This window comes from Geobacter argillaceus (assembly GCF_007830735.1).
Taxonomy (GTDB): Bacteria; Desulfobacterota; Desulfuromonadia; order Geobacterales; family DSM-12255; genus Geomobilibacter; species Geomobilibacter argillaceus.
The window spans coordinates 1-83,353 of sequence record NZ_VLLN01000020.1; the positions used below are offsets into that span (position 1 = coordinate 1).

79 protein-coding genes are annotated in these 83,353 nt (G+C 57.7%); 43 read left to right on the plus strand and 36 right to left on the minus strand.

The annotated features are described in order from the left end of the window. The 3 genes from JN12_RS14715 to JN12_RS14725 form a co-directional block, all read right to left on the minus strand. Positions 1 to 187, minus strand: a 187-nt coding sequence (locus tag JN12_RS14715; protein WP_211360550.1) for a hypothetical protein, incomplete at its 3' end; no start/stop codon positions are given. Between the two features lie 607 nt (positions 188 to 794). Continuing rightward, positions 795 to 1,355, minus strand: coding sequence for a hypothetical protein (locus tag JN12_RS14720; RefSeq protein ID WP_211360551.1), 561 nt, complete (start codon positions 1,353 to 1,355; stop codon positions 795 to 797). 102 nt (positions 1,356 to 1,457) lie between these two features. Beyond that, complete coding sequence (locus JN12_RS14725; RefSeq protein WP_246125878.1) at positions 1,458 to 2,039, minus strand: site-specific integrase; 582 nt, start codon at positions 2,037 to 2,039, stop codon at positions 1,458 to 1,460. Between the two features lie 369 nt (positions 2,040 to 2,408). On the opposite strand from JN12_RS14725, the gene JN12_RS14730 reads away from it, so the two are divergent. The 8 genes from JN12_RS14730 to gatB all read left to right on the plus strand — a co-directional run bounded on the left by JN12_RS14730 (position 2,409) and on the right by gatB (position 10,693). Then, positions 2,409 to 4,031 (plus strand): CHASE domain-containing protein, encoded by a 1,623-nt coding sequence (locus JN12_RS14730; RefSeq protein WP_246125879.1) that lies wholly within the window; start codon positions 2,409 to 2,411, stop codon positions 4,029 to 4,031. 145 nt (positions 4,032 to 4,176) lie between these two features. Next, on the plus strand, positions 4,177 to 6,420 hold the full coding sequence (locus JN12_RS14735; protein ID WP_145024077.1) for an ATP-dependent helicase: 2,244 nt from the start codon (positions 4,177 to 4,179) through the stop codon (positions 6,418 to 6,420). A gap of 114 nt (positions 6,421 to 6,534) precedes the next feature. Then, on the plus strand, positions 6,535 to 6,822 hold the full coding sequence (gene gatC, locus JN12_RS14740; RefSeq protein WP_145024079.1) for an Asp-tRNA(Asn)/Glu-tRNA(Gln) amidotransferase subunit GatC: 288 nt from the start codon (positions 6,535 to 6,537) through the stop codon (positions 6,820 to 6,822). A 90-nt stretch (positions 6,823 to 6,912) separates the two neighbouring features. Further along, entirely contained in the window at positions 6,913 to 8,370 is a 1,458-nt protein-coding gene (gatA, locus tag JN12_RS14745; RefSeq protein WP_145024081.1) for an Asp-tRNA(Asn)/Glu-tRNA(Gln) amidotransferase subunit GatA, read from the plus strand. 173 nt (positions 8,371 to 8,543) lie between these two features. After that, complete coding sequence (locus JN12_RS14750) at positions 8,544 to 8,774, plus strand: addiction module protein (protein ID WP_145024083.1); 231 nt, start codon at positions 8,544 to 8,546, stop codon at positions 8,772 to 8,774. Continuing rightward, entirely contained in the window at positions 8,771 to 9,067 is a 297-nt protein-coding gene (locus JN12_RS14755; RefSeq protein WP_170241935.1) for a type II toxin-antitoxin system RelE/ParE family toxin, read from the plus strand. The genes JN12_RS14750 and JN12_RS14755 overlap by 4 nt, the downstream gene beginning before the upstream one ends. Positions 9,068 to 9,087: 20 nt before the next feature. After that, entirely contained in the window at positions 9,088 to 9,225 is a 138-nt protein-coding gene (locus JN12_RS20525) for a hypothetical protein (RefSeq protein ID WP_170241936.1), read from the plus strand. Positions 9,226 to 9,253: 28 nt separating this feature from the next. Next, positions 9,254 to 10,693 (plus strand): Asp-tRNA(Asn)/Glu-tRNA(Gln) amidotransferase subunit GatB, encoded by a 1,440-nt coding sequence (gatB, locus tag JN12_RS14760; protein WP_145024087.1) that lies wholly within the window; start codon positions 9,254 to 9,256, stop codon positions 10,691 to 10,693. A gap of 33 nt (positions 10,694 to 10,726) precedes the next feature. Here the strand turns inward: gatB and JN12_RS14765 are convergent, their stop codons facing one another. Continuing rightward, a complete protein-coding gene (locus tag JN12_RS14765) occupies positions 10,727 to 14,272 on the minus strand; it encodes a DEAD/DEAH box helicase (protein ID WP_170241937.1) in 3,546 nt (1,181 codons plus the stop codon). Positions 14,273 to 14,291: 19 nt separating this feature from the next. Further along, on the minus strand, positions 14,292 to 15,176 hold the full coding sequence (locus JN12_RS14770; RefSeq protein WP_145024091.1) for a tetratricopeptide repeat protein: 885 nt from the start codon (positions 15,174 to 15,176) through the stop codon (positions 14,292 to 14,294). A 302-nt stretch (positions 15,177 to 15,478) separates the two neighbouring features. On the opposite strand from JN12_RS14770, the gene mtnA reads away from it, so the two are divergent. The 5 genes from mtnA to JN12_RS14795 all read left to right on the plus strand — a co-directional run bounded on the left by mtnA (position 15,479) and on the right by JN12_RS14795 (position 21,423). Beyond that, entirely contained in the window at positions 15,479 to 16,519 is a 1,041-nt protein-coding gene (gene mtnA / locus JN12_RS14775; protein ID WP_145024093.1) for an S-methyl-5-thioribose-1-phosphate isomerase, read from the plus strand. Next, complete coding sequence (gene glnE, locus JN12_RS14780) at positions 16,516 to 19,692, plus strand: bifunctional [glutamate--ammonia ligase]-adenylyl-L-tyrosine phosphorylase/[glutamate--ammonia-ligase] adenylyltransferase (protein ID WP_145024095.1); 3,177 nt, start codon at positions 16,516 to 16,518, stop codon at positions 19,690 to 19,692. Before mtnA ends, glnE begins: the two co-directional genes overlap by 4 nt. After that, positions 19,689 to 19,886, plus strand: a complete 198-nt coding sequence (locus JN12_RS14785; RefSeq protein ID WP_145024097.1) for a hypothetical protein — start codon at positions 19,689 to 19,691, stop codon at positions 19,884 to 19,886. Before glnE ends, JN12_RS14785 begins: the two co-directional genes overlap by 4 nt. A gap of 83 nt (positions 19,887 to 19,969) precedes the next feature. After that, a complete protein-coding gene (locus JN12_RS14790; RefSeq protein ID WP_145024099.1) occupies positions 19,970 to 20,731 on the plus strand; it encodes a M90 family metallopeptidase in 762 nt (253 codons plus the stop codon). Then, complete coding sequence (locus tag JN12_RS14795; RefSeq protein ID WP_246125880.1) at positions 20,716 to 21,423, plus strand: endonuclease III domain-containing protein; 708 nt, start codon at positions 20,716 to 20,718, stop codon at positions 21,421 to 21,423. Before JN12_RS14790 ends, JN12_RS14795 begins: the two co-directional genes overlap by 16 nt. Before the next feature lie 44 nt (positions 21,424 to 21,467). Here the strand turns inward: JN12_RS14795 and JN12_RS14800 are convergent, their stop codons facing one another. The 6 genes from JN12_RS14800 to JN12_RS14825 form a co-directional block, all read right to left on the minus strand. Next, positions 21,468 to 22,391, minus strand: coding sequence for a diguanylate cyclase (locus JN12_RS14800; RefSeq protein ID WP_145024101.1), 924 nt, complete (start codon positions 22,389 to 22,391; stop codon positions 21,468 to 21,470). A 92-nt stretch (positions 22,392 to 22,483) separates the two neighbouring features. Continuing rightward, entirely contained in the window at positions 22,484 to 23,776 is a 1,293-nt protein-coding gene (locus JN12_RS14805) for an adenylosuccinate synthase (RefSeq protein WP_145024103.1), read from the minus strand. A 13-nt stretch (positions 23,777 to 23,789) separates the two neighbouring features. Continuing rightward, positions 23,790 to 25,097: an ATP phosphoribosyltransferase regulatory subunit gene (locus JN12_RS14810; RefSeq protein WP_407925387.1), complete on the minus strand. Its 1,308-nt coding sequence runs from the start codon at positions 25,095 to 25,097 to the stop codon at positions 23,790 to 23,792. A 209-nt stretch (positions 25,098 to 25,306) separates the two neighbouring features. Further along, on the minus strand, positions 25,307 to 26,824 hold the full coding sequence (locus JN12_RS14815) for an FG-GAP repeat domain-containing protein (protein WP_246125881.1): 1,518 nt from the start codon (positions 26,822 to 26,824) through the stop codon (positions 25,307 to 25,309). Positions 26,825 to 26,958: 134 nt separating this feature from the next. Further along, positions 26,959 to 27,237, minus strand: coding sequence for a hypothetical protein (locus JN12_RS14820; protein ID WP_145024107.1), 279 nt, complete (start codon positions 27,235 to 27,237; stop codon positions 26,959 to 26,961). A 73-nt stretch (positions 27,238 to 27,310) separates the two neighbouring features. Continuing rightward, entirely contained in the window at positions 27,311 to 28,780 is a 1,470-nt protein-coding gene (locus JN12_RS14825) for a histidine kinase (protein ID WP_145024109.1), read from the minus strand. A 569-nt stretch (positions 28,781 to 29,349) separates the two neighbouring features. On the opposite strand from JN12_RS14825, the gene JN12_RS14830 reads away from it, so the two are divergent. The 3 genes from JN12_RS14830 (at position 29,350) to JN12_RS14840 (ending at position 30,712) form a co-directional block, all read left to right on the plus strand. Further along, positions 29,350 to 29,772 carry a MarR family winged helix-turn-helix transcriptional regulator gene (locus JN12_RS14830; RefSeq protein WP_281287739.1) on the plus strand — a complete coding sequence of 141 codons (423 nt, stop codon included), beginning with the start codon at positions 29,350 to 29,352 and terminating at the stop codon, positions 29,770 to 29,772. Positions 29,773 to 29,844: 72 nt separating this feature from the next. Further along, the gene (locus JN12_RS14835) at positions 29,845 to 30,435 is read left to right on the plus strand and encodes a YceI family protein (protein ID WP_145024111.1); all 591 of its coding nucleotides are present in this window, start codon (positions 29,845 to 29,847) and stop codon (positions 30,433 to 30,435) included. A 40-nt stretch (positions 30,436 to 30,475) separates the two neighbouring features. After that, positions 30,476 to 30,712 carry a CDGSH iron-sulfur domain-containing protein gene (locus JN12_RS14840; RefSeq protein ID WP_145024113.1) on the plus strand — a complete coding sequence of 79 codons (237 nt, stop codon included), beginning with the start codon at positions 30,476 to 30,478 and terminating at the stop codon, positions 30,710 to 30,712. 181 nt (positions 30,713 to 30,893) lie between these two features. Here the strand turns inward: JN12_RS14840 and JN12_RS14845 are convergent, their stop codons facing one another. The 14 genes from JN12_RS14845 to JN12_RS14910 all read right to left on the minus strand — a co-directional run bounded on the left by JN12_RS14845 (position 30,894) and on the right by JN12_RS14910 (position 45,037). Next, positions 30,894 to 31,607: a family 16 glycoside hydrolase gene (locus JN12_RS14845; RefSeq protein WP_145024115.1), complete on the minus strand. Its 714-nt coding sequence runs from the start codon at positions 31,605 to 31,607 to the stop codon at positions 30,894 to 30,896. Positions 31,608 to 31,690: 83 nt separating this feature from the next. Beyond that, positions 31,691 to 32,434, minus strand: a complete 744-nt coding sequence (locus JN12_RS14850; protein ID WP_145024117.1) for a transporter — start codon at positions 32,432 to 32,434, stop codon at positions 31,691 to 31,693. A 3-nt stretch (positions 32,435 to 32,437) separates the two neighbouring features. Then, entirely contained in the window at positions 32,438 to 33,676 is a 1,239-nt protein-coding gene (locus JN12_RS14855; RefSeq protein WP_145024119.1) for a hypothetical protein, read from the minus strand. A 43-nt stretch (positions 33,677 to 33,719) separates the two neighbouring features. Beyond that, the gene (locus JN12_RS14860; RefSeq protein ID WP_145024121.1) at positions 33,720 to 35,093 is read right to left on the minus strand and encodes a sensor histidine kinase; all 1,374 of its coding nucleotides are present in this window, start codon (positions 35,091 to 35,093) and stop codon (positions 33,720 to 33,722) included. After that, entirely contained in the window at positions 35,090 to 35,773 is a 684-nt protein-coding gene (locus tag JN12_RS14865; protein ID WP_145024123.1) for a response regulator, read from the minus strand. Before JN12_RS14865 ends, JN12_RS14860 begins: the two co-directional genes overlap by 4 nt. Positions 35,774 to 36,107: 334 nt before the next feature. After that, the gene (gene wrbA / locus JN12_RS14870) at positions 36,108 to 36,722 is read right to left on the minus strand and encodes an NAD(P)H:quinone oxidoreductase (RefSeq protein WP_145024125.1); all 615 of its coding nucleotides are present in this window, start codon (positions 36,720 to 36,722) and stop codon (positions 36,108 to 36,110) included. 55 nt (positions 36,723 to 36,777) lie between these two features. After that, positions 36,778 to 37,680 (minus strand): pirin family protein, encoded by a 903-nt coding sequence (locus JN12_RS14875; protein ID WP_145024127.1) that lies wholly within the window; start codon positions 37,678 to 37,680, stop codon positions 36,778 to 36,780. A 38-nt stretch (positions 37,681 to 37,718) separates the two neighbouring features. Next, the gene (ygiD, locus tag JN12_RS14880; protein ID WP_145024128.1) at positions 37,719 to 38,498 is read right to left on the minus strand and encodes a 4,5-DOPA-extradiol-dioxygenase; all 780 of its coding nucleotides are present in this window, start codon (positions 38,496 to 38,498) and stop codon (positions 37,719 to 37,721) included. A gap of 9 nt (positions 38,499 to 38,507) precedes the next feature. Continuing rightward, positions 38,508 to 38,933 carry an OsmC family protein gene (locus tag JN12_RS14885; protein ID WP_145024130.1) on the minus strand — a complete coding sequence of 142 codons (426 nt, stop codon included), beginning with the start codon at positions 38,931 to 38,933 and terminating at the stop codon, positions 38,508 to 38,510. Between the two features lie 118 nt (positions 38,934 to 39,051). Next, positions 39,052 to 39,957 (minus strand): YceI family protein, encoded by a 906-nt coding sequence (locus JN12_RS14890; RefSeq protein ID WP_145024132.1) that lies wholly within the window; start codon positions 39,955 to 39,957, stop codon positions 39,052 to 39,054. Positions 39,958 to 40,031: 74 nt separating this feature from the next. After that, on the minus strand, positions 40,032 to 41,264 hold the full coding sequence (locus tag JN12_RS14895; protein ID WP_145024134.1) for a bifunctional alpha/beta hydrolase/OsmC family protein: 1,233 nt from the start codon (positions 41,262 to 41,264) through the stop codon (positions 40,032 to 40,034). A 31-nt stretch (positions 41,265 to 41,295) separates the two neighbouring features. Beyond that, entirely contained in the window at positions 41,296 to 42,378 is a 1,083-nt protein-coding gene (locus JN12_RS14900) for an ADP-ribosylglycohydrolase family protein (RefSeq protein WP_145024136.1), read from the minus strand. 91 nt (positions 42,379 to 42,469) lie between these two features. Then, positions 42,470 to 44,341, minus strand: a complete 1,872-nt coding sequence (locus JN12_RS14905) for an amidohydrolase (RefSeq protein WP_145024138.1) — start codon at positions 44,339 to 44,341, stop codon at positions 42,470 to 42,472. 42 nt (positions 44,342 to 44,383) lie between these two features. Beyond that, on the minus strand, positions 44,384 to 45,037 hold the full coding sequence (locus JN12_RS14910; protein WP_145024140.1) for a hydrolase: 654 nt from the start codon (positions 45,035 to 45,037) through the stop codon (positions 44,384 to 44,386). Between the two features lie 118 nt (positions 45,038 to 45,155). Between JN12_RS14910 and JN12_RS14915 the strand changes: the two genes are divergently transcribed. After that, on the plus strand, positions 45,156 to 46,031 hold the full coding sequence (locus JN12_RS14915) for a LysR substrate-binding domain-containing protein (protein ID WP_145024142.1): 876 nt from the start codon (positions 45,156 to 45,158) through the stop codon (positions 46,029 to 46,031). A 142-nt stretch (positions 46,032 to 46,173) separates the two neighbouring features. On the opposite strand, the gene JN12_RS14920 is transcribed toward JN12_RS14915, so the two are convergent. From JN12_RS14920 to pcnB, 10 genes are all read right to left on the minus strand, one after another. Continuing rightward, the gene (locus tag JN12_RS14920; RefSeq protein WP_145024144.1) at positions 46,174 to 46,911 is read right to left on the minus strand and encodes an SDR family oxidoreductase; all 738 of its coding nucleotides are present in this window, start codon (positions 46,909 to 46,911) and stop codon (positions 46,174 to 46,176) included. A gap of 137 nt (positions 46,912 to 47,048) precedes the next feature. After that, positions 47,049 to 47,387 (minus strand): DUF1904 family protein, encoded by a 339-nt coding sequence (locus JN12_RS14925; RefSeq protein WP_145024146.1) that lies wholly within the window; start codon positions 47,385 to 47,387, stop codon positions 47,049 to 47,051. Between the two features lie 52 nt (positions 47,388 to 47,439). Further along, on the minus strand, positions 47,440 to 48,330 hold the full coding sequence (locus JN12_RS14930) for an efflux RND transporter periplasmic adaptor subunit (protein WP_145024149.1): 891 nt from the start codon (positions 48,328 to 48,330) through the stop codon (positions 47,440 to 47,442). Between the two features lie 37 nt (positions 48,331 to 48,367). Then, positions 48,368 to 48,568 (minus strand): DUF1656 domain-containing protein, encoded by a 201-nt coding sequence (locus JN12_RS14935; RefSeq protein ID WP_145024151.1) that lies wholly within the window; start codon positions 48,566 to 48,568, stop codon positions 48,368 to 48,370. Next, entirely contained in the window at positions 48,558 to 50,744 is a 2,187-nt protein-coding gene (locus tag JN12_RS14940) for an FUSC family protein (protein ID WP_145024153.1), read from the minus strand. The genes JN12_RS14935 and JN12_RS14940 overlap by 11 nt, the downstream gene beginning before the upstream one ends. Further along, positions 50,741 to 52,153, minus strand: coding sequence for an efflux transporter outer membrane subunit (locus JN12_RS14945; protein WP_145024155.1), 1,413 nt, complete (start codon positions 52,151 to 52,153; stop codon positions 50,741 to 50,743). Before JN12_RS14945 ends, JN12_RS14940 begins: the two co-directional genes overlap by 4 nt. A 422-nt stretch (positions 52,154 to 52,575) precedes the next feature. Then, positions 52,576 to 52,917: a hypothetical protein gene (locus tag JN12_RS14950; protein WP_145024157.1), complete on the minus strand. Its 342-nt coding sequence runs from the start codon at positions 52,915 to 52,917 to the stop codon at positions 52,576 to 52,578. A gap of 261 nt (positions 52,918 to 53,178) precedes the next feature. Beyond that, positions 53,179 to 53,616, minus strand: a complete 438-nt coding sequence (locus tag JN12_RS14955) for a MarR family winged helix-turn-helix transcriptional regulator (RefSeq protein ID WP_145024159.1) — start codon at positions 53,614 to 53,616, stop codon at positions 53,179 to 53,181. A 94-nt stretch (positions 53,617 to 53,710) separates the two neighbouring features. Continuing rightward, entirely contained in the window at positions 53,711 to 55,021 is a 1,311-nt protein-coding gene (locus tag JN12_RS14960) for a diguanylate cyclase (protein ID WP_246125883.1), read from the minus strand. After that, positions 54,996 to 56,396 (minus strand): polynucleotide adenylyltransferase PcnB, encoded by a 1,401-nt coding sequence (pcnB, locus tag JN12_RS14965; protein ID WP_145024161.1) that lies wholly within the window; start codon positions 56,394 to 56,396, stop codon positions 54,996 to 54,998. Before pcnB ends, JN12_RS14960 begins: the two co-directional genes overlap by 26 nt. Positions 56,397 to 56,516: 120 nt before the next feature. Between pcnB and JN12_RS14970 the strand changes: the two genes are divergently transcribed. The 6 genes from JN12_RS14970 (at position 56,517) to JN12_RS14995 (ending at position 61,533) form a co-directional block, all read left to right on the plus strand. After that, positions 56,517 to 56,873, plus strand: coding sequence for a nitrous oxide-stimulated promoter family protein (locus JN12_RS14970; protein WP_145024163.1), 357 nt, complete (start codon positions 56,517 to 56,519; stop codon positions 56,871 to 56,873). Between the two features lie 34 nt (positions 56,874 to 56,907). Further along, positions 56,908 to 57,654: an ATP-binding protein gene (locus JN12_RS14975; protein WP_145024165.1), complete on the plus strand. Its 747-nt coding sequence runs from the start codon at positions 56,908 to 56,910 to the stop codon at positions 57,652 to 57,654. 108 nt (positions 57,655 to 57,762) lie between these two features. Next, the gene (locus JN12_RS14980) at positions 57,763 to 58,362 is read left to right on the plus strand and encodes a peroxiredoxin (RefSeq protein ID WP_145024167.1); all 600 of its coding nucleotides are present in this window, start codon (positions 57,763 to 57,765) and stop codon (positions 58,360 to 58,362) included. A gap of 68 nt (positions 58,363 to 58,430) precedes the next feature. Next, positions 58,431 to 60,665: a DNA polymerase domain-containing protein gene (locus JN12_RS14985; protein ID WP_145024169.1), complete on the plus strand. Its 2,235-nt coding sequence runs from the start codon at positions 58,431 to 58,433 to the stop codon at positions 60,663 to 60,665. Between the two features lie 102 nt (positions 60,666 to 60,767). Continuing rightward, positions 60,768 to 61,160: an exosortase system-associated protein, TIGR04073 family gene (locus JN12_RS14990; RefSeq protein WP_145024171.1), complete on the plus strand. Its 393-nt coding sequence runs from the start codon at positions 60,768 to 60,770 to the stop codon at positions 61,158 to 61,160. Position 61,161: 1 nt separating this feature from the next. Beyond that, positions 61,162 to 61,533, plus strand: a complete 372-nt coding sequence (locus JN12_RS14995; protein WP_145024173.1) for an exosortase system-associated protein, TIGR04073 family — start codon at positions 61,162 to 61,164, stop codon at positions 61,531 to 61,533. A gap of 107 nt (positions 61,534 to 61,640) precedes the next feature. Here the strand turns inward: JN12_RS14995 and JN12_RS15000 are convergent, their stop codons facing one another. Further along, positions 61,641 to 61,868, minus strand: coding sequence for a hypothetical protein (locus JN12_RS15000; RefSeq protein ID WP_145024175.1), 228 nt, complete (start codon positions 61,866 to 61,868; stop codon positions 61,641 to 61,643). A 395-nt stretch (positions 61,869 to 62,263) separates the two neighbouring features. Between JN12_RS15000 and JN12_RS15005 the strand changes: the two genes are divergently transcribed. The 20 genes from JN12_RS15005 to JN12_RS15100 all read left to right on the plus strand — a co-directional run bounded on the left by JN12_RS15005 (position 62,264) and on the right by JN12_RS15100 (position 82,969). Then, a complete protein-coding gene (locus JN12_RS15005) occupies positions 62,264 to 64,780 on the plus strand; it encodes a TIGR03960 family B12-binding radical SAM protein (RefSeq protein WP_145024177.1) in 2,517 nt (838 codons plus the stop codon). Between the two features lie 87 nt (positions 64,781 to 64,867). Continuing rightward, positions 64,868 to 66,388, plus strand: a complete 1,521-nt coding sequence (locus JN12_RS15010) for an Rne/Rng family ribonuclease (protein WP_145024179.1) — start codon at positions 64,868 to 64,870, stop codon at positions 66,386 to 66,388. Positions 66,389 to 66,545: 157 nt separating this feature from the next. Then, a complete protein-coding gene (gene purT / locus JN12_RS15015) occupies positions 66,546 to 67,724 on the plus strand; it encodes a formate-dependent phosphoribosylglycinamide formyltransferase (RefSeq protein WP_145024181.1) in 1,179 nt (392 codons plus the stop codon). 10 nt (positions 67,725 to 67,734) lie between these two features. Then, the gene (locus JN12_RS15020; protein WP_145024183.1) at positions 67,735 to 68,037 is read left to right on the plus strand and encodes a Rieske (2Fe-2S) protein; all 303 of its coding nucleotides are present in this window, start codon (positions 67,735 to 67,737) and stop codon (positions 68,035 to 68,037) included. Positions 68,038 to 68,114: 77 nt separating this feature from the next. After that, positions 68,115 to 68,423 (plus strand): 50S ribosomal protein L21, encoded by a 309-nt coding sequence (gene rplU, locus JN12_RS15025; RefSeq protein WP_145024185.1) that lies wholly within the window; start codon positions 68,115 to 68,117, stop codon positions 68,421 to 68,423. A gap of 59 nt (positions 68,424 to 68,482) precedes the next feature. Beyond that, the gene (gene rpmA / locus JN12_RS15030) at positions 68,483 to 68,740 is read left to right on the plus strand and encodes a 50S ribosomal protein L27 (protein WP_145024187.1); all 258 of its coding nucleotides are present in this window, start codon (positions 68,483 to 68,485) and stop codon (positions 68,738 to 68,740) included. Between the two features lie 133 nt (positions 68,741 to 68,873). Beyond that, on the plus strand, positions 68,874 to 69,893 hold the full coding sequence (gene obgE, locus JN12_RS15035) for a GTPase ObgE (protein WP_145024189.1): 1,020 nt from the start codon (positions 68,874 to 68,876) through the stop codon (positions 69,891 to 69,893). Positions 69,894 to 69,954: 61 nt separating this feature from the next. Continuing rightward, complete coding sequence (proB, locus tag JN12_RS15040; protein WP_145024191.1) at positions 69,955 to 71,076, plus strand: glutamate 5-kinase; 1,122 nt, start codon at positions 69,955 to 69,957, stop codon at positions 71,074 to 71,076. 8 nt (positions 71,077 to 71,084) lie between these two features. Next, positions 71,085 to 72,353 (plus strand): glutamate-5-semialdehyde dehydrogenase, encoded by a 1,269-nt coding sequence (locus JN12_RS15045; protein ID WP_145024221.1) that lies wholly within the window; start codon positions 71,085 to 71,087, stop codon positions 72,351 to 72,353. Positions 72,354 to 72,370: 17 nt separating this feature from the next. Further along, entirely contained in the window at positions 72,371 to 73,021 is a 651-nt protein-coding gene (gene nadD, locus JN12_RS15050; protein ID WP_145024193.1) for a nicotinate-nucleotide adenylyltransferase, read from the plus strand. Then, positions 73,011 to 73,403, plus strand: a complete 393-nt coding sequence (rsfS, locus tag JN12_RS15055; protein WP_145024195.1) for a ribosome silencing factor — start codon at positions 73,011 to 73,013, stop codon at positions 73,401 to 73,403. Before nadD ends, rsfS begins: the two co-directional genes overlap by 11 nt. Then, on the plus strand, positions 73,393 to 73,854 hold the full coding sequence (locus tag JN12_RS15060) for a 23S rRNA (pseudouridine(1915)-N(3))-methyltransferase RlmH (protein ID WP_145024197.1): 462 nt from the start codon (positions 73,393 to 73,395) through the stop codon (positions 73,852 to 73,854). Before rsfS ends, JN12_RS15060 begins: the two co-directional genes overlap by 11 nt. Before the next feature lie 15 nt (positions 73,855 to 73,869). Then, a complete protein-coding gene (gene gpmI, locus JN12_RS15065) occupies positions 73,870 to 75,411 on the plus strand; it encodes a 2,3-bisphosphoglycerate-independent phosphoglycerate mutase (RefSeq protein ID WP_145024199.1) in 1,542 nt (513 codons plus the stop codon). A 158-nt stretch (positions 75,412 to 75,569) separates the two neighbouring features. Continuing rightward, positions 75,570 to 75,815 (plus strand): CopG family transcriptional regulator, encoded by a 246-nt coding sequence (locus JN12_RS15070; RefSeq protein WP_145024201.1) that lies wholly within the window; start codon positions 75,570 to 75,572, stop codon positions 75,813 to 75,815. Next, a complete protein-coding gene (locus JN12_RS15075) occupies positions 75,815 to 76,216 on the plus strand; it encodes a putative toxin-antitoxin system toxin component, PIN family (protein WP_145024203.1) in 402 nt (133 codons plus the stop codon). The genes JN12_RS15070 and JN12_RS15075 overlap by 1 nt, the downstream gene beginning before the upstream one ends. A gap of 27 nt (positions 76,217 to 76,243) precedes the next feature. Then, positions 76,244 to 76,507 (plus strand): hypothetical protein, encoded by a 264-nt coding sequence (locus tag JN12_RS15080; RefSeq protein ID WP_145024205.1) that lies wholly within the window; start codon positions 76,244 to 76,246, stop codon positions 76,505 to 76,507. A 205-nt stretch (positions 76,508 to 76,712) separates the two neighbouring features. Beyond that, the gene (locus tag JN12_RS15085; RefSeq protein ID WP_145024207.1) at positions 76,713 to 77,780 is read left to right on the plus strand and encodes a DNA cytosine methyltransferase; all 1,068 of its coding nucleotides are present in this window, start codon (positions 76,713 to 76,715) and stop codon (positions 77,778 to 77,780) included. A gap of 7 nt (positions 77,781 to 77,787) precedes the next feature. Continuing rightward, complete coding sequence (locus JN12_RS15090; protein ID WP_211360552.1) at positions 77,788 to 78,252, plus strand: very short patch repair endonuclease; 465 nt, start codon at positions 77,788 to 77,790, stop codon at positions 78,250 to 78,252. After that, complete coding sequence (locus JN12_RS15095) at positions 78,219 to 81,212, plus strand: ATP-binding protein (protein WP_145024209.1); 2,994 nt, start codon at positions 78,219 to 78,221, stop codon at positions 81,210 to 81,212. Before JN12_RS15090 ends, JN12_RS15095 begins: the two co-directional genes overlap by 34 nt. A 77-nt stretch (positions 81,213 to 81,289) precedes the next feature. Further along, positions 81,290 to 82,969, plus strand: a complete 1,680-nt coding sequence (locus JN12_RS15100; protein ID WP_145024211.1) for a response regulator receiver domain — start codon at positions 81,290 to 81,292, stop codon at positions 82,967 to 82,969. The last annotated feature ends 384 nt before the right edge of the window (positions 82,970 to 83,353 follow it).

Genomic DNA, 83,353 nt, shown 5'->3' on the forward strand with positions numbered 1-83,353 from the left:
GCTTGGCCAGAAGGCTGACAACCTTGAGCCAGGTCTCCTGGCGGTGGGCCAGGCCGAGGTCGCCGGCAACCAAGGCGACGGTCTCGTTGTCTGTCTGCAGCGGTGGCACCACCATCTCAAGAATGCGCGGGATCTTGTTGGGCGGCCAGAACTCTGCGTGGATATCGGAAAATGGACGGACGAGCATAATCACTCTCCATTTGCGTACTGATTCGGCTGAAGTATCGGTAATCTACCTGAAAACAGCGGGGGAGTGGACAATTATTCAGTAAGAAATGTCGGTACAGGGCAATGGCGCATTGATGGTACCAATTTTGTACCCAATAATGCGCCATTGTCGGAAGGTGGCAAATACTACCCCATATTTGGTACCAAATTGGTAGCCAAAACAGCCACCATACTTATATCCAATTCAGTATCCCAAACAGTTGCCTGAGATGGATGCCAAAAGATCCCCTTGCTTCCGAAAATGAAAAAGGCCCCCATTCAGGGAGCCGCATTTCATGATCTGCCGTACTGACCGGATTTTCGTCGCGTTAGATTGCCATACGGTCAGCTCTGCTGCCGAGGCCGATGGTCACCGACCACCGCGAGAAGTCACCTTCCCGATTCGCCCCCAGATTGTTCAGCGTGGGACTGTTCTCCGCTGCTATCCTTCGCACTGTGTGCCGGTCTGGATAGAACCTGCAGATTTGCCTGAAGGCCGGCTCTGCAAGCCACCGTGTGTCCAAGGGAGACAGAACGCCACGGAGCGTTGTATATGCGTTGATTTTAACCAATAAATCCCGCTGTCGTCAACCATTGGCTTTCTTGTCATGCCCTTTCTTGTTTCTGGAAATCCGCTGATTCAGCTTTTCGATGACATTCCTGGCCTTTTCCAGCTCCCGCTCGACCTTGGGTATTTCATTTAGTTTTTCGTCACAATTCCGGATTTTATCTTCTGAATTTACTGTCACAGCACGACAGATCATCAATTCTTCGTGAAGGCGATTTTTCAAACTGTAAAGATCGCTATTCAATTTTTTGGCCTCACGGATTATATCCTGTGCCTCAAAGTCCGTTCTCCAGGCATCTAATTTGATCTGATTGGCTTCTAAAAGTGCTTTCTGGGAAACCTCTGCAATCGCGAATTTTCGTCGGGCAAGTTCACCGATACAGAAGCCGATGCCCAGAGCCGGGATAATGCCGGCCACCATATACGGCCAGGCGGCAGGGACACCGTCCCAACCGTATTCCATTCCCTTGATTATTCTATGTCCGAAGAGCTTATTGTCTTTCTGTCCTATGAGAATATAGCACGTCTCAGGTATTCGAGCCCCCTTCTCATCGAGACGTACTATTGCCAGGTTCGGCATAACCCACCAGTTCAGCCAGCAGAATAAACATCACAATCGCAATCAGTATTCGTGCCACGTTCATCCTGGATTTAGCCTGCATTTTTTCATAATCAGGAAAACTCATCTCAAATATGCCTCCGTAGTATCAGATTCGAAATGCCCGACCTCTTGGGCGACAGTTCCTTTTGCATCATCGTAATTCATGCCGTATCTCTGCAATTCCTCCATCCGCTCCTGGGCATAGCTGTGGCGCAGACCATGCGCCCCTGTGGAGAATCCCAACTCACGCTGACTGGCTGCCGAAAAGCTTTGACTCCATGCCCGGCCGCCGCCGATGTCGTAACGCTGAGTGTAGTTCACTCCACGATCGACCACCTGCCGTGGTTCGTCGAGACGGGTTCCCTCAAGCTGTGCTGCCAACTCCTTCAACAACAGGACCTCTCTGACAAGTCCGCCTTTGCCCGTAACGGTGTACCGCACCCCGTTCCTCCCGGTGAAGCGCTCCTTACTCCAGACCCGATGGCTCGACGGCTGCTGTTCCCCTTCCGACCGGATGGTCAGCAGCTCATGCGCCCGCAGGTCGCCACAGTAGGCGATCTGTGTTGCCAGGCTGTTTCGTTCCGACTGGGCTGATGCAATACGCTGCACCTGGGCCGGGGTGTAGCTCCGGGTGGAGAGTTTTGTTTCGACCTGGCTCTTCACGACTTCAGTTTCCTCGGTTGCAAAAAACTACCAATCGCTTGGTTGATAGCAAAAACAAGCCTGCAAAATCCCCTTCTTGAGGTACAATTAAACGCAATTCATCTCCGCAAAGGGTTGTCCGGGGGGGTACCACGCAACTTGTCATTGGGGTGAAAGATGTTCTTGACCGGTGAAAGTCAGGCGTTCAGATCTAGCAGAAACATCTCCCTAATGTCTCGACTCGCCCAGTGGCTTCCCTGGCTGCTCTTGGTTGTTGGTCTGCTTGTTACCTTGCAGATGTGGAAACAAAAGCAGCAGGCAGTCGAACGGAATCTCCGGTCAAAATTCGATTCCCGCGTACAAGAGAATCTTCTTATTATAAAGCAGCGCATGGTGGCATATGAACAGGTGCTGCGTGGGGCACGAGGGCTGTTTGCAGCTTCCGGTGTCGTGGCGCGCCGTGATTTCTACGAGTATGTAGCTGCCCTGCGTCTTTCGGACAATTATCCCGGGATACAGGGGGTGGGGTATTCCCTGATTGTGCCGGCTGTAGATAAACAGAGGCATATCGACACGATCCGTGCGGAAGGGTTCCCGAACTACACGATAAAGCCGGAAGGGGAGCGGGAAACCTACACAGCCATAATCTACCTGGAACCATTTACAGCCCGCAACCTGCGGGCCTTTGGCTATGACATGTATTCCGAGCGGGTGAGACGTGCCGCCATGGAGCGGGCGCGTGACACGGGACGGGTGGCGCTCAGCGGCAAGGTCCGGCTGGTTCAAGAGCCCACGGAGCGGCAACAGGCTGGCGTGCTGATCTATTTACCGGTTTATCAAAACGGGAAGCCACGCGATACGGTGGCAACACGTCGCTCTGCAATCGTCGGATGGGTCTATGCTCCGTTTCGTATGGACGACCTGATGGCCGGGCTTTTCGGCCAACATGCCGGCGAAATCGACATAGAAATTTACGACGGACAAGAGATCTCGAAGACGACCCTTCTGCACGACGCGGACAAAATCAGGTTTGACGGTATGGTGGATCCGCCGCTCCGTTCCATCAGGCAGCTTGAGATAGCCGGCCGGATATGGACCGTTACGTTTCGGGCACTCCCTTCGTTCGCGGTGAGTCCGGAAAGCGGCACGGCCGAGTATGTTGCCTCAACGGGCATCGTACTGAGTCTGTTCCTGACCCTGACCACCTGGATGCTCGCCATTGGACGCGCTCGGACCATAAAGGCCGATGAGGCGCTGGCTGCCAAGCAGAAACAGCTGGAGGATCTGAATCATTCCCTTGAGCAGCGGGTCTATAATCGTACTGCGGAATTGGAGCGGCTGAACAGGGAACTGGAGAGTTTCTGCTACTCCATTTCCCATGAAATGCGGGCACCGATCGCCCGGCTGGAGGGGTTCAGCAGGGCGATCGAGGACTCTGTCGGAGATTCCGGCTCTGATCAGCTTGTGCATTATGCGGAACGGCTGGGAGTTGCCTGCCGGAGGATGAGAAGTGTCATCGACGGTCTGCTGCTGATGTACCGGATTACGCGGGAAGAGATGGTGTGCGCTCCTGTGGATCTTTCGCAAATCAGCAGGGGAATACTTGCTGAACTGCTGCATGGCGCCGGAGATCGGACGATAACGGTAACCATCGCCCCGGGAGTAGTAGTACTGGGTGACCGCCGCATGCTTAGAATCTGCTTGCAGCATCTTCTTTGCAATGCGGTAAAATACAGTGCCAGGAATCCGGAGGCGGCAATCGAGTTCGGACAAATGGTGCATGCAGGAGAGAAGGTCTATTTTGTGAGGGACAACGGGGCAGGGTTCGATATGGCGTTCGCCGGCAAACTGTTTGAGCCGTTCTGCCGTCTGCATAGCGAGTCCGAGTTTGAAGGGAGCGGCATTGGCCTGCCAACCGTGCACCGGGTCATCGAGCGGCACGGAGGGAGGATCTGGGCCGAGGCTGAACCGGGGAAAGGGGCGACGTTCTTTTTTACGATTCGGGATGAGTGACGCGTCCGTTATCGCAGAGTGAGCTTGCCAATTTGTGGGGAAAGGCCTGGCCGATCGACCTTGACAAAGAGGGCGGCGGACTTCATTATGACAGCGCATAGCAGCCCAGACCGCCGGGATGTTGGATACCTTCCCGAGAAAGCCCATGTCTCAGTTTTCCAATCTCAACCATCCCCAAAAAGAAGCTGTCCTCCACGGCGAGGGTCCGCTGCTGATCCTGGCCGGTGCCGGCTCGGGCAAGACCCGCGTTATTGTCCAACGGATCGCCTGGCTCATCCGTGAACGCGGCATCCCTCCCTGGCAGATTCTGGCCGTGACCTTCACCAACAAGGCGGCCGGCGAGATGCGGGAGCGGGTGCAACGGCTGGTCGGCGCGGCTGACGCCCCTCTCATTGCCACCTTCCATGCCACCTGTGTACGTATCCTGCGCCGGGAGATCGAGCTGCTCGGCTACGGTGCGAACTTCGCCATCTACGACGACAAAGACAGCGAACGGCTGCTGAAGGAAATCGTCGCCCAGCTGAACATCGACGAGAAACGGTATCCGGCGCGAGCCTTTGCCGCGGCCATCGACGATTGCAAGAATGCCGGGCGTCTACCGGAGGATCTGCCGGCCGGAGACTCCAGGACTGCCCAACTGGTCCGGGTCTACACTGTCTACCAGGAGCGGCTGCGGAAGAACAATGCTCTCGATTTCGGCGATCTGGTACTCCTGACCGTGCGTCTTTTCGAGGCGTATCCCGATGTGCTGAACCGCTACCGCGAGCGGTGGCAGTGGCTCCTGGTGGACGAATACCAGGATACCAACCCGGTCCAGTACCGGCTGGTGCAGCTTCTGGCAGGAGAGAGGCGCAATCTCTGCGTGGTCGGGGACGACGACCAGTCCATCTACCGCTGGCGCGGGGCGGATATCCGCAACATCCTGGATTTCGAGAAGGACTTCCCCGGCGTCAAGACCGTCAAACTGGAACAGAACTATCGCTCCACCGGAACCATCCTGACTGCGGCCGGTGCGGTGGTGGCCAGGAACCGTGGGCGCAAGGCCAAGACGCTGTGGACCGAGAATCCGGCCGGCGAACGGATCGTCTATCGGCGCCTTGAGGACGATCGGGAAGAGGCCCGTTTCGTCTGTCGGGAGATCAGCCGCTTCGTCCGCCGGGGGGGAGACCTCTCGGATGTGGCCGTCTTCTACCGGACCAACGCCCAGTCCCGCTCCATAGAAGACGCCCTGGTGGCGGACGCCATTCCGTACCACATGGTGGGGGGGATGCGGTTCTACGAGCGGATGGAGATCAGGGATGTCCTGGCCTATCTGCGGGTGCTGGACAACCCGGCCGATGAGATCTCCCTGAAACGGATCATCAATGTCCCGCCCCGGGGGATCGGCCATGCCACCATCGACCGGATCAACGAGAGTGCCCAGCGGGAGGGGCTCACCTTCCATGACGCCCTGCTCGGAGCGGCGACGGCTGGGCTTCTGACCGCAGGTCCGCGGGGGAAGGTGGCCGAATTCGTCCGGCTTCTGGAGACCTTTCGCGGCTACGTAGCCACCGTGCCGCTGGCCGAGTTGTCCTCCCGGATCATCCAGGAGAGCGGCTATGCCGCGAAGCTGCAGGAGGACCGGAGCGAAGAGGCCCAGGACCGGCTGGCCAACCTGCAGGAACTGCTGGTGGCCATGGAAGAGTTCGACCGGACCAGCGGGGAGAAGGGGTTGCCGGCCTTCCTGGAGCAGGTGGCCCTGGTTTCGGACCTGGAGCGGAGTGAGGCCGGCAGGGAATCTGCTACCCTGATGACCCTGCACGCGGCCAAAGGGCTGGAGTTTCCGGTGGTTTTCCTGGTCGGCCTGGAGGAGCGGCTCTTCCCCCATGTCCGTTCTCTGGATGATCCCGAGGCGATGGAGGAGGAGCGGCGCCTCTGCTACGTGGGGATGACCCGGGCCAGGGAGCGGCTGTTCCTCTCCAATGCGCGCCGGCGGCGGATCTTCGGCCAGGATCAGTACAATGCGCCGTCCCGTTTCATCGCCGATATCCCCCGGGAGTTGGTGGATCTTGAAGGGGAACAGCTGGCGCTGGGTGCTGGGCTCGGGGCTCGGGGCCCGGAGGGCTGGGAGCGGAGACCGGGGAAAACGGGGGCAACGACGGGTCACAACCTGGCGGCGGTCTTTGCCAGGAGTGAATCGGAAGAACCGGTGCTCGCCAACGAGGTGGAGGTGGTGCCGGAGGATTCCGAAGGTATTGTCCTCGGCATGCGGGTGCGCCACGCCAAGTTCGGTGTCGGCACCGTCCGGAAGATCGAGGGTAATGGGAATGACCAGAAGGTCATCGTCTGGTTCGCTTCGGTTGGGCCTAAGAAGCTGCTGGTCAGGTTTGCCGGCCTGGAACGGGTGTAGGGCCGTTCACGGTTCTATGTTCAACGTTCAATGTTAATATCATGACCTTGAACCACGTCCGCATTTGTGCTAAAAATCTTTTCTTTCCGTAAGCTTATACAACAGGAGTCTGCCATGAAAATAACCCGCGAGCAGGTGCAGCATGTGGCCAGGCTGGCCCGGCTCAGCCTGAGTGACGATGAGGTGGCGATGTTTACCGGCCAGATGGCCGACATCCTGGCCTATGTGGAGAAACTGAACGAGCTGAACACTGATGGCATCGTGCCCACCTCCCATGCCGTGCCGATGGAAAACGCTTTCCGCGACGATGTCGTCAGGCCGTCCATTGGGGCTGACGCGGCCCTTGCCAACGCCCCGGACCGGATCGACGACTTTTTCCGGGTGCCCAAGGTTATTGAATAGTTGTTCGTAGGGGCGATCCTTGTGATCGCCCAATAAGCGGGCAAACACAAGGTTTGCCCCTACATGAACGTTTGTGTCCGGAGCATATAAATGGAACTGCATGAATTAACCATCCACGAGTTGCATGACAGGCTGAAAAAGCGGGAGGTCTCGTCGGTCGAGGCTACGCAGGCCTGTCTGGACCGCATTGCCGCCACTGACGAAAAGGTGAACGCCTACATCACCGTCACCGGCGACGAGGCCCTTGCTGCCGCCGCAGCAGCGGACTCCAGGATTGCCGCCGGCGACATGGACCTGCTGACCGGCATCCCGCTGGCATTGAAGGATATCTTCCTCACCAAAGGCACCAGAACCACCTGCGCCTCCAACATCCTTGCGAACTTCATCCCCCCGTACGATGCCACTGCCTGGCTGAAGCTGAAAGAGCGCGGCGCCGTTCTGCTCGGCAAGCTGAACCAGGACGAGTTCGCCATGGGCTCGTCCTGCGAGGGGAGCGCCTTCGGTCCGACCCGCAACCCGTGGGACCTGGAGCGGATTCCCGGTGGTTCCTCCGGCGGTTCTGCCGCCTGCATTGCGGCCCGACAGGCCACGGCAACGCTCGGGACCGATACCGGCGGCTCCATCCGCCAGCCCGCCTCCCACTGCGGCTGCGTCGGTCTCAAGCCGACCTACGGCCGGGTCTCCCGCTACGGGGTGATCGCCTATGCCTCGTCCCTCGACCAGGTGGGGCCGATCACCCGCGACGTTACCGATGCCGCCATCATGCTCGGCGCCGTGGCAGGCCATGACCCGCTGGATTCCACCAGCGTCGACCTACCGGTGCCCGACTATGCGAAGTCGCTGGTGCTTGAGGTGAAGGGGCTGAAGATCGGCCTGCCCAAGGAGTACTTCATTGCCGGGCTCGACCCGGAGGTGAAGAGCGCCCTGGAGATGGCCATGGAGACCTATCGGGGAATGGGGGCCGAATTCATCGACATTTCCCTCCCCCACACCGATTATGCCGTGGCCACCTATTACCTCATTGCCACTGCCGAGGCGAGCTCCAACCTGGCCCGTTACGACAGCGTCCGCTTCGGCCACCGCACCGCCGAACCGGGGAGCCTCATCGACACCTACAGCCGCTCCCGTGATGAGGGGTTCGGGCACGAGGTGAAGCGGAGGATCATGATCGGCACCTATGCGCTCTCTTCCGGTTACTATGACGCCTACTACCTGAAGGCCCAGAAGGTGCGGACCCTGATCATGCAGGATTTCCTCAGGGCGTTCGACCAGGTGGATATCATCCTCACCCCGGTGGCGCCGACCCCGGCCTTCAGGATCGGGGAAAAGACCAGCGATCCGCTGCAGATGTACCTGTCCGACATATTCACCATCCCGGTGAACATGGCCGGCACCTGCGGCATCAGCGTCCCGGCCGGCATCAGCCAGGCAGGCTTGCCGATCGGCCTGCAGCTTATCGGCAAGCCGTTTGGCGAGGAGACGATCCTCCGTGCCGCCTATGCCTTCGAGCAGGCGACGACGTGGCATAAACGGAAGGCAAACTTGTAACCGGAGCAATCTGTCTTGGCAATAGATCAGAAATTTTATGACAAGCCCTTGAATTGGTTGTCTACCGAGCAGTACGCATCCCACAATTCACCATCTCCATTGACGAAGGCACGAAGGCGGAGGTTCTGGAGAAGAACCTGAGATGAACTCAGGATAAAATCAGGAGGTGAGACATGCCCTTGACTGTTCACCAGATTGAAAACGAGTTGTTCAGCCTTGATATAAACACTCGAGCGCAACTGGCCGAAAAGCTTATTCTCAGCATAGACGCGCCAAGCGAAACTGAAAATCTTAAACTTTGGGTCGATGAAGCGGAGCGACGCCTCGCCGGTCTCCGTGCGGGCAATGCCCGTGAATATCCAGCCAGTGAAGTATTCCGGAGTCTAAGGAATGCTCTCCGGTGAAACAGGTCACGTTTCATGAGGATGCCCGTGCCGAGTTGGCAGAGGCTTCCCACTATTACGAAGATTGTATTTCCGGCCTTGGACAGGCACTTATCGATGATGTTGAAAAAACGGCCAGTGAGATTCTTGCACACCCTAAAGCCTGTAAACTCATTTCAAAGAACCTGCGGAGAAAAGTCTTACGACGGTTTCCGTACAGTTTGATATACGTCGTAGAGACTGATCGTGTCAGAATCATGGCGGTTGCCCATCACAAAAGACGTCCGGAATACTGGCGCTACAGGCTTGCATGAACGTCACGGAAACAGATTGCATGGCTGAAGCTCTCGAAGGTATTGCCGATGCAAATGCCGGTCGCGTCATTACAACCAAAGAGTTGCTGAAGTGGCTGAAACCATGGCGAAAGAATAATGCCTGTATTCCGGATGGTTGCAATCGCGGTGAACACTGATATTACTGAGGATCGGAGTTAATAATATATGAAATACCAACCCGTCATCGGTCTTGAAGTCCATGTCCAGTTGAAGACCAACACCAAGATCTTCTGCGGCTGCTCCACCCAGTTCGGCGCCTCCCCCAACTCCCAGACCTGCCCGGTCTGCCTGGGGCTGCCCGGTGCCTTGCCGGTGCTGAACAGGAAGGTGGTGGAGTTCGCCATCAAGGCGGGCCTGGCCACCAACTGCCAGATCGCACCCCGCTCGGTCTTTGCCCGCAAGAACTACTTCTATCCCGACCTTCCCAAGGGGTACCAGATCAGCCAGTACGAGCTTCCCATCTGCGAGCATGGCCATCTGGATATCGCCGGCGACTGGGGGACGAAAACGATCGGCATCACCCGCATCCATATGGAAGAGGATGCCGGCAAACTGGTGCATAGCGACATCCCCGGCCTCGGGAGCGGTTCCGGCGTCGACCTCAATAGGGCCTGCACACCGCTCCTGGAGATCGTCTCCGAACCGGATATCCGCACGGCCGACGAGGCGGTGGCCTATCTCAAGAAGCTGCACCAGATCGTGGTCTATCTCGGCATCTGCGACGGCAACATGGAGGAGGGGAGCTTTCGCTGCGACGCCAACGTCTCCGTGATGCCGGTAGGCGCGGACAGATTCGGCACCCGCACCGAAACCAAGAACGTCAACTCCTTCCGTTTCGTCAAGCAGGCGATCGAGTACGAGATCGAGCGGCAGATCGAGGTGATCGAGGATGGAGGAAAGATCGTCCAGGAGACCCGGCTCTTCGACCCCAACAGTGGCGAGACCCGTTCCATGCGCGGCAAGGAGGATGCCCACGATTACCGGTATTTCCCGGACCCTGATCTGGTGCCGCTGGTGATCAGTAACGACTGGGTGGACGAAGTGCAGCTCTCCCTTCCGGAATTGCCCGAAGCGAAGATGCAGCGGTACCAGGCAGAGCTTGGTCTGCCCCCTTACGATGCCGAGGTGCTGACCGCCAGCCTGCCGCTGGCCGAGTACTACGAGACCTGTCTGGCAGCAGGCGCCCAGGCCAAGGTAGCAGCCAACTGGGTAATGGGTGAGGTGACCCGCGGCCTGAACGATGCGGGCCTGGAGATTGCGGCCTGCCCGGTAGCCCCTGAGCAACTGGTGGCTCTGCTGCAGCTGATCGAGAAGGGAACCATCTCCGGCAAGATCGCCAAGACCGTCTTCGACGAGATGTGGCAGCATGGCGGCGAGCCGGCAAAGATAGTCAAGGAGAAGGGGCTGGTGCAGGTCTCCGATACCGGCGAGATCGAAAAGATCATCGACGAGATCATGGCCGCCAACATGGGGCAGGTGGAGGAGTACCGCGGCGGCAAGGAAAAGGTGTTCGGTTTCTTCGTCGGCCAGGTGATGCGGGCCAGCAAGGGGAAGGCCAACCCGGCGGTGGTGAATGAGCTGCTGCTCAGTAAGTTGAAGGGGTGATTTCTCCCCAAAACGGTAACGTCATGGAGCATACTACCCCAGTAAAAACTCCAAATCCTCACGGGTAAGGGCCGCGCCGCCGTGGCCTGTGCCTTCCTCCAGAATAGCCTTGTACAACTCCGTCTTTCGCGCCTTCAGCGCCATCATCTTTTCTTCGATCGTGTGCCGCATGATCAGGCGAGTGATGGTGACCTGTTCCGTCTGGCCAATGCGGTGGACCCGGTCGGAAGCCTGGTTTTCCACCGCCGGGTTCCACCAGGGGTCCATGTGATAGACATAGGTGGCGCGGGTAAGGTTCAGCCCCTTCCCCCCCGCCTTGAGACTGATGAGAAACACCATCGGCTCGGTGGCGTTCTGGAAGGTCTGCACCAGTGTTTTCCGCTTGGGAACCGGCGTGGAACCATCCAGTCGCAAGTATGAAAAGCCTTTTTTCTTCAGCCCGGTTTCGATCAGGTCCAGATAGCCGGTGAACTGGGAAAATACCAGTGCGCTGTACCCCTCGTCCCGCAACTCCTCCAGCTGCTCAGAGAGAAATTCCAGTTTTGGCGAGGCAGCATCCGCTCCCGGCGACGCGAGGGACGGTGCAAGGCAGATCTGGCGCAGTCGCAGTATGGCGGTAAGGGCGATGATGCGGGCCTGGGCCGGCGCGTGGCTATCGTAGGCATCCTTCACCTGGCCCCGTACTTCTTCAACGGTGCGTTGATAGAATGCCCTCTGCCTGGTGGTGAGCTCAAGCGGTATGTCTATTTCCGTCTTTGGCGGCAGTTCGGAGGCTATGAGCGCCTTGGTGCGTCGCAGCACGAACGGGCGTGTGCGCCCCATAAGCCGCATGGTGGCAGCAGCTCCATCCTTTCCCAGAAAACGGGTAAACTCTTCCCGGGTACCCAGCAGCCCCGGAAGGCAGAGGTCCATGATGGCGTAGTATTCCCCCAGATGGTTTTCCAGTGGGGTGCCGGTCAACGCCAGGTTGAATGCCCCTTTCAGCCTGCGCACGGCGCTGGTGGTGGCTGCCTGCAGGTTTTTCACCACCTGGGTTTCATCGAAGATGATCACGTTGAACCGTTGCCCGGCAAGGAGCTCGCAATCCCGATGTACGATGCCGTAACTGGTGATGATCACATCGACGTCGGCAAACCGGTCAACGGAGCGGCCGCTGCCGGCATAGAGGAGTGTCCGTGCCGAAGGGAGAAAACGGGCGATCTCCGCTTCCCAGTTGAACAGAAGCGATGGGGGCGCCACCACAAGATGGGGGGTGCCGGCTGGAGCAGCGGATGGGACCTCTCCCGACATGATCCCTGCCAGGAGGGTGATCCCCTGGAGGGTCTTGCCTAACCCCATGTCATCCGCCAGGCAGGCGCCGAAGCGGTGCTCGTAGAGAAAGGCCAGCCAGCGCCATGCATCGGCCTGATAGTCGCGAAGGGTGGCAGCAAGCCCAATTGGAACCGGTCGCTTCGCTATGGACGCAAAATTGAGCAGACTGTCGAGGACGCGGGCATCTTCGGCCGAGAGCCGCACCTCTACCCCGTTGCTGCGCAGCTGGAGCCAGTCCAGTATCTGCAGGCGCGGTACCCTGATCGGCTCATCTCCCCCTTTTTTTCTTTTTTTGCCGGGGTTCAACGCATCGGCAAACAGGGCCACGACCCGGGCGCTGACGTCGTCCAGCATAAGCAGTTTGCCGTCACGCCGCAGCATTCCCCCTCCGGCACACAGCCCCGCTATCTCCTCTTCCGTCAATAGCTCACCGTTGCAGCGGATCTCCGGTTTCAATTCGAACCAGTCCAGAGAGCTGACCGTCGCATCAAGGGAAAAACGCCACTCTGCTTTTGCAAGAGGTTCATCATGCATGCGCAGGGAAAAGCCGGCGCTGGTGAGACGCTCCATCAAGGTGGGAAGCAGCTTCAAAAAAATATCCGTGGAGAGTTCCACGGTACCGGGAAAGGCATTGGCCACGAAGGCATCCAGCCCGAACAGGTCGTACAGGATAGCGACCAATTCAACCTGGGTACGGTGGTCATTGTTGACAAAATACCACTCGCCGGCATCAGCCAGGACAACAACCGTGGACCCGCGCCATTTCCCGGCCAGATAGCTCAACAGGCGTTTTGCCTCCCTCTTTAGCGTCGTCTTGGCGAAGTCGAGTGTTGAGGTGACCGAGCGGGTGATGCGGTTCCGAGCCTGTTCCCCGGTCGCGTGCTGCATTGCAAAGGCCGCCTCCAACAAGACCTTCAGCCGCTTTTTTGCCTTGAGCGGCGTGGGAATAGTCGAGTCAATGCGCCTGTCCGGATTGAAGATCCAGAACGGCTGGTCGGACAGGGGAAATATCCGGCCATTGAGAAAATACGCCGGCGTCAGAGAGGTCATGCGGGACGATAGGCCGTTAGGAATATCAAGAACGTACGAAGGCAAGATCGTAGTCCTGTTTTCCTTGGTAACAGTTCCGGTCAGGAAATTAAAGTGTATATCAGGATTCTGAAGCGCTGTTGGATCCAGGCTTATTGCGGCCTTGTTGAACAATTCTGCCGGAGCAATGATCGCATGCTCCAAGCGTCGGACCCGGCGGCCGGCATCGGGAGCCTCATCAGCCGTGCCTCGACATGCTCCTTCGACTTCATTCAGCAGTTCAGCCACTGTCTCCCAGCTGTTCCATGCATCCAGGTTAGACACCGGCACCACCACCCCTGCCGCCGGGTCAAAGAGCAGCTGACCGTCCGCTCCTGATCCTTCCGGCAGAGGCGTCCCACCTTTCAGTGTTCGGGTTATATGGACCTTTTCGCCGCGCAGATCGAAGGTTATTCCGGCGGTACAGGTCTGGTCGGCTCTGAAGGAAAGTTTGGTTTCCGTTCCAGAAGAATCCCTGAACACAATTGGATAGTTTCCGCCGGTCATCCTGGTGAAGTCGGTAAAATATCGGCTGGTGGACTGATAGCCGACGTAGGAGGCCAGAAAGCGGGCCAGATCGGTAGGAAGCCCTGCAGAGCTCCAGCCATAAATGGTCAGTTCGCCCCGCTTGATTGCTCCGCTGATTTTGTTGCTGGTTGAATCCTTTTCGAGCAGCAGTCTGAACGGAGTACCGGTCACCTGCGAAGGCGGTGCTGACGACGCAGCCGCGCGCTTGCTGCGGGCAACTTCAAGCCTTGCTTTCATGTGCCCCGGATCGATCTTTGTTCGAGTGGTCGCAGGGCCGCTTTCCGCTTCCAGACAGCGATTCAGATCCCGAAGCATCTGTTGATCGAAGGGGATGTGCTTGAGGGTTTCCGGAGAGATCAGATGCTTGAGCGAAGCCCATGCCACCACTACATGGGTGCAGTTGCGGGCGGGCTGCCAGTCGCGGCAGGTACACTTTTTGAGTAGGTCATAACCCAGGAGCAGCAGGGTGGTTTCGGCGCGGTCGTTAAACGTTATCGTGAGCGAGGTTTTATCCGCATTCCAGATCGCCTTTACGAATGTATTGACCGCACACTGTCTGAAACCGGCAATGAGATGGACTTTTGCGGCTACGTGATGAATATCGCCGGGTTGATACGTCTCAAATCGTTTCAGAAGGGGTGATTCGGAAGCAGGGATGGTGGTTTGGGTCATCGGTGAGGCCTGAAATCCTTTAGGGGCTGGAGCTGATCTTATCCATATAGCACTGGAACAAGGCGGCATTCAACCGTTTCATCAGTCGGCGAACGGCAACAATCTCACGATCATCCCTGTTGACCGTGCGCAGATATTCGGCACGGGTCAGGAGGTCGAACCAGCGGCGCGGCACCGGCGTGGTTTCATCCTCCATCTGGGCCGGGTCGGGCAGCATATGGAGAGGGAGCGGAAAAAGCCCGTTCATCCACCCCACAACCGGCAGCCAGGCAACTTCATCCTCCTCCTCGATGCAGTCATCACCCAGGCCGATGTGCAGATGGAGCTTTCTGATGCCGGCATGTCTGACGGATGCCATATCCACCGTTGACGGATCATCCAGAAACGCCTGCAGATACAAGAGGAGGGCATCATCACCCTGGCCAGCCATGGTCAGGGCATCAGCCTGCCAGACCAGAAAGCGGCCCCATGCGAGGTCTGGCACGGAAAGGGCATGCTGAAAGGCTGAAGCTGCCTCGGCATAACGCTTCTGCTCCATCAGCAGATGACCGCGATGAAACCTGGGAGGGAGATAGACCGCATCGGGTTCTGGGAACTGTTGCAGGGTACCCAGAATGAATTCCATCACCGTCTGCCACAACGGGGGATGTGTTGCCTGATCAAGTGCAGATCGCAACGAGGCAAGCTGTTCGGGGGGGCATGACGGGGGATCGACGGCTGCCAACCGGTCGCGCCAGGTTTTCACCAGCGAGCCCAGCTCTGCTGCCGGACGGTTGTCGGGGTACTCGTCAACGATCTGATCGTACACGGAAACTGCCTGGTCGAGGTCTCCGGCGTACAGATACTCGTCGGCAATGTTCAGCAGAATGCCGGGACGGTTATCTTCAAAGAGATTCAGTTGCATGGAATGATCTTTTCGTGGTTTGTTTCGACTTCGGCATTTGAGTACTGCGCGTAAAACTATTTGTTGCGCGGACGGAAAGGGACTGAACCTGTACTGTAATTATTTCTTGTGGACTGTCAAGAAAAACCCCCGCACCTCGGGGGCTGCCGGGTAGGGAATAGAGCTTCCGAGACGGCACCATCAAGCGGACGTCCATTCCCGTTAAGCTTATTCTGTACGACTTCCTTCAAAATTTCTCCTCATTCTTGACCGTGGTAACCAAGCGTAGTATCTTCCCGCATACCCGATAAGGAGAACAGAATATGTCCTTCAGAACCATAGAATGGCGCGACGACAAGGTGATCATGATCGACCAGACCCGGCTCCCAAGCGAGGAGGTCTACAACGAGTACACCGATTTTCAGGGGGTGGCGGAGGCGATCCGCGGCATGATCATCCGGGGAGCGCCGGCCATCGGCGTGGCCGCGGCCATGGGGGTCGCTCTCGGCGCCCGGGGCATCATCGCCGATACCCATGAATCGTTCTTCAAGCAGCTGGACAATGTCTGCGATGTCCTGGCAAGGACCCGCCCGACTGCGGTCAACCTCTTCTGGGCCATCCAGCGGATGCGCCGGGTCGCCGAAGCCAACCGGGACAAGGACCTGCACTCCATCCGGGCTATCCTAAAGGCCGAGGCGATCAGCATTGAAGAGGAGGACCTGCGGATCTGCAAGACGCTCGGTGCCAACGGAGCCGCCCTGATCAAGGACGGGGCGACAATCCTGACCCACTGCAACGCCGGCGGGCTGGCCACGGCCGGTTACGGCACGGCCCTGGGGGTCATCCGGGCCGCCCGTGATGCCGGTAAGAAGATCCGGGTCTTTGCCGACGAAACCCGCCCCTGGCTCCAGGGGGCGCGGCTCACCAGCTGGGAGCTGATGAAGGACGGCATTCCCGTTACCCTGATCTCCGACAACATGGCCGGCTTCTTCATGAAGAAGGGGGAAATCGACTGCGTAGTGGTGGGGGCCGACCGTATTGCTGCCAACGGCGATACGGCCAACAAGATCGGCACATACAGCGTTGCGGTGCTGGCCAAAGAGAACCGGATACCCTTTTATGTGGCCGCCCCGATCTCCACTCTGGATCTGACCCTGAAAAGCGGTGACGAAATTCCCATCGAGGAGCGCACTGCCAGTGAAGTGACCCATATCCAGGGGGTTTCTCTGGCGCCGGAAGGGGTTACCGTGCGTAATCCGGCCTTTGACGTGACGCCGGCCAGGTATGTCACGGCCATTATCACCGAAAAAGGGGTGGTGCGGGGTGATTTCGAGGCCGGCCTGAAGGCGCTGGTTGGCCAATGAACAGCTGGTCGGCCGATTTCATCGCCATCCTGCAGGAGGCCCTGGCCGGCGAGCCCGAGAGCGATGCCGGCCGGCGTCTGATCGGTTTTCTGGCCGACCGCGGTTTTGACTATCCTACCCGAACCGCCACCAACATCCGGCTTCTTGCCGAAGTGCTGCCTTTGGACTGTCTCAGCCGGGTGGCCATGGCTGCGCTGGCCGCACCGACTCCTGACATGGCTCTTAACAACCTGGAGCGTGTCTCTGCCATGGTCGGTAGCGACGACCTCCTTGCCGTCTGTCAGAAAAAGCCGCAACTTCCCCGACTGCTGACCATCCTTGGCTCCTCACCGTTTCTGACCAATATCCTCTGTCGTGATCCCGACCTGTTTCATGACCTGTTCGCCGGCCGACTGATCGAGATCAGCCGGACAGAGGAGGAGATGCTGGCCGCCCTGCGGGAGTTTCTGCCCGAGGGAACCACGTATCAGTCACTGTTTCCGCTGCTGCGCCGGTTCAAGTTTCGCGAGGTGCTCCGGATAGCGGCCCGTGACCTGAACGGCCTCGCCTCGCTGGAGGAGGTGACCTCTGAACTCTCCTCTCTGGCGGCAGCGTCACTGCAGATGGCCTACGAGCTAACCAGCCGGCACCTGGTTGCCGAGCACGGCCTGCCGATGATGGATACTCCTGGCGGCCTGCGGGAGGCAGGGCTCGTTATCCTCGGGATGGGGAAGTTCGGCGGCCGGGAACTGAACTTTTCGTCGGATATCGATATCATCTATTTCTATGACTCGGACCAGGGCGAAACCGCCGGTATCGACGACGGCAAGGGTGGTGTCAGCGGGAAGATTTCCCTGCATGCCTTTTTCGTCAAACAGGCTGAGATGATCACCAAGGCCCTCTCCCAGGTGACCGAGGATGGTTTCGTCTTCCGGGTGGACCTGGGGCTCAGGCCGGAGGGAAAGGGGGGGGATATGGCCGTTTCCGCCCTTTCTGCCGAGCTCTACTACGAGATGTGGGGCCAGACGTGGGAGCGGTCTGCCATGTTGAAGGCGAGGCCGGTGGCCGGTTCCCTGGCGCTGGGTTATCAGCTGCTCACGGCCCTGGATCCGTTCATCTACCGTAAGTTCCTGGACTACAACCTGGTCGAAGACATGATGGCCATGAAGAAGAAGATCGATGCCTCGTTGGCCAGAGAGCGGGAGGGAGAGTTCAACATCAAGCTGGGGCGTGGCGGCATCCGGGAGATCGAGTTTTTCATCCAGGCCCTGCAGCTGGTCTATGCCGGGAAAAATCCGGCCCTGCGCGAACGGAACTCCCTGAAGGCGCTGGCGGTCCTGAAAGAAGGCCGGCTCATCAAGGAGGACGATTGCACGGCCCTGGCCGATGCCTACCGCTTCCTCCGGACCGTGGAGCATCGGATTCAGGTGGTCCAGGAGCGTCAAACCCACAGCCTGCCGCGAAAGGATGGGGAGTTTGCTGCCCTGGCCCGGCGTTGCGGGTTTCTCCGGAAAAACGGTACCGAACGGTTCCGGGAGGAGTTGGAGCGCCATCGGGGGGCGGTGTCGGCCATCTATGGCGATCTGTTCCTTTCCCGGGACGAGCGGCTCAAGGAAGAGGTCAGCCCGGAGATCTATTTTTTCTTTGATCGGAAGGCCGATGCCGACTTGATCAAGGACATGCTTGCCGAGCGCCGGTTCAGGAATGTGGACAGCGGTTACGAGCACCTGTTGATGCTCAGGGACGGGCCCCCCAGGGCGACCTTGACGGAACGGGCGAGGCGGATACTGGAGCAGATCGGGCCGCCGCTCCTGCAGGAGATCTTTGCCTCCCCCGACCCGGAGATGTCCCTGGCCAACCTGGACCGTTTCCTCTGCGCCGTTGGTTCGCGTTCGTTTTTCTACGCCCTGCTGGCAGAAAAACGGGAGGTGCTGAAACTGATGGCCTCCCTGTTCGCCATGTCCGAGTTCCTGACCAAGATCTTCATCGGTCACCCCGAACTCTTGGAGAGCATGGTGGCCAAGACCTATGCCTCCTCCTTCAAGGAGCGGGAGGTGATGGAGCGGGAGCTGACCGCTCTCTTATCACGGGCCGATGATTACGAGGAGCGGCTGGATGTCCTGCGCCGCTACCGGCACGAGGAGTTCCTCAGGATCGGGCTGAACGACATCAACGGCATGGTGGGGCAGACTGAGATCGCTACCCAGTTGACCAATCTGGCTGACATCTGTCTGGCTGCGGCGTGCGACATGGCCCGACAGGAACTGGTCCGTTTCGGCAGGCCGACCTGGCACGACGTGGATGGTCATGAGCGCGAGGCGGACTTTGCGGTTATCGGGATGGGAAAAATGGGTGGCATGGAGCTCAACTACCACTCCGATCTGGATATCATCTATATCTATGACCACCAGGGGATGACCAACGGCGAAAAACAGGTGACCAACCACGAGTATTTCGCCAAGCTGGGACAGAAGATCATCTCCATCCTCACCACCCCGACCCGGGAGGGGTACGTCTACAAGATCGATACCCGGCTCCGCCCGTCCGGCAATGCCGGGCCGCTGGTAACTTCTCTGGAATCCTTCAAGAACTACCACCTGGAAGAGTCGCAGGTCTGGGAGCGCCAGGCCCTGACCAAGGCGAGGGTGGTCCTTGGCGGTCCGGAACTCTCGGAAGGGATCGACGAAGTGATCCGGCATGCGGTCTACGGCAGCAGCGTTGATGAGGATGCCCGCCGGGAGATCCATCGCCTCCGGATGCGGATGGAGACCGAGATTGCCAGGGAAAAGGCTGGTTCCTACAATATCAAGACCGGCCGTGGGGGGATGGTGGATGTGGAGTTCATCGTTCAGTACCTGCTGCTTATGCATGGCCACGCCCTTCCCGAAATACGCAGTAACAACACCCTGCTGGCGCTGAAGTCGATCCGGGCTGCCGGGCGCATCGACTCAGAGGACGGAACGATCCTCATCGACGGCTACAAATTCCTCCGACGTCTGGAAAACCGCCTGCGTATCATCCACGACTACTCAATGAACGACCTGGGGGGGTCCAGGGAATACCTGGACATGCTGGCCCGCCGGCTGGGGTATGATTCGAAGCTGCGACATCCGGGCGATACCCTGATGAAGGACTATGAAGAGCGGACCGTCGCCGTGCGTGAGGTTTATGATCGTATTCTGGGGGCAGCATGACGAGCGGGAAAAATCTGCGTCTACTTGGCCGGGAAAAGGGTCCGGGCCGTCAGCCGACCATTCAGGAGATCATTGTCGATCTGCAGCGAGAGATAGAGCAGGGTCTTGCCGTATACTCGGAGCAGGAGTTGGCAATTCTGGAGCGAAAACTTGCCGAGTACGAGACGCTGCTGGAGCGGATGCTGTCACACTGAAAAAGAAATTCAGCTTTGTTACACTCTGTTTTGGGTCCTACGGGACGTAACCTTTCGAAGTAGAATTGAAAAGCCGGGAGCATATGTTTCTCCTGAAGCGAATCCGCCGCCGCAGCGTGCGCAGCCGGGAATTTCCCTCGTCCTGGCAGATCTTGCTGCACGACAAGGTACCCCACTACCGGATGCTGCCGCTAGATGACCGGGCCAGGCTGCATGGCCATATTCAGGTGTTTCTCGCGGAAAAGCAGTTCGAGGGGGCGCTCGGCTTGACCGTGACCGACGAGATGCGGCTGACCGTTGCGGCCCAGGCCTGTCTGTTGATTCTCCGCCGGGGCGGGGACTACTTTCCGCAACTCTCCTCGATCATCATCTACCCCGGCGAGTTTGTTGCCAGACGCCACGACGTCGACGAGGGTGGCGTGGTGACCGTCGGTGAAGAGTTGCGCTCGGGTGAATCCTGGGAAGGTGGCTCGCTGGTGCTTTCCTGGGAGGACGTGCTCGCTGCCGGCAGGCCGGGCGAGGACGACTACAACGTGGTCATTCACGAATTCGCCCACCAACTGGATGCGGAGGAGGGGATCACCGCGCTCCTGGAGAGCGGCCGCAACAGCTCTTCGTTTGGTACTGCGCTATTGCAGGCATACGAGGGGCTTTGCGCCGATCTGGAGTCTGGCCGAGAGACCGTCTTTGACCCCTATGGTGCTGAGAGTGTGCCAGAATTCTTTGCAGTGGCGAGTGAATGTTTTTTCAGCCTCCCCGGGATCATCCGGGAATATCATCCCGACCTTTACGCCCACCTTCAGGCATACTACCGGTTGGACCCGTCCGCATGGCAGACTGTATGACGGAACGGCTCCTGCACCTCTATGAACTTCTCCTGGCGACGTACGGCCCCCGGCACTGGTGGCCGGCAGAGACCCCGTTCGAGGTCTGCGTCGGCGCGATCCTGACCCAGAACACCAATTGGGTCAACGTGGAAAAGGCGATTGCCAACCTCAAGGCGGCAGGGTTCCTGTCTGTTGAGGCACTGGTCCGTGTTGACCCGCTGGAGCTGGGAGAGGTAATCCGGCCAGCCGGTTTTTTCAACGTGAAGAGCAGGCGCCTGAAGAGCTTCGTGACCTGGCTGATGCTGAGGGCAGACGGGAGTCTGGAGCAGCTGTTTGCCGCCGACTGGCGCCAGTTGCGCCCGGAACTCCTTGCCATCAGCGGGATAGGACCGGAAACGGCAGATTCCATCCTGCTCTACGCGGGAGCACAGCCGACCTTTGTGGTGGACGCCTACACCAGGCGGCTTCTGTTCCGTCTGGGTCTGCTGACAGAGGAAGATACCGGCTACGAGGAGGTGCGCTCGCTCTTCATGGATGCACTCCCTCAGGAGGTGAGCCTGTTCAACGAGTACCATGCCCTGATCGTACAGCACTGCAAGGAGCGATGCCGGAAGCGGCCATTATGCGGAGGGTGTGTCTTGCGGGTGGAAGGGATCTGTCGGTTCGGTGATGACGGAGTGAGGAGTGAGGAAAAAGCGGTTGAAGGTTGAAAGTCTCTTCCCGTCACGAATTACGAGTCACGAGTTACGGACTATCACTGCTGGAACATGGAAACGACCCGGTTCCTTCCCCCTTGTTTGGCTCGATAGAGGGCGGCGTCTGCTTCGCGGATCAGGTCGTCAATGGAGATCAAGCCGGCGGCGGGGTAGGTGGCGACACCCATGCTGATGGTTAGCCGCAGGTTTTTGAACTCGTCGCTGAAGGTCTGCTGTTCAATCTTCACCCGTAACCGCTCAGCCACCATGACCGCTTCTTCGTGGGAGGTCTCGGGAAGGATCAGAACGAATTCTTCGCCGCCATAACGGACAGCTACGTCGTAGCTGCGCAGGTCTTCCTTGGCCAGATGGGCGACGCTCGACAGGACGCTGTCGCCTTCTTGGTGTCCGTATTGGTCGTTCACGCGCTTGAAATGGTCGATATCCATGAGCACCATGGATATGGGAGATGACTTGCGCTGGGACCGCTGGATTTCCCGCTCCAGAGCCACCATCATGTAGCGACGATTATAGAGCTGGGTCAGGTGATCGGTATTGGAGAGTTGTTTCAGAAGATCGTTGGACTTTTTCAGCTCGTCCTGCAGCATCTTGATCTTCAACTGGACCTTGACCCGGGCCATCAATTCCCCCGGGTCGAATGGCTTGGTCACATAGTCGCATGCTCCTTGCTCAAGCCCGCGAATCTTCAGTTCACGGTCCTCGCGGCCGGTTAGCATTATGATCGGTATGTCCCGCAGTTCCTCGCGGGTCTTGACCATGGCGAGAAACTTGAAACCGTCCATCCTGGGCATCTCCAGGTCGCAGAGAACCACGTCGACCTGGGTACCGAGGAGCGTTTTGAAGGCCTCGATACCGTCACCAGCCTCCAGGTAACGGTCAAACACACCGAAACGCATCAGGGTCTGGATGATCTGTTCCCTGATGGTATCCGAGTCGTCGATGATCAGGATGCTGGTAGCCATAGTTTCTGGTTGTGTCCTGATTGGTCGCTACACAATGAGACGAGTTTAACTTTGATCATTGCGATTGCAACCTGGATTGATTGCGCGAACTCTCAGGCAAAAGGGTTCTTCAGCGTTATAGTCTGATCACGGCGCGGACCGACGGAGACCAGGACAATGGGACAGCCAACCAGTTGCTCCAGGCGCTGAACATAGCTCCGGGCCTTTTCGGGGAGCTGCTCGAAGCTACGGGCAGCGCTGATATCCGTCATCCAGCCGGGAACTTCTTCGTAGACCGGTTGGCACTGGGCAAACGCCTCCAGGTTGGTCGGCAGTTCCTCCAGCACCTTGCCCTGACACGTGTAACCGGTACAGATTTTAATCGTTTCGAAGTTGTCGAGCACGTCCAGTTTTGTCAGGGCAATACCGGTCAGGCCGTTCACCCGGACCGCGTACCGGAGCACCATGGCGTCGAACCAGCCGCAACGGCGGGGGCGACCGGTCGTGGCGCCGAACTCTGAGCCGTTTTGGCGGAGTTTTTCGCCGGTTTCCTCGGTCAACTCGGTCGGAAACGGTCCGCTCCCCACCCTCGTCACGTAAGCCTTGGAGATGCCGATGATTTCGTGGATGGAGCGGGGGCTCACGCCGGTGCCGGTGCAGGCCCCGCCGGCGCAGGTCGAGGATGAGGTGACGAACGGATAGGTTCCCAGGTCAACGTCCAGCAAGGTCCCCTGGGCACCTTCGAAGAGCAGCTTTTTGCCGGCTGCCATATCCTTGTGCAGTACCAGCGCCGTGTCGGCCATGTAGATGCGGAGTTGATCGGCATAGCCGCAATATTCCTGATAAATCTCCTCGAACGTGAACGGTTGCTCGTTCAGCAGATTCTGGAGCAGGAAGTTCTTTTCCTCAAGGGTTTCCTTCAGCTTGCGGGCAAAGATGTCACGATCCACCAGGTCGCCGAGCCGGATACCGCGGCGGCCGATCTTGTCCTCGTAGGCCGGACCGATCCCCCGGCCGGTGGTGCCGATCTTGCCGGCGCCGCTCTTGGCTTCGCGGGCGATGTCGATCCGCTTGTGATACGGCATGATGACGTGGAGATTCTCCGACAGCAGGAGGACGCTGTCGTCCTGGAACTTGCCGCTTTTCTTCAGATTGGTGATCTCCCGGATGAATACTTCCGGGTCGAGCACGACACCGTTGCCGATGATGCACCGTTTCCCGGCGTGGAGGATGCCGGAGGGAATCAGGTGCAGGACGATCTTTTCGTCTCCGACGACCAGGGTATGACCGGCATTGTTGCCACCCTGGTAGCGGACCACGTCGTCCGCATACTCGGTATAGATGTCAACGACCTTTCCTTTTCCTTCGTCGCCCCACTGGGCTCCCACTACCACTACGTTGGCCATGACCGTCTCCTTGCTATGGATCAAACCTGATGACCGGCATATCCTGCCGGAACAGGTTATCCTTCTTGAGATTGGTTGTTGCTCCGTCGCTTACCCGGAGTAGATGCACTTCGTCAGAGGAACAGTAATCACCACCCACCACCAGTACCCGTTTGATGTTCGTCAGCCGGGCATAGGCAAGGGAGTTGGCGAGGTCGCGTCTGATGATGTCCCTGGCCACCGAATAGCCGCGCCGGCGAAGCTCCTGGGCGATGCGGAGGGCATCCCTGCGGTCTTCCAGCAGGTTGAAGATGAGAAAGTCGCGTGTGGCACGCGCTTCCAGATCGGGACGCTTTTCAAGAGCGTGAAGCAGCGGCAGGATATTGAAGGCGAAACCGGTTGCCGGAGCGGGATGACCATATTTGGCGGTCAGATCGTCGTAACGCCCGCCACTGCAGACCGGTTCGCCGATACCGGCCACGAATCCCTCGAAGGTCACACCGGTGTGATAGCCGAGCCCCCGGATTTCACCCAGATCGATGGTGAGGTAGTCGGCAACGCCATAGATCTCCAGGATCTCCACCACCTGACGCAGGTTGTCCAGCGCCCGGCGGGAACGTTCATTATGGGTTACCCGCTCCGCTTCGGCAAGGACCTCGCGCCCGCCGAACAGCCTGGGGAGGGCACTGATTTCCTCTGCTACCGACTCGGGAAGTTTTTCCCGTTCCAGAAATGCGCGAACCGCAGAGGCATCCTTCTTGGCGATCGCCTCCCGGAGCTCTTTTCCGGCTTCACCGGTCAGCCCGGCGGCAGCCATGATGCCGCGGAAGTACTCGACCTGCCCCAGATCGACCTTGAAGTCGGTGAAACCCAGTTCACGAAGGACCTCCACCGCCATGGCCACCATCTCGGCATCTGCCTCAGGCGAGTCGAGTCCGATCAGTTCGACGCCGGCCTGGTAAATTTCCCTGCTCCGTCCGGACTGGAGCTCGGTATGCCTGAGCACCCGGCCGTTGTAATAAAGGCGGTGGGGGAGGGGGAGGCTGCGTAGGCGCATTGCCTCGATACGGGCGACCTGGGGGGTGATGTCGGACGGAATGGCGAGCAGCCGGCCGGTCTGGCGGTCGTCAAAGCGGAAGGTCTTTTCCCGCAGTTCGTCGTCAAGTCCGATGGAGAGTACATCCTGGAATTCAAGAAGCGGGGTGATGATCCGCCGGAATCCCCACAGTTCGAAGACCGAGCAGATCTTCCCTTCGATATAGCCGATCTTATCGGCCTGCTCCGGGAGAAAGTCGGTGACCCCTTTGGGAAGGGTTGCATCTGTGCCTGTTGCTGTGGTCAAAGCTGTCTCCCGGCTGATACCGCTGCCTGTCAGAGCGACGTAAAGCGCCGAAAATCCTAACAACATACCCTTCTCATGTCAATCAAAAAGGGTGGCCAATAAGCCACCCTTTTTGGGTTCACTGTTCAATGTTCAAGGTTGTGTAACTATTCAAGTTTTGGTTTAAGGTTCCAGGGTTTCAACTTTGAACCTTGAACCTTGAACCGATGTTACTCCACCTTCTTGATCGAAATGGCGCTGGCTCCCTTTTCGATCATGCCGGGGCGCTTCACCACTTCTAGAAGTACCAGTTCCTTGCGTGTGTCGTCATACGCATAGTCAGCCAGGTAGTTCTGGCTCTGCTTGGTGTGCCAGCGTTCTTCCATGGCGGCGCCGTTCCATGCAAAGTTGTACACGGAACTCTTGGAGAAGGAGCGGCTGTTGCCGATCACCCAGAATCCTTCGTTTTTGGGGACGATGATGTCGTTGTTGCGGGTTGTCAAAATTCTTTGCTCAACAAAGATTTTTCTGAACTGTTCTCCGGTGACCCTGACGTTTTGCGGGTCTTCACGGAGAAAATACGTTTCAGAGCCGCCGAGTCGGTCATTGCTCCGCCAGAGCTCTTCGCCGTTCGCTGCATATACGGTCAGATAACCATCCTTGTTGATTGTCACGGTACGGACCGTCCCGTCCTTTTCCACAATTCGGCCGAAGCTGTATATTGTTGCGGAACGCGGGAGTTTCAGCGGATTCTTCAGTTCATACCCGGACCCGGTTTTCACCACTTCGGACACGTCACCGAAGAAATCCGTGTCGCGCCCGGTTTGCTGGCCGTAGAGTTTCGATTTGCCGTCTGTTCCGGGTAGTGCGCGAAAGAAGTATGGCAGATCGCGGGCAATCAGTTTGAAGGTTCCGTTTTCAGTGATCCATACCTGAGAGGCCAGTTCGTCACCGCGCATCAGGGTCACATAGAGCTCGGGGATTCCATCGCCGTCCAGGTCGGCGGTGTCGATGCCGATGATTTTTTCGTTTGCCTTGAACCCCTTTTCGTTAGCAATTAGTGTGAGCTTGTCTCCCTGGCGATAGAGCCGCAGTTCCTGCTCAAGCGCCAGGTAAAGTTCGCGTTCGCCGGACGGGAGCGATTTGCCGATTGCCAGGCCAACCATCGCTCCATCGAGCCGTTGGCCGATCATACCGCTTTCGCCGGCCTGGGCTATATGTTGCGGGCGGACGATGTCGCCGGCTTGTTGGGGTGGTGTCTGCGGGGCAACCAAGGCCGGAGTGGCGATTACTTGTGGATTGCCTGTCGGAACCGATGCCCGCGTTAATGCTGTCTGCGGCTGACCTTGCGGCGTAACAGCCTTGGCCAGCTCTGCATTCAGCTTCTGGGCCAGCCTGGTTACCGCTGGTATGATATCGTCTGTGGAGTCGCCCTGTTCAAAGGCACGGCCGATTACCTTGCCGGCGTTATCTTTTAGTTGCGCATCAAGGCTGAAAACTTTGCCAAAGGCAATATAGGTGCCGGTAATGGTCAGGTCTGCGCCTGACGATGAGTCGGCAATGGATGCGCTTTCGGTTGAAAGACGGGAGGCCAGCAGGCTTGGCAGGCTCGCCTTCAGTTCGTCCCGGTTGGCGGCGCCGGTGACCCTGAATTCCGGAAGGAAGACTTTGATCGGCGCTGCCGGAGCTGGTACGCTGAGCGCCAGAGTCAGGGCCATGGCCAGGAACAACTGCATCAATAGCTTCACCTGAAAACCTCCTGTGGCGTATTTCGCTCACAACCTACTAAATTTTTAGGTAAGACACAAATAGAAAGAGCGGACCGGATGGCCCGCTCTTCAACACAGGTAATTCGTTATTGGCGTATCAAAGCCGAAGGCTGTCAATTTCCCTTTTTGTTCAGCAGCACGTCAAGAAGATCATTTGCTTCGCTCAGCTTGTCCTGCAACTTTTTGATCTCGTCAGCGGTATAAACCTTGGTGCCCTTCTTTATTTCGGCATTCAGCTTCTTGATCTTGGACTGGATGCTGTTGACCTCGGTACTGCAGTTCTTGGAAGCCAGCAGGCACTGGTTCTTCTCTTCCTTGGACATCTGGGCAAAGGCTGGTACCGTTACCGATAGGGCGAAGGCTGCCAGGATCATTACGGCGGCATTTTTCATGTTAAACCTCCTGTTAAGTATGTTTGTAAGCAGGCCGGAGGAGTGGTGGACCTCCGGCCTTGCCTGGTCTTAACTAGAAAATATAACTTAACATTACGCGAGTAGTGTACGGATCGACCGGGTCCTGACCGGAGACAGCATTCTTGTAGTAGGGGCCGAGGAAGAGGTAAGCCGCCTGAAAGCCGGCCGTAAGGTTGTCGTACAGCTTGTAACCGACCTCTACGTTGACTTCTGTGCCGAGGTAATGGCTGCCGTTATTGTAAGTATTCTGGTTTTCCGAGGTGAGACCGGCGCCGACATTGGCACTGGCATAAACCTTCGGTGTAAGGGTTGCATCATAGCCGGCAGTGATAATGACGGCACCCTGGCCATTGTTGTTAATGTTGCTGATAATATTTGTATCAGTGGATGTGCCGCCCTGGGCCAGGTTCCGGTTCAGGAGCATCATGCCCGACTCATTGTAGGAGTTGGTCGGGTTGCCGCCGTTGGGTGTTGTCGTACCAGCTGCCGTTGTGCTGGTAACTGCGCCACCACCAGCAGGTGCTGTCAACGTAGTTGTGTTCAGCCCGTACTTGGTCTGGGAAACGCTCTGCCAGGAGTGATCGACACCGTCGTTCTTGTCCTGGTCGCCAGAGGCGTAGAGGAAGGCGGTTCTGGCAGTGCCGGGGCCGGCCTTGACCTTGGCAGCCACGTTCGCGGCCCAGGCGTTTACAGTTGTTCCTTTGCTTGCCGTCAGGCCATTGGTGTTCTGCTTGCTGAAGCCGGCCTGGTAGGCAGCAAAGCCGCTGATGATTGCCGGACCTACCTTGGCCTCGGCATTGACGCCGAAGGTGTGGAATGTTTCCGGAGCATTGGTGCGGTAGTCGGAGTAGAGGAAGTACGCGCCACCAACGGTCAGGTCCTTGTTGATGTTGTATTTACCCTCCAGGACAGCAATGTCGAAGTTGTCGGTGCCGCGCGGAGTCTTCGCCTTGCCGGTCGTGAGGTCCATAGCTTCATAGGGGCGGAAGTAGCCGATGGCGGTCTGGGCATTGCCGTACCTGGCCGAGGCGTAGACACCGGCAAGATCGGCATCGAGGAAGATGCCCTTGAAGGGGTCCTTATACGCCTGGATCCCGGCCCTGACATTGACCGGAGTGGAGGGGATGTTGAAATCCAGGTAAACCCACTTGGTCTCAAGGTTAACAGCGTCGGATTCCAAGCCGCCGCCCGAGTTTCTGAAGGCAGTGGTGTTGATGTTGGAACCGGTATCTATGCCGCCCTGCGCTTTGTCACCAAAAACCGAATCAATCTCGAAGCCGGTCACCAGTTTCAGGTCGTCGTTGGCTTTGGCGGTGTAGAAAAGACGGGCACGCTGCTCGAAATAGTTGGCGGCCGTTGCACTCGTGGCGGACGGTTTGATTTGTTCAGTCGCACCCTTCTCAGTGTTGCTCAAGAAGTACTTCAATTTGTACGATCCATGGAAATCGTTTTCCAGCGCAGAAGCCGGAACGGCAGCGCTCAGGGCGGCTGCTGCAGAGACTACAATAAGCTTTTTCTTCATTGTATTGCCTCCTTTTATTGTGGATTGAAACTCACTGAAATTCCTGTACGTCGTTCCTTCTTTTTTTTTGCAGTCTCACCCCCTTTCCCTCATGTTCAAGGAAATCCGGGAAGATGAATCCAATACAGTAAAGCCCTCACCTGCGCCTGCCCGCCACCGGACTAAGCGCAATGAAGGCCTTGTTCATCTTCCTATGTTGCTGCAGGTAAGAAGTAGCATCGACACCCGGAATCATTAAAATCCTGCATAAATTAACTATAAATAATTGGTTTGTCAAGTTTTCAAGTCATTTTTGTGAAAAACCGCAGGATTTGTCCGGTTAAGGAGCTCTGCGCACTGGAGGCGGAGAGCAATGGCTGAATAACAGATGAATGCTGATTGTTGCGCGTGTTACTGCCTTATCGGACATGCCGATTGTCTCGACAATGGGCAGTGATCGGCATGTCGTGGCGAAAAAACAGTTGACAAGGAATATAGCATATATTAGTTTAAAGTTAAATTATTAAACGTTACATGGGGCTCACTTGAAAACACCAACAACAAAATTTACGAACAGAGAAAAAAGGGCCTTGAACGCCTACACCAAGCTGATGCGGGCGGCGGAGTCGGTGACCGGCCGGACCAGCCGCCATATGGCTGCCGCTGACCTGACCATCAGCCAGTTCGGGGTGCTGGAGGCCCTTTTTCACAAGGGTTCTCTCTGCCAGCGCGACATTGCCACCAAGATCCTCAAGAGCACCGGCAACATCACCATGGTCATCGACAACCTGGAAAAGCGCGGGTTGGTGCGGCGGGAGCGTGACGCCGAGGACCGGCGCTTCATAACCATCCATCTCACCGATGCGGGTACCCTGTTGATCGCAGAGGTGTTTCCGCGCGTTCTGGCGGCCATAAAGGAAGAGATCGGCATTCTGGAGGAAGCCGAACAGGAAGAACTCGGACGCCTGTGCCGGATACTCGGCTTACGGGAAAGGAGGGGGGCGGGGCACTAAATATTTTTGGATATTTACCTTAACATTAAACCACTTTATCTTAACCAAACAAGCCAAAGGAGAATCACTACCATGAAACGCATTATCAACGTAATCGCAGCAGTTGTTACCCTGGCCATTCCGGTCTTTGCCTCGGCAGCTTCCTGGAGTATTGACACCGACCATTCCAGCGTAGGGTTCAAGGTGCGCCATATGATGGTTTCCAACGTCAAGGGCGACTTCGGCAAGTTCAACGGCGTGGTGGAGATCGACGACAAGGACGTGACCAAGTCCAAGGTGGACGTGGTGATCGACACCACTTCGATCAACACCGGCGTTGCCAAGCGTGACGACCACCTGAAGAGCGCCGACTTTTTCGACGTAGCCAAATATCCGACCATGGCCTTTGTGTCCAGCAAGGTGAAAAAAGCGGGGAACGACAAGTTGAAGGTGTACGGCAAGCTCTCCCTGCACGGTGTTACCAGGGACGTGGTGCTCGACGTGGAAGGGCCGACCAAGGCGTACAAGGACCCGTGGGGGAACACCAAGCGTGGCGCTGTAGCTACCACCAAGATCAGCCGCAAGGATTTCGGACTGACGTATAATGCTGCCATCGAGAGTGGCGGGGTTATGGTTGGTGATGAAGTAACCATCGCTCTTGAGATCGAGCTGCTCAAAAAATAGGGTTTCCTGAAATAGTTCACGAATCGAAAGGAGAAAATAGATGAGCCAAGGTACCACCGTATCGCACGGCCCCATAGTTCTCAATCTGGAGCCGGGCACCTACTACCGCTGCACCTGTGGCAAGTCGAGCCGGATGCCGTTCTGTGACGGTGCGCACGCCGGGAGCGAGTGTGCCCCCAAAGCTTTCGAGATCAAGGAACAACAGCAGGTGTACCTGTGCAACTGCGGGAAAACCGCCAATGCTCCGTATTGCGATGGGAGTTGCAGCAAAGGTTGACAGTTCAAGGCGATCCGGTTTCGGAGCTTTAGATAAGAACATGGGTAAAAAACAAGGGTGACCAACTGGCCATCCTTGTTTTTTTACCTAACGCGATAGAATCGCTGAACATGTCGCTGTGGAAGGTGACCAAGAGCCGGGGTTTGTTCCCCTCTGACGAGCTATGTCTTGTATCAAGTCTTCATTTGGTCTCGATCGAAAAATTATCGAAGAAGACGTAGGAGTCCGCCTTGGACCAGAGGCCGATCCTGCCGTCGATGTTCTCTTTCCATGTGTGATCGATATACTTCCTGTTGTTCAGATACCCCTCGATCTTATTCCCGTTGATGACCACCTTCAAGGTGTGCCACTGGTTCGAGGGAACTGGCACGTTGCGGCTCCATTCTACGGAAGAGCGTCTCCCCCCCTCCATCCTGAAGAGGACGAGGTTGTTCTCCAGGGCGTTGGCGCGAACAACGAGGTAATCGCCGTTCGGCTTGATGTTGAAGGCGATTCCGGCGGCCTGGTCGATCCGGCCGCTTACCCCCTTGAAGGAAACCTCGATGGTCCCATTCCTGAAACTCTGGAATTCCTTGTTTAGCGTGAGGGGGAAATAGCGGTACGTCTCCAGGTTGCCGAGGAACTCGGCATATCTCTCGCCATAAAGCCCCTTCGCCTTTTCCTTGGCGCCTGCGGCCATGAGCCCCTGTTCCCCTTTCCTGCCGTCAACTGCGTAAACGTTTCGGTTGCCGTCTCTGTCGATGTGCCAGTTGCCGACCAGGGAGCTGAACGCCCTGGCTTCCGCCTCCGGCGCATCATTTTTGTAGTCGAACTTCTTGACTGCCCCGGCAAGAACCGGAAGCGCTACAAGGCCAAGCACGGATAATGCTAACACGATGATTCTGAAACCTTTCATCCTGGGTACCTCTCTTTGTCCGTTCCTTCCTGCTGCGAAAATCACAGGACGTTCAGGTGATTTGACCGTTCCGGCCGTGACTGTCATAAGCGAATCTGCAGTCCCAGATAGAGCAGGAGGTTGGGTTCACCGCTGGCACCGCTCCTGAAGCTTCTGCCGATAGAGGCCAGGAGACCGTATTTCTTGTCAAAATCCCACTGGGTGCCGACATTGAAAACGACTTCGTGTTTTTTGAACTCCTTTGTGGAGCCGCCGTGGACCTCCCCCAACAGGGTGAGGTCCTCCCGGATCTCGTAGCCGCTGCTGAGGCCATACAGCCATTCATCGTCATTGTGCTGCCGGAAGGTGTAGCCGACCTCTCCGTTGAGCCAGACCGGCCCGAACTTCTTCGTGGCCTGCAGCGGCAGACGCAGGTCCGTTCCTTCATCCACGATGCCGCGATCGGCGGAGTTTGTGGGATTGTTGAACTCGAACTGGGGATAGACCGACATGGCCACGCCGTCCCGCTTTTCATCGAGGAACCGCCACTTCATGCCGGCGACCGAATTCCCCAGCCCGCTTTTCGTCCCGACCCCGTTTTCATGGAGCACCAGCCAGGGGACCTCGTACTTTAACTGTATATTGTCGCCGACACCGTAATTGAGGTCGAGAATCGGTGTCTGATGGGTGACCACGGTGTGGCGTTTGTCAAGAGTATAGGCGATGTTTATCTCCCAATGCTTGTCTCCCGGTGTGCCGGTGTCGTCGGTCTGGAGGGGGGGGCCTGCAAAAGCAGGCCCCGTGGAAACAAACAGCAGGGAGATGATGATCAAAAGACGCTGCACCATGCGTTACCCCTTCTTGACTTTGATGCTGAGGGTGGTGCTGTTGATCTCCGTCTGATCTTCTTTGAACGATCGGTCGTTGTACCGGTTGAGATCGTAGATCAGGCGGGCCTTCACAGTGTATTCGCCCGGTTTTAAAACAGGCATCCAGGAAAGTATCCGCTCCTCTCCGGCGCGGATGATGGGCTCGTGGAGGCCCTGGGCATCGGCCTGCGTTGCTGCGATGGCATCGGGACGCTTCTTGTCCTCTTCCAGGAATTTCCGGTCATCCGGGCGGGGGCCGTACCAGGGGGCGAACATCCACTCCTTGGTGGCAACCGTCTTCCCGTTCTTGTCCAGGAGTTCCACGTTCAGGTAGATGGCCCGGCGGTTGGAACCGGTCGGGACCGAATGGCCCGCTCCAACGTTGATGACATGGAACGCCAGGCCCGATTTGCCTTCATCCGGTTGGCTGATGGCCATGCTGAGGGCGCTGGCGAGCCGTTGCCGGGAACGTCCGCCGGTCCAGAGGTGCCGTGCAATCGCCCGTTCGGGATTATCGAAATCCTCCGCCACCTTGCGCATGGTACGCGGCATGTGACAGTCCTGGCACTCCTGCTTGCCGAGCCCCGGCTTGTTGAAGTCGTCCCGCCACTCCAGGAAGGTCTGGGTCTGTTTGCCGACCACCCGTTTGCCCATGCTGTGGCAGTAGGCACACATGGCCGAGGTCTGGATGGCGGGGTCTGCCACGGTTTCATGGGGCGCCTTGACGCTGTGGGGGCCCCTGATCTTTCCTTCGGGGGTAAGGTGGCAGCTGGCGCAGGTAATCCCAACCGCCTCCTTCCCTTTCGGCCGCGCTTTCGGCTTGGTCATCTCCGGGACATTCATGTCGGGGATGGCGAACGGTTCCGGATAGTGGCAGACGTTGCACGATTTCCCCTCTTCCTCAGCCTCCCGTGCATGAATCGGGTAAGGCTCCACCCCGGCAAAGGCATGGGCTGTGGCCGTGGCCGAGACGTTGGCGGGCATTTTCAGCGTTTCGCCCTCCTTGGTCGGGATCGTGGTCGGCTTGTAATGGATGTCGCTCCCGAAACCGAAGGCGAACTCCCGGTAGATCGCCTTATGACAGGCGCCGCAGGTTTCCGCCGGGGTCGCGGTCCCCTCCGGGAACGGCATCCCTTCCGCCATGGCCGTGGCTGCGAACGACATCGCCGCCACCATTGCCGCGATAGCGGCCCTTACGATTGATCTTGCATTACTGTGCATTGAGTGCTCCTTTCCTGGCTTTTCGCCACCTTCATTTTCTTGATCACGAGATTTTCCAGTGTACCGCGGACAGCACAATTCTAAAGGTGCTCCCCTCTCCCTCCTCACTCTCCAGTTCGATCCGTCCATCATTGACCTCCACGGCCCAACGCGTAATGGCGAGTCCCAGCCCTGTTCCGCCCATATCCCTCGACCGCCCCTTGTCAACGCGATAAAAGCGGTCGAAGATCCTGGCCTGATGCTCTTTCGCTATCCCGGGGCCATCATCAATGACCTCGATGATCGCCTCTCCCGCCGTGCTCCGGACCTTCACCCGGATATGCCCCTGCTTTGGCGTGTACTTGACAGCGTTATCCACCAGGTTGATCAGTGCCTGGCGCAGGGTCGTGGGGTCGATCCCGGCGATGACCGGTTCCGGTGCATCGACGACCAGGCTCTGCTCCTTTTCTTCCGCCAGCACCTGGATACAGTCGGCCACCTCGACTGCCAGCAGCGAAAGGTCGGTCGGCTCCCGCTTTACCTGCACCGAACCGGCATCCGCCCGACTCAGGGTCAGCAGGCTGTCCACCAGCTTCGTCAGGCGGTCCGCCTCTTCGAGCATGCTGGCGACCACTTCGCGGCAGGCGGCCGCATCGGCATTTTCCTGCAGCCCCACCTCGCCGACGCTCCGGATCGCCGTGAGAGGGGTCCGCAATTCATGGGAGGCGTCGGCGGTAAAGCGGCGCAGCCGCTCGAACGAGTCCTCGATACGGGCAAAGGTCTGGTTGAAGACCGTTGCCAGCCGGCCGAACTCGTCATGGGGGTCTTCAATGGGGAGCCGTTCGGAAAGGCGTTCGGCGGTTATCTCCCCGGCCTTTGCTGCCATGGCGCCGATGGGAGCGAGCGCACGCCCTGCCAGAAAATAGCCGCCGATGACTGCCAGGGCAAGGGCGAGGGGGATGCCGAACAGGAGAATGATCGCCAGGCTCTCCAGGCTCTGCCGAAGCGTTTGCTCGTCCTCGGCAACGGCAACGAAGTAGGTGTGTCCGGGAGCGGCCACCGTGAATATCTTCAGCCTATAGTACAGGTCGTTGGGCGCTTCCCATGACCATGGAGCAACTAAGCGCCTGCCGGCAACGGCCTTTTCCAGTCCGAACCGGCTCCAACCGTCGGTTTCAGCCAGTACCTCATTTCCTTCGCTTACCTGGAAAAGGGCAACCGAACCATGTTGGGCCAGCTCGTTCATTTCATTCGGCTCATCGCGGGCAACCCGCGTAACCGTGGCGAGGTCCCTGTACAGTTGGCCGTCGATCTGTCGCAGCAGGCTGGAGCGGACAAAGAGATAAATGCCGAGAGCGAAGCAGAGGACGATCCCCGCCAGGGCAGCCGTATACCAGATGGTCAGCCGAATACGGACACTGGCCGGTTTCAGTCTCATGCCCGCTCCTCCTTCATCACAAAGCCGAGACCGCGCACGGTCTTTAGGAGCTTATTGTCAAAGGGGCCGTCCACCTTGCGCCTCAGTCTGGCAATGTGCACGTCGATTACGTTGTCCAGCGGCGTGGAACGGTCCTTCACCTGCCACACGTCACGAGAGAGCATTTCCCGGGAAACTATGCTCCCCTGGTTGCGCAGCAGGTACTCCAGGAGCTCAAACTCCCTGACGGTGAGCTCGATCTGCTCGCTGCCCCGTGTTACCTTGCGGGTTACGAGGTCCATTTCCAGATCGGCCAGAACAAGTCTGAGCAGCTGTTCTTTCCTCCCCCTGCGCAGGATAAGCCTGATACGGGCGAGAAGTTCGGGAAAGGCAAACGGTTTGACCAGGTAGTCATCAGCGCCGCTGTCGAGCCCCAATACGCGGTCTTCCACCGTATCCCTGGCGGTAAGGATCAGAACCGGCGTCTCAATCCCACGTTTTCTCAGGGTAGCGAGAATTTCGATTCCATCCCGTCCCGGAAGCATCAGATCCAGGAGTACCAGGTCGAATATCCCGGCATTGAGCTGGAAGAAACCGTCCTCGCCGGTGTGGGCCAGGGTGACCAGGTACGATTCCGCTTCCAGCCCCTTCCTGAGGGCCTCGGCCACCTTCTTTTCGTCTTCGATCACCAGTATGTGCATGTTATTTCCTTTATCCGGATTATCGTTAACTGCCGGTATAATGACAACTGAAGTAATCCTGACAAAATGTTCAGAAACCGCAAGGAATTGACTGCCGTTTGCAACGTTATATGGATTGGCTGAGGGGCAGGTGCCGGGCGACGAATCTCGCCGGAACATCCAGGATAACGTGAAGTCCGGCGTTGACTTGCCACCGGGCACGTTGACAGTTCAAGGCGATCCGTTTTCGGAACTTTACGGAAAAAAATGGGCAAAAAACGAGGGTGACCAACTGGCCACCCTCGTTTTTTGTTAACAATAGGTATTCTTGTTTGAATTCTGAATGAGAACGTCTCTATCCCTTAAGCTTCAGGGCGATCCGCGCCACATGCGCCCCCTGGAAGCGGGCACCGGCCAGCTCATTGTCGCTCGGCATCCGTTCACCCTGGCCACCGGCGATGGTCGAAGCGCCGTAGGGAGAACATCCCGTAATTTCCCCGACCCCCATCTGACCGGCGAAAGAGTATGGCAGGCCAACCACTACCATCCCCTGGTGCAGCAGCGTTGTGTGAAAGCTGAGGATGGTCGATTCCTGGCCGCCATGCTGGGTGGCGGAACTGGCGAAGACACTGCCGACCTTGCCGACTAGTGATCCTTTGACCCAGAGTCCGCCAGTGGCGTCCAGGTACTGGCGCATCTGGCCACACATGTTGCCGAAGCGGGTCGGAGTACCGAAAACAATGGCATCGGCACCGGCCAGGTCATCCACTGTAGCGACCGGGATATGGGCCATGCCCTTCTGGGCTTCAAGTGCTCCCATCATCCCCAGCACCTCATTGGACAGGGTTTCCGGTACGCGCTTGACGATTGCCTCGCACCCTGCCACCTCGCGAACCCCTTCAGCAACCGCTTCGGCCATCTTGTAGATGTGCCCGTACATACTGTAATAAACGATCAACACCTTACACATGATTTGTTCCTCCTTTCAAATAACCGGGCATTGTGCATGCACCGGCACTACGCCATCACTTTACAAATGTACCCCGCTGGTATTCATCAAAAGCGGTTTTCAGTTCCTCCTGGGTGTTCATGACAATGGGGCCGTACCAGGCGACCGGTTCGCCGATCGGCTTGCCCGAAACGAGCAGAAATCGCACCGGTTTATCGGTCGTAGTGGCTTGTACGACATCTCCCTCATGTTCGAACAATACCACAGCTTCCGGCTGGCAGACGCAGCGGCGCTCCAGGTCAGACCAGCCAGCGCTGGCCATTTCATGGGCGTAGGCGTCGCGGCACTCGTCGAAATACCCTTCGCCGGCCAGAATATAGGCAAAGGCGGTGTGCCCTGCCGGCAAAGGGCGCTGAAAGACGGTTCCGGCAGGGACACTGATGTCCAGCATCTCCGGCTCGATGACGATATCCTTTACCGGTCCCTGTACCTCCCCGACCGTGCCGGCAATGACCTTCACCGCTACACCGCCCTCCAGTGTTACTTCGGGGATATCCGCCGCTTTCACGTCACGGTAGCGGGGTGGCATCATCTTTTGAGCAGCCGGCAGGTTGGCCCAGAACTGGAACCCCCACATGGTGCCGGTGGGACTCTCCTTGGGCATCTCCTGGTGGATGATGCCGCTGCCGGCGGTCATCCACTGCACGTCGCCGGCGCCGATCACCCCCTTGTTCCCCATGCTGTCGCCATGTTCCACCAGCCCCTCCTGCACGTAGGTAATGGTCTCGATGCCACGGTGGGGGTGCCAGGGGAAACCGGGCAGATAATCGGCGGGATTGCTGGAATGAAAGTCATCCAGCATCAGGAACGGGTCGAACTGGGGGACCTGGGAATAGCCGAAGGCCCGCTTGAGATGGACGCCGGCCCCCTCGATGGTGGGCCGACTCTTGAACAGCTTCTTGATACGGCGTGGGGTCATGGGAAACTCCTTTCTACACAGCTTTATCGGGCAGTTGGTCAGCCTATCCGGACGGCAAGCATGGAGACCGAGCCCCCATCCACCCCCTCGACCGGAAAACTGACGGGGTCATCTTTCCTGCGAAGCCCAAGCACGTAGAGTAGCGGCAGGTAGTGGTCAGGGGTCGGAACCGAGAGCATGGCGTCACGGCCAAGCCCCTCGTACGCGACAAGGGGGGCATCGTCCCCTGCGAGCAGCAGATCCCGCGCCCGCTTCTCGAATCGCACGGCCCAGTCATAGGCATTGACTCCATCCCTTCCCCAGGCGTAGGAGTGCAGATTGTGCACGAGATTGCCGCTGCCGGCGACCAAAACCCCCTCCTCTCGCAGCGGTGCGAGCCGTTTACCCAGTTCATAGTGGAAGGTGGAAGGCTGCCTCTCGTCGATGGCAAGTTGCACGACGGGAATATCGGCATCGGGAAAGACGTGGGTCAGCACCGACCAGGTACCGTGATCAAGCCCCCAGCTTTCGTCGAGCTCCACCGGCAACGGGGAAAGGAGATCCCTGACACGCCGGGCAAGCTCCGGACTGCCGGGTGCGGGATAGGCGACCTCGTACAACTCTTGCGGGAAGCCGCCAAAATCGTGGATGGTGGGGGGAGCAGCATTGATCGTCACCCCGCAGCCCGGAATGTACCAGTGAGCGGAGACGGCAAGGATGGCGCGGGGACGGGGAATGGATCTGCCGATGGCTCGCCACCCCTCGGTGTAGACGTTTTTCGACACGGCATTCATCGGGTTGCCGTGTCCGAAGAAGATGGCTGGCATCAGGTCAGTCATTGAAAACCTCTATATCGTCAGCGTCGCGTCCATGGTGATGGTTGTGTTCAAAAGCCGTGAAATGGGGCAACCCGCCTTGGCGTCCTGCGCCAGTTTGGCAAATCTCTCCGGGGTGGCCCCCGGTATGGTGGCGATGACCTCCAGATGGCTTTCGGTGACGGTCCAGCCCTGGTCTCGGTTCTCGAAGGTCACCGTGGCGGTCGTGGCGATCTTTTCCGGGGTAAGTCCGGCACTGCCAAGCTGGGCCGAGAGTGCCATGGAAAAACAGGCGGCATGGGCAGCGGCGACCAGTTCTTCCGGATTGGTGCCGATCCCGCTCTCGAAGCGGGTGCCGAACGAATACTGAGTCTGTGAGAGTACGCCGCTTTCCGTCGAGATGGTACCTTTCCCGTCCTTGAGAGTGCCTTTCCATTCGGCCGAAGCTTTTCGTTTCATGTAAATCTCCTTATGTGTGGTGAACATGAAAATGGCTTTGCGCGGTAGGAGTCCATCACTCGTGCCGAATAGGCCAGTTCCTGATATCACGCGCCTGTTCCCGGAATGCGATCAAAAGTCATGGTCTGCGCGCCACGACAAACAACTCCAGGCTGATCATGTCATGCACCAAATGCATCCCAAGATGTTCGAACATCCTGCACGAGCCGTAGCAGATATTCCAGAGGGTACGGTCGATGTCGAAGGCCGCATGGGCCTGGATGCTACCATCCTGCTGCGGAGCGACTGTGGCCGGGAAACTGATCGGCCGGGTCACGTCCTTGATTGTCAGCTCACCAGTGACAATCCCTTGGGGCGCTTCCGGCGAAGCCCCTACCTGCGCTTCCCATCCGTTCAGTGTGAACGAGGAGGTCGGATAACGTTCAACCGCGAAGAAGTCATCTGAAATGAGATGTCTTATCAGCATATCACGCCAGCCAGGGTCCTGCAGATCAAGATTGGAAATCGTCGTCATATCCAGCACGATGTTTCCCGTTGACAGTTTCCCGTTGGCAATGACCAGCTCTCCCGCCTGGATGGTGATGCGGCCATAGTGACGTTTGTTGAGGTTGCGGCCGATCCACTCCAGTGTGCTTTTTTCGTTGTCGATCCGGTAGGTGCCGTCCCGCAGCTCCGGTTCGGTCACAAAAGCCTGCTCATCGGCCTCCACCGGCAGACCTGCGTCGCGCCAGGCAGCAAGCCCCCCGGAAAGGATGGAAACATCAGCGTACCCTGCCTGAAGCAGCCGTTCGCGTGCCAACTCGGCCGACCTTGTTGTGCCGGTGGCATCGTAGACTATCAGTTCAGTATCACGATCAGGGACTTGTTCGGCTATATGGTCGAGAAATACCATCTCGTAGATACAGACGTTTTTGGCACCTGCCACATGGCGGATGGCGTACTCTTCCGGCGTCATCACATCGATTACCACCGCACCGGCGTCGATGCGGTGTACCAGTTCGTTGCAGGACAAGATAACACTCATTGTAATCAACTCCTTTCCTGATGAGGTCAGTCGTAATTAGTGGACATTTTCCGCCTGCTATCAATGCAGAAGTCTCATTTCGGCCGCGAGGTGGTCCCGATCCGCACCTCTCCTGTCAGGGTGCGGTGCACCGGACACCGCCCGGCGATCTCCAGCAAGCGCTGCCGTTGCGCCTCGTCCAACTCACCACGAAACTCCAGCTCCCGCTCTATACTATCGATCTGGCGGTTCTTCTCATCGCAGTCGCGGCAGTCTTCGGCGTGAACCTTTTGGTGAGAAAGCCGCACCACCACGTCCTCCAGCGGCCACCCCTTGCTGCGTGCATACGCCCGAAGCGTCATGCCGGTGCAGGCGCCAAGGGCGGCCAGCAGGTACTCGTATGGAGAAGGCCCCTCGTTGCCGCCGCCGAATTCTATAGGCTCGTCGGCTATCAGAGGGAAGCCGTTGGCGAACAGTTCGGTACGAAAGCTGTCCGCCGCGGTTCGTGCAGTAACACGGGTATCGATAACCTCCGGCGGGGTACGGGAAGGAGTCGACGTATCGGGAAGCTCTAGGTAGCGACTGGCCCAGGCAGCGATGATTCCACCTGCATAGCGGGAGTCCCGGGCATCGGACAGAAGGTGGTCGGCCGAGTCAAGGGAAATGAAGCTCTTGGGGTGATGAGCGGTCCGGTAGATGTCGGCGGCGTTTTCAATCCCCACCACCTGGTCGCGGGGGGAGTGCATCACCAATAGTGCCGCCTTGAGCCGACGCAGCGTCTCGGCCGGTTGCTGAGACTCCAGGTCGTCCAGCAGGCTCTTGCGGATGGTGAACTCGCGGCCACTGATGCTGACAGTGGCTTGACCAGCCTCCTCGATCTGTTCCGTCGTCACTCCCAGCAGCCTTCGCACGTTGGCAGGGTCGAACGGAGCGGCGATGGTGACTACGACGGTCGTCGAGAGAATATCCACTGCGGCCGCCAGAACGGCCGCACCACCCAAGGAATGGCCGATGAGCAGCCGGGGGGCCTCATATTCACGCTCCAGAAAGCGGGCAGCCGCGACCAGATCACTCACCTCGGAGGAAAAGGTCGTCGCGGAGAAGTCCCCCTCGCTCTCCCCCAGGCCGGTAAAGTCAAAGCGCAACACGGCGATGCGCCTGCTGCTCAAGGCGCGCGAAATACTCACCACGGCCTTGAGGTCCTTGGAGCAGGTGAAGCAGTGAGCAAACAGGGCATAGGCCAGCGGCTGTTCGTCCTCGGGGAGTTCCAGCCTGGCGGCAATCAGTTCCCCCCGCCCATTGGGGAAAGTGATTTTCTTTGTGTTCATCAATACCCCCTGCTCTCTGGCCCGTGCAACGTTATGATTTTTCGATACCCGCTGCCAGCTCGTCGGCCAACGTGCGCAGGGTGGCGGACTCTTCCAGGCCGTCCAGAAACCGTTGTGGAATTCGCGAAAGACCAACCTGAGCGCCAACAAGAGCGCCGGTCAGGATGGCGCGTGCCTGGTTTTGGCCGCCCCCATTGACAGCATGCAGCAGGGCGGATTCAAAGTCATCGTGAAAACGGGCCGCCAGGTAATAGGCCGCCGGTAGCTGGTGATAGATGGCACACGGCATGCCATAAACGATTGACACTTTCCAGGCCGGTTCGATGCGAATGTCCGGGTCCGCAGAGGCTGCAGCCATATAGGACGGGGTCAGCAGGGCATCCGGAGAGGCAAACCTCCCGGCGCGAGGCGGGTCAGGATCACCGGGGCGCGGTGGCTGTAGATTGTCGCTGGTAACCGCGTGGAAAGGAAGTGCTCCATCATGCACCAGTTTCATCAACGTGCCTGACAACCTGGTATCCAGAGTATGCCCTTGGACCAGCAGACCCAAAACTGATCCAAAGGCAACAGTCATTGACACCACCGTACCATCGTTTTGGGTCAGGATGGTGTTACTGGTGATGGTGCTGGCCAATCGGGCAGGATCAAGGGCATAACGCACCGCCAAGGCCAAGGTGCGTTCGATTGCCTCTGTTGTGTCGGCGTGGCCTCCGGTCTGTCCCCAGGGCAGTTTCTGCTGTACCCTCCGTTGCCACAAGTCGCGAATCGACTGACTGGTATAGCCGCCTGGTCCGTTCATGGGGGTGCCGTCCAGTAATGGCAACAATTCTTCATCCATACGTCGACAAAAATCCGCTTCATCGTACTGTCCGCACACAACCAGCGAACGTAGCGTTAATTTCAGGATACAACCGGCCTGGGAAAGTTGTCCGGCCTTTAGTCCGGCGTGGTAGCGGTCAGGTTGGGGATCGGTATAGCCGTTGATCCACTCGCCGTAGTCGCGGCGCAACTCGGCAAGATCGTAATACCAGTGCGGCCCGAGACCCAGTGCATCGCCGATAAAGGCACCCATTATTGCACCGGCGGCGCGGTCCTTGATGGTTATGTCTGACATTTTTGGTCTCCTGCGTCTCCGATCAGTGAATAAGATCGGAGAGTCGCCCATGTATATTACTTCACCAATGGGCACGAAACCGCCTAAGTGCTCAGAACGCGAAGCAATCGCAGCCGAAGCCCCAGAAGTCACTGTAACGGGGTGCCCCGGCTTTACAGCCGACCTCGAGCTGGTGGGCCGCATGACGGCAGCCGTGCGCACGGCATTCGGCGGAGTGCTGGTGCTGAGGGGCCGGGACACCGTGCCGAGCGGCTTTGCGCATGTCCAATGGCGCGCCGTACCCGCCATACACCTTTATGGGTGACCATTCCGGCAGTACCGGCAGCGGAACCGGGTCAAGGCTGGAAAATTCCGCGGCGCCGTAGACAACCTTCCCGTCAACGATGGTCAGGACGGACTCGATCCCCTTGATGCTCTCTTCCGGCACCGAGAAGTAATCCGCGGTGAGCGCGGTGACATCCGCCAGCTGGCCGACGGCAATGGCCCCCTTTCTGCCGTTTTCACCTGAAAACCAGCTGCTCCCCTGGGTATAGAGCTGCAATGCCTCCTCCCGGCTGAGGCGGTTTGCTCCGGAATACAAGGGGGCACCGCCGACAGTCTTACCGGAAACCAGCCAGTAAAGGGCAAGCCAGGGGTTATAGCTGGACACGCGTGTTGCATCGGTGCCCGCTCCCACGGGAATGCCGAGATCAAGCATTTTTCGAACCGGAGGAGTCTGCTCCGTTGCCTGCTTCCCGTAACGGTCCAGGAAATACTCGCCCTGGAAGGCCATGCGGTTCTGGATGGCAATGCCGCCCCCCAAGGCCTTAACCCGTTCCAGGCTGCGGTCGGAGATGGTTTCGCAATGGTCGAAGAACCACTTTGTCCCGTTGAAGGGAATCTCGCGGTTCACCTCTTCGAACACGTCCGACATGCGGGAGATGCTCTCGTCATAGGTGGCGTGAATGCGGAACGGCCACTTGTTGGCAGCCAGCAGCGACACGACCTCTTTCAGGTCCTTTTCCAGGTTGGACGGGAGGTCGGGACGGGGTTCCAGGAAATCTTCGAAATCCGCCGCCGAGTACACCAGCATCTCTCCGGCGCCGTTGCAGCGGTAGAAATCGTCACCCGTGCCGGGTGCGGTCAACTTCATGCAGCGCTGGAAATCTTCTTTTTCCTCTTTGGGCTTTTGCGTGAAAATGTTGTAGGCCATGCGCACGGTCATTTCGCCCCGCTTGTGCAGTTCCTCGATGATGGCATAGTCATCCGGGTAGATTTGCGATCCGCCCCCCGCGTCCACCAGGCTGGTGAGGCCAAGGCGATTCAGTTCGCGCATGAAGTGACGCGAAGAGTTCATCTGATGTTCGGGCGGCAGCTTGGGCTGCTTGCCGACGGTGGCGTACAGAATGCCGGCGTTAGGCCGGGCAATGAGCAGTCCGGTGGGATTGCCATGTTTGTCGCGCTGGATCTCGCCAGCGGGCGGATTCGGGGTGTCCTTGGTGTAGCCACAGGCGCGCAGCGCGGCCTGGTTCAATATGCCGCGGCAATAAAGATGCAGGACGAAGACCGGCGTATCGGGGGCGACGGCGTTGATCTCATCGAGCGTGGGCATGCGCCGTTCGGCGAACTGGAATTCGCTCCAGCCGCCGATGACCCGGACCCATTGGCCGGGAGGCGTGCGCTCTGCCTGCTCTTTCAACATGCGCAAGCCGTTGGCGAGAGAGGGGATGCCATCCCAGCGCAGCTCCAGGTTGTAGCTGAGCCCGCCACGGATGACGTGCATATGCGAATCGTTGAGACCGGGTATGACCCGCCGCCCCTTGAGGTCGATCCTCCTGGTTTTGTCGGTGGCGCTGCCGAGGAGTTCTTCCCCCCCGATGGCGGTTATGCGTCCTCCGGTCATAGCCACGGCCGAGACCAGGGGGTGGGTATTATCGAGGGTGGTGATCTTTCCGTTGTATAACATCAAGTCGGGTGCATTCATGGCGTTGCCTCCCGGTCCTGTCTTTCAGCACTTGTTGTGGCATCAGCGGCCAGCAGCCTTCCGGCTGGGGGGAGCGCCGTGCACCATGGTGTAGGCGTATTCGACACCCTGGCCGTACGCGCCGCAGTGCTCCTTCACCACCTCAATAACGGCGTCGTAGGTGTCCTTGCGTGCCCAGTCACGCTGGTATTCAAGGAGGACCTGCAAAGCAGTCATCGGTGCTGCGCCAGCCTGCTCGATGCGTCGCATGGCTGCATTGTGGGCGACAACGCTGGTTCCTCCCGAGGCATCTTCCACGGCATACACGTCATAACCTGCCTTCAGTGCCTCCAGGGCCGGGAATGCCAGGCAGACTTCGGTCCAAAGGGCCGCCATGACCAGCTTCTTGCTCCCGGTAGCCTTCACTGCCGCTACAAATTTCGTGTCCTCCCACGAGTTCATGGAACTCCGTTCGACCGGCTCCTGGTTGGGGAAGATGTCGAGGAGTTGCGGCCACATGTTGCCGGAGAAGCCTTTCGACTCCACAGTGGTGAGGATGGTGGGTACATTGAAGATTTTTGCCGCCTTGGCCAGTAGCATGACGTTATTAAAGAGGGTCTGCCGGTCGATGCTGGCAACGCCAAAGGCCATCTGGGGCTGAAAATCGATGAGGATGAGGGCCGAGTTCTGCGGATTGAGCAGTTCAGTGTAGTTCATGATGTGACTCCTGTTCTGTGCAGCATCTTGATTCTTGTAATAAGTGTAGATTTGCAATTCATGAATTCAATCAACTAATTCCTTGACCCCCTATAACAAAAAGTTATAGTTGATTGCCATGGAACTTCGCCACCTCAGATACTTTGTCGCTGCCGCCGAAGAACTCAGTTTCAGCGGCGCGGCCAGGAAACTGCACATTTCCCAGCCGGCCATAAGTCGTATAATCCGGGAACTGGAATGTGAACTGGGGGTCAGTCTCTTTACCCGGGAACGGCTTGGTCTCCGCCTGACGCCAGCCGGAGAGCAGTTCCTTGTTAGTGCACGCAAAATAGTACGCGACTGCGAAGAAGCGGTGCATGCCCTGAAGTATCCTGTTAACTTGCGGCAGAAGCTGGTAGTGGGCTTTATCCCCACCGTACTCGGGTCTTTCCTGGGTGATGCTCTCAAGAAATTTCGGGGAAATCATCCAAGGGTAGAGTTAAGCGTACGTGACATGCTGCCGGGGGATCAGATTGCTGCCCTGCGCAACAGGGAGATTGATCTGGCCTTTGTCGGGAATCCCTGCGAGGAGTTGGATAACGAATTTGATATTCTGATAATACAGGAAATACCATTGCAAGCGGCACTACCGGCAACCCACCGGCTTGCCGGCGAGGTTGCGATTGATCTCAAGGATCTCGAACGGGATGCGTTTCTCGGCCTCGTCGAGGGGAAATTCCCCGGCCGAAACCAGACGATCAGCAACGCCTGCATTAAGGCGGGGTTCAGACCGGTATTGACGCATAAGGCCAGCAGTCTCGTCGAGGTGGTGGGGATGATCGGTGCAGGTATGGGCGTGTGTCTGATGCCGAGTGATGTCAGCAGCCAGCCACACCCCAATGTGGTGTTCGTTCCCCTGAACGACGATATAGAGCCTGTTCGCCTTGCCACCGTATGGCTTCCCGACAATAAGAATCCCGCTCTTCGCTATTTGCTGGAGTGTTTGAAAGACTGAACATTCGTGCGAAGAACCATGAACCTGAATTCGACAGTTTACGAGGTCCTCCTTCGCTCCGATTCCCCTTCAGCTGTGGCTCTACGGCTCATTTCGCCGCAGCCGGGAACTCCCCGGGTTCAAACTACTCTCCGTCTTCCCCTCAGGACGGAATCATTGCCGCAAACTCCCGTTCAACCTGCTTGGGGGCCTTCAACAACATGGCATGGACATGTTGAGACATGGGGTCGGGGAAAATCTCTTCATCACCGTTCTCCAACCCAGCAAGAATTGCATCAGCAATCTGGTCCGGCGTTGCCTTGGGTATCTCCTGGCCGGCCGTCATTCGCGTATCCACCGGGCCGGGATAGACCCCGATCACCTTGATTCCCCGGGGAGCCAGTTCGGCGCGCACACCTTGCAGCAGGGAGTGGCCGGCCGCCTTTGAGGCGCAATAGGTGCCGTTGAGCGGCAGATTGACCAGGCCGATGATTGAGCTGATATTGACGATAGCCCCGTCGCCACGGGCGGCGATTATCGGTGCGAATGCACGGCACATGGCCAGGGTACCGAAGAAGTTGACTTCCATCTCCTCGTGAGCGCTTTCCATACCGGTTGGGCCCATGAACCACATGCAACGATTGACACCTGCGTTATTGACCAGCACATCCACGTCCTTGCAATACTTCGCAACGGCCTCCACACTTGCGGCATTGGTCACATCCAGCCGGACTGCGAAAAGCCTGTCGGGATCGAGACGAGCCAATTCCTCCACGGCGTTAGCGGTACGTGCTGCGGCATAGACCTTTGCCACCCCTTTGTCCAGCAATCTTTTGACCAGAGCCTTGCCGATGCCACCGTTGGCGCCGGTAACCAATACGGTTTTTCCTTTGAGATCCATTATTGACTCCTTTTTTTATAAATTCGGAAACCTGCCCATTAATAGGGTTAAAGGTCTCGATAACGGCACGAAACACTATGGAGTGAACTGGTTAGCTCCACGGTACCACAGTCCTCCACCCTTTTCAGCCATGATCTTCAGCTGCCGGGCAGCCAACTTATGTTCTTCAAGGGTGTTCCCTGCTTGTAATACAGGGAAGGGGTGAGCAGTATAAAGAAAATATGTGTATCCCCGTAACCGTCCCGGTTGAGGATGTCATGCATGGTTGACGCAATGACGTTATGCCTTTCCTGGGTCCTCGGGAACATTAATATCTCCAGCGAACGTGGCGTTGCCGTTATCTGGGTGATATTCAGAAGTTCGATCTTGACAATTTCCCGGGGGACTGCGGCGACACGGGAAAATTCCTCCACGAGCACGGGGCATTCTCTCCTCAAAAATTCCCCGTCAAATCCCTTGAATCTCAGGTAAGGCATTGTGTTCTCTCCTCTCTACAAAAAGTATTCCCGGTGTTTTTGTAGCCTCAATCTACGACGGCCACTTGCTGGATTGCTGTACCGGCGGTCGTGCGACTATCGTGCAGGTCATGCCCGCAACAAGGGGAACATTGTCCGGCAGGTGATCTATCCTGATCCGCACGGGAATCCGCTGGGCGAGCCGCACCCAGGTGAAAACCGGGTTGACGTCCGACAGGAGTTCCCTACCAGTCGGGTTGTCGTGATCGGTTATGCCTCGGCTGAAACTCTCGACGTGTCCCTGGAGGGGCGAGGTAGTACCCATAAGCCTGATTTCGACCTGCTCGCCCTGATGCAGGAGATGAAGCTTCGTCTCCTCGAAATATCCGTAGACCCAGAACGAATTCTTGTCGATCAGGGCCAGATTGGCCGCCCCCGCCGTTGCAAAGTCGCCGGGATGAACGTTCAGATTGGCGATATAGCCGGCAACCGGCGCACGCACCTCGGTCCGGCGCAGGTTCAACGTGGCCGTCTCCACGGCGACCTCGGCCTCCTGATACGCCGCTGCGGCTGAATCGGCCTGAGACATGGCGTTCTCCCGACTTTCAGCGGACACGGCGATTCCATCCAGATTTGCCCGCCGTTCTGCTTCCTGCCGGCGCATGGTCATCACCGCCTTGCTGGCGGCAAGGCGGGCTTTTGCCTGGTCGAGGGCCAGGCGGTAGCGTTCCGGATCGACGACAAACAGCAGATCACCCTTGTGTACCAGCTGGTTGTCCTTGACCGACACCCGCACGACGATACCGGAAACATCGGACGCGATATTGATTACGTCTGCGCGGACCTTGCCGTCTCGGGTCCAGGGCGAATTAATGTACTGTTGCCACAATGTCCTGCTCAGCAGTGCGGCGGCGGCAACGATGGCTACGGTTATGACGAATTGAAGCAGATGCCTTATTTTCATAGGGACATTCCTTTAATGGTATACGTGCCGATATCTGCTAGCGCAGCATAAACAGGCCGCAGAGGGCGAAAATGCAGAAAAATATCGAGACCCGGAACAGGGGCGGATGCCAGACGTGCCGATAGACGCCGCATCGCCCCATGATTCTGTCAAGGGCCGTCTGGATGGCGGCGCTTGCAAGAAAGACGAGAAACATGGTCGGCATCAGTGCGTCAAGCAGCGAAAATTCACGCGGCATTGGCTATTTCCTCCGTGGTATTCTCGGGCAGACCGCCGGTGGCGGCTGCCAGGACTGTTTCGTCGTCAAGGAGTGCAATCCGCATGAGATGCAGCGATGCCAGCAGACGGCGCAACGTATCCCTGTCATGGGGGGTATGGGATTCGAACTCCATTTCACGTTGGATCGAGTTAATGGCTAACGTTACGCTGTCAAGGGTCGCCTCGCGGTGCCGGGCGGAAAGCCTGCGGAAAAGGCGCGCCGTTGAACGGATGCTTTCCTGCACCTGGTCCGACAACCAGGGTGGCATCTGCACCATAGCCGCGTCTTCACGCACATGGATAACTGCACGGCCAATCTCTCTGACCGAAAGAATCCAGGCCACAAGCCGCTGGTTCTGATCATCCGCCAGGTGCTTGGTTGACTCCATCTTGTGCAACAGGTCGTAGGTACCGCTTTCAAAACGGTTCAGAATGCCGGAAAGCGGATCAAGGCAGGCCATGACCACCTGCCGGCGTATTTGTCCGGCCATACGGCGATTGAACCATGCGCCGGTGGCGGGTACCAGCGTCATGAATACCAGACCGGCTATGGCCGTGCCCAACAGCGATGCACTACCATCATTGATGAGCCCCACCGGGTTGAAAACCATGGGATTCGACGGCGAAAGCATTGCGAGGAAAAAGACAACGTACCCGGTGCCGATGGCGACCCAGCGAGGATACGTGATGACATAGGACCCGATCATCAAAAAGGGGAGGAGCGCCATACTTAACAGCGTGAATCCGTCCAGCGACGGCATGATGAAACACGCAAACAGGAGTGCAAGGACATACCCTGTACCGTGCCCCATGATCATATGTCGAACGCCACGGTACTGATCCGGCGCGGATCCGAACAGAGCGCTTGTAACCGCCGCAAAGCTCAGGGCGCTGGCGCCATGGGGCCACGCAGTGGCAATCCAGAAAACGCTGATCAGAAGGATTGAGACAAAAGCCTTCCCTCCGGTGAGAAGGGCAGCCACCGGGTCGGTGTACGTTGCGAACTGGATGTCGTCGGGAGGTTTCGGCCCCTGCTCCTTGTCAGACAGGGTTGCGTATGTCCTTGTATACCCATGCAGCTCGTGCAGGAAACGGTGCAGGAGCTCAATCGCAGTCTCGAAATCAGCCCGGTTCTGGGCATCGTTTAAGGCGGGAACGTCTGCTCTGGCCTGCCTAACCTTTCGCGCAAGGACAGCCCGGAATGCGGCGATGCGGCGGGCTGCCACATGCGCTGCGTGGGAGCTTTGTGGAGTTGCTGCCGTAGGTTCGAGAACCAGGCCCAGCGAATCGTATATATCAGTGAGAACCTCTCCTGCGGGGAGGGCATTTTTGGTTAACCGATTCAAGAGTTGATGAAAGGAATAGAACGTGGTGGAAGCCGCCATGAACTCGCTATTGAGCTTTCGAAGCTTCAGGTCGCGGGAACGCACTTCCGGATCTTCCAGAAAAGCTGCATTGCGTATGGATTCGAGGGCAAGCACATTGCCGACCAGCTTCATCTGCATGGCTTCCAGTTCGCCGGTGGCGGCCGTACCTGAAAGCGACCTGCGCACGAACGCCATGAACTCCACATAGCGGTTTTGCACGTTGCTCGTTATCTGATCGGAGAGACGTAGCGGAAATATAATGTCGCTTACCACCCCGGCGCACAGGATGCCGAGCGTCACTTCCGAGAGCCGGGTAACCGCAAGGGAAAAGGCTGCATTGGGCTGCGGTGCCGCCGACAACCCGGCAAGGGCAGCGGAATATCCGGCAAGGACGCATCCGTATGATTTGAAATCGCGGTAAAATGCGGCTCCAACGGTACAGAGCCCTACCCACAACGCCAAGCCGAGCAGGAATAACACCGGTTCCTGCGCAAACAGGCTGACGAGCAGTAGACTAACCATGACACCGGCCAGCGTACCGCCGATGCGATACACGCTTTTCGTCAGGATCATCCCCGTCTGCGGCCGCATGACGATAAAGACGGTGATCATCGCCAGCCGCGGCTGGTCGAGTTGGAACCGCATCGCCAGCCACAGGGCCAGAAGCGCTGCCAGGGCGGACTTGAAGACAAATATCCATCGCCATCCTTCCGCTGTGCCCCAGGCAACGGCTTCCTGCTTCAGCGACGGCAGCCAGGGGGATGCGGCAGACGAAGGGAAAACACTCATCGCGACCCCTCCGGTGCCGGTGGCGTTACCGGCGAGCCACCGCCCAATGCCTGCATCAGTGCGGCATATGCATCGAGAAAACGCGCCTCCACCTGCACTTTTCGTTGGGCCTCCAGGAGGGTCTGATTTTGCGCATTGAGAACATTCAGATACTCTGTAAGCCCTGTCCGGAAGCTCTTTAAGGCTATGTCATAGGCCCGATTGGCCAGGGAGTTCGATTCATTGACCTGGACACGCTGCTTTTCCAACGAGCGTAGTGTCACAACCTGGTCGGCGACGTTCTCCAGAGCCCGAATCAGGGTCTCGTTATACGACTCGACCGCAATATCGTAGTCGGCGGTGGCGGCACCCAGTTGGCTCCGCAGCCGCCCCCCTTCGAAAACCGGCAGGGATATTGCCGGCCCGAACCCTGCTATCAGCGACCCCGGCGACAAAAATTGGGCAAAGCCGAGGGATTGCCACCCGGCAAACGCCGTCAGGTTGATGTTCGGGTAAAATTTTGCCTTGGCCACGTCTATTCCCTTGCCGGTAGCCTCCACCCTCCACCGCTGGGCCACCACATCGGGACGACGGCCCAGGAGCTCTGCCGGCAGGAAAGACGGTACCTGCACCGGCACGTTGGAGGAAAGTGCAGGTGGGCGAATCTGCTCCCCATCGCCGGGTCCTTTGCCGGTAAGGGCACTCAACTGATTGTGCAACAACTCGATGGACTCGGAAATCCTCTCAAGCTCGGCCCGTGCCGCAGGCAAGGGCGTTTCCGCCTGCCTCAGGTCGAGTTCGGTCGCAATCCCGGCCTTGAGCCGCTTTTGGGTTATATCGAGGATATCCTGCCGCTGTTTCAGTGTTGTCTGCGCTATATCCTTCAGCCTGCACTGGAGTGACAACTGGACATACACCCGGACCACCATTGTTTCGAGGGCGAGTTGAACTTCCTGTGCCTCGGCTGTTGAAACCTGAACGGAGCCCAGGGCGGCGGCAAGGGCACTTCGGTTCTTTCCCCAGAGATCGAAATCATACATAAAGTCGAGGGTTGCCACGTTATTCCAAGCCCAATTCCCCGCATAGGGAGCTTTGACGAATTGATGTTCGGTAAACTGCTGGCGGGTGAAGTCCGCATCGGCCTGGACTGACGGAAAGAGGGCCGACTTGGCAATACCGCTGAGCGCCATCACCTTCGCAACCCGTGCTTGGGCAATACGTATGGAGGGGTTCCCCGATGTTGCCTCCGCAACCAACCGGTTCAACTGCGGATCACCGTAGGCCTTCCACCACTCTTGCGACGGCCAGGGCGTCGCTTGGTGAGCTGTAGATTTGAGTGCGCTGCCTGCGTTCAGTTTATTGGGATCAAGTCGGTGAGAATGGGTCGAAATGCTGCGTGGGAAGCTGGCACAACCGCCGAGGAAAAGCATCAGCGCCAGGGAGAATAGTGCAATGTTTATTCGAGAGCTGAACAGACGTGTCTCCTGTATTTTTGTGTATGAGTATATGGCCGCTTACAAAACCATTACGTTTGAATGGAGATAGGTTGAATGGGTTATGAAAATGACAGTGGCCGGAGCCAGCGATGCTGGGAGTGCCGGCCACATGAAATATGTATTCCTTATTAATTGACGGCCATAGAAGTGGAAATGAATTGATAGTCAGCCAGCCTTACTTCAAGCCGTTGTAATTCATCGGCTGTATAGGCCGAAGTTCCTTTGTTCAGTTCGTTTTGCAGCTTCGATATTATTTCCTGAATGCTGCATGTTCGATCACCACAGTTTTCGGAGTTTACCAGGAACAGGGGTTTTTGCCGGCTCCGGCCTTAACGTCTGCTACAGATGCAACTACACTAGTTACCGCTTAAAATCGTGAATTCGTATTTTTTTGCGACGGTATTAATCTTGTCCTTTAGCGAGTTAATTTCTGCCTCAAGCTGGGTTATTTTTCCCACATCAATTCCTTCATGCAAACCGCCTTCATAATCACGGTATGCATATTGTTTATTCAATTCTAATTCCTTTGTTTTCAGAGCGACACGAAGTGGCTCCGTCTCTTGGGTAAACTGGTTATATGCCTGTTTATCGACACTGTTAACCACAAGTATGCCTGGATTTGACGCTGATGCAGATACTGAACTCACTGAAAATATTGCGAATGTCATTGCAATTCCGACGATCATGTTCTTTTTCATTTTACTTCTCCATGTAGTTTATTCTTAGCACAGCTAGTAAATATTTCTCACTGCTTGCTGCAGATCGCCGAGCAAGATCCTGACGGTCTCAAATCGGCTGGTTGAAGAATTTTGTAGATCGACTGCCAATACTATTATGTAAATGTTCTCATGATGTTTTCTCCCTTCCCCTTGTTATGGTGACAATAGTTGCTACTACAAGTATTGAGGCAAGAGAAATGTTATAGCAATAATTGTCACAACAGATTGTGTGCAAAAAAATTACTCTAGATTTCGGGAAATAGTATCGAGCGTCCGTCGTAAGGCCTCAGAATCATTATCTGTCAAGCCATTGAACATCTTCGCCTTTATGTGAAGCACCAATGGATTGCACTGTTCTACGCATCGTTTCCCTTCATCGGTCAGGTAGATCAGGTAGGCACGCCGGTCGTTGAGGGCATCAACGCGACGCACCAAGCCTTTCTTTTCGACCTTGTCGAGAATACGGGTCGTATTGGCCTGATCCTTGAAAATTTTATCTGCCAGTTCCTTCTGGCTGAGGCCGTCTTGTTCCCACAACCGGACCAAGACTACCAATTGTTCGGAGGTCATATTCAAGTGCTTGAGCTGTCTGCCAATCTGACACCTAAGCCGGTTAACCACCTTCACCAGCATAAAGTCCAAGGCGTTATCGAGTTTTTCTTCACGTATCCCTAACATGTTTATACAATAGTTGTTGCATCATGTATGTGTCAAGAAAAATATCTGAACAGCTGTTTCATGAATGGCCTCGCCTTTGAGTTTGTGTTTTAATTCAAGCACTGACCGCAACGACCCGGTTGCGTCCCTGCTCCTTTGCCTTGTAAAGAGCGGTGTCGGCCCGTTTCAGCAGGGATTCGACGCATTGGTCGCCGGGTGCGAGAATCGTCAAGCCGACGCTAAGGGTGACGGAGATCTGTACATCGCCTTCGTGAAAGGTCTCGTTCATGATCCTGCCCCGAATCCGTTCCGCCAGGGCCACTGCTTCATTCAGGCCGGTTCCTGGCGAGACCACCAGGAACTCTTCACCGCCTATCCGCCCGACAAGGTCGTAGCGACGCATCGAGTCCCGCACCAGATGGGCCACTCGCTTGAGTACGAAGTCGCCGAAGGGGTGGCCGTAGGAGTCATTGATCCGTTTGAAGTGGTCGAGGTCGATGATCATGATACAGAGCGGTTCGCTAAGGCGAGTGCTCCGCTCGCTCTCCTCTTCGAGTCGCTTCATGATGACCCGCCGGTTTTTCAGTCCGGTCAACTCATCGGTGGTGGCCTGTTTCTTCAGGGTTCGCTGCACATCGTCCAGTTTTATGACCAGTCGCCAGGTAAGAAAGTAGGTGACCACCACCAGGAACAGGATGGTCAACACGGCACTGATGGTGATCAGCAACCGGATGGTGGTAGCCTCTTTGACCATGTTCGTTGCCGGAATGGTGATGCTGATGGCGCCGATGATACTGCCGATTCTATACCCCTGGGTATGGTGACACTCCAGGCAGGTCTGATCGACGAACAGCGGGGTGATGTAGCGGAAGATCGGTGGGTTTGCTTTGTCCAGCAACCGGGCGGCCAGTTTTTCCCCGTGCTCGAACCGCTCCAGGGCCTGCTGCTCGAATGGATCGGGCCGGTTGTTCCGGTCAAGGGGTTTCATGCTGATCAGCCGGAAACGGACCCCTCCCTCCCGTTCGCTCATCCGGGAGATTTCGGTGGCCATGATGGCATGGTTGCGCAGGGTGAACATCCGTCCGTCGGAGCCGTGAATATCGGGCTTTATGCCGAGCGCCTCCAGATAGGAGTTGGTTTCGGTTCCTTTCTTCTTCTCGACGTAGACTCCGCCGTAATTGAAGTTCCACCGTTTGGCGTGATCCAGCAGATCGGCATAGGCTGCAGCTTGCTCCTGGATACGCTGCAGCATCTGATCGCTTGTCCGAGTGTAGAGGTAGATAAAGAGGCAGGTTACCAGAAGGGAGATGGTGATGCAGAGGATGAGCAGAAAAAGGCGCACATGTTCGAAGTAGGCGAACGGCTTGGGCCAGACCTTGGAAAGCATGGAGCTTATGTGCTTATCGCCCTGGTGGCGGGTGTTCATGGGATAGCCCCCCCTCTGGTGTCGCAATCACTGGTGCATGGGGTTTCCTTCTGCGCCTGGGCCGCCGTTGTCGGCGGGGCTGGTCATCGGTCGCCGGAGCGGCATGTGTTGTCGTTGGTACGGGCTGGGCTGCTGCCAGCCGCTCCCACCAGGAGACGATACGGTCGTCCTCCGGCTCGACGGAGCTGCGAAAACGGAGATACTGCAACGTGTCGCCGAAATTGGGTCTAACAACCACTGCCTGGGCGCGACGGCCCGGAATGGTGCGGAGGCGGTGGCTGCTGGCGAGGATGTCACGCATCTGTACTACAATACGGTTTGGGATCAGGACCACGGGGGCCAGCTCTTCCAGGAGCGTGGCAGTAGCCCGGTCCATGGCCGGCTGAAAGGATTCCTTCCTGCCGCGCAATCGCTCAGCCTCCTCTGAGAGGTATTGGCCGCACAGGAGGGCCATGAGCAGTGGAGGGGATATCGTTACGCCATCGGCAACCTGCTGGTCGGTCCATTCCAGGGCCTTGCCGAGCCAGACATGGGGGAACCCTTCATGTTCGGCACTCAGCCAGGAGGCCAGCGAGGGCAAGAGGTAGGTAAAGAGGCCGCAATTACGCAACAGCTGATAGGTCCGTTCCCCTTCACCGGAGAGGAACAGCTTGAGCAGCTCTTCGTACAGTCGTGCCGGGGCGGCCCGACCAATGGTCGGTGCAAGCTCGACCAGGGCCTGCCAACTGTTCTTTTCTATCGTGAATCCCTGGATGGCCGCGAACCGGATGGCCCGGATCATCCTGACCGGGTCCTCGGTGAATCGTTGCCACGGATCGCCAATGGTCCGGATGACGCCACGCTGCAGGTCATCCAGGCCGCCGACGTAATCGATGAGCGAGAAGTCGGCAATGTTGTAGCACAGGGCGTTGACCGTAAAGTCCCGGCGCCAGGCGTCCTCTTCCGGGCTGCCGAAGAGATTGTCCCGCAGGATCATCCCTTCCTCGTCCCTGAGTACCTGCGGGTGCCGGTGGTTTTCGAGCGGAGTGGCTGCTTCTCCCTCATCTTCGCCGGTAGACTCGGCTGCGTTTGCCCGGAACGTGGCCACCTCGATGATGCCGTCGTTGAAATGCAGGTGGGCAAGTCGGAACCGGCGCCCAACCAGGCGGCAGTTGCGGAAGAGCCGTTTCACCTGGTTCGGGGTGGCGCTGGTGGCGATGTCGAAATCCTTCGGCTCCCGGCCGAGGAGCAGGTCCCGGACACAGCCGCCGACCAGGTAGGCGGTAAAGCCGTTGTCATTGAGACGGTAAAGCGCCTTGACGGCGTTCGGATTAAGAAGCCGGCGGGAAATGGTATGCTCTGAGCGGGAAAGTATGCGTGGCAAGGCGTTTTTCATGTGGCAACCTTACCACACTCCCCTCCCGATGGCAAAGGCCGCACGGTCGTTTCCGCCTGCTTCATTGATTTTTTGACCTGGGTCATGCAGATTGATAGATGTCAGCACTAAAGTGGACACATGGAACAGTTCACCCCCAAACAGCTCAACGACCTGAAGGTCATGGCCAGATTCATCGAGGTTTACTGCCACGCACGGCATGACCGGACCAGCCAGGCATTGGCCGACCTGCCGGTCGCTTTGCAGTCCTGCTTCCGCAGAGGGCTACGACTTTGTCCCGATTGTGCAGCGATCCTGGACCATGGCATCAGGAAGCGGCTCAACTGTCCGCTCGACCCCAAGCCGACCTGCAAGGATTGTCGCATCCACTGCTACAGCAAGGAGTACCGGGCCAGTATCCGGGAGATCATGGCATTTTCCGGAAGGAAGATGATCCTGCGCGGGCGGCTCGACTACCTTTGGCACTATTTCTTTTAACCGTAACTACGTCAATATGTGAGGAGAATGGAAAATGATCAGAAAAATCGTGCAGATCGATGCAGAAAAATGTAACGGCTGCGGCCTCTGCGTCCCTTCCTGTGCCGAAGGGGCCATCACGATCGAGGGTGGCAAGGCCGTGCTGGCGGCCGACAACCTGTGCGACGGCCTGGGAGCCTGTCTGGGCGACTGCCCCCGGGATGCCATCCGGGTCATTGAGCGGGAGGCGGACGGATTCGATGAGGCGGCGGTGGCCGAGCATCTCAAGGCCAGCGGGCAAGAGCCCCATCCGCCACACCGGCAACCGGTTGACACGCCGCCGGTACCTGGCCATGGCGGCGGATGCCCCGGCTCCAGGGCAATGTCGTTTGCCCCATCTTCAGTCGCTCCGGATAATACGGAAGGTGGCAGTCGGCGCAGCCAACTGGCCCAGTGGCCGGTACAATTGCACCTGGTGCCAACCAATGCCCCGTATTTTCAGAACGCCGACCTCTTGATCGCCGCTGATTGCGTCCCCTTTGCCTACGGCGATTTTCACAAGGATTTCCTGGCAGGCAAGGCCCTGGTCATCGGCTGTCCCAAGCTGGACGACAACAACTTTTACCTGCAGAAGCTGACCGAACTGTTCCGGGTTTCTGCCATCAAGAGCATCACGGTTCTGAGGATGGAGGTCCCCTGTTGCGGTGGCATCGTCATGGCCGCTCGTCAGGCCCTGGCCGCGTCGGGAAAGGATATCCCGTTCAGGGAGGTGACCATCGGCATTCAGGGCGGAGTGAAATAAAAAGACAAATAGGATAAAATTTGTCTTTTTATGTTGACAAGGAGATACGCCCCTGATATTTTTTCTTTCAATGAACACACAACGTATTGTTCCGAAAGGAGAACACTCATGAGTCTTTGCACCCTTGTCACCAAAGAGGCCCCTGATTTTACTGCCGATGCGGTTTTGCCGGACGGCACATTCGGCCAGATCACCCTTTCCTCGTACCGGGGGAAGTATGTAGTCCTGTTCTTTTACCCACTGGACTTCACCTTTGTCTGCCCTTCGGAGATCCTGGCCTTCAACAAGAAGATTGCCGCCTTCAAGGAGAAGAACTGCGAAGTGGTCGGTGTGTCCATCGATTCCAAGTTCACCCACTACGCCTGGCGCAATACGCCGGTGGAAAACGGCGGCATCGGTAATATCCAGTATCCGCTGGTGGCCGATCTGAACAAGAATATTGCCCGCGAATACGGTATCCTCTTCAACGAGGCCGTGGCCCTGCGCGGCCTGTTCCTGATCGATACCAAGGGGGTCATCCGCCATGCGGTGATCAACGACCTGCCGCTGGGGCGGAGCGTGAACGAGGCGCTGCGCATGGTGGACGCCCTGCAGTTCGTCGAGACCCACGGCGACCAGGTCTGTCCGGCCAACTGGCAGGAGGGGGATGACGCCATGAAGGCGACTACCGAAGGGGTGGCGTCGTACCTGGCCAAACACGGCAAGTAGCCGGTAGCAGAAGCGAAGAAAACGGCGCAGCTCTTACGGGCGCGCCGTTTTTGTTCGGGGTTCACGGTATGACGGAAGCGAGCTTGTTGACCAACCCGGTGCTCTGCGGTGCCGACCCGATGGAGCGGATTGTCGGGGCGGAACTGGCCGGCCGCTTCATCAGGCTGTTCCAGCGCACCGGGACCGGCGTCATCTTTCGTGACGATCCGTTTCACCCCTTCATCCTGCTGGAGGATGAGCAGCTCCTGACCGGGATACCCCTGCCGGTCAGCTGCCAGCCGCTGGAAGGGGAGGGTGCCTTTTGCGCCATTGCCCGGTTTGCCAACTGGCGTGACTGTCTCAGCGCCAGAGATGCCCTGATCAAGAAGACCGGCAAGACCCCCAGCGCTGCCGCTGCACCCTATCTGTTCCTCTCCGACCCGGTGCATCAGCACCTCTTGCTGACCGGCAAGACCTTCTTCAAACATCTTCCCTTTACGGAACTGAAACGGCTTGCCATCGACATTGAAACCTTCACCGCTCCCGGGTTCGAGTTTTCCAATCCGGATCGGGAGGAGGACCGGGTCATCTCGGTAGCCATGGCCGGCAGCGACGGCTTCACTGAGGTGCTGGACGGGACTGCGTTGAGTGAACCGGCACTATTGCGCCGGCTCACGGAACTGATCCAGTGGTACGACCCGGATGTGCTGGAAGGCCACAACCTCTTCCGGTTCGACCTGGAGTATCTTCGGGTCCGGGCCGCCCGCCACGGTGTGCGGCTTGCCTGGGGGAGGGACGGAAGCGAGCCGCGGGTTCACACCTCCCGGTTCACGGTGGCTGAACGGGCCGTTGACTACCCGCGCTGGGACCTCTATGGCCGCAATATCGTCGATACCTATTTTCTGGTGCAGCTCCATGATATGACCAGCCGCGATCTGGAGAGCTACGGCCTGAAGAGCGTGGCCCGTCACTTCGGCCTGGCCGCCGCCGACCGGGTCTATGTGGATGGGGGGGATATCGCCCGGCTTCTGCAGGATGACCCGGCCAGACTGCTGCGGTACAACCTTGACGACGCCCGGGAGACCTCGGCCGTTGCCGGTTTGCTCGCCTACCCGTTTTATCTTCAGACCGGCATGTTCCCCTATTCCTACCAGAATTGCGTGGTCAGGGGGAATGCCACCAAGATCAACGCCCTGTTTCTCAGGGAGTATCTGCGCCAAGGGCGGGCCATTCCCCGCGGCGAACAGGTCCCTGAAATGGCCGGTGGCTACACGGCGACCTTCGTGACCGGTGTGGTCGGCCCGATACTCCACTGCGACGTGGCGTCGCTGTATCCTTCAATCATCCTCATGGACCGGATCGCGCCGCGTCAAGATACCCTCGGTCTGTATCTCGGCCTGCTCCGGGAGCTGCGGGCGTTTCGTCTGCAGGCCAAGGAGGCGGCGCGCAGCGCCGTCGAACAGCAGGAGCGGGAGTACTGGAGCGCCTTGCAGCAGACCTTCAAGGTGCTGATCAACTCTTTCTATGGCTACCTGGCCGCGCCGATCCACAATTTTGCCGATGGTACTGCCGCCGCAGCGGTGACCAGCCGCGGGCGGATGCTGATCAACGCCATGCTGGCCTGGCTGGAGGCCGAACATGCCCGTCCGGTGGAGGTCGATACGGACGGGATCTATTTCATCCCCCCTGAGAGCGTCGCCAACGAAACCGACGAAGAGCGGTTCGTCGCTCGCCTTTCCGATGCCCTACCCGCCGGTATCCGGGTGGAACTGGCCGGCCGTTACCGGACCATGTTTTCCTACAAATCGAAGAACTATGCCCTGCTGACCTACGATGGCCAGGTGATCGTCCGGGGTAGCGCCCTCAAATCGAGGGGGATCGAGCTGTTTCTCCGCCAGTTCATGGCCGAGGCGTTACAGCTTCTTCTGCTGGGCAAGAGCGGTGAGGTGGAATGGTTGTATCGGGACTATCAGGATCGGCTGAGCCGCCACCGGATTCCCATCGCCCGACTTGCCCGGACCGAGACCCTGGCCGAATCTCCTGCCACCTACCGGGAAAAGGTGCGCAGAGGCAAGCGCAACCAGGCGGCAGCCTATGAGCTGGCCCTGCAGTCGGAGCGTGAGTACCGGGCCGGGGACCAGATCAGCTACTACGTGGCCGGCCAGGGAAAGGGGGTTGCCGTGCATCTCTCCTGCAGACCGGCCAACTCCTACGATGCGGATCATCCCGATGAAAACAGCGCCTATTATCTGGAAAAACTCCGCTCTGCCTGGCAGAAATTCGCGCCGTTCGTTCCGGGTGAGCCAACGCTTTTCGATCTGTGAAAAATGGCTGAAACTCCGCCGGAACTTGCCAGGGTGGGGCAAGTGTGTTACAAGGAGTCAAGCGGATAACACCATTTATTGAAGCGGAAAGGAGCGCCCCACATGCGTTCAGCGGTTCTTGCCCTTACCCTCCTGATGTTGATTGTCGCATCTCCCTGTCTGGCCATTGAAGCACAGAAACCGGAAGCGATTGCCGACAAGATGGCCTTCAAGTTTGCCCGCGGGATAACCAACGTGGCAACGGCCATTGTCGAGATACCCAAACAGAGCTATCTGACCGTCAGAGACCGGGGGGGAGTTGGCTACGTTGTCGGACCCCTCAAGGGGCTTGGCATGACCTTTTACCGTGGGCTTGTCGGGGTGGCGGAAACCGTCTTCTTCATGGTACCGCAGCCGGGCTACTACGACCCGATGATCGATCCCGATTATGTCTGGAAGGGTTGGGAGGATCGGCGGGCGGAACCGTTGAAGGACGTTACGGAGAAGGGGGAGTAGGATGGCTATCCTGCAGAGGCCGCTCATAGCGGTGCTCATTGTCGTGACTCTATGTTCCACTTCGTTTGCGGGAGATACGTACAAGACCATTGAATCCGCCGCGCCACAGGAGATCGTGGACGGCATGGCTGCCAAAGGGGTGCGCGGTGCCACCAATATCGTGACCGGCTGGCTGGAGATTCCCAAGCAGATCTATGTGACCGGTAAGGAGACTACCTGGCTGCGCGGCGCGGTGATCGGTCCCGTCAAGGGGATCGGCATGACGTTCGTGCGTACCCTTGCCGGTGTCGGTGAGCTGGCGACCTTTTTCGTTGCCTATCCCGGCTTCTACGACCCCTGGTTCGAGCCATCCTACGTCTGGCAGAAGGAATAGCCGCTATTAAGAAATTTCTTCTGTCCCGCTGTTCTCCTCGTCACAATAAAAAAGTCGCATCGTTTACCGATGCGACTTTTTTATCAATCAGCGTCAAGTAAGAAGAATTACTTCTTCTCGGCAGCCGGAGCAGCAGGAGCTTCTTCCTTCTTCTCGGCTTTCTTGGCCTTCTTGGCTTTTTTGGCTTTCTTAGCAGGCTTCTTCTCTTCTTTCTTCACTTCGCCAGCAGCCGGAGCAGCAGGAGCTTCGGTTTTCGGAGCTTCAGCAGCGAGAACGGTACCGGCGAAGGCGAGGGCAACCAGAGCGGCAACTACAGAGGACAGAACTTTTTTCATTGTGTTTCTCCTTTTGGAAAATGTGAACTGATGATCTTCTCTAAAGCAGGGGATGTGCCAAGATTGCTAGTGTTTGGTAATGTGCTTAAAATAAAGACAAATCCCAATAGCGGATTTGTCGGTGGGATTGTGGGGCTGCCGCAAATCGTCAGATGATTACCGCATATGCGGTAGGGATCGATGTATTTTGTGTGGTAGGGGAAAACCTTGCTCCCTGACAATCGCTTCTGTTACTATGTACAATTCAATTGTCCCGGATTTGGCAGTTTAAGTCATTTTCCGTCCACCCAGAGCCGATCACGAAACAGTGCCAAGCCACTCTCTACGGAATAACTCCAACAGCCAGGATGCCGGATTCATTGCCCATGCCGCCGTTGACCTTACAGGACCCTTTTGTGACCGATAATCATCTTCTTGCTGTGGAAAAACCCGCCCGCTACCTGGGGGGCGAGATGGGCTCCAGGCCCAAAGACGCCCCTGAGCTCCGTTTTGTCCTTGCTTTTCCCGACGTGTACGAAGTGGGGATGAGCCACCTGGGATTCCAGATCCTCTACCATGTGCTGAATGGCCCCGAGTGGCTGGCTGCCGAGCGGGTATACGCACCCTGGCCCGACCGGGAAGCCCAGCTCCGCGCCGCCGGTGCGCCGCTCACGTCGCTGGAAAGCGGCACCCCGCTGGCGGCTGCCGGGATCATCGGCTTCACGCTGCAGTACGAGCTTTCCTATACCAATATCCTGAACATGCTGGAGCTTTCAGGTATCCCGCTCCTGGCTGCAGAACGCGATCAGCGCTGGCCGCTGATCCTGGCTGGCGGGCCGTGCGCCTACAACCCCGAGCCGCTGGCCGACTTTGTCGATGCCGTGCTTCTGGGTGACGGAGAAGAGGCGGTCCTGGAGATTGCCGAACTCTGTCGCGAGTGGCAACAAAACGGCCGTGACAGGCAGTCGCTGCTTGAACGGCTGGCTGATTTGCCGGGGGTTTATATCCCGTCCCTGTTCCGGATCGACTATGACACTGATGGCCGGATTCAGACCATCATCCCCTTGAAGGATGGCTACAACAGGGTGCGTCGCCGCTTTCTCGCCGACCTGGAAACGGCCCCTTTCCCGTCAGCGCCGGTGGTGCCGCTCTTGAAGACGATCCACGACCGGGTCAGCATGGAGGTTGGGCGGGGATGTACCCGTGGTTGCCGCTTCTGCCAGGCCGGGTACATCTACCGGCCGGTGCGGGAGCGGTCGCCGGAGCGGATTCTCTCCGCCATCGACGATGCCCTGGCTAATACGGGGTACGACGAAGTCTCCCTTCTGTCCCTTGCCACCGGCGACTATGGCTGTCTTACTCCGCTTCTGCGGGAGCTCATGTCCCGCTATGCCGAGAGCAAGGTGGCGGTGTCCCTGCCGTCGGTCCGGGTCGGCACCCTCTCCGAGGAGTTGGTGGAGGAGGTGAAACGGGTACGCAAGACCGGGTTCACCCTGGCCCCGGAAGCCGGAAGCGAGCGACTGCGACGGATCATCAACAAGGGGATCAGCGAGGAAGAGCTCCTGAAGGATGCCTCTGCCGCCTACAACGCCGGATGGCGGCTCATCAAGCTCTACTTCATGATCGGTCTGCCGGGGGAGACTGAGGAGGACCTGGCTGCCCTCGTTGAGCTGGCCCGGCAGGTCAAATGGCAGGGGCGCCAGACCGGCCGTGGCGGCGAGGTGAACGTGGCGGTGTCCACCTTTGTCCCTAAGCCCCATACGCCGTTTCAGTGGGAGCCCCAGATCGGCTACGAAGAGACCCTCGGCCGGCAGGAATTCCTCAGGGACGCGCTGAAGCGGCGAAAGCTGAACTTCAAGTGGCACGATGCACCACTATCGGTGATGGAAGGGGTGTTCGCCCGCGGGGACCGGCGTCTCGGGGCGGTGCTGGTGGAGGCGCTTCGCCGCGGCTGCCGTTTTGACGGCTGGGGGGAGCACTTCAACTTTTCGGCCTGGCAGGCGGCGTTCGCTGCGGTCGGCATCGATCCCCGCTGGTATCTCCGCCGGCGGGAGACGGACGAACTGCTCCCCTGGGACCACCTGGATAGCGGCGTCACCCGGGAGTTTCTCCTCCGGGAACGTGAGCGCGCCCTGACCGGGGAAGCGACCCCGGACTGCCGCACCGGGGACTGTACCGGCTGCGGGGTCTGCGATTTCCGGGAGATCAGGATGCGGATTCAGCCCCGCGATGCCGCGGTAGGCGCACGTGCCACCACTCGTACCGAAGAGGCTGTGCCCGTCGAGGGGGTGGACCGGATTCGGCTCCGCTTCACCAAGACCGGCACCACCCGTTTCCTGAGCCATCTGGAGATGATCAATCTGTTCAGCCGGGCGGTGAGCCGGGCCGGCATCCCGATCCGCTTTTCCCAGGGATTCCACCCCCATCCCAAATTCTCGTTTGCCACGGCCCTCTCGGTCGGTGTAGAATCCCTCGCCGAATACCTGGATATGGAAGTTGCCCCCGGTTTCGGCGCAGAGGCGGTCCTGGCGCGGCTGAATCAGGCGTTGCCCAAGGGGATGACCGTGCTGGAGGCATGGTCAGTCCACCCCAAAGCGACATCCCTGTCGGTCATCATGGAGCGGGTGCGGTACCGGGTCACGCTCCCCATGACCGTGCCCTCCCTCTCAGCCAGCGCCGAACGCTTTCTGGCCCTGGAGAGCCATCCCTATCGAAGGGAGAAGAAGGGGGGTAGCCAGGAGTTCGACCTGCGACTGGAGCTCCACTGCCTCACGGTTGGCGATACCGTCATGACCATGGAGATCGGCCGGGGCAAGCCGCTGGAGTTTGTCGCCGCCATTACCGGCCTCCCCCTTTCCGACTTGGGAGAGTGCAGGATCGAAAAGGTCGCGGTGATTTTCAGGGAACAGGGGCCAGGGGGCGGGGACCAGTAAAGCCCGTGTACCGTTTCCGGTTGGCATCTTCTGATGCCACGACACAGATTTCATACCATTTTCAGATAAAGAACGAGAACTACACACATGCCCAATGAACTGGTTATCAACACCTCCTCCCACGAAACGCGCGTTGCCCTGATCGAAAACGGCACCATTGCCGAGCTCTACATCGAGCGGAGCAAGGTCAAGGGGATCGTGGGAAACATCTACAAGGGGAAGGTGGTCCGGGTGCTTCCCGGCATGCAGGCCGCCTTCGTGGACATCGGCCTGGAAAAGGCCGCCTTCCTGTACGTGGCCGACGTCTTCGACGCCCTGGACGAGTACGATTCGTTCATGGAGGGGAACGGGAGCAAAAAGGAGGTGGGACAGGAAGAAGAGTCCGAAGGGCCGGTCCTGCACCCCATGCACCCCATCGAGGACCTCCTCCAGGAGGGTCAGGAACTGCTGGTCCAGATCTCCAAGGAGCCGATCGGCACCAAGGGGGCGCGGATCACCTCCCACATATCCCTTCCCGGTCGCCACCTGGTCTACATGCCGACCGTGGATCACGTGGGGATTTCCCGTCGGATCGAGGACGAGGAGGAGCGGGAGCGGCTGCGGGAGATCGTCGACCGGATCAGGCCGGCCGGGAGCGGCTTCATCGTCCGGACCGTGTCGGAGGGGAAGAGCGAGGACGACCTCCTTGCCGACTTGAAATACCTCCTCAAACTGTGGGAGGAAGTGGCCAAGAAGAAGGACAATGTCCACGCGCCGGCACTGATCCACTCTGACCTGGACGTGACCCAGAAGGTGGTGCGGGATATCCTGACCGAATCGGTGGACCGGATCGTGGTCGACTCCAAGCCGGAGTATGACAAGGTTGTCCAGTTCATCACCACCTTCATGCCCAAGATGAAATACTCCATCGAGCTGTATGACGAGGAAGAGCCGATCTTCGACAACTTCGGCCTGGAGGTGGAGATCAGTCGTGCCCTGGGCCGCAAGGTCTGGCTCAAGAGCGGCGGCTACATCATCATCGAACAGACCGAGGCCCTCACGGCCATCGATGTCAATACCGGCCGCTTCGTCGGCAAGCACAACCTTGAAGACACCATTCTCAAGACCAATCTGGAGGCCGTCAAGGAGATTGCCTACCAGCTCCGGCTCCGCAACCTCGGTGGAATCATCATTATCGACTTCATCGACATGGAAAAGGAAGTCAACCGGGAAAAGGTCTACGGTGCCCTGGAAGAGGCGCTGAAGGCGGACAAGTCCAAGACCAACATACTGAAGATCTCGGAACTGGGACTGGTGGAGATGACCAGGAAGAGGGTGCGGGAGAGCATGGGGCGGATGATGTGCGAGCCGTGTCCCTATTGCGAGGGACGGGGATACGTCAAATCCAAGATCACGGTCTGTCACGAGATCTTTCGCGAGCTGCGTCGGGAGATGCTGGACATCCGTGGCGCCAAGGTCACCCTCACGGTCCATCCCCAGGTGGCCGATCTCCTGTATGACGAGGAACGGCGGGGGCTTGAGGAGCTTGAGCGGCGGTTCAAGAAACGGATCACGGTGCGGGCCAAGCCGGGGTTCCACCAGGAACAGTTCGAGATAGCAATAAGCTGAAATCGGGAAAATTCAACGCGGAAGGACACGGATCAAAGATCGGATCGACGCGGATGAACCTTGTTGTTTTTGGTTTCCCCAGTTCTTGGGGTTATTATCCGCGCTAATCCTTCAATATCCGCGTCCATCCGCGTTGAATTGCCGTTAGGAGGTCAATATGCTCGGAACACCATTGAAAAAAGGCGCCACCAAGCTCCTGCTCCTCGGTTCGGGCGAGCTGGGGAAGGAAGTCGTGATCGAGGCCCAGCGGCTTGGGGTGGAGGTCATTGCCGTCGACCGCTACCCGGACGCCCCGGCCATGCAGGTGGCCCACCGCAGCCATGTCATCAGCATGCTCGACCGCTCTGCGCTGGATCGGGTCATTCGCCAGGAGCGACCGACCTATATCGTTCCTGAGATCGAGGCGATCGACACCGGCTACCTCCTGGAACTGGAGCGGGAAGGGTTTACCGTTATCCCGACCGCCCGGGCCACGAATCTGACCATGAACCGGGAAGGTATCCGGCGCCTGGCCGCCGAGGAACTGGGGCTGCCAACGGCCGCCTACCGCTTTGCCAAAAGCATCGACGAGTTCCGGACCGGTGTGGCCGAGATCGGCCTTCCCTGCGTGGTGAAGCCGATCATGAGCTCGTCGGGCAAGGGGCAGAGCGTGGTCAAGGCCACCGCCGAGGTCGATGCCGCCTGGATCTACGCCATGGAGGGAGGCCGGGGGGCGTCCGACACGGTCATCATCGAGGAGTTCATCGCGTTCGATTACGAGATCACCCTGCTGACGGTGCGCCATGCGGCCGGCACCAGCTTCTGCCCTCCCATCGGCCATGTCCAGATCAAAGGGGACTACCACGAGTCATGGCAGCCGATGGCCATGACCGGCGCGGCGCTAAGGGAGGCACAGCAGCAGGCGCGGGCGGTCACCGACGCCTTGGGTGGGCGCGGCATCTTCGGGGTCGAACTGTTCATCAAAGGGGATCGGGTCTGGTTCAGCGAGGTCTCGCCCCGTCCCCACGACACCGGCATGGTCACCATGGTCTCCCAGAGCCTGACCGAGTTCGAGCTCCACGTCAGGGCGATCTTGGGGTTGCCGGTGCCTGTGGTGGTCAACCTGGCGCCGGCCGCATCCCATGTTATACTTGCTGACAGTGCTGCTAGGGAGGTTGCATTCAAAGGTGTGGCAGAGGCGCTGAAGGTTCCGGAGTGCAAGCTTCGACTTTTCGGCAAGCCTGATACCAGGCCCGGCCGCCGGATGGGAGTGGCCCTGGCGCTCGGCAGTGATACCGGCGAAGCCAGGCAGCGGGCCGAACAGGCCGCCCACGCAGTCTCGATACACACCGCCTGAGGAGGTTCCTATGGTTTTTGCCGCCAAGAAAGCCGATGTGCCCAATTTCGGGAAAAAGCTGGTGTCGGTGAACGGTCAGGAGATCCTGCTGATCAATCTGAAGGGCGAGATCTATGCCTGCGAGAATGAGTGCCCTCATCAGGGGAGCCCGCTCGTGGCCGGTGTGGTCAAGGACGGGCCGACCCTTTCCTGTCCGCGCCACGGCTACAAGTTCAATCTGAAGACCGGCGCCTGTCTGGACTTCCCGGAGTATACCCTCAAAGTCTACCCGGTTCGGCTGGAAGGGGACGATATCCTGGTGGAATTGGGGTGATAAAAACCCCTTGACGCCGCGGATATTTTCAGTTAATTTGTAACGCTCAGCAAAAAATAGCAAAGGTGGTGAGTTACATGTACGCAGTAGTGAGAACCGGAGGGAAGCAGTACAAAGTTTCCGAAGGCGACTTTTTGAAAGTCGAGAAGCTTGAGGGGGCAGTGGGTGACACGGTCGAACTCAAGGAAATCCTGATGGTTGGTGGCGACGCGGTTAAGATCGGAACACCGCTAGTGCCCAGCGCCTCTGTTGTCGGCAAGATTGTCGATCAGGGCAAGGACAAGAAGATCCTCGTCTTCAAGTCCAAGCGCCGGAAAGACTCCCGTAAGCTTTACGGGCACCGCCAGCTTAGAACCGTTTTGAAGATTGAAAAGATTAACGCATAACGCAAGGTAATTTCGACGGTGTCCTACGGGAGTATCCCGGGCTCGTCAGGAGGTTTTTCATGGCACACAAGAAAGGCGTAGGCTCATCCAGGAACGGCCGCGATTCGGACGGCCAGCGACTGGGATGTAAGAAATTTGGCGGCGAGCCGGTCAAGGCCGGCAATATCCTCTACCGTCAGCACGGGACCAAGATTCACCCGGGGACCAATGTCGGCTGCGGCAAGGACTATACCCTCTTCGCCTTGATCGACGGGATCGTGAAGTTCGAGCGGATGGGCAGGGACCGGAAGAAGGTCTCGGTCTACCCCGCCAACTAGGATTCCATTTCAGCAGGTCGCAAAAGCCTGGGGCTGTTGAGCTCCGGGCTTTTGTTGTTTCACGTGCCACGGCTGTGCATTCAGGGAACATGCCTGGTGTCGGTCTCAGCGCGTAGATATTCAGAGATACCCTATGAGCTTCATCGATGAAGTAAAAATCCATGTCAAGGCCGGTGACGGCGGCCCTGGTTGCGTCTCCTTCCGCAGGGAGAAGTTCGTCCCCCGGGGCGGCCCCAACGGCGGCGATGGCGGTGCCGGCGGCGACGTGTTTATCCAGGTTTCGCCCCACCTCTCCACCCTCTACGATCTGCGGCTCCATCCCCACCAAAAAGCGAAAAGCGGCAGCAACGGGATGGGCGCGGATCGCCACGGTGCCAGCGGTGAGGACCTGGTGATCCTGGTTCCCCAGGGGACCATCATCAAGGATGTCGAGACCGGCGAGATCCTGGCCGACCTGACCGAGACGGACCAGCGGCTGCTCTTCCTGAAAGGGGGGCGCGGCGGCCAGGGTAATGCCCGGTTTGCCACCTCCACCAACAAGGCACCCCGTTTTGCCCAACCCGGCGAGCCGGGCGAGGAGCGGTGGATCAGGCTGGAGCTGAAGCTGATGGCCGACGTGGGACTGCTCGGCTTCCCCAGTGTGGGCAAGTCCTCGCTCATCACCAAGGTTTCGGCGGCCCGTCCCAAGATCGCCGACTATCCGTTCACCACCCTGAAGCCCCACCTGGGGGTGGTGGCGTACAAGAACTACCGCACCTTTGTCATGGCCGACATTCCCGGCATCATCGAGGGAGCCCATGGCGGTGCCGGCTTGGGGCAGCGGTTTCTGCGCCATGTGGAACGGACACGGATACTTTTGCACCTCCTCGATCCCTGCCGGACCCATGATTCGGACCCGATCAGGGACTTTGAGACCCTGAACCGTGAGCTGGCCCTGTTCAACCCGGACCTGGCGGAAAAGCCCCAGATCATCGTGGTGAACAAGCTGGACCTGCCGGACGTGCGCGACCTCCTGCCGGCCATCGAGCCGTACTTCCGGGAGCGGGGGATGGTGGTCTTTTCTGTTTCGGCGGCGAGCGGCGAAGGGATACCGGAACTCCTGGACGAGATTGCCCGCCACCTCTGGGGCAAGGCGGAAGAGGAAGAGTGGTAGGATTGCCATGCAATTTCAACGGTGGTAAGATTTGACCTCGCCACCGGATTCGGTTCAACCCATGCGCCATGAGATTCTGAAAAACATCAAGCGGCTCGTCATCAAGATCGGTAGCCGTATCCTTACTGCTGGGGAGAACGGCCTCGACCGCGGCACGATCGATCGGATCGCCACCCAGGTGGCGAGCTTACGCGCCAGCGGGCACGAGGTGATCATCGTTTCCTCGGGTGCGGTGGCTGCCGGCCGTTCGGCCCTCGGGCTTGTCGGCCGGCCGCGGACGATTCCCCAGAAGCAGGCTGCGGCCGCCGTTGGCCAGACCCGGCTGATGCGGACCTACGAGGAGGCCTTTGCCGCCTTCGGCGCCAATGTGGGGCAGGTGCTCCTGACCCGCGAGGACCTGGCCGACCGCCAGCGTTTTCTCAATGCCCGGGCCACCATCGACACCCTGCTCGGCTTCGGCATCATTCCGATCATCAACGAGAACGACACGGTGGCGGTGGAGGAGATCAAGTTCGGCGACAACGACAACCTCTCCGCCCTGGTCACCACCCTGGCCGAGGCCCAGCTGCTGCTGATCATGACCGATATCGACGGCTTCTACAGCGCCGATCCGCGCACCGATCCCACGGCCCGCCTGGTGCCGCTGGTCAGGGCCATCACCCGGGAGGTTGAGCAGGCTGCCGGCGGCAGCGGCTCGTCGGTCGGTACCGGCGGCATGGCCACCAAGCTGGTCGCGGCCAAGAAGGTGGTGAAGTCGGGCGTGCCGACCCTGATGGTGAACGGTAGCAGTCCGGAGATCATCATCCGTGCCATGGCTGGCGAAGAGGTCGGGACCCTCTTTCTACCGGCCGGCAAGGGGATCAACCGGCGCAAGCACTGGATCGCCTACACCCTGCGGCCCCGTGGCCGGGTGATCGTCGATCAGGGTGCCCGGGAGGTTCTGGCGAAGCAGGGTCGGAGCCTCCTCCCTTCCGGGATCGTCCAGTTGGAGGGGGAATTCGAGCGGGGAAGCTGTGTACGGGTCTGCGGCCCCGACGGGACGGAGTTCGCCCGCGGCCTCACCGATTATTCCCATGCCGAGATCGCGAAGATCCTCGGCCACCGCAGCCACGAGATCGAACAGATCCTCGGCTACCGCTACGGCGACGAGATCATCCACCGGGACAACCTGGTGCTGCTGTGACAGAATTGATGGAGGTACCCATGACCATTGCCGCACAAGTGAAGAGAATCGCCGCAGATGCCCGCCAGGCGGCCATTGCCATGGCCCGGCTCTCCTCCGGCAGAAAAAACGATCTTCTCATTGCCATGGCCGAGGCCCTGATCGCCGGGACAGCGGAGATTATCGCTGAAAACGGGAAGGACCTGGAGGCCGGTCGGAAGAAGGGGCTTTCCGGCGCCATGCTCGACCGGCTGATGCTGGACGCCTCAAGGGTCAAGGCGATGGCCGACGGTCTGCGTGAGGTGGCAGCACTTCCCGACCCGGTGGGAGAAGTGACCAGGATGTGGCTGCGGCCCAATGGCCTGCAGGTGGGGAAGATGCGGATCCCGCTCGGGGTCATCGGCATCATCTACGAGTCCAGGCCCAACGTTACCGCCGATGCCGCGGCACTATGCCTCAAGGCGGGCAACGCGGTGATCCTGCGGGGCGGGTCCGAGGCGATTCATTCCAACCTGGCCATTGCCCGCATCCTGCAAGGGGAGATGGCCAAGGCCGGCATCCCGGTGGCGGCACTCTCGCTCATCCCGTTTATTGAACGGGAGGGGGTGTTGGAGATGCTCAAGCAGGAGGAGAGCATCGACCTGATCATCCCCCGTGGCGGCGAGAGCCTGATCCGCTTCGTGGTCGAGAACTCCCGCATTCCGGTGATCAAGCACTACAAAGGGGTCTGCCACGTTTTCGTCGATGCCGCTGCCGACCCGGAGATGGCCGAGAGGATCATTGTCAACGCCAAGGTGCAGCGCCCCGGGGTCTGCAACGCCCTGGAGACCCTCCTGGTGCACCGGGACGCGGCAGCAACCTTTATCCCGCGGATTGCCGCCACCCTGACCGAACTCAAGGTGGAACTGCGGGGGGACGAGGAGTTCCGCCGCTTCGCCCCCCAGGCGCTCCCGGCCACGGAAGAGGACTGGCAGGCCGAATACTTGGAACTGATCCTGGCCTGCCGGGTCGTGGACGACCTGGATGCGGCCATCGACCATATCAACCGCTACAGTTCGCTGCACACCGAGGCGATCGTCACCGGCGACTACGGCCATGCCCAGCGCTTCATCCGGGAGGTGAACTCCAGCACGGTCCTGGTCAACGCCTCCACCCGCTTTGCCGACGGCGGCCAGTTGGGGCTCGGGGCCGAGATCGGCATCTCCACCACCAAGCTCCACTCCTTCGGCCCCATGGGGCTGGAAGACCTGACGACGACGAAGTTTATCGTCTACGGTGACGGACAGGTACGGCAGTGACTGGGGACCGGTAACAGATGAAGATCGGTATTATCGGCGGCACGTTCAACCCGATCCATATTGCCCATCTCCGCATTGCCGAGGAGGTCAGGGACCGGCTGGGGCTGGACCGGGTGGTCTTCATGCCCGCTGCCGCCCCGCCGCACAAGCCGCTGGCCGGCGAACTCTCCTTTGGCCACCGGTATGCCATGGTGGAGCTGGCAATCGCCAACAACCCGGCCTTCAGCGTATCGGACCTGGAAGGGAAGCGGGGGGGGCCCTCCTACTCCATCCACACGCTGCTTGAGCTGAGGCAGCTGCACCCGGAGGACGAGCTCTTCTTCATCATCGGCAGTGACTCGTTCCTGGAAATCGCCTCCTGGTACCGCTACGCCGAGCTCTTTGCCTGCTGCAACATCGCTGTGGTGGAGCGGCCCGGCGGGAAAATATCTGATCTGAGGGCGGCCCTGCCGGCTGCCATTGCCGGGGAGTTCGAGAGCCATCGGGCCGGCGAACTTTTGATCCACCGGTCCGGCTTTTACGTCCATTACCTGGCCGGCATGCCGCTGGCCATTTCCTCCAGCGCGATCCGCGAACTGGCGTACGGGGGGCATTCGCTCCGTTACCTCGTGCCCGACGCTGTTGCGCAATACATAACCGAACAAAGGATCTATGAAGATGTCCGATAAACCGATTCTGACCGCCGAAGAGCGGGCCCTCCAGTGTGCCCGTCTCGCCCTCGACAAGAAGGCCCTGGATGTAACCGCCCTGGAAATCCGCCGTCTGTCTACCATCGCCGACTACCTGGTCATCGCCTCCGGCAGTTCCGACAAGCAGGTGCAGGCCATTGCCGACTCGGTCCGCAAGGGGCTGAAGAAGTTCGGCAAGCCGCTGGACATGGAAGGGGAAAAGGAAGGGAAATGGGTGGTCATCGACTATGGTGACGTGATCGTCCATGTCTTCGTGGAGGAACTCCGGCGGTACTACAACCTGGACGAGCTCTGGGCTGCGGCGCCGGAGCTTCCGATTCCCGCCGAGTATCAGTGGGAGAAGGCATCGCGTGAAGCTTAAGGTCCTCTGGGTCGGCAAGACCCAAGAGGAGTGGGTGCGGCGCGGCATTGACGAATATGCCGGCCGGATCAGGCGCTACGTGCCTCTGGAACTTGCCGAGGCGAGGGAGGAAAAGGGGGCGGCGAGCGACAAGGCGAAAGGGAGGGAAGGGGAGCGGCTTCTCAAACTCCTTCCTGCAACTGCCCGTCTGGTCCTCCTGGACGAACGGGGTGACCAGCTCTCCTCCACCGAGCTTGCCGCTTTTCTGGGTAAGGAGCGGGACCGCGGCACCCCGGAGCTGGCCTTTGCCATCGGCGGCGCCTACGGCTTCGCCGATCCGATCCGCGCCCGTGCCAGCCGCACCATTGCCCTGTCCCGCATGACCTTTACCCACCAGATGGTCCGCATTTTCCTCCTCGAACAGCTCTACCGGGGCTTTACCATTCTCAATAACGAACCGTATCATCATTAAACTCCGAGGTGCGCCATGGCCAAGAAACCGCTGCTGCTGATGATCCTGGACGGCTGGGGGATCAACCCGAACCGTGAGAACAATGCCGTTGCCCAGGCGGACACGCCGAACCTGAGCAGCTGCCTGAAGGAGTATCCCCACACCCGCATCCTCACCTCCGGCATGGCGGTCGGCCTGCCCGAGGGGCAGATGGGGAATTCCGAGGTGGGGCACCTGAACATCGGTGCCGGCCGAGTTGTCTACCAGGACCTGACCCGGATCAGCAAGGCGATTAGCGATGGCGATTTTTTCGAGAACCCGGTTCTCCTCGACTGCCTCAAAAGGACCAAGGCGGCCGGCGGCCGGCTGCACCTGGCCGGACTCCTTTCGGATGGCGGGGTCCACTCCCACAACACCCACCTGTACGGTCTTCTGGAGCTGGCAAAACGGCACGGTCTCACGGAGGTCTTTGTCCACTGCTTCATGGACGGCCGGGATACGCCGCCCAGGAGCGGTGGCGACTACCTGGCCGAACTGGAGGCAAAGATCAAAGAGATCGGTGTCGGCACGGTTGCCACGGTGAGCGGCCGCTACTACGCCATGGACCGGGACAACCGTTGGGAGCGGGTGGAGAAGGCGTATAACGCTATGGTCCTTGGCGAGGGGGAGACAGCTACCTCAACAGCCGAGGCGATTGCCAGGACCTATGCCGCCGACGTGACCGACGAGTTCGTACTCCCTACCGTCATTACCGCTGGCGGCGCACCGGTCGGGAGTGTAGCCGACAACGACGGTTTCATCTTTTTCAACTTTCGCTCCGACCGGGCTCGGGAGATCACCCGCGTCCTGGCCCTGGACGAATTTTCCGGCTTCCCGCATAGGGTCAGGCCGAAGCTCTCGTCCTATGTCTGCATGACCGAATACGATGCCACCTTTGGCCTCCCCATCGCCTTTGATCAGGAGTCGCTGACCAACATCCTGGGTGGGGTGCTGGCCGCGGCCGGGAAGCACCAGCTCAGGATTGCCGAGACGGAAAAATACGCCCATGTTACCTTTTTCTTCAACGGTGGAGTCGAGGAGCCGTTTGCCGGTGAGGAGCGCTGTCTCATCCCCTCCCCCAAGGAGGTGGCCACCTACGACCTGAAGCCGGAGATGAGCGCCTATCCGGTGACCGAAGAGCTCCTGCGCAGACTGGACGGGGGGACGTACGACGTGATCGTCCTCAACTTCGCCAACTGCGACATGGTGGGGCATACCGGCATCCTGGCCGCGGCCATCAAGGCAGTGGAGGCGGTGGATGCCTGCGTCGGCAGGATAGTGGCCAAGGTGCGTGAACTGGGCGGGACGGTGCTGATCACCGCCGACCACGGCAATGCCGATCAGATGGCTGAGGAGAACGGCGAGCCGTACACCGCCCACACCTGCAATCCGGTCTGGCTCGTCCTGGTGGATGACGCCAGGAAGCAGGCGCGTCTTAAGGACGAAGGGCGGCTTGCTGACATCGCGCCGACCATGCTGGATATTCTTGGCATTGAAAAGCCGCGGGAAATGACCGGGGTGAGTCTGCTGGAGAAGTGACGAAGGTGTGCGTGCTGCAACCGTAGTAAGTTCCGAAAAGCCGTCCGGTCAGTATTTGCTGCCGGGCGGCTTTTTGATTATATCTACACTCCGGTTGCGTGACATGTTATGGGATGCATGATATGGTAATACCGTGTAATACAGCAAGGGGGCCCACTATGCCATCACGACAACGTACGGTAATGACCCTGTCCGTTCCTCCGCTCATGGCGGCTGAATACCGGCAGCTTGCCAGGGAAAAAGGTGAGAGTGCCAGTGAGCTGTTCAGGGAGATGTTCACCTTTTACAAGCAGAACAAGCTTAAAGGGGAACTGTACGAGCTGCAGGAGTACGGCGCCGGCAAGGTCAGGGAGATGGGGATCAGCGAGGACGAGATCGAACACCTGATCTTCGGTGATCGTTAGTGCGGGTTGTCTTCGACACCAATATCTACATCTCCGCATTCATAACACCTGGTGGACGCGCTGAGACGGCGTGGCTACGGGCGGTGCACGGCGAGGTTGAGCTGTTTACCTCGGTACCGATATTGACCGAAACGGCCCGCAAGCTGCGGGAAAAGTTCCGCTGGGACGATGAGCATATAACCGCTGCGGTCAAGCATGTGGCCGCGGTGGGAACCGTCGTCAAACCTTCAGGGAAGCTGGCGGTACTGACGGACGAGCCCGACAACCGGATTCTGGAATGTGCCTTGGAGGCAAAGGCGGGGGTGATCGTCACCGGTGACCGACATCTGCTGGATCTTGGAACATACGAGGGGGTGGTCATCGCCACCTTGGCGGCCTTTCTGGAGGGGAATATCCCCTGAGCAGCATAGGCGGGGGGAGTAGCGAAAATGAGAAATCAGGGGCAATTCCGAAGGAAAAAGAAAAATCTGAAACCTGAATTTGCCCTGCCGGATTCGGATGCCCAGTTTGCCTTTATCGCCGGGTATACCGAAGGTGGATTCCCTTACGGGACCACACGGGATGAGTTGCTGGAGGATACTGTCGGCGGTGCCGACCAGGCGTGGTACTACTGGCAGGAGGCCGGAAAGCACTGGGAGAATGTGCCGGAAGCCATCGAGTTTGTCCGGAAGTATATTAAGAAGAGGGCATAGAGGGCTTCGGGGGAAACGGAAAGTGACCTCCCCTCGTAAAGAGCTGGAGGCATCTGGTTGTCTCGTACATACCGAAGGCCGGGCAATGTCACTAACATAAATTTCTTATTCCCCATTGCACTCAAGGCGTTACGATTGTATAAAACAGGTTAAGAATGCCTCTTTACGGGCTACAGATTTGAGACTAACCAAAATGGATGCTCGCATGGCTATCAGAAGTGAATTCAATGCAATTGACATCTATTGCGGCTCGGGGGCCGTAACAGAAGGCATGAAGGCAGAGGGAATAACCGTTCTCGCCGCTATCGATAATGATCCCATCGCTTGTGAAACCTACCGGCTAAACCACCCGGAAGTTCATCTCTTTCCATCCGATATCCGCAGACTGAATCCGGCCACTATTCGAAAGAACATTAGTTTCAGTGGACGGCTGGATTTACTTGTTGTCTGTGCACCTTGCCAACCGTTCAGCAGCCAGAACCGGAAACGTTCGGCTGATGACCACCGGGCTGATTTGGTTCTTGAAAGCCTAAAGTTCATTAAAGAATTCGAGCCAGAGGTTGTGTTTTTCGAGAACGTTCCCGGAATTGCGATCTCCGGTCCGTTACATAGCCTGCGTCATAAATTGGCTGAACTCGGCTATACGCTCGCAGAACCCAAGACACTGAACGCAGCTGATTGCGGCGTACCCCAGCGTCGTGAGCGCTGCATCATGGTCGCGGCCCGAAATCGGGAATGTATCAATTCGTTTTATGACTCGATCAATGCCCATCCCACCGTCACCGTTCGTCAGACTATTGGCGGGTTGAGACAGCTTTGTTCCGGTGAGCGCGACCCCGACGACCCGCTGCATTTTGCCCGAAATCATCAGCCGATTGTTTTGCAGCGCTTACAGCACATCCCGCAAGATGGTGGGAGTCGCCTGTCATTGCCGCCGGAGCTGGAGTTGAAGTGCCACAAAGGGCGGAAAAACGATTTTCCGGACGTGTACGGCCGCATGCGCTGGGACGATGTGGCGCCCACTTTGACCACCGGCTGTACGGATGTTACGAAAGGCCGCTTTGCCCATCCCCGCGACAATCGGGCGATTACGCTCAGAGAGGCGGCCCTGCTCCAGTCGTTTCCCCCCCACTATCGTTTCTCGGGCAATTCCGGCCAGATAGCCCGCCAGATTGGCAACGCCGTACCCGTGAACATGATTCGGACCCTGGCGCCGGCACTCAAGTGCTGCTTGCAACGCGTGCGAAACCCCGAAGCAACCATCGCATGTTGACGCCTACATGAAGAAGCGTCCGTCGGCCATATCCGAAACTGTCTCGGGGGCCATGCGCAGCATGCCGGAACATTCCACCGGCCCGGAAATGGCGGTGCGGCGGTTGCTTTATGCAAGTGGTTTACGTTATCGAGTGCAGTACCCGGTTCCCGGCGCCCCACGCCGTTCCATCGACATTGCATTTCCCGGCAAAAAAGTTGCCGTTTTCATTGACGGTTGCTTTTGGCACGGATGCGCTGAGCATCGGAACATTCCCGCACATAATCGCGATTGGTGGCAAAACAAGATCGACCAGAACCGGTCACGGGACCGTGATACTGATGAAAAGCTCAGTAATGCCGGGTGGCAGGTTCTCAGGTATTGGGAGCATGATCCGGCAGAGCGGATTGTTTCAGAAGTACATAATTTATTTGGATCGAGAGAGACTCAGGGGATAAAATGGCAAAACTCCGGGTTAGAGCCCGTGCAGTAGATATGCTGGGTCGGCAGCAAATTGCCGGTATACCTACAGCCATTCATGAACTTTTCAAGAATGCTCATGATGCCTATGCGGAACGGGCGGAAGTTGACTACTTCCGACGTACACGGCTCCTCGTCTTGCGTGATGATGGCTACGGAATGACCCGCGACGATGTGGAAAATCGTTGGTTGACTCTGGGCACTGAAAGCCGTCTTAAGGCCAACCGGCCGGATTCGGTCGATAGTTGGACTGGTCCAAAGAATCTGCCCCGTCGTGTAATCATGGGCGAAAAGGGTATCGGTCGTCTGGCAATAGCCGTAATAGCTCCAATTACGCTGTTACTCACCCGTGCCGTACGCCCAAATAAAAAAATGCACAATCTTGTTGTCGCCTTGGTGCATTGGGGGCTATTCGAGCAGCCCGGATTGGAAATCGGCATGATCGATGTGCCCATTATCGAACTTCCCGGCGGGACTCTACCCACGCGGGAGAATGTTAATGAACTCATCAGTCGTGTACGTCAAAACATTGAAGAGTTGCGAGAAGAACTCGATGAGACGGAATTCTCTCGTCTTAATGGTGAATTGGACAAGGCAAAGACCGTTGCTCCCGATAAAATTGATGCTACACTCCGCAACTTGTTGAAAAAAGGTGAAGTGCCTCTGTCACTGAGCGGGGATGGCTATGGTACGCACTTTATCCTGCTGCCCACGGCGGAAGAATTGAACGACGATATCGATGGGCGAAAAGATAGAGATCCTACGAATATTGATCGCTTCCTTCTGGGTTTTTCCAACACCATGACAGGTGAAACCCCGGTGATCAGGACGGAATTCCGTGACCACCATCTCGATGAAGTGCCAAACGAATTGATCGGACCGTCCAATTTTTTCACACATCATGAATTTAATAACTCCGACCATCACATCTCTGGAATTTTTGACGAATACGGTCAATTCAACGGTACGGTTCGGATTTATGGTGAATCGCACCCATTTGTATGCAATTGGCCCGAAGGTAGAGGAAAAGCCATCGCATGTGGCCCTTTCTCCATAGAATTCTCTTATGTTATGGGCCGCCAAGCTGAATCCCAATTGAAGGCGGAGGATCACAAGTCGATAATCGACAAATTAGAACGTATCGGCGGATTATATATTTTCAGAAACGGAATACGGATACTTCCATACGGAAATACCGATTACGATTTCCTGGAAATCGAAAAGCGACGGACCAAAAGCGCCCAAGACTGGTTTTTTTCTTATCGCCGCATGATGGGATACATCGCCATCAGCCATGAAGACAATGGGAAATTACATGAAAAAGCCGGACGGGAAGGGTTCCGGCAGAATCAAGCATATCGTGAATTTAGAAATGTTCTGATCAACCTTTTCGAGCGCCTGGCCCTTGAGTTTTTCAGACAAACCGCCCCGCAAAGTGATGCGTACTGGGAAAAACGGAATGAACTGGCATCGCAAGCCGAGCTGTTGAAAAAACAAAAGAAAAAGGCCGACGAGCGCAGAAAAGAATTCAAAAAGTTAGTCGACGACTTTTTCAAGGCATACGAGGACGGTGAATTCGAGCGTCGGGCTGAAAAAATCAAAACAAGGGTCGAACGGAAACTGGAACGTCTGCTAACTCTAGAAGATGATGGTGCACTGGCCCTGGGGGTGCGGGAGCTTGAGGCGGATACGGGAGGGAGGCTTCGTGAGTTGGAGGATTCCGTTACTATTACCAAGCCGCGTGGTTTGGCGTTAACCGCGCGACTTGAAAAAGACTGGGCTTCTTATCAGCGTGTTTCAGCTGATGTTCGCGAGAAAATCATAACTCCTCTTCGTCAAGAGATAAACAGTCTCATTCGCGAAGCGACCGCAAGCAGAATTACAGATGCCCAGCGACGCGAAGCTGCTCTGGACCTCCTGGAAAAACAAAAATCCGAACTTGTCCGTGACGTATCCGCTTTAAGAAGTGATGCTTATGCCGCCCAGGAACAACTCCGGACAACTTTGAAAGAAGTAGTTCGGGAAGAATTCAGCCAGTTTCGGGAGACAGCAGAAAAATTGCTTATAGATTTCACACGTCAAACCGCTGAAGATCCCGACAAGTTGGATGATGCCAGAGTCACGCTAGAGCAAGAACTTGCTCGCATTCGTGAGAGTGAGATATCTCTCCTCGAAGCCATTAAGCGGCAATTGATCGAGTTTACCGAGGGGCTCAGAGAACGTGAAACCGTGGATGACCGGGTGGGAGCGTTGGAGCAAAAGGCCCAGCGCCTCGAAGAGCAACTGGAATTTTACTCCGACTTCGCGCAAATGGGTATGGCTGTTGGTATCCTCCAGCATGAATTTGAAAAGACCGCTCGCAACATGCGTGTAGCGGTGAGGGATTTGAAACCATGGGCTGACGGAACCCCGGATTTGAAAAAAGTGTACACCAGGTTGCGCAATTCATTTGACCATTTGGACGGTTATTTGAAATTACTCGACCCTCTCGGTCGGCGGCTTAATCGGACAAAGGTTGAACTTTCGGGTGACGAAATACGTCTGCATATTCGCCGAATTTTCCGCAGATTGCTTGAAGAGAACGATATTGAGCTTGTTGCAACTGACACGTTTCTATCACGAAAAGTTAAATGTATCTCCTCTTCAATTTTAGCAGCCTTTGTCAACGTGGTAGACAATGCCATTTACTGGGTTGCCAACGGAGCAAAAGACGAAAAGATCATCCGTCTGGATGTCGATAGCGATGGATTCCTGATTTCGAATAGCGGTCCCGGGATCGAGGAACGGTTACGGGATCGCATTTTCGAATTCGGTGAATCATCCAAGCCGGGAGGGCGGGGAATGGGTTTGGCCATATCCCGCGATACTCTCCAAAGAGAAGGCTTTGATTTGGAGTTGTTACAAGCCGGATCAACTGTTGAGCCGGTATTTCGTATCAAAACCACTCAATCCGATAATGAGGAGGAGCAATAGGGATGTGTGAGCCACAAGTCGCTGACATGAATGCCGCGTGGCATGCACATTGTCTCGAAGCCGTTCGGAAATTTGTCATGAATGCAGTCGTTGTAGACAATCAGCCGGTATTGGTCAAATCGCCTCCCAAAGGCACATTAACTGCTAAATTAGCTGCTGCAGCTGATGAAGGTATTGGCGAGTCGGTGGCTGAGGAAATTGTAGATAATGAGCACGTAGCTGGTGGCAATGAACATGATGGAGAAAATGATCCGGGGGCACAAAAAAATGAACACGAGCTGGACGTTCGAGAAGTTTCGGATGCATTTGCTGAACATGAAATTGCCTGTGCGTTCGTTTTCCCTGACGATAGCGATACAGATGAGGAATCCAAACTAAAACGCATTATAGCGGCTACTACCCACGCAGATATCGTTATCCTGGACTGGTACCTGAAGGATGAAGACCCGACATTAACCATGAGGGTCCTTAAGTTTACTGCCGGAAAAGATTCTCTTGAGAAAGGTCGGATGCGGCTGATCTGTATCTACACCGGTCAGCCGCAAATCGGAGAGGTTACACGTGATGCAATAACTGCTTTGAAAGAGGGGGGGCTCGATTTCCCAGATAACAAGGCAAATATTGAAAAAGGCATCGCGAAAGGGGAACATCACGGTTTGCTTGTTCTCAACAAACAAGAGACTACTGGTTCAGAACTCCCCCTAAAAATACTTGAAGCATTCACAGAGATCGCTGACGGCTTGCTACCATCATTTGCATTGGCCGCAGTGGCAGCAGTTCGCCGTAATGTTCACCATATCATTACCAGGTTCTCGTCTAACCTCGATGCTGCCTATGTCACCAACAGACTACTCACTGATCCGCCAAGCGATGTTTCTGAGTTGATTCGCGAGCTTTTTGTGTCCGAATGTGATGTAGCTCTCGGCCTAGATAAAGTGGCCGACAAATATCTGGAAAAGGACAGTGTAAGTCTGTGGCTTAACGCAAATAAACAACCAATTGCTCAACCTGCCTACAGTACTAATGCAATAGATGGGGAGTTTATTTCAGGTTTGCTTCAAAGCGGAATAAAGGAAGGTAAAGTCAAAGTTGGTGCTGTGGAAAAGAAGTTCCCCGAAGACAAAAGGGTGCTCCTTTCCCATGCGTTACACGGTACAGAACATGATGCTAAAGTAGGAGAGTGTCAATTTTCCAGGCACATTACTTTAAAGCGAGAAGCATTTGGTATGTCGAAGCTTCAATCAGCTGAAGGCTGGGTACCATCGCTAACGCTTGGAACAATTCTGAGACAAAAAAAGACTGAAGGCGGTAACACGACGAAAAGGTATTATTACTGTCTTACTCCGGCGTGTGACACCCTTCGATTGAACGACGAAGTAAGAACATTTCTGGTGGCTGAAATTGAGATCGCACAAGGAAAAACAAATTTGATAATCGTAGAAGAAGGTGGCACCCATACTGCGCTTCATATCTCGCCTCATCCCAGAAATATGAGGGCCTTCAAGTTTCGCGGTGATAAAACAACCGGCAGAGTACTTGCTCGTTCCAAAGCTAGTGATGATGGTAACGTGACTTTTTTCAATTTTGACTCTGTTGACGACACCCCTGAAGAATTCGTCTGGTTAGGTGAAGTACGAAGGAATCGGGCAAATCGTGATATGGCCGAACTAAATCGCGAATGGCTCCGATTCGGTATTCATGATTCAGAACTGCTCAGAATTGCTGGAAGAACAACGGTAAAAATTTTCGGTAACTGAAAGAGGATGTTATGGCTGTAATAAAAAAGTTTTTCATAAAGCAAGTTGGGACTCTTCGAATACATTCAGATGTAGTCGCCGATTTATCGTATGATCAGAACCTTTTCCAAATAAGAACCTACAAAGCCGGTGACGACAGTCGCAGTGAGAATACAAAGCAAAACCTCCAGTTGACACGTGAGGGTGCAAATGAGCTTATTAAGCACCTCCAGGACTTTCTTGAGATAAAGTAGAAGGCAAGAGCGCTTACCACTGAATTGGCTAAATTTCTGTATAATCGATGACTAATCCCTGAATCCGTGACGTGAATTGCTCAATCTGCTGGTTTGGGGGCCAGTGGGAGGGGCCTGGCGGATCGGCTCCTTGAATCCCAAGAAATCGGCT

Coding starts and splice junctions, on each gene's coding strand:
- JN12_RS14885 (WP_145024130.1), bottom strand. CDS start 38,933: ATGAAACGAAAAGCTTCGGCCGAATGGAAAGGCACTCTCAAGGACGGG.
- JN12_RS14860 (WP_145024121.1), bottom strand. CDS start 35,093: ATGAGACTGAAACCGGCCAGTGTCCGTATTCGGCTGACCATCTGGTAT.
- JN12_RS14790 (WP_145024099.1), top strand. CDS start 19,970: ATGTTTCTCCTGAAGCGAATCCGCCGCCGCAGCGTGCGCAGCCGGGAA.
- purT (WP_145024181.1), top strand. CDS start 66,546: ATGCTCGGAACACCATTGAAAAAAGGCGCCACCAAGCTCCTGCTCCTC.
- JN12_RS14800 (WP_145024101.1), bottom strand. CDS start 22,391: ATGGCTACCAGCATCCTGATCATCGACGACTCGGATACCATCAGGGAA.
- pcnB (WP_145024161.1), bottom strand. CDS start 56,396: ATGAAAAACGCCTTGCCACGCATACTTTCCCGCTCAGAGCATACCATT.
- mtnA (WP_145024093.1), top strand. CDS start 15,479: ATGTCCTTCAGAACCATAGAATGGCGCGACGACAAGGTGATCATGATC.
- JN12_RS15070 (WP_145024201.1), top strand. CDS start 75,570: ATGCCATCACGACAACGTACGGTAATGACCCTGTCCGTTCCTCCGCTC.
- JN12_RS14835 (WP_145024111.1), top strand. CDS start 29,845: ATGAAACGCATTATCAACGTAATCGCAGCAGTTGTTACCCTGGCCATT.
- gatB (WP_145024087.1), top strand. CDS start 9,254: ATGAAATACCAACCCGTCATCGGTCTTGAAGTCCATGTCCAGTTGAAG.
- JN12_RS15045 (WP_145024221.1), top strand. CDS start 71,085: ATGGAGGTACCCATGACCATTGCCGCACAAGTGAAGAGAATCGCCGCA.
- JN12_RS14925 (WP_145024146.1), bottom strand. CDS start 47,387: ATGCCTTACCTGAGATTCAAGGGATTTGACGGGGAATTTTTGAGGAGA.
- JN12_RS14950 (WP_145024157.1), bottom strand. CDS start 52,917: ATGAAAAAGAACATGATCGTCGGAATTGCAATGACATTCGCAATATTT.
- JN12_RS14795 (WP_246125880.1), top strand. CDS start 20,716: ATGGCAGACTGTATGACGGAACGGCTCCTGCACCTCTATGAACTTCTC.
- JN12_RS15085 (WP_145024207.1), top strand. CDS start 76,713: ATGGCTATCAGAAGTGAATTCAATGCAATTGACATCTATTGCGGCTCG.
- JN12_RS14975 (WP_145024165.1), top strand. CDS start 56,908: ATGATCAGAAAAATCGTGCAGATCGATGCAGAAAAATGTAACGGCTGC.
- JN12_RS14730 (WP_246125879.1), top strand. CDS start 2,409: ATGGTGGCATATGAACAGGTGCTGCGTGGGGCACGAGGGCTGTTTGCA.
- JN12_RS14980 (WP_145024167.1), top strand. CDS start 57,763: ATGAGTCTTTGCACCCTTGTCACCAAAGAGGCCCCTGATTTTACTGCC.
- JN12_RS14785 (WP_145024097.1), top strand. CDS start 19,689: ATGACGAGCGGGAAAAATCTGCGTCTACTTGGCCGGGAAAAGGGTCCG.
- nadD (WP_145024193.1), top strand. CDS start 72,371: ATGAAGATCGGTATTATCGGCGGCACGTTCAACCCGATCCATATTGCC.
- wrbA (WP_145024125.1), bottom strand. CDS start 36,722: ATGTGTAAGGTGTTGATCGTTTATTACAGTATGTACGGGCACATCTAC.
- JN12_RS15010 (WP_145024179.1), top strand. CDS start 64,868: ATGCCCAATGAACTGGTTATCAACACCTCCTCCCACGAAACGCGCGTT.
- JN12_RS14720 (WP_211360551.1), bottom strand. CDS start 1,355: ATGCCGAACCTGGCAATAGTACGTCTCGATGAGAAGGGGGCTCGAATA.
- JN12_RS14930 (WP_145024149.1), bottom strand. CDS start 48,330: ATGAAAATAAGGCATCTGCTTCAATTCGTCATAACCGTAGCCATCGTT.
- JN12_RS20525 (WP_170241936.1), top strand. CDS start 9,088: ATGGCTGAAGCTCTCGAAGGTATTGCCGATGCAAATGCCGGTCGCGTC.
- JN12_RS14985 (WP_145024169.1), top strand. CDS start 58,431: ATGACGGAAGCGAGCTTGTTGACCAACCCGGTGCTCTGCGGTGCCGAC.
- JN12_RS14825 (WP_145024109.1), bottom strand. CDS start 28,780: ATGAAGAAAAAGCTTATTGTAGTCTCTGCAGCAGCCGCCCTGAGCGCT.
- JN12_RS14900 (WP_145024136.1), bottom strand. CDS start 42,378: ATGTCAGACATAACCATCAAGGACCGCGCCGCCGGTGCAATAATGGGT.
- JN12_RS15100 (WP_145024211.1), top strand. CDS start 81,290: ATGAATGCAGTCGTTGTAGACAATCAGCCGGTATTGGTCAAATCGCCT.
- JN12_RS15095 (WP_145024209.1), top strand. CDS start 78,219: ATGGCAAAACTCCGGGTTAGAGCCCGTGCAGTAGATATGCTGGGTCGG.
- JN12_RS14865 (WP_145024123.1), bottom strand. CDS start 35,773: ATGCACATACTGGTGATCGAAGACGAAAAGAAGGTGGCCGAGGCCCTC.
- JN12_RS14960 (WP_246125883.1), bottom strand. CDS start 55,021: ATGAACACCCGCCACCAGGGCGATAAGCACATAAGCTCCATGCTTTCC.
- gatA (WP_145024081.1), top strand. CDS start 6,913: ATGGAACTGCATGAATTAACCATCCACGAGTTGCATGACAGGCTGAAA.
- rsfS (WP_145024195.1), top strand. CDS start 73,011: ATGTCCGATAAACCGATTCTGACCGCCGAAGAGCGGGCCCTCCAGTGT.
- gpmI (WP_145024199.1), top strand. CDS start 73,870: ATGGCCAAGAAACCGCTGCTGCTGATGATCCTGGACGGCTGGGGGATC.
- JN12_RS15000 (WP_145024175.1), bottom strand. CDS start 61,868: ATGAAAAAAGTTCTGTCCTCTGTAGTTGCCGCTCTGGTTGCCCTCGCC.
- JN12_RS14850 (WP_145024117.1), bottom strand. CDS start 32,434: ATGGTGCAGCGTCTTTTGATCATCATCTCCCTGCTGTTTGTTTCCACG.
- JN12_RS14905 (WP_145024138.1), bottom strand. CDS start 44,341: ATGAATGCACCCGACTTGATGTTATACAACGGAAAGATCACCACCCTC.
- JN12_RS15020 (WP_145024183.1), top strand. CDS start 67,735: ATGGTTTTTGCCGCCAAGAAAGCCGATGTGCCCAATTTCGGGAAAAAG.
- obgE (WP_145024189.1), top strand. CDS start 68,874: ATGAGCTTCATCGATGAAGTAAAAATCCATGTCAAGGCCGGTGACGGC.
- JN12_RS14970 (WP_145024163.1), top strand. CDS start 56,517: ATGGAACAGTTCACCCCCAAACAGCTCAACGACCTGAAGGTCATGGCC.
- JN12_RS14910 (WP_145024140.1), bottom strand. CDS start 45,037: ATGAACTACACTGAACTGCTCAATCCGCAGAACTCGGCCCTCATCCTC.
- JN12_RS14990 (WP_145024171.1), top strand. CDS start 60,768: ATGCGTTCAGCGGTTCTTGCCCTTACCCTCCTGATGTTGATTGTCGCA.
- JN12_RS14895 (WP_145024134.1), bottom strand. CDS start 41,264: ATGAACACAAAGAAAATCACTTTCCCCAATGGGCGGGGGGAACTGATT.
- JN12_RS14840 (WP_145024113.1), top strand. CDS start 30,476: ATGAGCCAAGGTACCACCGTATCGCACGGCCCCATAGTTCTCAATCTG.
- JN12_RS14915 (WP_145024142.1), top strand. CDS start 45,156: ATGGAACTTCGCCACCTCAGATACTTTGTCGCTGCCGCCGAAGAACTC.
- gatC (WP_145024079.1), top strand. CDS start 6,535: ATGAAAATAACCCGCGAGCAGGTGCAGCATGTGGCCAGGCTGGCCCGG.
- JN12_RS15090 (WP_211360552.1), top strand. CDS start 77,788: ATGAAGAAGCGTCCGTCGGCCATATCCGAAACTGTCTCGGGGGCCATG.
- JN12_RS14935 (WP_145024151.1), bottom strand. CDS start 48,568: ATGCCGCGTGAATTTTCGCTGCTTGACGCACTGATGCCGACCATGTTT.
- JN12_RS14845 (WP_145024115.1), bottom strand. CDS start 31,607: ATGAAAGGTTTCAGAATCATCGTGTTAGCATTATCCGTGCTTGGCCTT.
- JN12_RS14920 (WP_145024144.1), bottom strand. CDS start 46,911: ATGGATCTCAAAGGAAAAACCGTATTGGTTACCGGCGCCAACGGTGGC.
- proB (WP_145024191.1), top strand. CDS start 69,955: ATGCGCCATGAGATTCTGAAAAACATCAAGCGGCTCGTCATCAAGATC.
- JN12_RS14995 (WP_145024173.1), top strand. CDS start 61,162: ATGGCTATCCTGCAGAGGCCGCTCATAGCGGTGCTCATTGTCGTGACT.
- JN12_RS14945 (WP_145024155.1), bottom strand. CDS start 52,153: ATGCTTTTCCTCGGCGGTTGTGCCAGCTTCCCACGCAGCATTTCGACC.
- JN12_RS15080 (WP_145024205.1), top strand. CDS start 76,244: ATGAGAAATCAGGGGCAATTCCGAAGGAAAAAGAAAAATCTGAAACCT.
- JN12_RS14955 (WP_145024159.1), bottom strand. CDS start 53,616: ATGTTAGGGATACGTGAAGAAAAACTCGATAACGCCTTGGACTTTATG.
- JN12_RS14890 (WP_145024132.1), bottom strand. CDS start 39,957: ATGAGTGTTATCTTGTCCTGCAACGAACTGGTACACCGCATCGACGCC.
- JN12_RS14805 (WP_145024103.1), bottom strand. CDS start 23,776: ATGGCCAACGTAGTGGTAGTGGGAGCCCAGTGGGGCGACGAAGGAAAA.
- JN12_RS14855 (WP_145024119.1), bottom strand. CDS start 33,676: ATGCACAGTAATGCAAGATCAATCGTAAGGGCCGCTATCGCGGCAATG.
- JN12_RS14875 (WP_145024127.1), bottom strand. CDS start 37,680: ATGACCCCACGCCGTATCAAGAAGCTGTTCAAGAGTCGGCCCACCATC.
- JN12_RS14735 (WP_145024077.1), top strand. CDS start 4,177: ATGTCTCAGTTTTCCAATCTCAACCATCCCCAAAAAGAAGCTGTCCTC.
- JN12_RS14765 (WP_170241937.1), bottom strand. CDS start 14,272: ATGACCCAAACCACCATCCCTGCTTCCGAATCACCCCTTCTGAAACGA.
- rpmA (WP_145024187.1), top strand. CDS start 68,483: ATGGCACACAAGAAAGGCGTAGGCTCATCCAGGAACGGCCGCGATTCG.
- JN12_RS14770 (WP_145024091.1), bottom strand. CDS start 15,176: ATGCAACTGAATCTCTTTGAAGATAACCGTCCCGGCATTCTGCTGAAC.
- rplU (WP_145024185.1), top strand. CDS start 68,115: ATGTACGCAGTAGTGAGAACCGGAGGGAAGCAGTACAAAGTTTCCGAA.
- ygiD (WP_145024128.1), bottom strand. CDS start 38,498: ATGACTGACCTGATGCCAGCCATCTTCTTCGGACACGGCAACCCGATG.
- JN12_RS14940 (WP_145024153.1), bottom strand. CDS start 50,744: ATGAGTGTTTTCCCTTCGTCTGCCGCATCCCCCTGGCTGCCGTCGCTG.
- glnE (WP_145024095.1), top strand. CDS start 16,516: ATGAACAGCTGGTCGGCCGATTTCATCGCCATCCTGCAGGAGGCCCTG.
- JN12_RS14820 (WP_145024107.1), bottom strand. CDS start 27,237: ATGAAAAATGCCGCCGTAATGATCCTGGCAGCCTTCGCCCTATCGGTA.
- JN12_RS14750 (WP_145024083.1), top strand. CDS start 8,544: ATGCCCTTGACTGTTCACCAGATTGAAAACGAGTTGTTCAGCCTTGAT.